Source organism: Saccharopolyspora sp. NPDC050389, assembly GCF_040655595.1.
Lineage (GTDB): Bacteria > Actinomycetota > Actinomycetes > Mycobacteriales > Pseudonocardiaceae > Saccharopolyspora.
The window spans coordinates 150837-264472 of the sequence record NZ_JBFAKG010000001.1 but is presented as its reverse complement, the minus strand read 5'-3'; the positions used below and the strand labels follow the sequence as shown (position 1 = coordinate 264472).

102 protein-coding genes and 1 pseudogene (2 of these 103 cut by a window edge) are annotated in these 113636 nt (G+C 69.7%); 50 read left to right on the top strand and 53 right to left on the bottom strand.

Features of this window, described 5'->3' with window-relative positions; all coding sequences use genetic code 11:
* On the bottom strand, nucleotides 1–448 hold the start of the coding sequence (locus tag AB0I53_RS01220; RefSeq protein ID WP_358594530.1) for an FtsX-like permease family protein. Its footprint begins 1778 nt before the window's first position; 448 of the gene's 2226 nt are visible here — the first part of the coding sequence; its start codon is at nucleotides 446–448; its stop codon lies beyond the left edge, outside the window.
* The gene (locus AB0I53_RS01215; protein ID WP_358594527.1) at nucleotides 445–1152 is read right to left on the bottom strand and encodes an ABC transporter ATP-binding protein; all 708 of its coding nucleotides are present in this window, start codon (nucleotides 1150–1152) and stop codon (nucleotides 445–447) included. The genes AB0I53_RS01220 and AB0I53_RS01215 overlap by 4 nt, the downstream gene beginning before the upstream one ends.
* 273 nt (nucleotides 1153–1425) lie before the next feature.
* Between AB0I53_RS01215 and AB0I53_RS01210 the strand changes: the two genes are divergently transcribed.
* The 3 genes from AB0I53_RS01210 (at nucleotide 1426) to AB0I53_RS01200 (ending at nucleotide 5613) form a co-directional block, all read left to right on the top strand.
* Nucleotides 1426–3225, top strand: a complete 1800-nt coding sequence (locus AB0I53_RS01210) for a histidine kinase (RefSeq protein WP_358594524.1) — start codon at nucleotides 1426–1428, stop codon at nucleotides 3223–3225.
* Complete coding sequence (locus AB0I53_RS01205; protein ID WP_358594521.1) at nucleotides 3222–3878, top strand: response regulator transcription factor; 657 nt, start codon at nucleotides 3222–3224, stop codon at nucleotides 3876–3878. The genes AB0I53_RS01210 and AB0I53_RS01205 overlap by 4 nt, the downstream gene beginning before the upstream one ends.
* Nucleotides 3879–4281: 403 nt before the next feature.
* Nucleotides 4282–5613 carry an amidohydrolase gene (locus tag AB0I53_RS01200; RefSeq protein ID WP_358594518.1) on the top strand — a complete coding sequence of 444 codons (1332 nt, stop codon included), beginning with the start codon at nucleotides 4282–4284 and terminating at the stop codon, nucleotides 5611–5613.
* Nucleotides 5614–5890: 277 nt separating this feature from the next.
* Here the strand turns inward: AB0I53_RS01200 and AB0I53_RS01195 are convergent, their stop codons facing one another.
* Nucleotides 5891–6574 carry an SDR family oxidoreductase gene (locus tag AB0I53_RS01195; protein WP_358594516.1) on the bottom strand — a complete coding sequence of 228 codons (684 nt, stop codon included), beginning with the start codon at nucleotides 6572–6574 and terminating at the stop codon, nucleotides 5891–5893.
* Between the two features lie 101 nt (nucleotides 6575–6675).
* On the opposite strand from AB0I53_RS01195, the gene AB0I53_RS01190 reads away from it, so the two are divergent.
* On the top strand, nucleotides 6676–8025 hold the full coding sequence (locus tag AB0I53_RS01190; protein WP_358594513.1) for an MFS transporter: 1350 nt from the start codon (nucleotides 6676–6678) through the stop codon (nucleotides 8023–8025).
* A gap of 78 nt (nucleotides 8026–8103) precedes the next feature.
* Here AB0I53_RS01190 and AB0I53_RS01185 read toward each other — a convergent pair whose 3' ends face one another.
* The 5 genes from AB0I53_RS01185 to AB0I53_RS01165 all read right to left on the bottom strand — a co-directional run bounded on the left by AB0I53_RS01185 (nucleotide 8104) and on the right by AB0I53_RS01165 (nucleotide 11071).
* Complete coding sequence (locus tag AB0I53_RS01185; RefSeq protein ID WP_358594510.1) at nucleotides 8104–8733, bottom strand: TetR/AcrR family transcriptional regulator; 630 nt, start codon at nucleotides 8731–8733, stop codon at nucleotides 8104–8106.
* Nucleotides 8734–8772: 39 nt separating this feature from the next.
* Entirely contained in the window at nucleotides 8773–9324 is a 552-nt protein-coding gene (locus AB0I53_RS01180; RefSeq protein ID WP_358594507.1) for a cupin domain-containing protein, read from the bottom strand.
* Nucleotides 9325–9451: 127 nt separating this feature from the next.
* Nucleotides 9452–10411 (bottom strand): GNAT family N-acetyltransferase, encoded by a 960-nt coding sequence (locus AB0I53_RS01175; protein ID WP_358594504.1) that lies wholly within the window; start codon nucleotides 10409–10411, stop codon nucleotides 9452–9454.
* A 6-nt stretch (nucleotides 10412–10417) separates the two neighbouring features.
* Nucleotides 10418–10660, bottom strand: coding sequence for a hypothetical protein (locus tag AB0I53_RS01170; RefSeq protein ID WP_358594501.1), 243 nt, complete (start codon nucleotides 10658–10660; stop codon nucleotides 10418–10420).
* 87 nt (nucleotides 10661–10747) lie between these two features.
* Nucleotides 10748–11071: a nucleotidyltransferase domain-containing protein gene (locus AB0I53_RS01165; RefSeq protein ID WP_358594498.1), complete on the bottom strand. Its 324-nt coding sequence runs from the start codon at nucleotides 11069–11071 to the stop codon at nucleotides 10748–10750.
* Nucleotides 11072–11124: 53 nt separating this feature from the next.
* Between AB0I53_RS01165 and AB0I53_RS01160 the strand changes: the two genes are divergently transcribed.
* Nucleotides 11125–11322, top strand: coding sequence for a hypothetical protein (locus AB0I53_RS01160; RefSeq protein ID WP_358594495.1), 198 nt, complete (start codon nucleotides 11125–11127; stop codon nucleotides 11320–11322).
* A 162-nt stretch (nucleotides 11323–11484) separates the two neighbouring features.
* On the opposite strand, the gene AB0I53_RS01155 is transcribed toward AB0I53_RS01160, so the two are convergent.
* Together AB0I53_RS01155 and AB0I53_RS01150 are read right to left on the bottom strand one after the other, a co-directional pair.
* On the bottom strand, nucleotides 11485–13548 hold the full coding sequence (locus AB0I53_RS01155) for a PhoX family phosphatase (RefSeq protein WP_358594492.1): 2064 nt from the start codon (nucleotides 13546–13548) through the stop codon (nucleotides 11485–11487).
* Nucleotides 13549–13715: 167 nt separating this feature from the next.
* Nucleotides 13716–14546: a M55 family metallopeptidase gene (locus AB0I53_RS01150; protein ID WP_358594489.1), complete on the bottom strand. Its 831-nt coding sequence runs from the start codon at nucleotides 14544–14546 to the stop codon at nucleotides 13716–13718.
* Between the two features lie 325 nt (nucleotides 14547–14871).
* Between AB0I53_RS01150 and erm the strand changes: the two genes are divergently transcribed.
* The gene (erm, locus tag AB0I53_RS01145) at nucleotides 14872–15609 is read left to right on the top strand and encodes a 23S ribosomal RNA methyltransferase Erm (protein WP_358594487.1); all 738 of its coding nucleotides are present in this window, start codon (nucleotides 14872–14874) and stop codon (nucleotides 15607–15609) included.
* Between the two features lie 70 nt (nucleotides 15610–15679).
* On the opposite strand, the gene AB0I53_RS01140 is transcribed toward erm, so the two are convergent.
* Nucleotides 15680–16513 (bottom strand): NmrA/HSCARG family protein, encoded by an 834-nt coding sequence (locus AB0I53_RS01140; RefSeq protein WP_358594485.1) that lies wholly within the window; start codon nucleotides 16511–16513, stop codon nucleotides 15680–15682.
* 336 nt (nucleotides 16514–16849) lie between these two features.
* Between AB0I53_RS01140 and AB0I53_RS01135 the strand changes: the two genes are divergently transcribed.
* From AB0I53_RS01135 to AB0I53_RS01115, 5 genes are all read left to right on the top strand, one after another.
* The gene (locus AB0I53_RS01135) at nucleotides 16850–17719 is read left to right on the top strand and encodes a helix-turn-helix transcriptional regulator (protein WP_358594482.1); all 870 of its coding nucleotides are present in this window, start codon (nucleotides 16850–16852) and stop codon (nucleotides 17717–17719) included.
* A complete protein-coding gene (locus AB0I53_RS01130) occupies nucleotides 17716–17934 on the top strand; it encodes a DUF397 domain-containing protein (protein ID WP_358594479.1) in 219 nt (72 codons plus the stop codon). Before AB0I53_RS01135 ends, AB0I53_RS01130 begins: the two co-directional genes overlap by 4 nt.
* A 310-nt stretch (nucleotides 17935–18244) precedes the next feature.
* A complete protein-coding gene (locus tag AB0I53_RS01125) occupies nucleotides 18245–18994 on the top strand; it encodes a DUF6802 family protein (RefSeq protein WP_358594476.1) in 750 nt (249 codons plus the stop codon).
* Nucleotides 18995–19401: 407 nt separating this feature from the next.
* Nucleotides 19402–21216 (top strand): phosphoenolpyruvate carboxykinase (GTP), encoded by a 1815-nt coding sequence (locus tag AB0I53_RS01120; RefSeq protein ID WP_358594473.1) that lies wholly within the window; start codon nucleotides 19402–19404, stop codon nucleotides 21214–21216.
* Between the two features lie 283 nt (nucleotides 21217–21499).
* On the top strand, nucleotides 21500–21664 hold the full coding sequence (locus AB0I53_RS01115) for a hypothetical protein (RefSeq protein ID WP_358594470.1): 165 nt from the start codon (nucleotides 21500–21502) through the stop codon (nucleotides 21662–21664).
* 93 nt (nucleotides 21665–21757) lie between these two features.
* Here the strand turns inward: AB0I53_RS01115 and AB0I53_RS01110 are convergent, their stop codons facing one another.
* Nucleotides 21758–23386: an alpha/beta hydrolase gene (locus AB0I53_RS01110; RefSeq protein WP_358594467.1), complete on the bottom strand. Its 1629-nt coding sequence runs from the start codon at nucleotides 23384–23386 to the stop codon at nucleotides 21758–21760.
* A 251-nt stretch (nucleotides 23387–23637) separates the two neighbouring features.
* On the opposite strand from AB0I53_RS01110, the gene AB0I53_RS01105 reads away from it, so the two are divergent.
* The 3 genes from AB0I53_RS01105 (at nucleotide 23638) to AB0I53_RS01095 (ending at nucleotide 27211) form a co-directional block, all read left to right on the top strand.
* Nucleotides 23638–24273 (top strand): RNA polymerase sigma factor, encoded by a 636-nt coding sequence (locus tag AB0I53_RS01105; protein ID WP_358594464.1) that lies wholly within the window; start codon nucleotides 23638–23640, stop codon nucleotides 24271–24273.
* Nucleotides 24270–25241 carry a CU044_5270 family protein gene (locus AB0I53_RS01100; protein WP_358594461.1) on the top strand — a complete coding sequence of 324 codons (972 nt, stop codon included), beginning with the start codon at nucleotides 24270–24272 and terminating at the stop codon, nucleotides 25239–25241. The genes AB0I53_RS01105 and AB0I53_RS01100 overlap by 4 nt, the downstream gene beginning before the upstream one ends.
* Before the next feature lie 122 nt (nucleotides 25242–25363).
* The gene (locus AB0I53_RS01095) at nucleotides 25364–27211 is read left to right on the top strand and encodes an alpha/beta fold hydrolase (protein WP_358594458.1); all 1848 of its coding nucleotides are present in this window, start codon (nucleotides 25364–25366) and stop codon (nucleotides 27209–27211) included.
* Here AB0I53_RS01095 and AB0I53_RS01090 read toward each other — a convergent pair.
* Genes AB0I53_RS01090 through AB0I53_RS01080 form a run of 3 tightly spaced genes read right to left on the bottom strand, consistent with a single transcriptional unit; the run spans nucleotide 27201 to nucleotide 30264 of the window.
* The gene (locus tag AB0I53_RS01090; protein ID WP_358594455.1) at nucleotides 27201–28040 is read right to left on the bottom strand and encodes a carbohydrate ABC transporter permease; all 840 of its coding nucleotides are present in this window, start codon (nucleotides 28038–28040) and stop codon (nucleotides 27201–27203) included. The two genes, AB0I53_RS01095 and AB0I53_RS01090, sit on opposite strands and share 11 nt — an antisense overlap.
* The gene (locus AB0I53_RS01085; protein WP_358594452.1) at nucleotides 28040–28912 is read right to left on the bottom strand and encodes a sugar ABC transporter permease; all 873 of its coding nucleotides are present in this window, start codon (nucleotides 28910–28912) and stop codon (nucleotides 28040–28042) included. The genes AB0I53_RS01090 and AB0I53_RS01085 overlap by 1 nt, the downstream gene beginning before the upstream one ends.
* A gap of 11 nt (nucleotides 28913–28923) precedes the next feature.
* Nucleotides 28924–30264, bottom strand: a complete 1341-nt coding sequence (locus AB0I53_RS01080) for an extracellular solute-binding protein (protein ID WP_358594449.1) — start codon at nucleotides 30262–30264, stop codon at nucleotides 28924–28926.
* Nucleotides 30265–30382: 118 nt separating this feature from the next.
* Here AB0I53_RS01080 and AB0I53_RS01075 point away from each other — a divergent pair, with 118 nt between their 5' ends.
* Nucleotides 30383–31600 carry an ROK family transcriptional regulator gene (locus AB0I53_RS01075; RefSeq protein ID WP_358594446.1) on the top strand — a complete coding sequence of 406 codons (1218 nt, stop codon included), beginning with the start codon at nucleotides 30383–30385 and terminating at the stop codon, nucleotides 31598–31600.
* A gap of 291 nt (nucleotides 31601–31891) precedes the next feature.
* On the opposite strand, the gene AB0I53_RS01070 is transcribed toward AB0I53_RS01075, so the two are convergent.
* From AB0I53_RS01070 to AB0I53_RS01045, 6 genes and pseudogenes are all read right to left on the bottom strand, one after another.
* Nucleotides 31892–36781 (bottom strand): DUF6531 domain-containing protein, encoded by a 4890-nt coding sequence (locus AB0I53_RS01070; RefSeq protein ID WP_358594443.1) that lies wholly within the window; start codon nucleotides 36779–36781, stop codon nucleotides 31892–31894.
* A gap of 100 nt (nucleotides 36782–36881) precedes the next feature.
* Nucleotides 36882–37475, bottom strand: a complete 594-nt coding sequence (locus tag AB0I53_RS01065) for a YbaB/EbfC family nucleoid-associated protein (RefSeq protein ID WP_358594440.1) — start codon at nucleotides 37473–37475, stop codon at nucleotides 36882–36884.
* A gap of 913 nt (nucleotides 37476–38388) precedes the next feature.
* Nucleotides 38389–38670: pseudogene (locus AB0I53_RS01060) on the bottom strand (type VII secretion target); the annotation flags it as partial.
* Between the two features lie 20 nt (nucleotides 38671–38690).
* Nucleotides 38691–39452 (bottom strand): ESX secretion-associated protein EspG, encoded by a 762-nt coding sequence (locus tag AB0I53_RS01055; protein ID WP_358594437.1) that lies wholly within the window; start codon nucleotides 39450–39452, stop codon nucleotides 38691–38693.
* Nucleotides 39449–41218, bottom strand: a complete 1770-nt coding sequence (locus AB0I53_RS01050; RefSeq protein ID WP_358594434.1) for a PPE domain-containing protein — start codon at nucleotides 41216–41218, stop codon at nucleotides 39449–39451. The genes AB0I53_RS01055 and AB0I53_RS01050 overlap by 4 nt, the downstream gene beginning before the upstream one ends.
* 51 nt (nucleotides 41219–41269) lie before the next feature.
* Nucleotides 41270–41695 (bottom strand): hypothetical protein, encoded by a 426-nt coding sequence (locus AB0I53_RS01045; RefSeq protein WP_358594431.1) that lies wholly within the window; start codon nucleotides 41693–41695, stop codon nucleotides 41270–41272.
* Between the two features lie 176 nt (nucleotides 41696–41871).
* On the opposite strand from AB0I53_RS01045, the gene AB0I53_RS01040 reads away from it, so the two are divergent.
* Nucleotides 41872–43947, top strand: coding sequence for a BTAD domain-containing putative transcriptional regulator (locus tag AB0I53_RS01040; protein WP_358594428.1), 2076 nt, complete (start codon nucleotides 41872–41874; stop codon nucleotides 43945–43947).
* Nucleotides 43948–43991: 44 nt separating this feature from the next.
* Here AB0I53_RS01040 and AB0I53_RS01035 read toward each other — a convergent pair whose 3' ends face one another.
* The 5 genes from AB0I53_RS01035 to AB0I53_RS01015 form a co-directional block, all read right to left on the bottom strand.
* Nucleotides 43992–44849, bottom strand: a complete 858-nt coding sequence (locus AB0I53_RS01035; RefSeq protein WP_358594425.1) for an SGNH/GDSL hydrolase family protein — start codon at nucleotides 44847–44849, stop codon at nucleotides 43992–43994.
* A gap of 139 nt (nucleotides 44850–44988) precedes the next feature.
* Nucleotides 44989–47322 (bottom strand): oxidoreductase, encoded by a 2334-nt coding sequence (locus AB0I53_RS01030; protein ID WP_358594422.1) that lies wholly within the window; start codon nucleotides 47320–47322, stop codon nucleotides 44989–44991.
* A gap of 182 nt (nucleotides 47323–47504) precedes the next feature.
* Entirely contained in the window at nucleotides 47505–48269 is a 765-nt protein-coding gene (locus AB0I53_RS01025) for an amino acid ABC transporter ATP-binding protein (protein ID WP_358594419.1), read from the bottom strand.
* Nucleotides 48266–49111 carry an amino acid ABC transporter permease gene (locus AB0I53_RS01020; RefSeq protein ID WP_358594417.1) on the bottom strand — a complete coding sequence of 282 codons (846 nt, stop codon included), beginning with the start codon at nucleotides 49109–49111 and terminating at the stop codon, nucleotides 48266–48268. Before AB0I53_RS01020 ends, AB0I53_RS01025 begins: the two co-directional genes overlap by 4 nt.
* An 87-nt stretch (nucleotides 49112–49198) precedes the next feature.
* On the bottom strand, nucleotides 49199–49987 hold the full coding sequence (locus AB0I53_RS01015; RefSeq protein ID WP_358594414.1) for an ABC transporter substrate-binding protein: 789 nt from the start codon (nucleotides 49985–49987) through the stop codon (nucleotides 49199–49201).
* Nucleotides 49988–50467: 480 nt separating this feature from the next.
* Between AB0I53_RS01015 and AB0I53_RS01010 the strand changes: the two genes are divergently transcribed.
* On the top strand, nucleotides 50468–51247 hold the full coding sequence (locus AB0I53_RS01010) for an endonuclease/exonuclease/phosphatase family protein (protein WP_358594411.1): 780 nt from the start codon (nucleotides 50468–50470) through the stop codon (nucleotides 51245–51247).
* Nucleotides 51248–51302: 55 nt separating this feature from the next.
* Here AB0I53_RS01010 and AB0I53_RS01005 read toward each other — a convergent pair whose 3' ends face one another.
* From AB0I53_RS01005 to AB0I53_RS00995, 3 genes are all read right to left on the bottom strand, one after another.
* Nucleotides 51303–53372, bottom strand: a complete 2070-nt coding sequence (locus tag AB0I53_RS01005) for a VanW family protein (RefSeq protein WP_358594408.1) — start codon at nucleotides 53370–53372, stop codon at nucleotides 51303–51305.
* Nucleotides 53373–53454: 82 nt separating this feature from the next.
* Entirely contained in the window at nucleotides 53455–53775 is a 321-nt protein-coding gene (locus AB0I53_RS01000; protein WP_010313054.1) for a co-chaperone GroES, read from the bottom strand.
* A 239-nt stretch (nucleotides 53776–54014) separates the two neighbouring features.
* Complete coding sequence (locus tag AB0I53_RS00995; protein ID WP_358594405.1) at nucleotides 54015–55868, bottom strand: NHL domain-containing thioredoxin family protein; 1854 nt, start codon at nucleotides 55866–55868, stop codon at nucleotides 54015–54017.
* An 888-nt stretch (nucleotides 55869–56756) separates the two neighbouring features.
* Between AB0I53_RS00995 and AB0I53_RS00990 the strand changes: the two genes are divergently transcribed.
* Nucleotides 56757–57806: a hypothetical protein gene (locus AB0I53_RS00990; protein WP_358594402.1), complete on the top strand. Its 1050-nt coding sequence runs from the start codon at nucleotides 56757–56759 to the stop codon at nucleotides 57804–57806.
* 556 nt (nucleotides 57807–58362) lie between these two features.
* Here the strand turns inward: AB0I53_RS00990 and AB0I53_RS00985 are convergent.
* Nucleotides 58363–58773: a hypothetical protein gene (locus AB0I53_RS00985; protein ID WP_358594399.1), complete on the bottom strand. Its 411-nt coding sequence runs from the start codon at nucleotides 58771–58773 to the stop codon at nucleotides 58363–58365.
* Between the two features lie 573 nt (nucleotides 58774–59346).
* Here AB0I53_RS00985 and AB0I53_RS00980 point away from each other — a divergent pair.
* A complete protein-coding gene (locus AB0I53_RS00980; protein ID WP_358594396.1) occupies nucleotides 59347–59766 on the top strand; it encodes a hypothetical protein in 420 nt (139 codons plus the stop codon).
* Here the strand turns inward: AB0I53_RS00980 and AB0I53_RS00975 are convergent.
* On the bottom strand, nucleotides 59753–60943 hold the full coding sequence (locus tag AB0I53_RS00975; protein ID WP_358594394.1) for an ATP-binding protein: 1191 nt from the start codon (nucleotides 60941–60943) through the stop codon (nucleotides 59753–59755). The two genes, AB0I53_RS00980 and AB0I53_RS00975, sit on opposite strands and share 14 nt — an antisense overlap.
* A gap of 195 nt (nucleotides 60944–61138) precedes the next feature.
* Between AB0I53_RS00975 and AB0I53_RS00970 the strand changes: the two genes are divergently transcribed.
* The gene (locus AB0I53_RS00970) at nucleotides 61139–62452 is read left to right on the top strand and encodes a CoA transferase (RefSeq protein ID WP_358594391.1); all 1314 of its coding nucleotides are present in this window, start codon (nucleotides 61139–61141) and stop codon (nucleotides 62450–62452) included.
* Between the two features lie 352 nt (nucleotides 62453–62804).
* Here AB0I53_RS00970 and AB0I53_RS00965 read toward each other — a convergent pair whose 3' ends face one another.
* Nucleotides 62805–64082, bottom strand: a complete 1278-nt coding sequence (locus AB0I53_RS00965; RefSeq protein WP_358594389.1) for an acetyl-CoA C-acetyltransferase — start codon at nucleotides 64080–64082, stop codon at nucleotides 62805–62807.
* Between the two features lie 105 nt (nucleotides 64083–64187).
* On the opposite strand from AB0I53_RS00965, the gene AB0I53_RS00960 reads away from it, so the two are divergent.
* Together AB0I53_RS00960 and AB0I53_RS00955 are read left to right on the top strand one after the other, a co-directional pair.
* Nucleotides 64188–65525 (top strand): 3-oxoacyl-ACP reductase, encoded by a 1338-nt coding sequence (locus AB0I53_RS00960; RefSeq protein ID WP_358594386.1) that lies wholly within the window; start codon nucleotides 64188–64190, stop codon nucleotides 65523–65525.
* A 74-nt stretch (nucleotides 65526–65599) separates the two neighbouring features.
* On the top strand, nucleotides 65600–66448 hold the full coding sequence (locus AB0I53_RS00955) for a MaoC/PaaZ C-terminal domain-containing protein (RefSeq protein ID WP_358594383.1): 849 nt from the start codon (nucleotides 65600–65602) through the stop codon (nucleotides 66446–66448).
* Nucleotides 66449–66525: 77 nt separating this feature from the next.
* On the opposite strand, the gene AB0I53_RS00950 is transcribed toward AB0I53_RS00955, so the two are convergent.
* Nucleotides 66526–67179: a TetR/AcrR family transcriptional regulator gene (locus AB0I53_RS00950; RefSeq protein ID WP_358594380.1), complete on the bottom strand. Its 654-nt coding sequence runs from the start codon at nucleotides 67177–67179 to the stop codon at nucleotides 66526–66528.
* 121 nt (nucleotides 67180–67300) lie between these two features.
* Here AB0I53_RS00950 and AB0I53_RS00945 point away from each other — a divergent pair, with 121 nt between their 5' ends.
* The 5 genes from AB0I53_RS00945 to AB0I53_RS00925 all read left to right on the top strand — a co-directional run bounded on the left by AB0I53_RS00945 (nucleotide 67301) and on the right by AB0I53_RS00925 (nucleotide 71062).
* Nucleotides 67301–67846, top strand: coding sequence for an SCP2 sterol-binding domain-containing protein (locus AB0I53_RS00945; RefSeq protein ID WP_358594377.1), 546 nt, complete (start codon nucleotides 67301–67303; stop codon nucleotides 67844–67846).
* 150 nt (nucleotides 67847–67996) lie between these two features.
* Nucleotides 67997–69205, top strand: coding sequence for an acyl-CoA dehydrogenase family protein (locus AB0I53_RS00940; RefSeq protein ID WP_358594375.1), 1209 nt, complete (start codon nucleotides 67997–67999; stop codon nucleotides 69203–69205).
* Between the two features lie 85 nt (nucleotides 69206–69290).
* A complete protein-coding gene (locus AB0I53_RS00935; RefSeq protein ID WP_358594372.1) occupies nucleotides 69291–69860 on the top strand; it encodes a hypothetical protein in 570 nt (189 codons plus the stop codon).
* Between the two features lie 383 nt (nucleotides 69861–70243).
* Nucleotides 70244–70483, top strand: a complete 240-nt coding sequence (locus AB0I53_RS00930; RefSeq protein WP_358594369.1) for a hypothetical protein — start codon at nucleotides 70244–70246, stop codon at nucleotides 70481–70483.
* A gap of 108 nt (nucleotides 70484–70591) precedes the next feature.
* A complete protein-coding gene (locus AB0I53_RS00925; RefSeq protein WP_358594366.1) occupies nucleotides 70592–71062 on the top strand; it encodes a pyridoxamine 5'-phosphate oxidase family protein in 471 nt (156 codons plus the stop codon).
* A 51-nt stretch (nucleotides 71063–71113) separates the two neighbouring features.
* Here AB0I53_RS00925 and AB0I53_RS00920 read toward each other — a convergent pair whose 3' ends face one another.
* From AB0I53_RS00920 to pdhA, 3 genes are all read right to left on the bottom strand, one after another.
* Nucleotides 71114–72451 carry a dihydrolipoamide acetyltransferase family protein gene (locus tag AB0I53_RS00920; protein ID WP_358594363.1) on the bottom strand — a complete coding sequence of 446 codons (1338 nt, stop codon included), beginning with the start codon at nucleotides 72449–72451 and terminating at the stop codon, nucleotides 71114–71116.
* A 260-nt stretch (nucleotides 72452–72711) separates the two neighbouring features.
* Entirely contained in the window at nucleotides 72712–73728 is a 1017-nt protein-coding gene (locus AB0I53_RS00915; RefSeq protein WP_358594360.1) for an alpha-ketoacid dehydrogenase subunit beta, read from the bottom strand.
* The gene (gene pdhA, locus AB0I53_RS00910) at nucleotides 73728–74945 is read right to left on the bottom strand and encodes a pyruvate dehydrogenase (acetyl-transferring) E1 component subunit alpha (protein ID WP_358594357.1); all 1218 of its coding nucleotides are present in this window, start codon (nucleotides 74943–74945) and stop codon (nucleotides 73728–73730) included. Before pdhA ends, AB0I53_RS00915 begins: the two co-directional genes overlap by 1 nt.
* Before the next feature lie 353 nt (nucleotides 74946–75298).
* On the opposite strand from pdhA, the gene AB0I53_RS00905 reads away from it, so the two are divergent.
* From AB0I53_RS00905 to AB0I53_RS00880, 6 genes are all read left to right on the top strand, one after another.
* Complete coding sequence (locus AB0I53_RS00905; RefSeq protein WP_358594354.1) at nucleotides 75299–75958, top strand: GPP34 family phosphoprotein; 660 nt, start codon at nucleotides 75299–75301, stop codon at nucleotides 75956–75958.
* 65 nt (nucleotides 75959–76023) lie between these two features.
* Entirely contained in the window at nucleotides 76024–76230 is a 207-nt protein-coding gene (locus AB0I53_RS00900; RefSeq protein WP_358594351.1) for a helix-turn-helix domain-containing protein, read from the top strand.
* A gap of 69 nt (nucleotides 76231–76299) precedes the next feature.
* A complete protein-coding gene (locus tag AB0I53_RS00895; RefSeq protein WP_358594348.1) occupies nucleotides 76300–76947 on the top strand; it encodes a GPP34 family phosphoprotein in 648 nt (215 codons plus the stop codon).
* A gap of 165 nt (nucleotides 76948–77112) precedes the next feature.
* Nucleotides 77113–78528 carry a M20/M25/M40 family metallo-hydrolase gene (locus AB0I53_RS00890; RefSeq protein ID WP_358594345.1) on the top strand — a complete coding sequence of 472 codons (1416 nt, stop codon included), beginning with the start codon at nucleotides 77113–77115 and terminating at the stop codon, nucleotides 78526–78528.
* A 31-nt stretch (nucleotides 78529–78559) separates the two neighbouring features.
* Nucleotides 78560–79360, top strand: coding sequence for an ABC transporter ATP-binding protein (locus tag AB0I53_RS00885; protein ID WP_358594620.1), 801 nt, complete (start codon nucleotides 78560–78562; stop codon nucleotides 79358–79360).
* Nucleotides 79357–80004, top strand: a complete 648-nt coding sequence (locus AB0I53_RS00880) for a hypothetical protein (RefSeq protein ID WP_358594342.1) — start codon at nucleotides 79357–79359, stop codon at nucleotides 80002–80004. Before AB0I53_RS00885 ends, AB0I53_RS00880 begins: the two co-directional genes overlap by 4 nt.
* Before the next feature lie 8 nt (nucleotides 80005–80012).
* Here AB0I53_RS00880 and AB0I53_RS00875 read toward each other — a convergent pair whose 3' ends face one another.
* From AB0I53_RS00875 to AB0I53_RS00855, 5 genes are all read right to left on the bottom strand, one after another.
* Nucleotides 80013–80204 (bottom strand): PspC domain-containing protein, encoded by a 192-nt coding sequence (locus AB0I53_RS00875; RefSeq protein ID WP_358568375.1) that lies wholly within the window; start codon nucleotides 80202–80204, stop codon nucleotides 80013–80015.
* A 170-nt stretch (nucleotides 80205–80374) separates the two neighbouring features.
* Complete coding sequence (locus AB0I53_RS00870) at nucleotides 80375–80782, bottom strand: hypothetical protein (RefSeq protein ID WP_358594341.1); 408 nt, start codon at nucleotides 80780–80782, stop codon at nucleotides 80375–80377.
* Between the two features lie 30 nt (nucleotides 80783–80812).
* The gene (locus AB0I53_RS00865) at nucleotides 80813–82390 is read right to left on the bottom strand and encodes a glycosyltransferase 87 family protein (RefSeq protein ID WP_358594617.1); all 1578 of its coding nucleotides are present in this window, start codon (nucleotides 82388–82390) and stop codon (nucleotides 80813–80815) included.
* A 361-nt stretch (nucleotides 82391–82751) separates the two neighbouring features.
* The gene (locus tag AB0I53_RS00860) at nucleotides 82752–85859 is read right to left on the bottom strand and encodes a transglycosylase domain-containing protein (protein WP_358594338.1); all 3108 of its coding nucleotides are present in this window, start codon (nucleotides 85857–85859) and stop codon (nucleotides 82752–82754) included.
* A gap of 234 nt (nucleotides 85860–86093) precedes the next feature.
* Nucleotides 86094–86498: a DUF5318 domain-containing protein gene (locus AB0I53_RS00855; protein ID WP_358594335.1), complete on the bottom strand. Its 405-nt coding sequence runs from the start codon at nucleotides 86496–86498 to the stop codon at nucleotides 86094–86096.
* Nucleotides 86499–86748: 250 nt separating this feature from the next.
* Here AB0I53_RS00855 and AB0I53_RS00850 point away from each other — a divergent pair, with 250 nt between their 5' ends.
* On the top strand, nucleotides 86749–87339 hold the full coding sequence (locus AB0I53_RS00850) for a PadR family transcriptional regulator (RefSeq protein WP_358594332.1): 591 nt from the start codon (nucleotides 86749–86751) through the stop codon (nucleotides 87337–87339).
* Between the two features lie 20 nt (nucleotides 87340–87359).
* Nucleotides 87360–88451 carry an inositol-3-phosphate synthase gene (locus AB0I53_RS00845; RefSeq protein ID WP_358594614.1) on the top strand — a complete coding sequence of 364 codons (1092 nt, stop codon included), beginning with the start codon at nucleotides 87360–87362 and terminating at the stop codon, nucleotides 88449–88451.
* Nucleotides 88452–88561: 110 nt separating this feature from the next.
* On the opposite strand, the gene AB0I53_RS00840 is transcribed toward AB0I53_RS00845, so the two are convergent.
* Nucleotides 88562–89413 (bottom strand): GGDEF domain-containing protein, encoded by an 852-nt coding sequence (locus AB0I53_RS00840; RefSeq protein WP_358594329.1) that lies wholly within the window; start codon nucleotides 89411–89413, stop codon nucleotides 88562–88564.
* Nucleotides 89414–89703: 290 nt separating this feature from the next.
* On the opposite strand from AB0I53_RS00840, the gene AB0I53_RS00835 reads away from it, so the two are divergent.
* Entirely contained in the window at nucleotides 89704–91008 is a 1305-nt protein-coding gene (locus AB0I53_RS00835) for a glycosyltransferase 87 family protein (protein ID WP_358594327.1), read from the top strand.
* Between the two features lie 307 nt (nucleotides 91009–91315).
* Here the strand turns inward: AB0I53_RS00835 and AB0I53_RS00830 are convergent, their stop codons facing one another.
* Both AB0I53_RS00830 and AB0I53_RS00825 read right to left on the bottom strand, forming a co-directional pair.
* Nucleotides 91316–92680 carry a hypothetical protein gene (locus AB0I53_RS00830; protein ID WP_358594324.1) on the bottom strand — a complete coding sequence of 455 codons (1365 nt, stop codon included), beginning with the start codon at nucleotides 92678–92680 and terminating at the stop codon, nucleotides 91316–91318.
* A 176-nt stretch (nucleotides 92681–92856) separates the two neighbouring features.
* Complete coding sequence (locus AB0I53_RS00825) at nucleotides 92857–93720, bottom strand: hypothetical protein (RefSeq protein WP_358594321.1); 864 nt, start codon at nucleotides 93718–93720, stop codon at nucleotides 92857–92859.
* 202 nt (nucleotides 93721–93922) lie between these two features.
* On the opposite strand from AB0I53_RS00825, the gene AB0I53_RS00820 reads away from it, so the two are divergent.
* Nucleotides 93923–95095, top strand: a complete 1173-nt coding sequence (locus tag AB0I53_RS00820) for an AI-2E family transporter (protein WP_358594318.1) — start codon at nucleotides 93923–93925, stop codon at nucleotides 95093–95095.
* Between the two features lie 6 nt (nucleotides 95096–95101).
* On the opposite strand, the gene AB0I53_RS00815 is transcribed toward AB0I53_RS00820, so the two are convergent.
* The gene (locus tag AB0I53_RS00815) at nucleotides 95102–96298 is read right to left on the bottom strand and encodes a GGDEF domain-containing protein (protein ID WP_358594315.1); all 1197 of its coding nucleotides are present in this window, start codon (nucleotides 96296–96298) and stop codon (nucleotides 95102–95104) included.
* Between the two features lie 174 nt (nucleotides 96299–96472).
* Between AB0I53_RS00815 and AB0I53_RS00810 the strand changes: the two genes are divergently transcribed.
* The 6 genes from AB0I53_RS00810 to AB0I53_RS00785 all read left to right on the top strand — a co-directional run bounded on the left by AB0I53_RS00810 (nucleotide 96473) and on the right by AB0I53_RS00785 (nucleotide 101538).
* A complete protein-coding gene (locus AB0I53_RS00810; RefSeq protein WP_358594313.1) occupies nucleotides 96473–97657 on the top strand; it encodes a DUF5931 domain-containing protein in 1185 nt (394 codons plus the stop codon).
* Complete coding sequence (locus AB0I53_RS00805) at nucleotides 97654–98331, top strand: response regulator transcription factor (RefSeq protein ID WP_358594310.1); 678 nt, start codon at nucleotides 97654–97656, stop codon at nucleotides 98329–98331. Before AB0I53_RS00810 ends, AB0I53_RS00805 begins: the two co-directional genes overlap by 4 nt.
* A 322-nt stretch (nucleotides 98332–98653) precedes the next feature.
* A complete protein-coding gene (locus tag AB0I53_RS00800; RefSeq protein WP_358594307.1) occupies nucleotides 98654–98830 on the top strand; it encodes a hypothetical protein in 177 nt (58 codons plus the stop codon).
* An 81-nt stretch (nucleotides 98831–98911) separates the two neighbouring features.
* Entirely contained in the window at nucleotides 98912–99085 is a 174-nt protein-coding gene (locus tag AB0I53_RS00795) for a hypothetical protein (RefSeq protein ID WP_358594305.1), read from the top strand.
* Nucleotides 99086–99202: 117 nt separating this feature from the next.
* Nucleotides 99203–100534 carry a hypothetical protein gene (locus tag AB0I53_RS00790; protein WP_358594302.1) on the top strand — a complete coding sequence of 444 codons (1332 nt, stop codon included), beginning with the start codon at nucleotides 99203–99205 and terminating at the stop codon, nucleotides 100532–100534.
* A 248-nt stretch (nucleotides 100535–100782) separates the two neighbouring features.
* A complete protein-coding gene (locus AB0I53_RS00785; RefSeq protein ID WP_358594299.1) occupies nucleotides 100783–101538 on the top strand; it encodes a BTAD domain-containing putative transcriptional regulator in 756 nt (251 codons plus the stop codon).
* Between the two features lie 225 nt (nucleotides 101539–101763).
* Here AB0I53_RS00785 and ptsP read toward each other — a convergent pair whose 3' ends face one another.
* The gene (gene ptsP, locus AB0I53_RS00780) at nucleotides 101764–103401 is read right to left on the bottom strand and encodes a phosphoenolpyruvate--protein phosphotransferase (RefSeq protein WP_358594296.1); all 1638 of its coding nucleotides are present in this window, start codon (nucleotides 103399–103401) and stop codon (nucleotides 101764–101766) included.
* 211 nt (nucleotides 103402–103612) lie between these two features.
* Here ptsP and AB0I53_RS00775 point away from each other — a divergent pair, with 211 nt between their 5' ends.
* Nucleotides 103613–103888, top strand: coding sequence for a hypothetical protein (locus AB0I53_RS00775; protein ID WP_358594293.1), 276 nt, complete (start codon nucleotides 103613–103615; stop codon nucleotides 103886–103888).
* Nucleotides 103889–104184: 296 nt separating this feature from the next.
* Here AB0I53_RS00775 and AB0I53_RS00770 read toward each other — a convergent pair whose 3' ends face one another.
* Complete coding sequence (locus AB0I53_RS00770) at nucleotides 104185–104517, bottom strand: glutaredoxin domain-containing protein (RefSeq protein ID WP_358594290.1); 333 nt, start codon at nucleotides 104515–104517, stop codon at nucleotides 104185–104187.
* 301 nt (nucleotides 104518–104818) lie between these two features.
* Here AB0I53_RS00770 and AB0I53_RS00765 point away from each other — a divergent pair, with 301 nt between their 5' ends.
* Both AB0I53_RS00765 and AB0I53_RS00760 read left to right on the top strand, forming a co-directional pair.
* Nucleotides 104819–105526 (top strand): TetR/AcrR family transcriptional regulator, encoded by a 708-nt coding sequence (locus tag AB0I53_RS00765; RefSeq protein WP_358594288.1) that lies wholly within the window; start codon nucleotides 104819–104821, stop codon nucleotides 105524–105526.
* A 211-nt stretch (nucleotides 105527–105737) separates the two neighbouring features.
* Nucleotides 105738–106364, top strand: coding sequence for a hypothetical protein (locus tag AB0I53_RS00760; protein WP_358594285.1), 627 nt, complete (start codon nucleotides 105738–105740; stop codon nucleotides 106362–106364).
* 120 nt (nucleotides 106365–106484) lie between these two features.
* Here AB0I53_RS00760 and AB0I53_RS00755 read toward each other — a convergent pair whose 3' ends face one another.
* Together AB0I53_RS00755 and AB0I53_RS00750 are read right to left on the bottom strand one after the other, a co-directional pair.
* Nucleotides 106485–106907, bottom strand: a complete 423-nt coding sequence (locus AB0I53_RS00755) for a RidA family protein (RefSeq protein ID WP_358594282.1) — start codon at nucleotides 106905–106907, stop codon at nucleotides 106485–106487.
* 89 nt (nucleotides 106908–106996) lie between these two features.
* On the bottom strand, nucleotides 106997–107389 hold the full coding sequence (locus AB0I53_RS00750; protein WP_358594279.1) for a hypothetical protein: 393 nt from the start codon (nucleotides 107387–107389) through the stop codon (nucleotides 106997–106999).
* Between the two features lie 455 nt (nucleotides 107390–107844).
* On the opposite strand from AB0I53_RS00750, the gene AB0I53_RS00745 reads away from it, so the two are divergent.
* From AB0I53_RS00745 to AB0I53_RS00735, 3 genes are read left to right on the top strand one after another with little or no spacing between them, the layout of a single operon-like run.
* Nucleotides 107845–108708 (top strand): helix-turn-helix transcriptional regulator, encoded by an 864-nt coding sequence (locus AB0I53_RS00745; RefSeq protein ID WP_358594276.1) that lies wholly within the window; start codon nucleotides 107845–107847, stop codon nucleotides 108706–108708.
* 4 nt (nucleotides 108709–108712) lie between these two features.
* The gene (locus AB0I53_RS00740; protein ID WP_358594273.1) at nucleotides 108713–108904 is read left to right on the top strand and encodes a DUF397 domain-containing protein; all 192 of its coding nucleotides are present in this window, start codon (nucleotides 108713–108715) and stop codon (nucleotides 108902–108904) included.
* Nucleotides 108874–109215: a DUF397 domain-containing protein gene (locus tag AB0I53_RS00735; RefSeq protein ID WP_358594270.1), complete on the top strand. Its 342-nt coding sequence runs from the start codon at nucleotides 108874–108876 to the stop codon at nucleotides 109213–109215. Before AB0I53_RS00740 ends, AB0I53_RS00735 begins: the two co-directional genes overlap by 31 nt.
* Before the next feature lie 153 nt (nucleotides 109216–109368).
* Here the strand turns inward: AB0I53_RS00735 and AB0I53_RS00730 are convergent, their stop codons facing one another.
* From AB0I53_RS00730 to AB0I53_RS00720, 3 genes are all read right to left on the bottom strand, one after another.
* Complete coding sequence (locus AB0I53_RS00730; protein ID WP_358594267.1) at nucleotides 109369–109707, bottom strand: hypothetical protein; 339 nt, start codon at nucleotides 109705–109707, stop codon at nucleotides 109369–109371.
* 292 nt (nucleotides 109708–109999) lie between these two features.
* A complete protein-coding gene (locus tag AB0I53_RS00725) occupies nucleotides 110000–110512 on the bottom strand; it encodes a hypothetical protein (RefSeq protein WP_358594264.1) in 513 nt (170 codons plus the stop codon).
* Between the two features lie 92 nt (nucleotides 110513–110604).
* Nucleotides 110605–111570: a hypothetical protein gene (locus AB0I53_RS00720; RefSeq protein WP_358594262.1), complete on the bottom strand. Its 966-nt coding sequence runs from the start codon at nucleotides 111568–111570 to the stop codon at nucleotides 110605–110607.
* Between the two features lie 162 nt (nucleotides 111571–111732).
* Between AB0I53_RS00720 and AB0I53_RS00715 the strand changes: the two genes are divergently transcribed.
* A complete protein-coding gene (locus tag AB0I53_RS00715; protein WP_358594259.1) occupies nucleotides 111733–112560 on the top strand; it encodes an isocitrate lyase/phosphoenolpyruvate mutase family protein in 828 nt (275 codons plus the stop codon).
* Nucleotides 112561–112705: 145 nt separating this feature from the next.
* Here the strand turns inward: AB0I53_RS00715 and AB0I53_RS00710 are convergent, their stop codons facing one another.
* Nucleotides 112706–113636, bottom strand: partial view of an acyl-CoA dehydrogenase gene (locus AB0I53_RS00710; protein ID WP_358594256.1) — the 3' portion only. The gene runs 995 nt beyond the window's last position; 931 of the gene's 1926 nt are visible here — the last part of the coding sequence; its start codon lies beyond the right edge, outside the window; it ends in the stop codon at nucleotides 112706–112708.

The following is a 113636-nucleotide window of genomic DNA, read 5'->3' as shown; positions in this document are numbered from 1 at the left end:
GGTGCCCGACCACCGCGACGAGCTGCTCCGGGAACTTCAGCGAGGTCTCGTCCAGAACTCCGACGACGTTGCCGTCGAAGCGGTTGGCGAGCTCTTCAGGCGGGCGCTGCTTCGCCAGCTCGGCCAACCGCGGCGACAGCAGGACCTCGCCGGCACCGGGGAAGCTCGGCGCGCCGTCCACCGCGGGCCGGTCTCCCGACACGTCGAGCCGGATGATCTTCTCGTTCTCGAAGAAGTCCAGGCTCGCCTGCGAAACCGCACCGGAGGGATCGGCGGCACCGCGCATCCAGGTCGCCCGCTCCATTCGAGCGTCCGTCGCGTTCGGCAGGGTCGCCAGGAACAGGACCAGTGCGGTGGCGACCGCGACCCCGGCGGCGGTGAGCAGCGCCGACAGGCGGCTGCGCGAGTCGGCGCGCAGCACCCGCAGCGCCAGCTGCACGGGATTCATCCGACCATCACCCCGCCCGCGATCAAGCCGTCGCGGATCTCCACGATCCGCCCCGTCTTGGCGGCCAGTTCCCGGTCGTGCGTCACGATGACCACGGCCGCCTGGGTCGCCGCAGCGGCGGCGAACAGCGCCTGCGTGGTCTCCTCGCCGGTGCGGGTGTCCAGGGCGCCGGTCGGCTCGTCGGCGAAGATCACCTTGGGGCGGTGCGCGAGCGCCCGCGCGATCGCCACCCGCTGCGCCTGACCGCCGGAGAGCTCGCCGGGCAGCCTCTTCTCCAGCCCGCCGAGACCGAGCCGGCCCAGCCAGTCCCGCGCGCCCTCCAGCGCCTGCTTCCGGTTGGCACCGGCCAGCAGCAGCGGCAGCGCCGTGTTCTCCTCCGCGGTCAGCTCGCCGACCAGCATGCCCTGCTGGAAGACGAAGCCGAACTCGTGCCGCCGCAGCGTGCTGCGCTTCGCCTCGCCGAGCTGGTCGATGCGGTGCCCGTCCAGCAGCACCTCGCCGCCGTCCGGACGCAGGATCCCGGCCAGCACGTGCAGCAGCGTCGTCTTGCCGGAGCCCGACGGCCCGACGATCGCCAGCACCTCACCGGTGTGGATCGCGAGGTCCACCCCTGCCAGCGCCCGGTACGAGCCGTAGTTCTTGACCAATCCGCGCCCAACCAGGAACGGTTCCCCGGGCCGCCGGTCGACGATTGAAGCCGACATTTTCCTTCCTCCTGCTCGTTTCGCGCCGCTAACGCCGTTCGTCGCCGTGCTGGCCCGTGCTCGCCGTGCCTGCGGTTGCTCGTGTTCGGGCTGCGGTCCGGATCTCGGGGCCCCACCGGTGCGGGACCTGCTGGATTCGAGATTGGCGGTCGGCGGCGGATTCCGGATCGGCCTCGGGGCCGCTGATCGACGCGCGAGGGTCGGCCGATCGGCCAGGGCATTCGAACCATTCGGCCAAGGTGTTCGAATCAGGCCACCGGTTACGGTCGAGCCGTGAGCAACATCGCGACGAGGCCCGGGACCGAGCCGACCGCGCCCTGGTGGCGCCGGCTCGGTGTTTTCCTGCGCGCGCAGTGGATCTTCGCCGGGCTGCTCGGGTTGTTCTGGCTTGGGGACACCCTCGGGTTGCTCGACGACGACAGCGTGCTGCTCCCGGGGATCACCGCGATGGCGCTGCTGGCGATCCTCGGTCGCCGCGCGCCGGTCTGGTGCGGGCTCGCGGCCGCGGTAGTGCTGGGCTGCACCACGGTGGTCGGCCGGCTGTCCGGCACGTCTTTCCACTCCCTGGGGCTGATCACGATCACCCCGACCGAGAACCTGGCGGGCCTCCTGCTGGTGCTGTACCTGTTCCGGTTCCGCCCGCTGCACAAGGCCATTCCGGTCACCGCGGTGCTGGTGGTGAGCTGCGTCGCATCGGTGCTGGTGCGCGCGCACATGTCGGCCGTCTACCCTCCGATGGTGTTCGGCCAGACGCTGAGCTTCGGCTTCCTGCAGCTGATGCTCACCGCGGGCACCGGCATCTACCTGCGCAGCCGGCGATCCGCGCCGGAGGAGTCCCGGGACACCCCGTTGCGCACGCTGGTGCGCCGGCAGTGGCCGGTGATCGCGGTGCTGAGCGTGCTGGTCGTCTTGGAATTCACCAAGAACGGGGAAGATTCGCTGCTCAGCGGCGTCGTGCTGCTGCTGTGCGGCGTCGTGATGTCCGTGCTGGCCGTCTTCGGGCCGGTCCGGCCGTTCGAGGCGTCGATGCTCGGGGCCACGGCCCTGGTGCTCACCTCGTTGATGATGCGCTTCTGGGGGCTCTCGACCGAGGTCGCCATGATCGGCGGAATCCCGTTCGCCGCCACCGGAGCGGGGATGCTGCTGGTGACCTACGCCACCAGGCACGCGGAGCCGCAGCGCGCGGTGTGGGCAGGTGTCGCGCTGGTCGGTTCGGCGCTGTTCGCCCTGTTCGTGATGCCGGTCGACTCGTCGTCGCTCAAGGATTTCGACGACTACCTGCAACCGGTCTTCATGGGCGGGTTGCTGCTGGTCATCTCCGTCGGCACCGGGCTGTACTTCCGCGCGCGGGACACGGAGCGCACGAAGACCGTGCGCAGCGCGGTGTCCGACGCGCAGCAGGCCGAGCGAATGGCCTTGGCGCGGGAGTTGCACGACGTGGTGGCGCACCACGTCACCGGCATCGTGGTGCAGGCCCAGGCAGCCCAGATGGTCGCGGAGAAGAACCCGAAGGCGGCGACCGACGCGTTGGCGCGAATCGCCGACAGCGGCACCGAAGCGCTGACCGCGATGCGGCGGCTGGTCGCGAGCATGCGAGGCGCGGAGCCGGCCGGCGCGTCGGCGGCCACCGAGCAGGCCACGACCGACCTCGAAGCGGACCTCGAAGCCCTCGTGAAGGCCACTCGGCGCGTCCCGGTCGGCGACCACCGGCCGACCACTGTGGACCTTCGCATCGACCTCGGCCGGGAAATCCCGCCGGAGGTCGCCCGGTCCGCCCTCCGCGTGGTGCAGGAATCCCTCACCAACGCCGAAAAGCACGCGCTCGACGCGAGTTACGTGCAGATCGACGTCCACGCCGACCCGATGAACGTTTACGCGCGGATCACCGACGACGGCACGGCGGTACGTCACCAACCGGTCGGCGGCTCGGGCGGATACGGTTTGGTGGGGATGCGGGAGCGGATCGAGCTGCTGGGCGGCCGATTCCGGGCCGGTCCGGGAGAGCACGTCGGTTGGTGCGTCGAAGCAGTGCTGCCGTTGGCGGAGCAGAGCGGGAAAGTGGGACAGCGATGATCCGGGTGTTGATCGCCGACGACCAGGAGCTGGTGCGCGCCGGTTTCCGGATGATCCTGGAATCCCAGGACGACATCGAAGTGGTGGCCGACGTCGCGAACGGCGTGGACGCGGTCCGGGTCGCGCGGGAGAAGCGGCCGGACGTGTGCCTGATGGACATCCGGATGCCCGGGATCGACGGGCTGGAGGCCACCAATCAGCTGGCCGGCCCCGGCGTAACCGATCCGATCAAGGTGGTCGTCGTGACCACCTTCGACCTCGACGAGTACGTCGACCGCGCGTTGCGGAACGGGGCGAGCGGCTTCCTGCTCAAGGACGCCGGCCCGACGCTGCTGCTGGAGGCGATCCGGGCGGCGGAGCGCGGCGATGCGCTGGTCTCGCCGCAGATCACGGTCCGCCTGCTCAAGCACTTCGCCCAGCCCCCGGTGCAGCGCCGCGCGGTGCAGGTGCCGACCGTGGATCTGACCGAACGCGAACTCGACGTCGTGCGGGCGACCGCGCGCGGCCTGACCAACGGCGAGATCGGTCAGGAGCTGTTCATGTCGCTGTCCACGGTGAAGACGCACCTCGCCGCCGCGCAGGGCAAGATCAAGGCCCGCAACCGGGTGGAGACCGCGGCTTGGGCCTGGCGCAGCGGACTCATGGACGAATGAGTCTTCGCCACCGCGCGCGTTAGCGTGGCTTAGGCAGCCGATTCCGGCGGCGCGTGCGCTCATTTTGCGTGCCGCGTCGTTGGTTTCTTCCTTACTGCCAGAGCTGCCCGGCGAGCGGCGGTGCTGTTCTCCTTGAGCTGCAGCACGGCCGAACCCGTCTGTTGCCTTTACCCGTTCGGGGTCGGTCGAACGGTCGGCTGGGACTGGCCGATCGAACGAGGTCGACGGACCGATCAGCCGAGGTCCCGGGGCCGGAATCCGGCGATGCTGGAGTCATGACGAGGCGCACTCAGGACATCTTTTTCATGACGGTGCTGGGCGGTATCGCGGGATTGGCGGGGGTGATCATGTTGCTTGTCATGAGCACGGTGGGCGGCGGATAGGCGTCGGGCAGAATGCGGGCATGTCGATCGCACTACGCCTGCACGCGCCGATGGTTCTGCCCTGCGATCCCGAGTGCTCGGTGATCCGGGACGCCGTGGTGGACGTCGACGGCGAGGGTCGCATCGTGTACTGCGGGCCGCGGGTCGGGGCGCCGGAACGTCCGAACGACGCGAATGTCCGGGAATGCGGCGGAATCCTGCTGCCGGGCCTGATCAACGCGCACGCGCACAGCCCGATGACGCTGCTGCGGGGGATGGGTGGCGACCTGCCGCTGCTGCGTTGGCTGCACGAGGTGATCTGGCCGGCAGAGGCTCGGCTGCGCCCGGCGGACGTCCGCGCCGGGATGGAGCTCGGGTCCGTCGAGATGCTGCGGGCCGGGGTCACGACGAGCGCCGAGATGTACTTCATGGGCGAGTCGGTGGTCGAGGCCACCCTGGCTGTCGGTTCTCGGGTGGTGCTCGCGTCGGCGGTGATCTCCACGCCCGCGCTGGAGAAGCTCGGCGGCTGGCAGGGCATGGTCGACGGGATCAACCGGTGGATCGACGCCGACGGGCTTCGGTTCGGCCCCGGCGATCGGGTGGAGCTGGCGTACGGACCGCACTCGGCTTACACGCTGCCGCCGGAGGCGCTGCAGGCCATCGGCGAGTCCGCGCAACAGCGTGCCGCCCTGGTCCACACGCACGTGGCGGAGAGCCCCGCCGAAGACGCCGAACAGCGCGAGCAGTTCGGTTCGGTGCCCGCGTTGCTGGAGAAGCTCGGCGTGCTCGACGGCCGGGTGCTCGCCGCGCACGGCGTGCACCTGTCGGACGACGACATCGAGTTGTTCGCGCGCCGCGGGGTGGGCGTGGCGCACTGCCCGGGATCCAACGCGAAGCTCGCGTCGGGGACCGCGCGGCTGGTCGACATGCTGGCCGCGGGCATTCCGGTGGGGCTGGGCACCGATGGGCCGTCCAGCAACGACGATCTGGATCTGTGGGAGGAGGTGCAGTTGGCAGGACTGTTCGCGCGGACGATCACGGGCGATGCGACGGCGCTGAGCTCGCGGGCGGCGCTGCTTGCGGCGACGCGGGGCGGAGCCGAGGCGCTGCACCGGGACGACATCGGTGCGCTGGAACCGGGGCGCTGGGCCGACATCGTGCACCTCGACGTCGACAACCCGGCGTTCGCCACGGGCCTGGACGCGCCGGACGATCAGGTGTTGGCGAACGTGGTGTGGGCGGCCGGCTCCCGGTGCGTCCGGGACGCCTGGGTCGCGGGTGAAGAAGTGCTGCACGAGCGCGAGCCCACGCGGGTGGACCGGCGCACCGTGCAGGCCACGGCACGCACGGCCGCGCAGTACATCCGGGGCTGAACCCGGACCGCCTGTTCGGACCGGTTGCGTCAACCGATCCCGGGGCAGGGCACGTTTCGCGAGGCGGCGTCAGCCGCTGGCGGTGCGAGGTGCGGCTTGGGCCACGGCGGGTGCTCCGGAGTCGTCCGGCTAGGGCGGCCCCGGCGTAGCGAACTGGGCTTTCGCCACGCCGGAGCGGCCACAGCGAGACTGCGACTCCTGCGGGCGGCCGCTACCCGCATCCCTGCGTCGGTTCTTGCAGGTCGGCTCTTGCGGGACGGCCCTTGCGGGACGGGCCTCAGGACGGCCGGACGATGATCTCGGTGAGGTGTGCGTCGCCGCTGGCGCGCACCGCGGCCACGATCGGCGCAGCGACCGACTCGGGGCGCAGGTAGTGGTCCGGCTCGAACGCCCCGCCCTCCTGGTCGCGGACGGTGCGCTGCATGTCGGTGGCCGTGCGACCCGGGAACACCGAGGTGACCCGAACGCCGTTGCTGGCTTCCTCGGCGCGGAGCACATCGGCGAAGGCGCGCAGCGCGAACTTGCTCGCGGCGTAGGAACCCCAGTTCGGCTTCGCGGACAGGCCGGCGCCGGAGTTGACCAGCACCACGTGGCCCTTCGCGTCGCGCAGCGCGGGGAGCAGCAGGCGCGTCAGCTCGGTGACGGCGAAGAGGTTCAGCTCGAAGGTGCGCCGCCAGGAGTCGCTGGAGGCTTCGGCGACCGCGGCCAGCTCGACCAGGCCGGCGCTGTGCACCACCACGTCGAGCCGCTCGATGTCGGCGACCGCGGCGGCCACGGCGTCGTGGTCGGTGAGTTCCACGGGCCACGGTTTGGCACCGGGGAGCTCGTCCACGAGCTCCTGCAGCGCGTCGGCGTCGCGCCCGCCCAACAGCAGGTCGTGCGTGTCGGAAAGCGAGCGGGCGACGGCGGCACCGATGCCTCGCGAGGCGCCGGTGACCAGGGCAATTGGGCGTTCGGGCATGCCATAACGGTATCGTCGGGCGGTTTCGGGCCAGCGACCGGCCGTCCCAATCAGCGGACTACCTCTTGACCCATTGGGGTGATGGGGCTTAGGTCACTCGAGTGAGCAGTGTCGACGCCGCCCCTGCCGGTGCCCAGAACCGCATCCTGCGCAAGGTCGCGGTCCGGTTGATGCCGTTCCTGATCTTGCTCTACTTCGTGAACTACCTGGACCGGGTCAACATCGGCTTCGCCGGCCCGAACGGCATGAACGACGAGCTGGGGCTGACCGCTACCGCCTTCGGTTTCGCGTCGGGCATCTTCTTCATCGGCTACCTGGTGCTGGAGGTGCCGAGCAACCTCGCCCTGCACCGCTTCGGGGCGCGGAAGTGGCTCGCCCGCATCATGATCAGCTGGGGCGTGGTGGCGACGGTGATGGCGTTCGTGCCGAGCGCCACCGCCCTGATCGTGCTGCGGTTCCTGCTCGGCGTGGCCGAGGCCGGGTTCTTCCCGGGCATCATCCTGTACCTGACCTACTGGTTCCCGGCGGTGCAGCGGGCGAAGGCGGTCGCGCTGTTCATGACCGCGGTTCCGGTGTCCAGCGCCATCGGCGCCACCGTGTCGAGCGCGCTGATCAGCACCGGGCACGGGATCTTCGGGCTGTCCGGCTGGCGGTTCATGTTCCTCGTCGAGGGCATCCCGGCGATGCTGCTGGCGGTGGCGACCTGGTTTTACCTGACCGACCGGCCGTCGCAGGCGAAGTGGCTGTCGCCGCAGGAGCGGGCCTGGCTGACCGAGCAGCTGGAGGCCGAGCGCGCGCAGACCGAGACGGCGCACGGCTGGCCGTTGCGGAAGGCGCTGACCCACCCGCGGATCCTGGCGCTGGCGTTCGTGTACTTCGGCATCGCGTACGGGCTGTACGCGCTGGGCTTCTTCCTGCCCACCATCATCAAGGGCTTCGAACAGCAGTACGGCACCGATCTGTCGACGATGGACACGGGGTTGATCACGGCGGTGCCGTACGTATTCGGCGCGGTGGCCATGGTGTTCTGGGCCGCGCACGGCGACCGGAAGCGGGAGCGCGTGTGGCACGTCGCGCTGCCGATGCTGCTCGGCGGCATCTGCATCCCGATCGCGCTGTACCTGGGCAATCCGTTCAGCGCGATGGTCGCCGTGACGATCTGCGCGGTCGGCGTCTGCGCGGCGCTGCCCACCTTCTGGGCGTTGCCGAGCAACTTCCTGGCGGGCTCGGCGGCGGCGGGCGGTATCGCGCTGATCAACTCGCTGGGCAACATCAGCGGTTTCGCGGCGCCCTACATCACGGGAGCGCTCAAGGACGCGACCGGCTCGCAGAAAACCGGCCTGTGGGTGGTGGGCATCGTGATGGTCGCTGCGGCGATCACGGTGATCGCCCTCCGCGCTGCACCACGCGCGGAGCGGCAGGAATCGACCACCGCCCAATCTGAAGGCTGACGCACCGAACGGACCTCGGCTTCCGAGCGGACACGCGAAATCCATAGTCCGAAGTGGATGCCGAATCGCGCCCGAACTTCAGGAACGAGCAGCGGCGTACAGCCGCAAGAACGCCCGCACGCCGCTGACGATGATCTCGTCGGCCTCGCCCTGCGGAATCGGCATTGAGCCGTAGAACGTCCGCTGGAGCACGGCGGTGATGGTGAGCAGGTTGAAGTGGAAGGCGGCCTGCTGTGCGTCGTCGAACTCGAGCAGCCCGCGGTCGGCGATCTTCCGGAGGTACGGCGCGAGCCGCTCGTGCGCCGACTGCGGGCCCGCGGCCAGCCACTTCTCCAGGACTGCCGGGGGAATCCGGGTCACCTCCGCTTCCAGCGTCCGGACGAGCGCGAAGTGGTCCGGGAACTCGGTCACCGCCGCAATCCGGTCGCGGCTGAAGGCGACGAGGTCTTCCTCGATGTCGACGATCTTGCGCAGGTGCAGCTCCATCAGCCTCGCGATGGTGTCGGTGACCTCTTGCGCCCCGTCCAGCGCCACCGACAGGAAGAGCTGTTCCTTGTCGGCGAAGTGGTTGTAGATGGTGCGCTTGGACACCTGCGCTTCCGCGGCGATCGCGTCCACGCTGGCCCGCGTGTACCCCTCGCGGCCGAACACCTTGCGCGCCGCCGTCTCGATGGCGCGGCGTTTCTCCGGTCGACCGGTCGGTGACACCGGAGTCCCCTTCCAACGAGCTGCACTACTCGGTGCAGTCTACGTCGGTCCTCGCCTCGGGTTTCCGGCCTTGGGGCCGGACCGCAGGTCGGTGAAGTAGCTGTCGTGCTCGACGAAGAACCGCTCTCGCGCGTCGTCGCTCAACGCCGCGATGTGCCCGACGCCTTCGAAGTACTCCTCGCGCGGGGCGCCCGGCGCGAACAGCATGAGGAACGACACCGGCTCGTCGGACTCGTTGTAGAAGGAGTGCAGTCCGCCCGGGGGCACGTAGAGGAAGTCGCCCCTGGTCGCTTCGCGCCACTTCGCTCCGTCGTACACCTGCAGCGATCCGTCGGTGACGAAGAACGATTCGGACATCGCCTTGTGGAAGTGAGTGCCGGTTCCGGCGCCGGGAGCCAGGTCGACCACGTGGTAGAGCCCGAATTCGCCGTCGGTGGCGATGTCGTGGGTCCGGCCGGTGGGGTTCCCGGTGGCCAGGTAGTAGGTCCTGGTGCCGGACGGGTTGACCAGCTCCGGATCGGCGTCAGCCGGACGGAAGGAAGCACTGATCTCTCCGGCGTCGCCCTGGTATCGGTCTGGCGGGTAGGACATGGCGATCCTCCTCTGGGTCTCACCACGAAATTATACTCACCAGTGTAATATCTCAACTGCACAGTGCAGTTTACTTACGGCGCCGAGCCGGAGGACGGTGATCGTTGGTGCGAGCCGCGCGTTTTCCCTACGGGCCCGAGAAGTAGCGATAGCTCAGGCGGGTGTGGGCCCAGGCGACGCGGGCGTCGATCAGCCGGGTGAGCGTGTAGCGCGCGGGCGAGAAGCCGTGGTCGCGCCAGAAGGCGTCGCTGACCAGGTTCGCCGACGACCACTCGGTGCCGCAGCTGCGGAAGCCGCAGCGGGACGCCCAGCCGAGGACACCGGACAGCAGCGCCGTGCCCACTCCCCCGGATCGCGCGCCGGCGGTCACCACGGCGAGGCCGATCGTGGCCGTGTCCGGGAAGCGGTTGTCACGGCCCGCCTGGATCATCCCGATGAGCCGTTCGTGCTCCGCCGCAACGAGCACCACCCGGTCCGGGTCGACGAGCGACGTCCGGAGGTCGTCCCGGATAGCCCGGAGGTCGAGGAGCGCGGGGCGCAGGATCGGCGGTGCGGCGTGGAACCGCTGCAGCTCGACGGTGAGATCCAGGAGTTCCGAGAGATCTTCCGCGCCGGCCTCGCGAACTTCCGTTGTCCCGGCAGCACCGATCGGCGCCGCCTGCCGAATGCCTTTGACCTGGTCGATGCCGAAGCCCAGCTCGAACAGGCAGGTGATGACTGGTTGGTGCGCGGCGGCGACCATCACCGAGTGCTCGAAGGCGCCCACCGCGGTGAGCTGCTCGGACAGTGCCCCGTACAAGCGGCGGTAGATCTCCCGTTTCCCCTCCGGCACCGAGGCGTGCTGTTGGAGGCGGATCCGGGCCAGCTGGTGTCCCGGAAATGCCGGTGCCGATGCCGCCATGAAGCCGACGAGTTCGCCTTGGGCCACGGCGGCCACGGCCGGGCCGTCGCCCTGCCACTCCGCCACGAGGCGTCGTGCCGCATCCGCGTCGGCCAGGTCCGTGCCCGTCGATGCGTGGTCACCGGCGATCAGTTGCGCAGCCTGCCCGGCGAATCGGTCGTCGAACGGCACGATCTCCAGATCCATCCGACGTCACTCCGTCGTCGGCTGTGGAAAGTCGTTGCTGCGCCTGCGAAGCAGCGCATGCATGTCCGAAGCGAGCTCACGCAGTCGCGGCTCCTGAGCAGCGGCCGCATCGACGAGCGCAGCGATGCGGTGCGCCAACCCGCCGGCCGGATTGTGCTCGCCGATCCGCTGAAAGCCCCGCGACAGCAGGCCTTCCGCCGTTTCGAGGCGACCGCGCAGCACTGCTTTGCACGCGCCGAGCGTGTTCATCGCCGCGCTTTCCGGCAGCGACCAGTCAGTGCCCCGCGCCCGCGGATCGTCCGCATCGGCGTCGGTGTCGAAGGCGCGCGAGGCGGCTCAGATCTGCAGGTCGAGCCGCCAGAACAACGGCACGCCGCGAAATCGCACGAAGATCAGCCGACGCACTGCGGACCGCTGGAACTCCGGCACCGACCGCACGGATGCGACCTCGGCGACCGCGCCGAGCACCTCGACCAGCCGGTCGGCGCACCGTGACACCGCGCCGTCCGGCACCACCCAGGCGAGGTCGATATCGCTGTACTCGTCGGCGGTTCCGGCGCCCAGCGATCCGGTCAACGACGCCTGCGAGCCCGGCACCGCATCGGCAAGCACGCGGCTGATCGCCGCGGCGAAAGCGCGCTGGTCCGGAAACACCGCCACGGCACGAGCGTAGCCGCGCTGATCGGTTCGATCCTGCATCCGGGAGAACACCGATGACATCGGATATTGCGGACCGCCCGGCCATTCACGAGCCGCCCTCGCCGCACGGCCGCCTCGGCGACGAGCATCTCGACCGGCTGGACGAGCCGTTCACCTGCCGCCTACGACCGAGCGAAGTCGGCCAAGTCGAGCTCGTCGGAGCAACGCCAGCACTCGCGCCGGAGCCGCCAACCCCGTCGCCCACCACGTGATGCCGCAAAGGTGCGTTCAAAAGGCCTCGGCGGCAAGTCGGACGGCTCGTGCGGTTCGGCGTCGTGCTGCGCACGGACGCGTACCAGCCGCCGCAAGCCCCGTGCCCCGAACGCAACGAGGGCCTCCGGACCTGCCGGAGACCCCCGCGCTCGCAAGGTGGATCAGCGTCGGCCGATCTCACCGCCGTCCTTGCGCCAGACCGCCACGACCGACGGACGCGGCTGCGAGTCGCCGCCGTCCGGCCAGTGCGACGCCGGCTTGTCCGCGCTCGCCCCGTCGAGCTCGCCCGGGTGCTGCACGCACACGGTCACCACGCTGTCCCGGACCACCGGGCCGCAGGTCTCCGCGCCGTGCGGCACCGTCAGGAACTGCTTGACCCGACCGCGCTCCGGGCCGTCCACCGGCACCGCGAACAGGCCGTCGTTGCTCTTCAGCGCGTTGCCGTCGGTGGAGATCCACAGGTTGCCGTGCCGGTCGAATGCCACGTTGTCCGGGCACGAGATCGGGCTGACCTGCGACTTGTCGAACCCGCCGAAGTAGGTGCCCGCGTCGTTCGGGTCGCCGCACACCAGCAGGAGGTCCCAGCGGAACTTCGTGCCCGTCGCGTCGTCGTCGACCTCCAGCACGTGGCCGTGCTTGTTGCCGACCCGCGGGTTGGCCTCGTCCGGCGCCGCGTTGCCGGTCGAGCCGCGGTTGGAGTTGTTGGTCAGCGCGCAGTAGATGCGGCCGTTGACCGGGTTCGGCTGGATGTCCTCCGGCCGGTCCATCTTCGTCGCGCCGACCTGGTCGGCGGCGAGCCGGGTGAAGATGTAGACCTCTTCGGCGGTGAAACCGGGCACGAACGACTTCTTGCCGCTGGCCAGCGGAATCCACTCGCCGGTGCCGTCGAAGGCGCCGTCCGAGGGCAGCTTCCCGGTGCCGTCGATCTCGCTCGCCGGGCTGTTGCCGGCGAACCGCGCGACGTACAGCGTGCCGTCGTCGAGCAGCGTCATGTTGTGCCGGCGGGCGTGGGCGCTGGTGCCCCGCTTCACCTTCCCGTTGGACACGAACTTGTAGATGTAGTCGAAGCGCTCGTCGTCGCCGGAGTAGGCGACCACCCGGCCGTCGTCGGCGATCTTGACCGCCGCGCCCTCGTGCTTGAACCGGCCGAGCGCGGTGTGCTTGACCGGCGTGGAGTTCGGGTCGTGCGGGTCGATCTCGACGATCCAGCCGAAGCGGTTCGCCTCGTTGGGCTCCTGCGCGAGGTCCCAGCGCTTGTCGAACTTCTCCCACTTGCGGGTGCTCGTGGTGCCCTTGAGTCCGTAGCGGGCGAAGCGCTTCTTGGTCGCCGGGTCGGTGACCGAGTCGGCGTTGGCGAAGTACTGGTTGAAGTTCTCCTCGCCGGAGAGGATCGTGCCCCACGGCGTCAGGCTGCCCGCGCAGTTGTTCTGCGTGCCGAAGACCTTGGTGCCGGTCGGGTCGACCGAGGTCTTGAGGTAGTCGCTGCCCGCGGCCGGGCCGCGCAGCTCGAACGGCGTGTTCAGGCTGATGCGCCGGTTGTACCGGCTCGGCTTCGGCTTGAGCCCGCCGCGCCCCTCCCGCTCGACGTACACCACCGAAAGGCCGTGCGCGGCCCAGGCGATGCGCACCTGCTCTTCGGTCGGGTTGTTCTCGTCGTAGCCGACGAACATGTGCGTTTCGGTGGTGTACTCGTGGTTGACCACCAGCAGGTTCTGCTTGCCGCTGCCGTCCAGCGGGACCAGTTCGGCGAAGTCGTTGTTGTAGCCGAACTGCTTTTCCTGCGCGGCCGCGGTCTGGTTGTTGAAGTCGAACTCGGGCGCGCCCTGCACCACCGGGTCGCCCCAGCGGATCACGACGCCCTGGTCGTAGCCCTCGGCGGTGACCACGAGGTCTTCGGTGTTCGGGACGACCGGGGTGAAGTCGGTGCCCGGGACGTTCCCGCGGCCGGGACGGGCCAGCGGCGCCGGGGCGGCGGTCGCGGTTCCGGTGAGCGCGGCTGCGCCGCCGACGGCCAGCGCGATCACGCCGCTTGCCTTCAGCGCGGAACGCCGGCTGAGCACGCTTTCGACGATGTCGCCGAAGTAGGCGTTGGCCGACGTGTTCGGGGCCTCGTGCGCGCAGGCGTTGCCGCAGCGGTACTTGCAGGTGACCGAGGCCCGGTTCGCGGAGTGGTGGGAAAGCAGGGGGAGCGGGATTACCCGCCCGCTGTCCGGTCGGGAAGGCAAGCGGACCTCCAGATGCTCGTTGGGGAACATCTAAAAGTTAGGTCGATCAGGCGATGGTTCCTGGACGCGAAGATGAACGGGGGCTAAACAAGCGACGCAGAGTTAACAAAACCGCGCCCGGGCAACCGAAAAGGCCCAACGCAGCGTATCCGGCCGGACACGGATCATCAGCAGTACGGCGCCTGGTTGGTGAGCGAGGCCGCCACGTCCAGCCAGACCCGGAACTGCCGGTAGACCTCCGGCACGGGGCCGCTGATCGCGACGGTGCGGTCGTCGCGGCCGGTGACGCCGGGCAGGTTCAGCAGCGTGTCGGCCACCGAAGCCGACTGCCAGCGCACCGCGAGCGTCGTGGTCTCCGGCGCGGGCCGCGGAGCCGGGAGCTCGCCGGCCAGGACGGCGGTGGTCGCGGTTTCGATGGCCTCGCGGGCTTCGGCGACGGGCCGCAGTTCGGCGGCGAAGCGACCGCGCGCGTACTTCACCGGCACGGCCCGCACGGCGGAATCCCAATCGGTCATCTCCGCGCATGCCGCGTCGTCGCCCGAGAGCAGCACCACCGGGACTCCGAGCGCGGCGGCGGTGGCGTGGGTCAGGCCGATCTCGCCGGTCGGGCGGTCGTCGAGCCACATGTCCTCGATCTCGTGGCCCATGAAGCTGTGGCTGAGCACGCCCGAAGTGCCTGCTCGCGAGTGGAAGCCGATGCAGAGCGCGGCGTCGAAGGTGTCGTCGAGACCTTCGAGCATGCCCATGCTCTTGGGCTTGCCGCGGATCAGCCGGGCAGACGGGTGCAGCATGTCGGAGCGCATGTTGCGCATCGGGCCGTGCGCGTCGTTGACGGTGATCTCGGTGGCCCCTGCGGCGATCGCGCCCCGGATCGCCGCGTTGACGTCCTCGGCCATCATCAGCCTGCCGTGCTCGTAGTCCCGCCCGGTGGGCTGGACGTCTTGGGCGTCGACGAGGCCGGTGACGCCTTCCATGTCGACGCTCAGGTAGATCCGCATCCGCCACCTCCGAATTCGCCGATCACCGTGCCCGCCGATGGTTTCACGGCATCGGCGGCCGTCGGGCGGTGGACTCGGGGCGCCCGAAAAATCGGTTTCGGGCGCCGGATGCGGGTTGTTAGCGTGATCGGCATGGCTTGTTTTGCCGGTATCGCCGCTTTCATGCGGTTGCGTTCCGCCTAGGCGGCGCCTGATCTGTTTTCGCGCCGCCGTCCGCGTCCGGGCTCTCGTTCCTGACGCGCGGTTCGTCGTGCGGTGATTCCACGCTGACCTGCGCTCGCGGGGGCCCGGTTCCGACCGGTCCGCGAACGCAGGAGCAACGAACATGCCTATCCGCCGGAATTCGGCGCGCGATCGTGCGCGCCGCGAACTCGGCCAGAACTTCCTGATCGACCGCGGCGTCGCCCGCCGCATGGTCGATCTGCTCGATCCGTCGCCGGTTCCGATAGTGGAACTCGGTGCGGGGCGAGGGGCCATCACCCGCGAATTGGTCCACACTGGACGATCGATCACCGCGGTGGAGCTCGACCCGCACTGGGCCGACGAGCTCCGCGGCAGCTGTACCCGGGCGCGCGTGATCACGTGCGACATGCTCGAATTCCGCTTCCCCGACGCACCGCACGCGGTGGTCGGCAACCTCCCGTTCGGCATCACGACCGCGATGACGCGCCGGCTGCTGGGCGCGCGGTGCTGGTCGGAGGCGGTGCTGCTGGTGCAGTGGGATGTCGCCCGGAAGCGGACCGCGGGCGGCAACCAGCTGACCGCGCAGTGGTCGCCCTGGTACGAATTCCAGCTCTGCGGCAGGGTTTCCGCGCGTTCGTTCCGGCCGGTGCCCGCGGTCGACGGCGGCGTGCTGAAGATCCTGCGCCGAGCGGGCCCGCTGGTGCCCTTCGCCGAGCTCCGGCGCTACCAGCGGTTCGTCGAGGCGGTGTTCACCGGCCGGGGCCGGGGCCTGAGCGAGATCGTCCGCAACGTCACGGGATGCCGGGTGCGCGACCTGCCGGAGCTCCCCCGGGATCTCACGGCCGAAGGCTGGGCCCGCCTCTACGCCGGAACCACCTGACCGCAGGTGGCCCGTGAGTGCTTTGGGGCGTTATAGCACCCCAAAGCACTCACGGGCCGATTGCCGCAGGTCAGGAGTGCCGCTGCAGGAACTCTTCGACGGTCTGCAGCGCCGGGTGCTGTCGGCGCAGGGCCGGGATGTCGGCCTTGTAGCCGCTCTCCTCGAACCACTCGAACATCCGGTCCCGCCCTTCGAACGGCGCCGGTTCGTAGCGGGTCGGGGTGCCCGTGACGCGCTGGATCGTCTCCGCGACCTGCTGCATGGTCGGCTCGTCGCCGGCGATCTCGATCTGCTCGCCGATGTACCGCTGCGGGTCGTCCAGCGCGTTGGCCGCGAAGAAGCCGATGTCGTCGACGGCGATCATCTGCACCGGAGTCGCCGGATCCAGCGGCATCGACAGGATCTGCTCGCCGGCATCGTTGGTGGTGACGATGCTGGTCAGGTTGGTCATGAAGAACGCCGGGCGGAGCACGGTGGCGGGCACGCCGATGCGCCGGATGTGCTCCTCGACGGCGGCCTTGCTCTCGAAGTGGGCGACGCCGGAGTCGCGTTCGGCGCCGCCGACCGAGCTGTAGACCAGGTGCGAGACGCCCGCCTCCAGCGCTACGTCGGCGACGGTCGTGCCTCGGCGGACTTCGGCGGCCAAGCCGGCCTCGTCCCATGCCAGGGCCTGGACGCTGAACACCGCGTCCGCGCCGGCCATCGCCTTGCGCAGGGAATCGGCGTCGTCCAGGTCGCCCCGGACCAGCACAGCGCCTGATTCATGGAGCTCCCGAGCTGCGGGCTTTTCCGGATCGCGCACCAGCGCGCGCACCCTCCAGCCGCGCGCCAGCAGGTGGCGGGCGGTCGCGCCGCCCTGGTTGCCGGTGGCACCGGTGACGAGAGCGGTCCGGCCGTCGGTCATGAGAACTCCTTCTTCGTAGCCCCGAGATCGACTCCACTCTCGAACTTCGACTTAACTGGAGCTCAATTCGGTGTGACGCAGTGCACAACATGTGATCGCCAGGGGGTGGCCGGGCGCCGGGTCGGGGGCGAAGCGCCCGGCCACCATGCGGTCCGGCGAGGGGGAGGGGGATCCGCCGGACCAGGTCTCGCGGTCAGATGCGCAGCCGCGCAAGGGTTTCGGTGTTCAAACAGTGCCGCCCGGTGGACTCCGCTTCCCGTTGTCGCTCGGCCTCGACCTCGTCGCCACGCGAAAGGGTGTAAGCGCTGCCTTCAGAGCAGGTGCGATGCTCTAGACATGCCAACACCGACCGTGCGGCGACTGCTCGTAGGCCACCTGTTGCGCCATGCTCGGGAGGAAACTGGGCTGGATCTTGATGAGGCAGGAAAGCTCATCGGGAAGACCAACAGCACGATGAGTCGCGTAGAGCGCGGGCAAACCGCTCTTCCCCAGCACGTGCTGCAAAAGCTCATGGCTGCGTACGAAGAGCATGCTCCTGGCGTGATCGACCGCGAGGAAGTTCTGGACTTGGCGCGGGGTAGCCAAGATCGCGGACGATGGTCCGGCTATCGGTCGGTGTACTCCAAGTACTTCAGGATGGCGGTGGATCTCGAAGCTGACGCATCGACGATCTTCCAGTACCAGAACGAGATCATTCCTGGCCTGCTCCAGACAGAGGAGTACATTCGCGCTCTGTTCACGACCGCGCAGCTGCAACTCAGCGATCAGTCCACCGAGGACGCGCTTGAGGCACGGCTGGAACGCCAAGCTGTGCTCCGGGCGCAGGACGCTCCGCACGTGTACTTCGTGCTCTCAGAATCATCGATTCGACGCGTGGTCGGCAGCCGAGAGCTGATGGTGAGCCAACTGCGGCACCTGTCGGACACCGCGCGACTGCGCAATGTGCAGATCCAGATCCTGCCCTTCGACTCGGCCACTGCGCCGCGCGCCACCCATGACTTCAACCTGTTCAGGGTGCCGTCGCCGGGTAAAGCCGGACCGCTTGAGTTCGTCTACGTCGAAGACTTCACAGACGGCCGCTACCTGGACAAACTTGATGATGTCCATGCATACACTCTGCTTTGGCAACAGCTCGTCGCGGCCGCGCTCGATCCTGTGGAGTCTGAGAAGTTCATCGTGCGCGTCGCCGACGAGTTCGCTCGATGATCAGCAAAGAAGGCACGATGCGCAGCGAAGCAACGATCGACTGGCGGAAGTCCAGTCGTAGTCCCAACAACAACAACTGCGTCGAGGTCGCTCGCCTTGGCAACGCGGCTGGTGTACGGGACAGCAAGGATCCTGACGGTGGGCACTTAGCCGTGCCGGTGCTCACCTGGCACCGGTTCATCGGCGCCGTCAAGGACGGCACCTTCGACCACTGAGATCAACGACGTGATCATGTCCCGGAGCGGGCTACGAGCTGCGTTACGCGTGGGAAGCGGCCTGATACCGCGCCCGGTTCGGGCCTGACCGCCTGAACGGACCAGTGCCGTTGCCTCCGGCTGTGACACCGACCGGGCCACAGCCGGCCCGCGCCCGGGCCACCCGTCGATCGTCTCGGTGCGCTGCGGACCGGGCACCGAGCGTTGTGATCCGTGCGCGGAAAACACCAGGTCCTTCATCTGTGGAACCCTCGGCCTCTACCCTGCGTCCTAGGCTTTGCAGTTGATCGGCGGCTGAGAGGTTGCGGACGTGTACATCGAGGAGACCGGCGCGGGAGACGGTGACATCAAGGTCACCGTCGAAGGCGAGGAGTACACCGCCGAGGCCAACTACGACCTCGACGGCGATGGCGTCGACGAGACCGTCGCCGTGATGACCGACGACGGCTACGTCGCGTACATCGACGAGAACAGCGACGGCCAGGCCGACGTCATGCAGTCGATCGACAACGACGGCATCGTCGTCGAGCAGGCCCGCTTCGACGCGGAGACCGGCACGTGGGCCGGCGAGGCGCCCGAGCAGCACCCGGGCGGCGCCGATCCGCAGGACCAGCAGCACGGCCAGTCGATGGTCATCGACACGCCGCAGGGCGACATGCAGGTCGGCCCGGCCACCGAGGACACCAACCAGGACGGCATCGCCGACACCGCGGTCGTGGAGACCGAGGCCGGCGGCACCATGCTGGTCACCGACGTCGACGGCGACGGGTCCGCCGACCAGGTCGTGGAGATCAGCCAGACCGGCGACGTGACGATCTCGCACCACACCGGCGACGGCCAGTGGACGGTGGTCGAGCAGGGCAAGATGACCGACGACGGGCACTACGCCCCGAACCAGGCGACCGGCGCGACCGACGACACGGCCTGGACCTTCGACGACGCCGCCCAGCCGCACGCCGCCACCGTCGACACAAACGGCGCAGGCGGTCACGGCCAGCAGGGCGGCGGCCTGCGCGGCGCCGCGGGCGGTAAGGCCGACTCCGACGACGTCTGGGGCTGACCGCCCGACACGACTCCTCGCCCCGCCCGATGTGCCTGCGCCAGGCCGTCGGGCGGGGTTTTTCACGTCCGCGGCGGAGAGCAACCGCCATTCGGTCGATGCCTGCGCGTAACCCGGTGTTCGCGCAGACGTCCGGTTCGCCGGAAAATCTGGATCCAAGCGATCCCGGCACGGCGAGATTTTCGTCCAGACCACTTCCAAGGTCGCTTCTGAATCGATTCCCTTATCGTTCTTGTGAGAGAACGAACATGGCTGATCTCCATTGCGCGCCCATTCCGCCGTTAGCCTCGGTGCATCCCTTTTTCACTTCGCCCGGTCTTCGGGGCGGGCGAAGCTTTCCCTGTAAAGGCCGACGGGACCCCGTCGGCGAATCCGGGCTGTGGCGCCCAGTCAGGAGATGCGAAGCGATGACCGCATTGACCGTCCCAGGTCTCGACCAGGCACCGACCACGCACGAGCGCCTGCTGTCGTGGGTGCGTGAGGTCGCCGAGCTGACCACACCCGACCAGGTGGTGTGGTGCGACGGCTCGCAGCAGGAATGGCAGCGGATGACCGACCGCCTCGTCGAGGCCGGCACCTTCACCCGCCTGGCGAACAAGCCGAACTCGTTCTACGCGGCTTCGGATCCCTCGGACGTGGCGCGTGTCGAGGAGCGGACCTACATCTGTTCGGTCGACGAGAAGGACGCCGGGGTCACCAACAACTGGATGGACCCCAACCAGATGAAGGCGACCATGACGGAGCTCTACCGGGGCTGCATGCGTGGTCGCACGATGTACGTCATCCCGTTCTGCATGGGCCCGCTGGACGCCGAGCAGCCGAAGCTGGGCGTGGAGATCACCGACTCCGAGTACGTCGTGGTGTCGATGCAGATCATGACCCGGATGGGCTCGAAGGCCCTGGAGCGGCTGGGCGAGGACGGCGACTTCGTACCCGCGCTGCACTCGGTCGGCGCGCCGCTGGAGCCGGGGCAGCAGGACGTGCAGTGGCCGTGCAACGACACCAAGTACATCACCCACTTCCCCGAAGAGCGGATGATCTGGAGCTTCGGCTCCGGCTACGGCGGCAACGCGCTGCTGGGCAAGAAGTGCTACTCGCTGCGCATCGCCTCGGCGATGGCCCGCGACGAGGGCTGGCTGGCCGAGCACATGCTCATCCTGAAGCTGATCTCGCCCGAGGAGAAGGTCTACTACGTCGCGGCCGCGTTCCCGTCGGCCTGCGGCAAGACCAACCTGGCGATGCTGCAGCCCACCATCCCGGGCTGGCGGGTCGAGACCCTCGGTGACGACATCGCGTGGATGCGCTTCGGCGAGGACGGCCGCCTCTACGCGGTGAACCCGGAGGCCGGTTTCTTCGGCGTCGCGCCGGGCACCAACTGGAAGACCAACCCGAACGCGATGCGCGCCATCGAGCAGGGCAACTCGCTGTTCACCAACGTGGCCCTCACCGACGACAACGACGTCTGGTGGGAGGACATGGAGGGCGACCCGCAGCACCTCACCGACTGGAAGGGCCGCGACTGGACCCCGGACAACGGGGAGAACGCCGCGCACCCGAACTCGCGGTACTGCACGCCGATGTCGCAGTGCCCGATCCTGGCGCCGGAGTGGGACGACCCGAAGGGCGTGCCGATCTCAGCGATCCTCTTCGGCGGCCGCCGCAAGACCACGGTGCCGCTGGTGAACGAGGCGTTCGACTGGCAGCACGGCGTGTTCATGGGCGCCACCCTGTCCTCGGAGAAGACCGCCGCGGCGGCCGGCAAGGTCGGCGACGTGCGGCGCGACCCGATGGCGATGCTGCCGTTCATCGGCTACAACGTCGGCGACTACTTCGAGCACTGGGTGAACGTCGGCAAGTCCGCCGACGCCACCAAGCTGCCGCGGATCTTCTACGTGAACTGGTTCCGGCGCGGCGAGGACAAGCGCTTCCTGTGGCCCGGATTCGGCGAGAACTCCCGCGTGCTCAAGTGGATCGTGGACCGGCTGGAGGGCAACGCCGCCGCCGCCGACACCGCGATCGGCCGGGTGCCGTCCGCCGACGAGATCGACCTGGCCGGGCTGGACACGCCGAAGGCCGACGTCGACGAGGCGCTGAAGGTCGACGTCGAGGAGTGGAAGGCGGAGCTGCCGCTCATCGAAGAGTGGTTCGACACCATCGGCGACGACCTGCCGAGCTCGATGCGCGATGAGCTGGAGGCCCTGAAACAGCGTCTCGGTCACTGACCGAGCGACCCCCGGACGGGTGGACTTACCGAAGCGACGTGGGAAGCTTCGCGTCCACCCGTCCGGCGTGGAGCTCCGCCAACATGTGCGCATCCGTGCGGCGTTTCCCCAAGAGAGCTGAAGCTCTTTCGGGGAAACGCCGTTTTCGTTTTCGGCGGCGGGTGGATCTACCCAGCCGGGGAGAGCAGATCCGGGGATTCCAAACGATCAGCAACCCGACGGACACTGTCTGCGTCCCAGTGATTACCGCCGAAAACGGCGCGCCGATACGAGGGGGTGTGTCATGGCTGATCTGGCCATGTTGGCGTTGTCCCTGATCGCGGTCGCTGCGGTGTTCGTTTCACTCCGCAGGGAGGACGACGAGGTCGACGAACAGCCGGAAGCCGGTGAGATCGACCGGGTGCACCGGGACACGGTTCCGATCCGGAGGAGGCCACAACTGCGATGACTGTAAGGCATCTCCAAAGGCCCGCGGGCGGCGAGCGGATCAAGTCCACTCACCGCCCGCGAGCTTTTTGCCCGGAACTGCGCCTTTCGGGGATCAGCCGAGCGTGCCCGCCAGTCGATCCAGCGTGTCCAGCAGGCTCCGGCCGCCGGAGTCGAAGCTGCGCGTCGCCGCCGGTTCCGGCGCCGGCACGCCCTGGCAGGTCAGGTCGCCGGGCACCACGTCATCGAGCAGGTAAGCCGTGACCGCGTCGTCCACGCAGGCGTTGCCGATGCCGAAGACCCCGTGGTCGCCTTCGTCGCGAACGGTGATCAGCCGCGAGCCCTGGAACTTCCGGTGCGCGAGCTCAGCGCCTTCCCGCGCGGTCGCCGGGTCGTTCTCCGACTGGAGCATCAGCACCGGTGGGACGCCCTCTCCGGTCGGCTTCGGCAGATTCACGTCCGGACGCTCCCAGAACACGCACGGCTGCACGATCGAGTAGTAGCCCATGGTCGGGAACAGTCGTCCCTCGACGCCGGACTGCGCCACCACCGACTCTGGGGAGCCGCGGAACGGCGTGTCGTTGCAGCGGATCGAGTACAAGGTCGCCGCCTGGCTGTCGGCCGGGCCGGCCGCCTGCATCGGCATGACGCGGGCCCGCGCCTGCGCGAGCACCGGAGCCGCCTCGCCCGCACCTTCCCGCAGCGCCGCGAGTGCGCTGCCGAGCTTCGGGAACGCGAACTTCGAGTACATGCTCTGCACGACCAGGGTGTCCAGCGCGGTGTGGTCGACCGGCGGGCCATCCGGCGACGGCAGCGGATTCGCCTTCAGGTCCGCGCGCAGCTCGTCCACAGTGGCCTGAACCTGCCGAGGATCGGTGCCGAGGTGGTAGTTCGCGTCGTGCGCGGCCAGCCAGGGCAGCACGTCCTCGCGCCAACGGCGCTCGAAGGCCATCGGCTGCCAGCCGAAGACCTCCTGCCAGCTGCCGGTGAACTCGGCGTTCGAGTCGAGCACCACCTTGTCCACCGACTCCGGGAAGTAGGTGGCCAGGTAGGCGCCGAGCCAGGTGCCGCCCGAGACGCCGTACCAGTTGATCTTCTCGCGCTGCTCGACCTGGCGGAGCAGGTCGAGGTCGGCCACCGTCTGCTCGGTGGTGATGTAGCGGCCGAGCTCACCGCTGTGCTCCTGGCAGTCGGCGGCGAGCTGCCGGCTCATGTCCATCAGCGCCTTGACGCTCTCCGGGCTGCGATCCCGGACGTCCATCCCGGGCACCGCCTCCTGCGGTCCACAGGAGACGGTGCTGCTGTTCCCGGTGCCGCGCACGTCGATGCCGTAGACGTCGAAGGCGTCCATCACCTCGGGGACGCCCATGGTGAGCATCGCCAGCGGCATCCCGAGGCCCGCGCCGCCGGGGCCGCCGGGGTTGGTGAACAGCGCGCGGTCGCTGGGGCCGTCGGCGGGCGACAGCCGGGTGACGGCGATGCTGATTTCCTTGCCGTTGTCCGGGTTGTGCCAGTCCATCGGCGTGGTCATGGTGCCGCACTGGAGGCGCTCGGATCCCGGCGGCAGGTCGGGCGGGAGCTCGGGCGGGAAGCACGGCGCCCACTCGATGCGCTGTTCCGCGAACTTCGCCGGAACTTCGAACGGCGGCTGGGGTGGCGCCTGCTGGGCGAGGGCGGGCTGAGCAGCGACCAGCAGCACCCCCAGGGCTGCGGTAACCCCTAACGCGCGCAAGGATTTTCGCATCGGGTCCCCTCTCACGTTGCGTTCACTTGAATCTGCAAGATCATTCGATCAGGTGAACACAAGAGCGAGGTACTGCCGCTTGTCGAAACTATCCGTGACAAATGTCAGGAGCTTCCGGCCGCAGGAGCGCAATTTCTCGAGAAATGTACGTTCACCCGGATGAACGTCGATTTCTCGGGAAATCGCGCCCCGGCTTCAAAAGGTGATCCAGGTCACCTGGAACTCGGTGGGCGTCGCGGACAGGACTGGGTGTGGGAGAGACATTGCGCAGCCGGGTGCGGGCCGGGGATCCGGCGGCATTCGCGCGACTATTCGACGAACACGCCCAAGCCGTCTTCCGCCACGCCGCCAGGCTCACCGACCACGCCACCGCCGAGGACATCACCCAGCTGACGTTCCTGGAAGCCTGGCGGATCAGGGACCGGGTGCACGCCGACGGCGAATCGCTGCTGCCGTGGCTGCTCGGCATCGCCACCAACGTCCAGCGCAACGTCTCCCGCGCGGCGCGGCGGCACCAGGCCGCGCTGGCCCGGACCCGGCCGCAGGACGCCGTCCCGGACTTCGCCGACGACGTGGCGGGCCGGATGGACGACGCCGAACGAGTCGCGGCCGCGCAACGCGCGCTGGCCAAGCTCCGCCGCGGCGAACGCGAGGTCTTCACGCTGTGCGTCTGGTCCGGCCTGGACTACGCGGCCGCCGCGGAAGCCCTCGGCGTCCCGGTCGGGACGGTGCGCTCCCGGCTGTCGCGCGCCCGCGCGCGGCTGCAGAAGCTCGCCGATGCCGAAATGCGGAATCTGCGCGTGGCGGTGGAACCCGCGACCGCAGCCGGACAGGTAGGAGGTGGACGCCCGATGGCGTCCCGTTCGCCGCAAGGGAGGAACCGATGAAGGCCATGCGACGCGGGCCGCGCGAAGAGGTCGACCGCGCCGAACTCGCTCACCTGCTGCCGTCCCCGGCCGAGCCCGAGCTGTCCGGCGAGCGGCACACCGTCCTCAGGGAGAACCTCATGCGGGAGATCCACCAGCAGCCCCGAACCCACGCCCGACCGGCGCGGAGCAGGCGGTGGGCCCTGGCCGCCGTTCCGCTGACGATCGCCGCCATCACCGCAGGCGTGTTCGTGCTGCAGTCCGGCCCGAACGCCGGGCAGGCCGCCGCAGCCGAGCAACTGGGCCGCATCTCGGCCGCGGCCGCCGCGAAGCCCGAGCCCCAGATCCGGCCCGACCAGTACGTCTACATCAGGAGCGTCGGCGCCGACTCCACCGCCGACGGCGACACCGACGGGCCGTTCGTGCTGGGACCGGTGCAGGAGCGGGAGATCTGGTTCGCCCAACGGCAGGTCGCTCCCGGCACGGTCGTCGGCGCGATCCGCGAGGGCTCCGACCCGATGTACGAGCTGATCAAGCACGCCGATCAGACGCCCACCTACGAAGAGCTCAAGAAGCTGCCCACCGATCCCGACGCGCTGCTGGCCTGGGTGCGCGAGAACTCCGGCAGCGGCGGCTCGAAGGACCGGCGGATGTTCGACAAGCTCGGCGACCTGATCCAGGAAGCCCTGCTGCCACCGGATCTGGCCGCGGCGGTGTACCAGGCGGCCGCGAAGATCCCCGGAGTCGAGCTGGGCGGCGAGGCGCAGGACGCCGAAGGCCGCACCGGCCTGGTGGTGAGCTACCTCGACGAGGACGCCGGCATGCGCAAGCAGTGGATCTTCGACCCGCAGACCCTGGAGTACCTGGGGAAGCGGACCGTGCTCGCCGAGGACAGCAGCTTGGGCGCGGCCGGGGCCCTCGTGGAGACGAAGGCCGTCCTGGAACGGGACGTGGTCGACGGCATCGGGCAGGTTCCGAGCGGGCAGTAGCGGCGCCACCCCCTCACGAGCACCGCCGATTTCGGGCGAAATCGGCGGTGCTCCGCTTCCCACGGCATGGGTCAGGGCGTCGGACGGTGGACAAAATATGTAGACCGGTCTAGTTTTTAGGCATGGTGATCGAGAGCGATGAGACGCGAGAGCGGCCGACCGAGGCGCCGGATGCCGTCGTGTTCGGCGCGACCGGCTTCATCGGCCGGTGGACCGTGCTGCACCTGCTCGACCGGGGCCGCACGGTCGCGGCCGTCCTCCGGGATCGCGGCGGGGACGGGACGAGCCGGGAAGGCGAGCTGCGCGGATGGCTGCGCGATCGCGGCGCGGCCGCCGAACGGCTCGTGGTCGTCGCCGGTGATCTCACCGGCGGTTCCGGCCTGGGGCTCAGCGCGGAAGACGACGAGCGGCTCGCCGAGGTGCGTGATGTCTTCAACACGGCCGCCCTCTACCGGTTCGGGCTGCAGCGCGAGCAGGCCAGGGCGGTCAACGTCGAGGGCGCCCTCAACGTGCTGCGCTGGGCCGCCACCCGCCGCGACCTGCGCAGGCTGGTCCACGTGTCGGGCTACCGGGTGGGGCTGGACCGGCAAGCGCGGTATCCGCTTCCCGAGGCCGAACTGGCGGAGCTCTACCGGGACAAGGGGGCTTACGAGGGCTCCAAGGTCGAGGCGGATGCGGCCGTGCGGATCGTCGCCGCCGAGCTGGCGGTCCCGCTGACGGTGGTGAATCCCAGCGGGGTGATCGGCCACTCGACCACGGGCGAGGCCGGTCAGTACATCGGCCTGGCCGAACTGGTCCGCCAGCTGTGGACCGGGCGGCTACCGGCGCTGCCCGGAACCGCGCGCACTTTCGTTCCCATCGTGACCGTGGACCACTTCGCGAGGCTCATGGCGGCGATCCCCGAACACGACCCGGAGCCCGGCGGCCGGCACTGGGTGCTCGACGCGGACACCCCGGACCTGCCCGACGTGGTCCGGCTGCTCGCCGACCACCTGGGCGTGCGCGCGCCGCGGGCCCGCGTGCCGGTGTCCCTGGTCCGCCGTCTCCCGACCGCGCTGACCGGCGCCAACCCGGAAACCCTGGACTTCCTTGCCGAGGACCGCTACGACACCGCTTCGGCCGACCGGGTCGCCGACGCCGCCGGACTCCGGCAGCCGCCCGTCGGGACCGCGCTGCGCCGCTGGGCGGACCGGCTCGTGGCGGACCGGTTCGGGGCGACCTCGGCCGCGCTCCCCGGCGGCTTCCACGACGTCGGCGGCTCCCGGAGCTACCTCGCCGGTGACCGGACCTCGCCCGAATTCGTCCTCCTGCACGGACTTCCCCTCGACGGCGAATCCTGGCGGGGCGTGCTCGGCGAGCTGGGCGACGCGCGCGCCCTGGTCGCCGACCTGCCGGGCCTCGGCCGCTCGGCCCCGACCGAGGCCACGCCGCTGGACTGGCTCGCAGACCTGCTGGCACCAGTGCGAACCCGGCCCGTCATCGTCGCCCATTCGGCGGCCACCGCACCGGCGTTGCGCTACGCCGCCGCGCATCCCGACCGCATCGCGGGCGTGCTCCTGATTTCGCCCTACTTCCTCCAGTCGCAAGCCGCGAAGCTGCTCCGCACACCGGCGCTCGCCGCACCGCTGCTCAAGCGGATCTCCGTCCAGCGCCTCACCGGCGCGCTCTTCGGCGACGCTCCCTCTGCCGAAGCCCGTCAGGCCGTTGCGAGCGCCGCCGCCCAGCTGCGTCGACCTGCCGTCGCCCGCCGCACCGCCCGCTGGCTCAAAGCCGCGAACCACCCCGCCGAACGCGCCGCTCTCCAAGCCCTGCTCGACGACACCGAGGTCCACATCGTTGCCGGACAACAGGATCCGCTGCTCAGCGACCCGGGATCGGCCACCGTCACCACCATCTCCGGCGCCGGGCACAACCCGCAGCTCACCCACCCCGCCGCAGTCGCCGCGGTCATGCGGCGAATCAGTGCTTGATGGCTCCCGCCAGGTTGAAGGCGCCGCCGAGCGTTCGGCCGACGATCAGGTACAGCGCGATCACCGGGGCCGTGTAGAGGATCGAGTAGGCCGCCAGCTGGCCGTAGGCGATCAGGCCGCCCTGGCCGAAGAAGGTGAACACGCCCACCGACGCGGGCTGCTTCGCCGGGTCCAGCAGCAGGATGAACGGCACGAAGAAGTTGCCCCAGGCCGTGATGAACGTGAAGATCGCGACCACCGCCATGCCGGGCACGATCAGCGGCAGCACCACCGCGCGCAGCGCCTGCATCGCCGACGCGCCGTCCACCCACGCCGCCTCCTCGAGCTCGATCGGGACGCCGTCCATGAAGTTCTTCGTCATCCAGATCGCGATCGGCAGCGACGTCGCGGCCAGGAACAGGGTGGTGCCGAACATCGAGTCGATCAGCTCCAGCCGCACGAACATGCTGTACACCGGGACCATCACCGCGGTCATCGGCAGGCCGGAGGCGAACAGCACGACGTACAGGAAGGGCCGCCGGAACCGGAGTTGGTAGCGCGACAGCGGATAGGCGCACAGCACCGCGGCGACCACCGAGATCAGCGCCGCGCCGCCGCTCATCAGCAGCCCGTTCCACAGTGGACGAATGCTGGTCTCCCAGTCGAGCACCTGGCCGAAGTTGTCGAGGGTGAGCGCGGTGGGCAGCTGTGCCGCCAGCGGCGCATCGGCGTCGAACGCGGCCGTGACCAGCCACAGCAGCGGAGCCAGGAAGGCCAGGGCGACGGCCGCGAGGACCAGGTTGACCACAGTGGACACCGAGCGCCGCCGGGCGGAGGTCACCGAGGCCATCAGGCACCTTCCCGCCAGTTTCCTGGCTCCTTGAGACTTTTGGCGTACACGACGGCGAACAGGCCGCCGATCAGCAGCAGCACCAGGGAAATCGCCGCGCCGTAGCCGATCTCGTCGAACTCGAACGCCGAGTCGTACATCAGCAGCGGCAGCGTCTGCGTCGCGGCGCCCGGGCCGCCGGCGGTCAGCACGTAGATCAGCGTGAACAGCCCGATCGTCTGCAGCGTGATGAGCATCAGGTTGGTCAGCACCGAGCGGCGGATGATCGGCAGCGTGACGTGCCAGAACCGGCGGAACACCCCGGCGCCGTCGACCTCCGCGGCCTCCACCAGATCGGTCGGCACCTCCGACAGTGACGCCTGGTACACCAGCATCGAGAACGCGGTGCCCCGCCAGACGTTGCCCAGGATCACCGCCACCATCGGCGCGCTGTAGAGCCAGTCCTGCGCGCCGAGCCCGAGGCCGGTGAGCAGCCTGTTCAGCGTGCCGTCGGTGTTCAGGAACGCGTACACGGCGAAGGCCGCGACGAGCTCCGGCAGCACCCACGCCGACACCACGACGGTGCCGACCGCGCTGCGCACCCAGCGGCTGCGGTGCTGCGTCAGCACGGCGATGAGCATGCCCAGGCAGTTCTGCCCGATGACCGCCGAGCCGACCGTGAAAACCACCGTCAGCCAGGCCGAATGCCACAGCGCCGGATCGGTGAGCAGCCGCCGGAAGTTCTCCAGCCCGACGAACTCCGGCGCGGTCGCCGCGGCCCCGGTCAGCGCCGCGTTGGTGAGCGAGACGTAGCCGCTCCACAGGATCGGGCCCGCGACGAACAGGCCGAGCAGCACCAGCGCGGGCGCCATCGGCACCAGCCAGCGCCCCACCCGCGCCACCATCAGCCTGCCCGGGTGTTCGCCGGCTGCACGATGCCCGAAACCTGCTGCGCCCAGCGGTCGGCGACCTCGGCAGGCGGCTTACCCGCCACCACGTCGAGCACCGACTGCTGGATCTGCTCCGAGACCTTCGGGTATTCCGGCAGCGCGGGCCGGTAGTGCGTGGTGTCCAGCAGGCCGATCCAGAACGGGTTGAGCGGGTTGGCGCCGACCACCCGCGGATCGGCGGCGGCGTCGGCGCGGGCCGGCAGGTTGCCGCTGGCCGCCGCGTACTCCACGAGGTTGTCCTTGGCCATCGCCTGCTTGATGAACTCGAACGCGTCGTCCTGCTTCCGGCTGGACGAGCTGATCGCCAGCGTCCAGCCGCCGGAGAGCGTGACCGTGCCCGGCGCCTGCCCGTGCTGGGTGGGCATCGGCGTCGCCGCCATCGTCCGGCTCCAGTCCTGCCAGCCGGCATCCACCCAGTTGCCGGAGGCGAAGCTGCCGTCCAGCCGGATCGCGACCTTGCCCTCGCGGGTCAGATCGTCGCGGAACACCTTGTCGTACTGCGCATCGGCGATCTGCGCCTTGCTCTGCGTCAGGTTCTCCGCCAGCGCGGTGGACAGGAAGCCCATCGCGTCGGCGAAGCCCTTGCTGGGCACGATCCACTTCTGCTGTTGCTCGTCGTAGAGGGTGCCGGTTTCGGTGCCGTACAACAGCATTTCGACGGTCTGCATGCTGACCGACTCGCCCTCGGCCTTGCCCAGCGCGAGGTCCAGCGCGATGGCGTCCGGGCGGCGCTGCTTGACCTGCCGGGCGGCGTCGAGGATGTCGTCCCAGGTCCGTGGCCGCCAGTCGGCGGGCAGGCCGACCTCGGCGAACAGCTCGCGGTTGTACCAGAGGCCGCGGGTGTCGGTGTCCAGCGGAACCCCGTAGGTCTTGCCGTCCTGGGCCTTCCCGGCCTGCTTGGTGGTGTCGATGTACTGGCCCCAGTCCGACCACTGCCCGAGGCGGTCGTCCAGCGGCGCCAGGTATCCGGCCGCGACGTCGGAGTTCACGTTGAAGCTGTCCTCGTAGAGCACGTCCGGCGCGGTGGACGGCGAGCGCATCCGCAGCTGGAGCTTGGACAGGTACTCGCTCTCCGGCGCGACCACCGGATCCAGTTTCACCACCTTGCCCGGATGCGCCTGCTCGTACTGCTGCTTGACCCGCTGCATCCACTGGTCGACCTGCAACGTGTTGCCGTACCGGTGGTAGGCGACGCTGATCGTGTTCGGATCGTCGGCCGCGCCGCCGCCGCACGCGGCCAGCGTGATGATCAGGGTGGTGATGATGAACGCGGACTTCGCCTTGCTCCGACGCATCGCGGCCTCCTGCCGGCAGTGGTTGCGTCTGACCTGAGATCCGGATCACACTCTGGGCAAGATAATTCCATTCGATGGAACAAGTCAACGATCTTGCTGCCCCAGACGAGGAGCGTCGATGGCGAAAGCGTCCTGGCAGGGCACGAATCTGCCGCGGGTGGGCGGGTTCAACCGCGCGGTCGTGCTCGACGCGATCCGGCAGCACGGTGAAGTCAGCCGCGTGGAGTTGGCGCGGCGCACCGGGCTGACCGCGCAGACGATGTCCAACATCGTGCGCGCGCTGATCGACGACGGACTGGTCACCGAGAACGGCCACGCGCCGTCCACCGGCGGAAAGCGCCGCGTGCTGCTGAAGGTGGTGCCGGACGCGTACACGGCGGTCGGCCTGCACCTCGATCCGGAGCGGATCACCGGAGTCCTGCTGGATTTGGCGGGCGGCGTGCGGATGCGCAGCCGCCGCCGCGTGCCCGACGACGCCTCGCCCGAGGCGGTCGGGGCGGCGCTGGCGCGCACCTTCCACCAGCTGGTGCGGCGCTCCGGCATCGCCGACGACCGGGTGCTCGGCGCCGGGCTCGCGGTGCCCGGCCCGCTGGACGCCGCGAACCGGCGGGTGCTCGCGCCGCCGAACCTGGCCGGGTGGGCGGACGTTCCGCTCGCCGACATCGTCGAGGACCGCGCCGGGCTGCCGGTGGTGATGGACAACGACGCGACGGCCGCGGCGATCGGCGAGCGGTGGGCCGGCCGCGCGGACCGCGCGGGCTCGTTCGTCTACGTCTACCTGGGTTCCGGGGTCGGCATCGGCGTGGTGCTGGGCGATCAGGTGCATCGCGGGGTCAGCAACAACGCCGGCGAGATCGGCCACGTGCACAGCGGCGGCGGGCGCGAATGCCATTGCGGCAGAAAGGGATGCCTGGAGGCGTACTGCTCGATGCGCGCGATCGTCGCCGACTGGCGGGCGGCGACCCGGGAGGAGCCGAACGGGGAACCGGTCGCGGCGACCTACGAGCGCCTGTGCCGCTCGGCGGCCGACGGCGACGCCACGGCGTCCCGGGTGCTACGTGTGGCGGCGACCCGGTTGGGCCAGGCGTTGGCGTCGGTGGTGAGCGTGCTGGACGTCGACCGCGTGGTGCTCGGCGGGCCCGCGCTCCGGCATGTGGCGGAACTGGTGCGGGCCCGCGTGGCGAAGGTGGTCGACGCGCAGGTGTGGGCGCCGAAGGTGCGGCCGGTGCGCGTCGAGACGGCGCTGATCGGCGACGACGCCGGAGCGGTGGGCGCGGCGTCGCTGGTGCTCGACCACGCCTACTCGCCGCGCCTGACCACGCTCCTCGGCTCCTGAGCCCCGGGCTCAGCGTCGGCCGACTGAGCGTTTTTCATCCTGGTCAGCCCGCAGCCGCGGGTCGCAAAGCTGCACGTCGATGGGGTGTCGCATGCGCCGCAGGCGCATAACCCACCTACGACACTTGCACCGCCGCGGGTTCACTGCGCCCGTGCCCCTGGGGCACTCCTGGGCGAGGACGGCCCCTCCGCCGTGTATTGGACATACATCAGGAGGGGCACCCGCAGTCCAGGGAGCCTCTGAGGTTCCGCCACCCGCACCGCCACGCAAAACGAGGTTGGAAAAACCTCACTAGAACTTCTTGAACATGTCGCCGTACTGGTTGTCCCAAACCGACTGCTTCTTGGTGCCCGGGTAGCAGTGGTAGCTCACGTCGTTGGAACCGCCGCTGAAGTTGCCCGACACCTGGTAGCGGACACCATCGACGCTCTGCGCGGGATTGGCGCCCTCGTAGATCGATCCGTCCTGGCGCCTGAAGCCGTCGTGGCTGATCTTGTTGAGATCCTTGCTCGCCTTGTCGTCCGCCTTCGCGGCATCCTGGTAGCGGTCGTTCGCAGCCTTGTACTCGGCGTAGGACTTCTCGCCCTTCCGGAGGTCCTCCCAGGCCTGATCCCGCTCCCGCTTCGCCTCGAAGCGAGCGTCGGCGGTGCCCCCGTCCTTGTAGGCCTCCAACTTCTCCTGGCGTTTGAGGTCCGCGATCTCCGCGGCGTTCTTGCCGAAGTAGTCCTTGTGCGCCTGATCGCCGATGTTCTCCGGGAACTTGTTGGCGCCGGAGTTGCTGACGTTCTTGTTGTCCATCCCGGTGATGTGGGTGGTCTGGTGCTTGTTCTGGTGGGCTTCGACCTCGACGTTGTACTTCTTGCCGTTCACGTCGTACGTCCCCACGGGCTTCTGCTCGAGCGCCTTGGGCTCCGGCCGGTCCGTGTTGCTGCCGCCCTGGTTCGAAGGGCCTTGCCCGTTGTTCCCGGTCTCCGGCGTGTTCGGGGCCCCGTGCTTGCGCCCGGTCTTGTCCTTCGACCCCGCGGTGGCCCCCTGGCCCTGCCCGCCCTTCCCGCCGCCGCCCTTCTTCGGCATCAGCCCCAGCGGGTCCTTGGCGCTGTGCGGGTTGCCGACGTAGGCGACGGGGTTCGGGGCCGGGGCGAGTCCCAGCGGGTCCTGGCTGAGGTAACGACCGGTGGCCGGGTTGTAGTAGCGGTAGACGTTGTAGTTCAGACCGCTTTCGCGGTCGGCGTACTGGCCGGGGAACCGCAGCGGCGTGCCGGCGGCGGCCGGCGGAGCAGGCAATTCCCTACCCCACAGGCTGTTACGGCCGTGCCAGGTGAGCATTCCGCTGGGATCGATCAGATCGGTCGCCGTCCCAATCTGGTCGGTGATGACCGTGTGGAACCGCTCCTGCGCACCCGCGCCGCGCTCGAGCTGGGCGACGGGTGCGTCATCGTCCGGATGATGCGCCCAGGTCGTCACCGTGCGGCGGCCGTTGGCGTCGGTGTGCACCTGCTCGATCAGCGTCCCGCCGTCCCAGACGAAGTCGGTCTGCTCGGCCACTGCCGACATGTCGGGAGTGAGTCGCTGCTTGGCGATCCGCCGGCCGACCGGGTCGTACCGGTACCGCCAGACGACGCCCTCCGGGGTCGTGGCCGCGACCAGCCGGTCGTAGGAATCCCACGCATAGCGCCAATTCCGGCCGGTGTTGTCCGCGCGGAGGACCAGCCTGCCCTGCGCGTCGTGCTGGAAGGTGACCGCCCCTGCGGCGATCAGGCTGTTGCCCGCGTAGCGCCGCGGACCGGTCTCGACATCGTTGAGGCCGTTCGACGCGACGACGTTCCCCGACCCGTCGTACCGGTAGCTCTCCCGCCGGTCCGGTGCGATGACTTCGACCACCCGGCCGGACGGGTCGATCTGGTAGCGAATGCTCCCGGAGAGCCCGTCGTCGGTGCCGATCAGCTTGCCGTCGGGCCGGTGGAGGAACCGTCGCCGCAGCACGTGCTGGCCCGAGCGTCCCGTGACCACCTGCGAGGCGAGCCGCTGCTCGCCGTCGTACGACTGCACCAGGGTCACCGTGCCGTCGATGGAGCGGTTGATCTGCTGACCGGCGGCGTCGTAGCCGAAGTGCAGCGAATGCCCGGCGAAGGACAGGCCGGTCGGCAGACCCGCAGCGTCGTAGTTCCAGGCGCTGGCCACCCCGGACGGCGTCTGCCGCCGGATCACGCCGTGCTCGCTGTCGTAGTCGAACGTGACCGACCGGCCGTTGATGGTCTCCGCGGTGATCCGCCCCTGGTCGTCCCGCTCGAACTCGAGGACGGCGTCGTCGTTGGTCGCCCGGATCAGGTGGCCGACGGGTGAATAGGTGTACTTGGTGACGCCCGAGGGAGCCCGCCACTCGATCAGGTTGCCGAGCGCGTCGTAGACGTACTCGGTCTCCTCACCCGCGCCGTTGACCGAGCGCACGAGCTGTCCCGCCGGGTCGTAGACGTAGCGCAGCACCCGGCCGTCGAAATCGTGCTCCTCGACCACCCTGCCCGCGAGGTCGTAGACGTAACGCCAGGTCTGGCCCTGCGGATTCGTGACGGAGGTCAGCCTTCGCTCGGTGTCGAAGGTGCGCGTGGTGCGTGCCCCGGTCTGGTCGACGCTGGCCAGCTCGACCTCGAACGGGCCGTACTCGGTGGCGGTCACTCCGCCCACCTCGTCGACCTGCGCGATCTGGTTGCCCTCGGGGTCGTAGCGCCACTGCACCCTGTTGCCCAGCGAGTCGACGCGCCAGGAACGACGGCCTTCCACGGTCCAGCCGAGCTGGACCCGCCCGCCGGCCGGCGTCGTCGTCTCCCGGGGGCGTCCGAACAGGTCGAGCAGCCGGGGGTCCTCGGGCTCGGTGAGTTCCGGTTCGGTGGTCTCGGCGCGTCCGGATCGGATGCCCTCGACGCTGAGTTGCGGTGCTACGCCGACCTTTCCGCTGAACGGGTCCAACGCCTCGCCGTCGTAGGCACGCGCCCAGGTGCGCTCACCGTCCTTCACCTCGATCGAGGAGACGGTGCCGTCGTCGGCGAGGTTCAGCCGGACGGTGCTTCCGTCCGGGCGCGTGATCCACCGCGGCTTGCCCAGGCTGTCGTACTGGTAGTGCGTGGTCCGGCCCAGCGGATCGGTCCGGTCGAGCAACCGGTCGTAGCGATCCCACGTCGACAGCGTGGTGTTGCCGAGCGCATCGGACTCCCGCACGAGCTGCTTCGCGTCGTTGAACTCGAACTCTTTGACGCCGCCGACGGAATCGGTGTACCGGGTGATCGACTGGTCGTACGTGAAGGTGGAGTCGAAGAAGCCCTTGTCGCCCACCGTTCGGACGCAACGGCCGTGCTCGTCGTAGATGTAGCGGAACCAGAACCCGTTGCGGTCCTGCCACTCCGTCAGCCTGCCCGCGCTGTCGTACTGGAACAACAGCGCCTTGCCCGAGGAGTTGACCACTTCGGCCAGGCGTCCCTTGGCGTCGTAGCCGTACCGCATCACCGGCACGTCGAGGTCGCGTTCCGGGTCGACCACGCGGAGCGCGGTGACCCGCTCCTGGTCGCTGTCGATTTCCACCCGGTACCCGTCGGAATGCCGGATCGCCTTGGGCGGGCCGAACCGGCGGTGCTCGACGTCGATCCGGCGACCGTCCTCGTCCTCGACCGAAAGCAGCGGCAGCACCAGATCGCGCCCGACCGGCGGGCCGAATCCGAGGGTCTGGTTCTGGTCCGTGTTCTCCAGGCTGTAGCCGCCGTCTTCGTCCAGGTGCAACGGCCAGCGCGGGCCTTCGACCGGCAGGACCGGGGCTTCCACCGACGGCAGCGGGTAGACCAGGATCATCCCGTCGGGGGAGAAGTAGCAGACGTTCTCCGCGTCGATCTCCAGCCGCTGGTCCAGCGTCGAGGCCCACGACTGGCCGAACCACCGCCCCGCCCGGTACGACGAGACGTACATCCGCTGCAGCACCAGGCGCAGCGGGCCTTGGATCTCCAGGTCCCTCTCGGTCATCACCATGTGACCGGTGGCGAGGTCGACCGGCTCGGAGCCTCCGGTGCAGACGTCCTCACCCTTGATCGACCGGTCCCTGGGGTTGTCCGGCTTGTTGCTGGAATCGCTCGGCTTGTTGTTCGACCGCGTCGAAGCCGGGGAGTTGTTGCTCGGCGACTGGGAGCGGGAATTCGAGCCGGGCGTGGGCGATCCGTCGTTGCCGCCGAGCGAGCGGTCGCCGCCCTGCGAGCCGCCGTTGCCCCCGGACCGGTTGGACGACCCCCCGTCGTAGGAGGTCGAGGAGGTCTGCGACGGGCCGTTGTCACCGGTGTTCCGGTTCGGCGTGGAGTGGTCGCCGGAGCCGCCCTTGGAGCCGCTGCCCTCGTTGCCCGTCGAGCGGGTCGGGGCCGGGCTGTCGGGCTTGCTGGGGCCGCCACCCTTGTCGTTCTTGATCTTCTTCAGGGCCTTGCCCGCGTCACCGAAACCACCGCCCAGCTTCTTGAGCAGCGGAGCGAGCGCCTTCATCGCCTTGACCAGCTTCGTGGTCACATCAGCGATCTTCGCAACCACCTTGGCCACCGCCGCCACGACCTGCGGCACCACCCAGGCCATCGCAATACCCAACGTGGCCAGCACCTGCAACGCCCACGACACCAGGTGACCGACCAGTTCGGCGATGATGTCACGCACCAACGTGCGCACCGCCGCCACGACCTCACCCGCGGTGCCGATCCCGTCCGAAGCGCCCTCGGCGGCTTTCTTGGCGGCCTCGATGAGCTTTCCGGTGTCCTCACTTCGCTGCCGGTAGGCATCCGCCGCGTCACCGGTCCAGTCCGCGACATCACTGTTGACCATATTGGTCATCTCGGTGTTGATCTCACCAAGCTCCGCGGCGACGTTCTTCCACGTCTCCGAATGCGCCTTGATCTGATCCGCATCACCGGTCAACGCATCCAACGCATCCGACAGCGGACCGACGTGCTCCATGAGCCAGCCGACACCGGCCGCCAGGATCGACCCGAACGGATCCAACGCCATCGTCAGCGCATCCAGACCGGTGCCCACCGCACCCATCACACCGGACGCCCAGTCCCCGGACTCGATCGCCTTCTTCGTCTCATCAACGGACTCCATGATCGGAATACCGCTGAACGACTCCGTCGAATCCTTGCGATCCGCCACCAACGGATTACTCACGGCAACACTCCAGGAGAAGATCAGGTCGAGGGCACGTCAACACCGACGTCACCCGCTGAGGTGAGCCAGGCCGGGTGCCGGTGCACCGGGCGGCAGGAAGTCAGTCGCGCAGGGGGTCGAAGTCGGGGCCGAATTCGTCGTCCTCGTCCTCGAATTTGGGCCGCTTCTTCGGCGCCGCGGGCGGGTTCGCCGCAGCCGGAGGTGCGGGCGGCGGAGGCGGTGGTGCTGCCTCTTCCTCCGCAGGGGCGTCCCACTTCGAGGAGGCCTCGGGCTCGTCGGGCTCGTCCTCGGGCTCTTCGGGGAAGCGCTCGCGGATGTTGTCCAGCATCATCGTGCGCGTTTCCAGGTCCTCGTCGCCGAGGTGGGCCGACATCGTCTCGCCGACCTTGTTGGCGATGTCGGACTGCGCGCGGTGCATCGTGGACAGGATCTGGCTGGCCAGCTCCGACGGCGGCAACGAACGGACCTTGTCGGTGAACTCCAGGTCCGTCACGCTGCCGTCGGCGCGCACCGTGACCTTGATGTGGCCGCCGTCGCTGGTCGCGGTCAGCCGCAGCTGCTCGGTCTCGGCCTGCATGGCCTGGTAGCGCTGGGCCTTCTCCTCGAAGCCCTTCGCCCACTCCTGGATCCGCCGCTCCGCTTCGTCCGGGTCGGCCCCGATCGCAGCGAAGCCGCCCTGGTTCTGGCCCGGCATTGCACAACCTCCAAAGAACTCTTCATCTGCGAACCGCCTGCGCCCAGGTGTGGGCCGGCAGCGCTCCCGGCCGCTGAGCGTCGTCCGTCATCTGCTTCGGCTCGTACCGCTGCGACGACTCCACCTACTGCGTCGGCGGCACTCTGTACTGCCGCGGCTCCCCCTGCTGCGACGCCTCAAACGGCTGCACCGGCTCGGCCATCTGCTTCGCCTCAAACGGCTGCACCGGCTCCGCCATCTGCTTCGCCTCAAACGGCTGCACCGGCTCCGCCATCTGCTTCGCCTCAAACGGCTGCACCGGCTCCGCCATCTGCTTCGCCTCAAACCGCTGCACCGGCTCCGCCATCTGCTTCGCCTCAAACCGCTGCACCGGCTCCGCCATCTGCTTCGCCTCAAACCGCTGCACCGGCTCAGCCATCTGCTTCGCCTCAAACCGCTGCACCGGCTCCGCCATCTGCTTCGCCTCGAACTGCTGCCGCGGCTCGGCCATCTGGAACGGCTCCGGCCGCTGAGCACCCTCCGCTCGCTGGAACGGCTCCGGCCGCTGCATCGGCTCCGCGTACGACGCAGGCGTCACCTGCTGCTTCGCCTCGAACTGCTGCGCCGGCTCAGCCATCTGCTTCGCCTCGAACTGCTGCCTCGGCTCAGCCTGCTGGAACGGCTCCGGCCGCTGAGCGCCTTCGGCCATCTGCTTCGGCTCGAACCGCTGAGCACCCTCCGCCATCTGCTTCGGCTCCATCGGCGTTCCCTGCTCCGCCGGGTAGCTCGGTGCCGACGCGGGGATGGTTCCCTGCTTCTGCGCGGACGACTCGTCGTCGGAGTTCATCACCGGGCCGACCCCGCCGGCAACCGCCGGGACACCGAGCTGCGCGACGGCGGATTCCTTGACCCGCACCGCGTCGTCGAACTTGCCGAAGTTGTCCGCGCCCGCCTCGTCGGTCTCCTGGTACTCCTTGGCCGTCTGGCGCACGTTGTCCGCCGTGGTGGTGACGCCCTCCTTGGCGGCCTTGAGCGCGTCCATGCCCTCCTCCTCCATCGGGTTGATGATGGGTGGGAGGAACGAGCACAGCAGACCGTAGGCTTCGTCGGACATCGCCTGCTCAGCAGCGGAGATCGCGGTGTCGAAACGGTCCGCCAGACCGTCCAGGTGGCTGGCGTGCGCGGTCAGGTCCTCGGCTTCGACCTGGAACGTCATGGCTGTACCTCTTCAGCTCGTCAGTCGAGTTTGCCCAGGACTTCGGCCAGGCGGTGCTCGATGCGGCGGTTGTCTGCCGGGGCGATGCTCAACCAGGCGCCTTCGCTGACCATCAGGTACCGGCCCTCGTTGGTGTCGAACCAGGTGACCAGCGTCGACGACCGCTCCGAGCGGTGCGTCACACCGAACTGCCCGCCACCGATGCGGGTTTCGGACAGCTCGGCCAGCGCCGCGGCTTCCGATCCGGACAGACCTGCCCGGACCAGCGCGGTCTCGTCGTCGTAGTCCCCGCCGAACGGGTCGTCGTCGTCCTCTTCGAGCGCGCTGTTCAGCTGCTCCTTGCGCAGCGACAGCGTGCGCTTGGTGCCGGGTTCGCCGGGCGGCAGCACGCTCACCGCGGCCAGGGCCAGCGCGGTGGGCCGGATCTCGGTCAGCAGCAGCTGGTCACCGGCCAGCTGGGCCAGCACTCCGGAGCGACGGGTCACCGCCGCGAAGGCCTGCACCGGTGCACCGAGGTGACCGACCGCGTCCACCGAGGTCTCGTGCTCCACCAGCAACCGGAGCATCGCCACCAGGTCCTCGTCGAGCTCATCGCCCTTCGCGAGACCGCGGCCGGCCAGCGAGCGGAACGCGTCGGCGGCAAGATCGGCGCGTTCCTCCATCGTCCGGCCCAGACTGGGCACCTGCAGCGGGAACTTCGGGCGACCGAAGCCGAGTGCGCCGTTGACCAGGTCGTACTCGGCGGCGGTCAGCACGAAGTTCGGTGCTGTCGTGGTCGTCATTCGTTGTCCTGCCGCTTCTTCCGCTTGCTCTCACCGATCACCGGCGGCGGCAGGTCGGCGCCGGGCACCTCGACGATCTGGCCGCCCTGCACGTACTTCATCCGGCGTTCGTTGTCCTCCTCGCCGCGGCCGCGCTGACCGGCACCGGCGCCGCCCATCGGGCCGGCACCCATCCCGGCCGCGCCGGCGGAACCGGGCGCGCCAGGCGCACCGCCCATGCCCCGGCCGCCGAAACCGCCCTCACCCGGACGTCCGGTACCCGAGGTACCGCCGGAGGTCATGTTCGAGCCGCCACCGGCACCGCCACCAGCGCCACCGCCGCCGAAACCACCAGCGCCACCGCCGCCGAAACCACCGGCGCCGCCGGCACCTCCGCCGGATCCCATGCCCGGGATCGGCGGAACCGAACCGCGGAATCCGCCGCCACCGGGGCCACCGCCACCGGGACCGGTGCCCACAGGTCCGCCACCGACGGGGCCGCCACCGGGGATCGGGCCCGGGCCCCGCCACGGCTGGTTGCTGCCGGGCTGGTTGTTGTTGCCCGGCCCGCCGGGACGACGGTTACCGGGCCAGTTGCCGCCCGGCACGGGCGGAACGTCCTGGCCGAACGGCCGCGGCTGGTACGTGTGATCGCCGCCACCCGGCCCACCGGGCAGGGGCGGCGGATTGAAGCTCTGCGGTCTCGTTCCTTGCGGGCTCGTGCCCTGCGGCGTCGTACCGGAGACGTCGCCCAGCGGCGGCATGTTCGGACCGCCGAGCTTCGGCATCGCCTTGGTCGGACCATCGAACCCACCGGGGCCGCCGAGCTTGGGCATCGGCATCGCCTTGGTCGGACCGTCGAACCCACCGGGTTTCCCGGGTACGCCACCGGGACCACCGGGAACCCCGCCCAGCGGCGGCATCTGCCCACCGGGGGCACCGGGGGCACCAGGCCCACCGGGTACGCCACCGGGCATGCCCGGGCCACCGGCAGCAGCCGGGTTCGTGCTCTCCGGCGTGGTGGGGGTGGGCGGCATCCCGCCGGGGCCGCCAGGCGCACCGGGTCCACCCGGCGCTCCAGCGGGCACCGCGTCCCCCGCCGGGGTGCCCTGCTCCTGCGGGGTGTTGGCGGGCAGCGCGCGCTTCGCCGTGAACGCCTGCATCTGCTCCACCGGGTTCGGCGGGGGCTCGAAGCTCGGCGTGTCCTTGTCGATGTTGCGGGACTCGTTCTCCATCCAGTCCATGACCTGGACGGCGCGCTCGTGCGAGCTGGCGGCCTTGGCCTCCTGGACCTGCAGGTCCGCTGTGGCCTGCATGAAGCCTGCGAGATCGCCCGCGGTGTAGGTGCTGACCAGCGTCACGGCCAGGTTTTCCTTGCCCTTGACCGGCTCGGGCATCTCGGTCTTGGCGACCTCCATGATCCGGCCCTGGGTAGCGATCCGCTCCGACAGCGTGCCTGCGGTCGAACCCGCGTCGCTGTTCCAGTCGGCCAGCTGCTGGATCGCCGAGCGGGCCGCGTCGGCCGCCTCGCCCTGCCAGCCCGCTTCAGTGGAGCGCAGCTGCTCCGACATCCGCTGCGAGGACTCGTCGATGTCGCTGCTCAGCGAGTTCCACTCGTCCGCGAGCTGGCCGACCCGACCGGGGTCGTTGTTGTTGTGCACCGCCGCGTAGAGCTCTTCGTGGCTGCGCGACGCCCAGTTCTGAGTCTCCGTCAGAACGACGTCCTGACCCAGGCCGCCCTGCCTGGCTTGCAGCTCGCCGCCCTGCTTGGCTTTCAGCTCTGTCATCTCAGGCTTTCATCCCCTCGGCTGCGGCAGGTGCGCCCCCGCAACGGGCCATCACATGGGGTTCTGGATCGCGTCATTGGCGATCTTGCGGAACGACTCCGCTGCGTCCTCGTCGGCGCGCTCGTAGGTGCGCATGGCCGCTTTGATCGCGTCCCGCGCTTCTTCGAGGACCTCGCGGTACTTCTTCAGCGCATCGTTGAACGAGCGCCCGGTGCCCTCGGCGCGATTGGCGAACTTCGCCGCCATCGCCTCGCCGACCGGGTTCTCCCCCAGCGGGGCATTCCCGGTGAGACCACCCGCCCTGGACACCCAAGAGTCCACTTTGCACATCTGGTCTTCCAGTGCGGTGCGGATCTGCTCGCCGGACTCCGGGTCCAGGCGCAGCTGCTGCGATTCCACCGCTTGGCGCAATCGCTTCACTCCAACGACGGAGCGCTCCAGGTTACGGACCGCCTGGAATTCCTCGGGTTCGGTCATGAATCCCCCAGACACAACATCACCTTGGCTATGATCACAGCCGTCGCCAACGTCATCCCAACGCCCGACCAACTCCCGTTGGCGGCGGCCGCACTCGCCCGACGAACGACTCGATCGAAAAGCGGATGTCTTCTCCGAGAACCCGACCGCAACTGCGGATTCGCTTGCTGGGCCCGATGGAATTGCTACGAGCAGATGGCGGCGCAGCCGCTATCGGTGCCGCCAAACGGCGCAATGTGCTTGCTGCTCTTGCCATCGATCTCAACCGCGTCGTCTCCGCGGACCGGCTGATGGACATCGCCTGGGACGGCCACCCGCCGCCCACGGCCAGGGCCTCGCTGCAGGGCCACATCGCCCAGCTGCGCAAGGACCTCGGCGACGGTGTGGAGCTCGTCACCCGTTCCCCGGGTTACCTGCTGCTCGCGCCCCGTGCGCTGCTCGACGTGACGCGGTTCGAGGATCTGGTCGCGGCCGCCAGGGACGCGTCCGACGCCGACGCGGTCGAGCTGCTGCGCGACGCGCTGGCCCTGCGCCGCGGCCCGGCCCTGGTCGACATCGAGGCGGAGGCTCTGCGCCGCGACGCCTCGGACCGGCTGGACGAGTCGGTGGTCACCGCGGTGCACGAGCTGGCCCGGCGGCTGAACCGGATCGGTCGCGCCGCCGAGGCGATCGACCAGCTCAGGGAGGCCGTCGCGATGCAGCCGCTGCGCGAGCCGCTGGTGGAGCTGCTGATGCTGAGCCTGCATCAGACCGGCCGGCAGGCCGAGGCGCTCGACGTCTACCACGGCATGCGGACTCGCCTCGCCGACGAGCTCGGCGTCGCCCCCGGAGCCGGCCTGCAGGAGGCCTTCCACACGGTGCTCAACGCCGATGGCGGGCGGCGACCGGCTCTCGTGCCCTCGCAGTTGCCCAGGGAGAACCGGGGTTTCGTGGGCCGTGGCGCCGAACTCGCGCAGCTGGACGCGGCGCTGGACGACGACGGCCCGATCCGGATCCTCACCGGTCCCGCGGGCGTCGGCAAGACCGCGCTCGCGCTGCGCTGGGCGCACCAGGTGGCCGCGGACTTCGAGGACGGCTGCCTGTTCGTCGACCTCCGCGGGTTCGACGACGCGGATCCGGTGGCGCCGGCGCAGGCGCTCAGCAGTTTCCTCCGCGCGCTCGGGGTGCCTGCCGCGCGGATCCCCGACGACCTCGACGAGCGCGCCGCGCTGTACCGCTCGGTGCTGGCGGACCGGCGGCTGCTGGTGGTCCTCGACAACGCGCGTTCGGCCGCGCAGGTCCGCCCGCTGCTGCCCGGCAACTCGGGTTGCGTGGTGCTGGTGTCCAGCCGGAGCCGCCTGGACGACCTGGCGGCCACCGAAGGAGCGGTCCGGCTGTCGCTGCCGGTGCTGGACCGGCAGGCGGCGGTCGCCGTTCTGCGGCTGCTGCTCGGCTCCGAGCGGATCGCCGCCGAACCCGCCGCCGCTGCCGAGCTGGCGGAGCTGTGCGACCGGCTCCCGCTGGCGCTGCGGATCGCCGCCGCCCGCGGCGCCAGCCATCCGCACTTCACGATCCGCTCGCTGGCCGACATCTACTCCGACGAGCGCCACCGGCTGACCAGGCTGTCGCTGCCGGATTCCGGCGGGAGCATCCGCGCCGCCCTGACCACCAGCTACCGGCGGCTCGACGACGCATCGGCGCGGCTGTTCCGGCTGCTGGGCGAGCACCCCGGCGCCGAGGTCGACTACTTCGCGGCCGCCGCGCTCGCGGGCACCAGGCTCCGGGACAACCAGGCCCGGCTGGAGAGCCTGGTGGCGGCCAACCTGCTGCACGTGACCGGCCCCGGCCGGTACGGGCGGCAGGACCTGGTCCGGCTCCACTCGGCGACCCTCGCCGCGGCGGAGCCCGCGGCCGACCGGGACGCCGCGATCACCCGGCTGCTCGACTACTACCTGCACGCCGCCGAAAGCGGCCTGCGCGCGGTCGAAGGTCCGGCGCGGCGGCCCGGACAGCAGGCTGCGCACCCGCTCGCCGAGCTGCCCGACCTGCCGACGGCGCAGGCGGCGCTGAACTGGTTCCGGACCGAAGAGGACAACATCCAGCACGCGCTCACGCTGGCGACCGCGCGCGGCCGGCACGACCGGGCGTGCCAGCTCGGGCTGTACCTGGACCGCTTCCGCCGCCACCTCGACGGGCCCGACCCCCGGGAACTGGGCGAAGCGCTGGCGCAGGCGTTCTTCCCCGGGCACATCTGCGGGAACTCGGTCTTGTAGCAGCAGAAAGCCCCCGCACAGGTGCGGGGGCTTGCCGGGTCGCGTCAGGACTGGATGTGCGGCACGGCTTTGGCGACGGTTCGGCCGAAGACCTGCATGCCCTTGGCGTTCGGGTGCAGCGGGGCCGCGACCGAGGTCGGGATCAGGCCCTCGTAGTACTTGTCCGCCGGGGCCGCGCAGACGTCGTGGCCCTTGCTGACCGGGCCGAGGTCGACGAACTCCGCTCCGTGCGCCGCCGCCCGCTCACGGAGCATCGCGCTCAGCCTGTCCACACTGGACTGGATGTAGTCCGCGTCGCGCGCCCACATCGGCTCCTTCGGGTAGCAGCCGCCTGGCCGGAGGTAGGTGCCGTAGCCGACCACCACGATCTCGGCGTTCGGCGCCCGGTGCCTGATCTGCGCGAGCGCGTCGTCGAAGCGCGGCGCGAGCGCGTCGATCCGCTCCGCGAGTTCGTCCTCGCCGCCCGCGGTGAACTCGTCCGCGCAGGACGAGCCGATCGGCTCCGGAAACGGGTTCACGCACGAAAGCGCCGCCCGCACCAGCGAGACGTCGTTGCCGCCGATGGTCACCGTCACCAGGTCGGTCCGGTCGCTGAGCGCGTCGTACTGCGGCGCCATGATGCCGTGCTGCCTGCCGGAGAAGTCCTCGATCTTCGCGCCCGAGCAGGAGACATCGGTCAGCTTCGCGCCGATCAGCCCGGCGGCCACCTGCGGGTAGTTCTCCTTGGAGCGGAAGCAGAGCAGGTTCGGGTCCGGGTTCGGCATGAGCGGCCCGGCCGCCGCCGAATCGCCCATCGCGACGTATTCGAACTCGTCGGCCGCGTGCGCGGTGGGCGCGAGCAACGCCCCCGTCGCGGCGAGGGCGGAACCAAGTTGAGCGAGACGACCGAGCTGGGATCCCACGCGGGCCTCCTGCATGAGCTGACCATTGGCCAACTTGATCTAGCACGCGAAGATCCCTCCGACGCGAGAATTCACCCGCCGTCGAGCGAAATGAAGCAGATCGGGGCAAGCCGGTTCGGCAGAGTGACGATTGCCGGGCTCACAGCTCCCGGTGCAGGGCTCTGGTGATACCCGCGGCCACCGTGGTGGCCAGGATCCAGCCCGAGGCGATCAGCACCACCGTGATCCACTGCGAATTGCCGTGCGCCTGCCACATCACGTCGTGGCCGAGGTTGATGATCGGCACCAGCTGGTCCACTGTGTACAGGAACGGGTTCCACACCGGGTGGTCTTCCTCGTTGATCGGGACCAGCTGGTGGTGGTCGAACCAGGTGGTGCCGCCCGCCGTCAGCAGCACCAGCCAGATCAGGGCGCGCAGCGGGCGATAGCCGTAGCTGACCGTGATCAGCTGCAGCATGCTCCACAGCCGCACCGGCAACCGGAACGCGGGCCGGGTCGCGGCCGCGATCGCCTGGTAGCGGCGCCGCTGCTTCTCGATCAGCACCAGCACCGCGTGTTCCTCGTTGCCGTTGCCGCGGAAAACCCGCGCCAGCTGGTCGTACGGCCCGGGCTGGTAGCGGCCGCCCGAGTTGGCGCGCAGCCAGCTGAGCCGCTCCCGCACCGCGGCCTGGTCGGTCGGCTCGATGGTGGTGGTGAAGTTGTCGTACCCGAAGTCCTCGACGTCGACGCCGCCGGACGCCGCCCACAGCGACGCGCTGTCCGCGAGCAGCTCGCACTGCGCCTGCCGCAGCATGATCCGGCCTTGCGGCGCGGTCTCCGGAACCAGCGTGAGCTCCTGCGCCACCAGGCCGAAGGCGTTGATCGCGTTGCGGCTGGTGCCGTCGCCGAGCCGGCAGCCCCCGAAGTTCGCCTGCCGCCCGATCTCGGCGCGCCGCAGCTGCACCTCGCCCTCGGCGAGGAACGGCCGGTTGCCCGCCGCGCACACGAGGTCGCGCGCGATGCGGGCCGCGCGCAGGTCCAAGGAGGACTTGTAGGCCATCCGGTGGCGATGCCACGCGGGCTTGGTCAGGTGCGCCGAGCGCAGGTCGATGTTGGCGCCGATCTTGGCGCCCTGCAGCTGGATCGAGCCGACGACGTCGGTCTCCCGGCAGTCCAGGTTGCTGCCGACCACGATCCGGCTGGCCTGCAGCACGTCGGTACGCGGGCCGTGCAGGCAGGCCTTGTTCAGCTGGAAGCTGCCGTGGATCCGGACGTCGATCATCCGCACCTGGCCGTGCAGCTCGACCCGCGACGCCTCCAGGTTGCCGAGGATCTCGGTGCCGTCGATGTGCACCGAGCGCAGCGGCTGCTCGACCGACGCCTTCGCGGAGCGCGACCAGCTCAGATCGATGTGCGCGCCGGACATCCGCAGGTCGCCGCCGACCTTCGCGCTCACCATCCGGATGGTGCCGCCGCTGCAGAAGCCCTGGTCGATCTGCACGTCGCCGCGGATGTCACCGCGGTCGACGACCAGTGTGCTGGTCGGGTCGTCGTACTGGGATTCGCCGCGCTGCGACGGAGCGACGCCCGGTTCCAGCACGGCGTCGCGCAGCCGCAGGTCGCCGAAGATGTGCGCGCTGGGCAGGAACAGCAGCCCGGCGACGGTGAACGGCCGGCGGGTGAGCGGGTCGACGTCGCAGCGCAGGCTGCCGCCGATCTGGATCCCGTTCGCGTTCAACGCGTACCGGCCCCGGTTGCGCAGCGCCCCGCCGGAGAGCGTGAGGTTGCCGCCGACCTTCGCGCCGGGAATGCGGATCTCACCGGTCACCTGCAGCCGCAGACCGAGCAGCGCGCCGGTGACGGACAGCCGGTCGCCGTAGATGGCGCGGCCGCCGGGATTGCGCAGCTCGCTGTCGTTGAGCAGCAGGGAACCGCCGAGCTGGGCGTCGGCGAGGTCGACGATGCCGCCGACGCTCGTGCAGTTGCGGAGCACGGTGTCGTTGCTGGTGTTGAGGTTGCGGGCGGCGAGGCCCGGGAACCGGCAGTGCCAGAGCACCAGGCCGGCGATGTTGGCCTGCCGCAGGTCGGGCGCGTACTCGAACCGGCAGCGGACGAACTCCAGCAGGTACGGCAGATCGGTGGCGCGCAGGTCCAGGTGACCGGTGATCACCGCGTCCTCGATGGCGATGACCTGCTGCTGGCCGCCGCTGCGCCGGGCGAACGGCCGCCAGCCGGGTTCCTCCAGCGACTCGACCAGGCGGCGGGCGAGGTATTCGCCGCGGATCTCGCGGTCCTGCGAGTGCCGCGCGGCGTGCACGTCCAGCGGCGGAACGGCGCCCTGGGCCGCCCGGTCGGCTCTGCCCTGCCGGAGCAGCTCCTCGAACCGCTGCTCCGCAGCGGTGAGCGGACCGTTGCTGTCCCACGGCTTGACGACCGGCACCCTCGCCCCCGACCTAGTCCCCGACCAGTTGATCACCCGAAGGTAGTCGATCAACTACCTATAGAACTCGGACGTGTGATCACAACCGTTGGTTGCGATGCGCGCCGTAGTGCAGCCGGATGGCCTAGCCGGTTCCACGTGAAACGGTTCTCCCGGAAACAGGGCCAGAAAGCGAACGGCCCGTTCGCCTCGCGGTACGAGGTGAACGGGCCGTTCGCGCCGATCTCGACGTCAGGTCACTCCGGGGCGGGGTGGGCGTGGGTCGGGTCGAGGACGCGGGCGAGGAAGGTGCGGGTGCGCTCCTCCTTCGGCGCGCCGATCACCTCGGCCGGCGGACCCTGCTCGATGATCCCGCCGCCGTCCATGAACAGCACCCGGTCGGCCACCTCGCGGGCGAACTGCATCTCGTGGGTGACCACGAGCATCGTCATGCCCTCGTCGGCGAGCTGCCGAATCACGCCGAGCACGTCGCCGACCAGCTCCGGGTCCAGCGCCGATGTCGGCTCGTCGAACAGCATGACCCGCGGGTTCATCGACAGCGCCCGCGCGATCGCGACCCGCTGCTGCTGACCGCCGGAGAGCTGCGCCGGCATTGCGTCGGCCTTCTCCGACAGCCCGACGCGGTCCAGGTTCTCGCGCGCGACCTTCTCCGCCGTCGCCTTGTCCCGGCCCAGCACCTTGCGCTGCGCCACGGTCAGGTTGTCCAGCACGTGCAGGTGCGCGAACAGGTTGAACTGCTGGAACACCATGCCGATGTGCCGGCGGGCGCCGTCCAGGTCGGTGTCCGGGTCGGTGAGGTCGGTGCCGTCCACCACGACCTTGCCCGCGCTCGGCTCCTCCAGCAGGTTCACGCAGCGCAGCAGGGTGGACTTGCCGGAGCCGGACGGGCCGATGACGCACACGACCTCGCCGCGCTCCACCTCCAGGTCGATGCCGCGCAGCACTTCCAGCGAGCCGAACGACTTGCCCAGCCCGGAGATCTCGATCATCACGTCGCTCATGCCCCCACACCTCCGTGCCCGCTCTTGGTCCGCACGCCGCCGCCGTACTTGCGCTCCAGCAGGTTGGAAACCCTGGACAGCGGAATGGTGATGATCAGGTAGCACAGCCCGGCGATCAGCAGCGGCGTCAGCGACGCGTACTCGTTCAGCGCCGCCCGGCCGTACTTGGCCAGCTCGTACTGGTCGCCGGCGAGGCCGAGCAGGTAGATCAGCGAGGAGTCCTTGGTGAGCAGGATCAGCTCGTTGGTCAGCGGCGGCAGGATGATCCGGAACGCCTGCGGCATCACCACGGTGATCATGGTGCGGGTCGGCGACATGCCCAGCGACCGGGCCGCCTCCACCTGGCCGCGCGGCACCGCCTGCACGCCGGCGCGGATGGTCTCGGCCATGTAGGCCGCGCCGACGAGGCCGAGCGCCAGCATCGCGGTGGAGTAGATGTCGAACCGCAGCTGGAAGGCGATCGGCACGCCGAAGCCCAGCGCGATGAACACCAGCAGCGCGGGCAGCCCGCGGAACAGCTCGATGTAGCCGGTGGCGATCCACCGGTACGGGGCGACTGGCGACATCTTCATCAACGCCAGCACGATGCCCAGCCCGAGGCCGAACCCGAAGCCCAGGGCGGTGTAGATGATGGTGTTGACCAGCGCCGTGGTGATCACGCCGGGGAACTGCGCGATCGCCACGTCGACGTTGAAGAACGCTCGCGCGATGGAGCCCCAGTCCGCGACCACGGCCATCACGATGATGGCCACGACCAGCACGGCGTACTGGATGCCGCGGTTCAGCCGGGCCCGCTGTCGCCGACCAAGCCCCGATTTGGGCTGCTCGGTGTCGGTTGTCATGAAGTCTCCTGATCAGTGTTCGGGGCCGGCGGTGGAGCACCCGCCGACCCCGTCCGTTGGCATTGGAGCGCTATGCCCCGCAGGCGATCACTGCGGCTTCTTGCCGAACCACTTCTCGTAGATCTTGTCGTACTCGCCGTTCTCCTTGAGCTTCTTCAGGGCGGCGTTGACCCGGTCCTGCAGCGCCTTGTTCCCGGTCGCCATGCCGATGCCGTACTGGTCGCCGGTGCTGAACTCGTTGGTGACCTCGACGTTCGGGTTGTTCTTGACGAAGTCGCCGAAGACGCTGTTGTCGTTGATCGCCGCGTCGACCTGGCCGGTCTCCACCGCGGTCACCGACAGCGGCAGGTCCTCGAACTGGACGACCTCGTAGCCGTTGGCGTCCTTGTTCTCGTTCGCGTACTTCTCACCGGTGGTGCCCAGCTGGACGCCCAGCTTCTTGCCGCGCAGGTCCGCCAGGCTGCGGATGCCCGAGCCCTTCTTCGTCATCAGCGCCTGGGTGGAGTCGAAGTACGGGTCGGAGAAGTCGAAGGCCGCCTCGCGCTCCGGCGTGATGCTCATGGCCGCGGCGGCCACGTCGCAACGCCGCGTGTTGAGGTCCTCACCGGACTGGATGCCCTCGAACGGGGTGTCCACGATTTCCTGCGTCAGGCCCATGTCCTTGGCGATCGCGTCGACCAGGTCGACGTCGAAGCCGACGATCTTGCCCTGGTCGTGGAACTGGAAGGGCTTGTAGTCCATGTGCGTGCAGGTCGTGAGGATGCCCGGCTTGATCACCTCCACGCCGCCGTCCGCCGTGCCACCACCGCCGGTGGTGGACTCCGCACAGCCCGCCGCGACGGCGGTGGCCAAGGCCAGAGCCGGCAGCAGAGCCATCGCTCGTAGTGTTCTGCGACGCGCCACGATGTCACTCCTAGTAGGTGAGAACGCGAGTGTTCGAATGGTGCCACTCGTTCGGGCGTAATCCCAATGCTGAGTGTTGCGAAGCCATCAAGTTTTCGGTCCACGTCCGGCCGCGGATCGGCCGGCGATCGGAAACCTGCCAGCGGACCGGGGCAAAGACGAAAGGAATTCCGCCGAACCTCCCCTGTTCGTGCGGGATGTCGCCCGCGGTTGCCGAATGGCCCTCAGTCTCATGTGGTGCGTGCCACTGGTCAACAGGGAGTGCTCGACGGGCTTCGGAACGCGGCCGCGAGGCCCCTGCGGACGATCACCGCTCGTACACGCAACGTGTCCGGATGGGTGCACTTGACGAGAAGTCGCCACTACCCCATCCGGCGGTCGAGCGGATATTCGCTGGTTAGCAGACTTTCGACGGGGCGCCGAGCCCGGCGCCGAGAGCCCGAGGAGGTCCCGATGAAGCGTGCCGGCCTGCGACGATCGGCCGCGCTGTGGATCGCAGCCGCACTGGCCGCGCTCGCCGCCGTCGCCGTCCCGGTCGCCCAGGCGCAGACCGCGGCGGCCCAGCCCTTCAGCGTGCTCCAGCTCAACCTGTGCAACAGCGGCTTCGCCGACTGCTACTCGGAGGGCAAGGCGGTCGACTCCGCGATCGCCGTGATCCAGCAGCGCCGGCCGGACGTGGTGACGCTGAACGAGGTCTGCGCACCGGACATCACCCGTCTGACGCGCGAAACGGGCTACCGGTGGGCGTTCGCCCCGGTCGGCGACAAGGCCACCGGCAGTCCGTACGCCTGCAAGGACGGGCGCGGCGATTACGGCGTCGCCATCCTGACGAACCCCGATCTCGGGGCCGCGGGCGAAGCGGTCGAGAGGCAGTACGCCGTGCAGGACGGCGGCAACGAGCAGCGGGTGCTGCTCTGCGTGCCGTACTCGAAGGTCGCCGCGTGCACCACGCACCTGTCCGCGAGCGATGGCCTGGTCGCGGCCGAGCAGTGCCGGGAGCTCTCCGGCGTCGCGACCGCGCTCGGCGCCGAGTCGGTGATCGGCGGAGACCTGAACCTGGTCGCCGGCGGCAACCCCGACGTGCAGGGCTGCGTGCCCGAGGGCTGGTACCGCGCGGACGACGGCAGCGTGCAGCACGTGCTGGCGATGGACGTGTTCCGGCTCGAACACGCCGAAACGATCCCGGTCGACGGCACCGACCACCCCGGCCTGCTCGTCGCGACGACCCGCTGAAACGTGAGAGCGGTCGCCCCGGATTCCGGGGCGACCGCTCATCGGCGACGAGCCGTCAGCGCGGCGGGGCGGGCGCTCCGCCCGGCGGCGCGCCGCAGTGGATGATCGGCTGCGGGTTGTAGACGGTGTGCTGGGTCTCGGTGCGCACCTGGCCGGTGGACAGGTCCTTGATGGTCCGGGTGTCGTTCACCGAGAAGCCCGGCGTGCCCTTGCTCGCGCTGCACGGCTCGCCCGGCGGCACGATCTTCTCCTGCGGCGGCGTGGGATTGGTCCGCTCGCCGGTCTGCGAGGACACGTCGAACTGCTTGGTGCCCCACAGCGTCACCGTGATCGACGACGGCGTCCAGCGGGTGGTGATCATGATGCCGCTCTTGGCGACGTTCTTGAACTTGACGTCGATGATGCTGGCGCCGCTGGGGCTCTGGAACACGGTGGCCTCGCGGCCCGCCGGATACCGGCTGATGTAGTAGCTGTGCGCCTTGTGCTCGACGTTCTGCATGCCGGCGAAGTACGAGGCGTTGTACAGCGTCGTGGCGAACTGCGAGATGCCGCCGCCGACGGCCCGGCCCGGCCGGCCGTTCTCGATGATCCCGGACTCGACGTAGCCCTGCGGAATCCCGCGCGGCCCGGTGTGCCCGTTGAGGCTGAAGGTCTCGCCCGGCTTGATGATCGCGCCGTTGACCTGCTCGGCGGTCCGCCGGATGTTCACCCCGGACGCGGCCTCGAAGCCGTTGGTGGTGAACTCGCCGACCACCTCGCGGATGCCCATCTGGTTGGCCTGGTCGGTGGTGAACTTGGCGGGTTCGTGCACGTAGATGGCCTGCACCGCGCGGTCCTGCGGCCTGCGGAGCACCTCGTCGAGGCGCTCGAAGCTCTTGTTCCAGTCGACGCCGATGCCGTCGGTGGACGGCCGGACCACCGGGGCGCCGCCTTCCAGCGCGATCTCGGCGTCCTTGCCGGGCTTGATCGTGTCGGCCAGCTGCGGTTCGACGCTGCCGATCGCGGTCGGCAGGTCCACGCCGGCCTTCAGCCCGCCGGCTCCGTCCGGCTCGAACCGCAGCGACGCGGCGATCGCGGCCGGCGCGAAGGTCGCGTCCTTGCCCTGGCCGCGCACCGTCACCGGCGCGGACACCGCGGGCTGCGCGATCTCGCGCAGCGCCCGCTGCACGCCCTCGCGGGTCGTGCTGACCGGCTGCTCGGTGAACGGCACCTGCACGGCGACGTCGTCCGCCCAGTGGGTGAGCACCTCGTCGGTAGCCCGCTGCACGTCGATGGTCTGGCCGGTGATCGGGTCGACGGCGACCGGCTTGGTGCCATCGAACCGGATGGCGCCCTCGGCCGGGGCCAGGTCCAGCTGCGGCCGGACCTGCTCCAACGCCTGCACAAGCTGCTCGCGGTCGCCGTGGCTGACCGGGGCGACCTCGCTCGTGGTGAACAGCGAGGCGATCCGGGTGAACGGGTTCAGCGGCTGGCTGCCCGCCTGCTGGACGGTCGCCGTCCAGTCCATCTGCAGCCCGGCCTGCTCGGGGTTGATCGTGGCGGTGCGGTCGCCGACCCGCAGCTCGACGGGCTCGTTCAGGCCCGGGCCGAGCTTCTCGCGCAGCTCCGTCTCGGCGGCGGTCTCCTCCAGGCCGCCGATGTCGACGCCGGCCACCACCGTGCCGCGCGGCACCTGGCCGCTGGTGAGGACCAGGTCGCCGATGTAGAGCAGCGCCAGCACGCCGACCACGGCGCCGGCGGCGATGCCGGCGCGGATCAGGCCGCGCCGCTTCTTGTCGGCGTCGGACGGTGGCGGGGTCGCGGCGGACCAGCCGCTGGGCTGGGCGGCGACCTGCGGGATGACCTGGGTCGCGCCGATGGGGAAGGTGGAGAAGTCCGAGGCCACCGCGGCGATCTGGGCGGTCCGTTCGGCGTCGGACTCGGGTTCCGGTTTCTGGGGCGCCGGCTGCGAGGTTCCCGACAGGTTGGGTCGGGTGCGTTCGTCGAAGTCGGCCTTCACCGGTGGGATCTGGGTGGTCTGCTCGACGCTGCTCTCCGGCTGGGCGCCGCCGGAACGTTCCGGGTCGGTGCGCATCCGCTCGGTCGACGGCTCCGCACCGCTTCGATGATCGTGGTTTTCCGGCACCGCTTCCCCTTCTCGTGTCGGTCCTGCGGTGGGGCGCGTGACGATATCGGCGGCCGGCTCCGCGAAGGAAGGGCCGCGTCGGCTACAGGTACAACCCGGTGCCCTGTTCGGTGCGTTCGCTGGCCACGGCGTGCAGGTCCCGCTCCCGCATCACGAGATAGGCCTGGCCCTGGACCTCGAACTCGAACTGCTCGTCGGGGTTGAACAGCACCTGGTCGCCGACCTTCACCGTACGCACGTGACTGCCCACGCCGAAGACCTCGCCCCACAGCAGCCGCTTGGCCACCTGGGCGGTCGCCGGAATCACGATGCCGCCGCTGCTGCGGCGTTCGCCGGATTCCGGGGAGATGCGCACCATGACCCGGTCGTGCAGCATCTGGATTTCGAGCTTGGCATCGGTCACCCGAAAAGTTTACTTGCCGCCGCCGGGCGGCCAACCGGCCAGGGCACGACTTTCCGGCCACGCCACGGCGGATCCATCAGCGCCGCCAGCGGTTTTCGCTGGTCAAGTGCCCGTGAGCGGTTTGGGGCGCTATGGCACCCCAAACCGCTCACGGGCATCTACCTGCGGAAACGCGAGCACGCGGCGTACCTGGCAGGGCCCGTCAACACCCGGTGCGGTGATCGGTTCGGGCCGCGAGATCACGCCTCGGCGTCAAGGCCGCCCATCACCAGCGGCAACCGCTTCGGCCCGGCGGCCGTGATCTTGATCGGCACGCCCCAGTCCTGCCTGGTCAGGCGGCAGGCCGGGTGCTCGACCGACGGGTCGTCGTCGCAGCTGGCGGCCTGCGCCACCACGTGCAGCACGCCCTGCTCGATGCCCTCGGCCAGCACCAGGCGCCGCGTCAGGTCGGTGCCCACGCCGGCGCCTTCGACCAGCAGCTCCGCCGGCGACGAGGTGATCTCCAGCCGGGTCGACGGCCCGTAGCGCTCGTCCAGCTTGGTGCCAGGCGGCGGCGTGAACACCACGGCGAGCTCGACAGCGCCGCTGCCGATCTCCGTGGCCGGCCGCTTGACCTGCTGCGACGCGCCCTCGACGAGGCGCGCCGCGACGCCGGGCGGGACCGGTCGCTCGAGCCGGTGCGCGGCGGAGGCGACCACGACGAGCTCCCCGTCCACGACGGCCGCGCCGGAGGGCTCGGCGACATCGGTGGCCAGCGTCGACACCTCGCCGGTCGCCGGCTCGTAGCGCCGGACGGCACCGTTGTAGGTGTCGCAGACCGCGACCGAACCGTCGGGCAGGACCGCGACGCCGAGCGGGTGCTGGAACAACGCCTTCTCGGCGGGGCCGTCGGCGTGGCCGAAGTCGAAAAGCCCGGTGCCGACGGCAGTGCGCACCGCGAAGCCTTCGCCGGCGACCTCGACCCAGCGCAGCGCCGACGTCTCGGAGTCGGCCAGCCAGAGCCGGTCGCCGCCGTCGGCCAGCCCGGACGTCTGGGCGAAGAACGCCTCGTCGGCGGCGCCGTCGCGCAGGCCCTCGACCGTCGTCCCGGCGAACCGCCGGACCTCGCCGGTGACCGGGTCGAACAGGCCGAGCGTGTGGTTGCCCGCCATCGCGATCACGACGCCGCCGGCCGGTTCCCACCAGGCGACGTCCCAGGGGCTGGTCAGCGGCGTCTCCAGCGCGGGCCCGCTGTCGGCGCCATCGCGCCACTGTTCGCCCGTCCCGGCCAGGGTGGTGACCTCGCCGTCCGCGAGCCGGACGCCGCGCAGCAGGTGGTTGACGGTGTCGGCGACCACCACGTCGTAGCCGACCTGCTCGGCGATGCGCTGCGGCAGCAGCGCGAGACCGGCGGGCTCGGCGAACTCGGCGGCAGCGCCGTCGCCGCGACCGCGCTGACCGGCGCCGATGCGGCGCACCACCGTCTCGCCGTCGGCGGCGAACTCGACCAGCGAGTGGTTCGCGGAGTCGGAGACCAGCAGGTTGCCGTTCGGCAGGGCGATGACCTTGCCCGGGAAGCGGAGCGTCGTCTCGGGTGCTTCCGGCGGCACGTACGGGCCGTCACCGCGGTGCAGCGTGCCCTTGGCCTCGTGCTCGGCGATGATCTCGGTGATCACGCTGCGCAGCGCTTCGACATGGCCCTCACCTGCGGCGACGTGCACGACGTAGCCCTCGGGATCCACGACGACCAGCGTCGGCCAGGCCTTGACCGCGTAGTTCTGCCAGGTGGTCAGCTCCGGGTCGTCGAGCACCGGGTGGTGCACGGCGTAGCGCTCGACGGCGGCGATCAGCGCGTCCGGATCGGCCTCGTGCTCGAACTTCGGCGAGTGCACGCCGACGGTGACGACCTCATCGGCGAACTCGGCCTCCAGGGGCCGGAGCTCGTCGAGCACGTGCAAGCAGTTGATGCAGCAGAACGTCCAGAAGTCGAGCAGGACGACACGCCCGCGCAGGTCGGCCAGCTTGATCTGCTCTCCGCCGGTGTTCAACCACTGGCGGCCCACGAACTCGGGGGCGCGGACACGGACACGGCGCTTCTGCTGCTCAGCACTCACGCCCGGAGTCAACAACACCGCGCTGCGCGGTGTTCCGAGGGGTGCGGTCGCCAGCCGATGGCAGCCTCAACTGTTAGGTAAGTCACGGTCTTTAGCGTCTTGGTCGTGGTCGATCGAAGCCCTGAGCGCGTCAATGAGGTCGTGGTAGCGCCCGGTCAGTGAGTCGATCAGTGTGCGAGCCATCTGCTTTCCTCGGGGCGTGCGTCACCCCTGGCCGGACACGGCTGGGTGCAGCCGGACGGCGATGCTGACCAGCCCGAACTTTATCTGGAGGAGTCGCAGATTATTCCATCTCAGCGCGCCGTAGCGATGTTAGGCACGTGTGGCACTCGTGCGATCGTCCGCTGGTTGAACCCATTTGTCGGGCATCACCGCAACGGCCACCGGCGGCCTCTTGCCGGGCGCATGCGCCAACGGCCCACCGGCTGCCTAAGAGCTCGTTGAGAATGCGGTGCGAGCCGCGTGCGGTGGGGGACCAGGTGGCGTCAACAACTCCCGCAGTGGGCCGCTACCAGCACCGCCACGCAAACCCATTCTGAAACCACTTCCAAGTGAACACAGGGCCTTCCGGCCGTGGCCAGGAAGGCCCGTCATTGGTGCACTACCGACATGGGCAACGTCGGTCCTGCCGAGGAGGGATGTTATGACTGCTGTGGGCCGCATCTTCAGGCGTGGCGATCAGCGATCAACCATCGAGGCCCAGCGGGAACCCACGCTCGGCACGACCCGCGGGAATGCCCAGTAGTTCGTGCCACGGTCATACCGAACGCACGCCCGGCGTGATGTCGGCTCGGTTGGCACATCGGCTCGGTTGGCACAGCGGATGTGCTTGCGGCCGCCGGGGTTCGAGATTTCAGGCGCCTGCGAAAAGATTTATCGACGCTCGGGATGGAGCTGATGAAAATGACACTCGGGATGGATCTGGCGAAAATGGTGGAGTTCAATCCGAAGGAGCTGAACTGGCCGGACGGGGAGCTCAACGCAGGACTCACACATCTCGACAAAGATTGTCAAGATGCAAACATGCGGGCCAACAAAAAAGGCATAATGTCGAGCGCGTACCAAGTGGTCAAAAATCAACCGGTCAGCGGAGTTCTAAGCGGTTTCGATTCCGAAACCGCGAAGATGTTTATGCCCAATAAGTACTTCGACAACGCGTTTCGTCCGGCCGCTTCGTATCACTCGTCGAGCAGCGGATCCTACAACTACCAGGATGCAGCTAAAGTCGAATCTTTCTGGGTTGATTTTTCGGATGCGTATCTGGGCGGCGGCGTATTCCGCAATGGCTTCCTGCAGGAAGAGGCCATGTGCTGCGAAATACCTGAACTCGCGAACGCCGCTGGACTTCGGTGGGACGACAAACGGAAGGGCTTCCACACCCGCGAACCGGCCGAGGACGCCCCCACTCCCGGCCTTTATCCGACTCCGTGGATCCTCCGCAACGCCCTTCGCACATACGATATTCCACCAGAATGGAAGAAGGACAACTACATCACAAAAAATAAGTTGAATACAACAACTATCGAAAGCCACAAGAGGACAAATGCACAGCGGGTCAATGTACTCGCCATGGCTGCGCCCCTATCGCAGAGCAGGGAACTTACGCACCAGCTAGGGCAGGCTCTCGTAGACGATCTGTTCAACACCTTCGTCGCAGCATTCACCCTTGCCCGGGAAACGGCGAAGCAACCTGTTCTTATCAACAGTGGGCCGATTGGCACCGGGGACTTCCACAACAACAGATACCTCGTCTACGTCTTGCAGGTTCTTGCCGCCCAGGAAACCGGGGTCAATCTCGCGCTTTGGTACTACCCGGACGCGGTGGCGAGCGAAGCGGAGAAACTGCTCGGCATGCTAAAACCTCCCTGGGAAAAGACTACTATTAACTACCGTCTAAATGACGTCCGCAACCTTCCGTGGCCGACGGACTCAACTTGATGCGGTGGACGTTCCTGAATGAGTGGCCAGGCAGGCAATGACACATATCCAGGGCGGTCACGAAGTCGCCTACCCCGGAGGATCAGTCCCGGGGAAACGTCCGATCCTGTCGCGATCAACGCGTAGTCGCCGCAAACCAGCTCAAGTGGCTGTCGGCCTCGCTCATGGCGAGCTCGGTCTGCGGAACGTTGGCCACCAAAGATTCGGCGTGGGCGAAGGGGACCCCGCCGTCCGTGCGGCTTGCGATGACCAACGTGGGTTGCGAAACACCCTGTGCTCTCAGCGGAACAGCCCGGCAAGGGATCAGCAAGTTAATACTTTGGTCTAGAACGCCCAGAAGTCGAGGACGAGCACCTTGCCGCGGAAGTCGGCAAGCCGCAGCTCCTTGCCGCCGGTGTTCAACCACTGGCGGCCGATCAGTTCGGGGGCGCGGACACGGGCAGGGCGTTTCTACTGCTCAGCATGCACGCCCGCAGTCAACAACACGCCGCCGCGCGGTGTTCCGATGGGTGCGCTCTCCCGAGTCGAGTCTCATTCCTCGGACGGGCTCCGGCACTCAACCCCGGGTCCACGAGGGCCACCACGGCGGGACGTGGTCGACGCACTCGCTGAGGTCGGCCGGCTGGGCCCAGTAGGAGTACACCGCACCGACCTCCGCGTAGAACATCACCGCGACGATCAACGCGATACCGGTGCCGGCGACCACCAGCGGATTCCGGAGCCGACGCGCGGCGGAGCAGATCGGCGGGAAGGTCAACGCGAAGACGACGATGTTGAGCACCAGCAGCACCGGCACCGACAGCATCAGCGCGAACCCGTAGCGCTCGGTGTCGGTGAGGCAGGCCGCCCACGCCGCGCCGACGACGAAGTACTCGGCCGCGGTCAGGACCGGCGCGAGCACCGCCGCCGCGAGCAGGCCGATGCCCACGCCTTTCCCGGACCGGCGCTCCTGCTGATCAGCACTCACGCACCGCAGTCAACAACACGCCGCGACGCGGAGTCGGCGGATCGGGCCGACTCACCCGACGGCGCGGTCAGAGGCGGTTGCGGTCCCGGACGTAGAAGGCGGTGGCCGCCAGGGTTGGGACGAGGGTGCCGACCAGGACGATGACGGCTTCCATTCGCGACTCCCTTCGCGCGTCGACGGTTCACCGATGGTCCCGGGAATAACGCCGGGTTCGGCTGGTTTCAGGTGGTGGGGTGGGCGAGATGCCCGATACCGACAGTGTGCCGGAATTGGAATGCCCCGCGATGCTGCCAGGTCGGGGGTCCGACAGCACCGCGGGGTCATCCTGCATATCGACGCCCGACGGCTTCCCGTTACACACATGTCGACATGTGTCCCAGGTCACCCGAAATCCGACCCGAGCCAGCGATGCAATCGGTCTTTATACGGCCATCTAGCAACTGATCTAGATAGCCCTAGAAGGCCGTAGCGGCCGGTCGGCCCACTAGGGGACATCTCCAGGAGAAAGCCCGATGAGCTGCGGTGATCCGCGCAGCACACTCCGAGATGATCACTTCTCGGGAAGGCCGACCAATGCGCGAACAACCCGCCGCCGTGCGGAACTCGATCTTGCTCTGGCTGATCGCCGTAGGTGCCGGCGCGGTCGAAACGCTGCTCCACGTCGTCCAGGCACCCGCCGGCCCGGTGCTGCTGCAGGCCGCGGTCCGGATGCTCATCTACGCCGCGCTCGCCGCCCTGGCGCTCAGGCTCCGCAGCGGCCAGAACTGGGTGCGCATCGTGCTGACCGTGCTGCTCGGCGGGATCGGGATGCTGAGCATGGTCGGGCCGCCGCTCGTCTCGGCGCTGACCGGCGACGGGATCGCGGCGCCCGCCGATGCCTGGCAGGTCGCATTCCTCCTGGTGCGCGCGCTGCACGTGATCGCCGTGGTCGGCGCGCTGGTGGCGATGTTCCGGCCGAGCGCCAACCGGTTCTTCCGGGCTATTCCTGCGTGAGCAGGTAGCGGCCGAAGTGCGGGACGGTGAACGCGATCAGGCCACGCTCGCCCGAATACACGAGGCCCTTCTTGATCAGGCTGTCGCGCGCCGGGGACAGCGAGGACGGGCGGCGCTCCAGGTACTCCGCGATGGACGCCGTCGGCGCCGACTCGTCGCGGCCCTCGACGAGTTCCGCCATCGCCCGCAGGTACTCGCGCTCGGCGGGCGTGGCCCGCTCGTAGCGGGAACCGAAGAACCCGACCGCGAGCTCGGTCTCCGCCTCCGGCGCCGCCAGCCGCACGTCCTCGTCGCTGATCTCCGCGCGCACCGCCGCGTCCCAGGCCGCCTTGCCGTAGGACTGCACGAAGTACGGGTAGCCGCCGGAGACCGTGAACAGGGCGTCCAGGGCGGCCGGGGTGATCTCGGCGTCCTCGCGCTCGATGGGCGCGACGACGGCGCGGTCGGCGTCCGAGCGGGCCAGCCGGTCGATCCGCACGTAGCGGAACAGCCGCTCGGAGTAGGACTTGCTCGCCGACAGCACGGCGGGCAGGTGCGGCAGCCCCGCGCCGACGACCACCAGCGGCGCGCCGGACTGGGACAGCTCGTGGCAGGCGGCGCACAGCGCCGAGACGTCCGCGGTCTGCACGTCCTGCATCTCGTCGATCAGCAGCGCGATGCCGGTGCCGACGTCCGCGGCCAGCTCGGCGACCTCGGTGAACAGCTCGACCAGGTCGATCTCGATGTCCCCGGAGTCGGCCCGGCCCTGGGCGGCGGGCACGTCGATGCCCGGCTGCCAGCGCTCCCGCAGCTTCGCGCCGTCCGGATTCGCCTTCAGCGCGAACGCCTTCAGGACGGCGAGCACTTCCTCGACGCGATCCGGGGCGCGGTGCCGGACCGCGAGATCGCGGATCGCGCGGTGCAGCGCGGCGGACAGCGGGCGCCGCAGCCCGGCCTCCGGGCGGGCCTCCACCTTGCCCGCGCCCCAGCCGCGCTTGACCGCCATCGAGCGCAGCTCGCCGAGCAGCACCGTCTTGCCGACGCCGCGCAGCCCGGTGAGCACGAGGCTGCGTTCCGGGCGACCGCGCGCGACGCGTTCGAGCACGACCTCGAAGGCGTCGACCTCGCGATCCCGACCGGCCAGTTCGGGCGGCCGCTGTCCGGCGCCGGGTGCGAAGGGATTGCGGACCGGGTCCATTCCTCGGACTGTATCCAGTCGTCTAGCGCTGATTCGATATTCGGCGAGAAACCGCGATGGGTGTGTTCCCGCCGACTCGACCGGTATTCACCTGTCTAGGGAAATCGCTAGACCTCGCGATACTCGGGAATCCGGGGCCTGTGATCTTCGGCCCGGTCTGCTGCGGCGGCCGCTTCGAGCGCCGAGGATCTGGCCATGGAGTTCTGGCGAAGGCCGCTGATCGAAGCGCTGGGAGCGGTCGGTGTCGATCGCGATCCGGCCGAACTGGCCGTGGTGGGCGACCTCGGACACCTCGAATCGCGGCTGCCGGTGGAGAACACCGCGATCGCCTGCGTCGGCGCGGCGCTGCTCGCGGCGACCCGGCAGCCCGTCGAGGTCGCCACCGGGCACGTCGCCGCCGCGATGCGCAGCGAGGCCCACCTCCGGCTCGACGGCGAGCCGCCGCTGGCCGGTTTCGCGCCGATGTCGCGGTTCTGGCAGGCCGCGGACGGCTGGGTCCGCACGCACGGCAACTACCCCTGGCACCGAGAAGCGCTGGTGCGCGCGCTCGGCACGCTCGACGACGTCGCGGCCGTGGCGTCGTCGATCGGGGAAATCCCGGCGCGCGAGGTGGAATCACGCGTGGTCGCGGCCGGTGGGATCGCCGCCGCCGTGCGCACTCCGCAGGAATGGCTGGCGGAGCCGCCGGGGCGGGCCGTCGCGGCGCAGCCGCTCGTCGGGACGCACCGGGTCGGCGACGCCGCGCCGCGGAGCCGGGGCGACCGGCTCCGGGTGCTCGACCTGACGCGGGTGATCGCCGGGCCGGTGTGCACCCGCTTCCTCGCGGCGCTCGGCGCGGACGTGCTGCGCATCGACCCGCCGCACCGCCCGGAACGGCCCGGCAGTTACGACACGCTGCTGGGCAAGCGCACCGCCGTGCTCGACGCCGGTACGCCGGAAGGCCTTGCGCGGCTTCACGAATTGCTCGCCGAAGCTGATGTGCTCGTGCACGGCTACCGGCCGGGCGCGCTCCGGCGATTCGGGCTCGGGGCCGAGGAACTCGCCGAACGGCACCCGGGCCTGGTGGTGGTTTCGCTGTCGGCTTGGGGAACCGATGGGCCGTGGGGCGAGCGGCGAGGCTTCGACAGCATCGTGCAGGCCGCCTCCGGAATCGCCACCGTCGATTCCACATCGGACGAACCGGGAGCGCTGCCCTGCCAGCTGCTCGACCACGGCACCGGATACCTCTGCGCGGCGGCGGTGCTCGACGGCCTGCGGCGGCAGTCGGAGTTCGGCGGCACCTGGCTGCGCGAACTCTCCCTGGCCCGAACCGCGCACTGGCTGCTCGGCCAACCCCGCGCGGAACGCCCGCCGGTCCCGGCGAATGCCGAACCCTGGCTGACCGAACTCGACTCCCCGGCCGGCCGGATCACCGCCGTGGCCCCGCCCGGCCGGATCGACGGAAAGCCCCTGACCTGGCCCTTCATCCACACCTACGGCACCGACGAGCCCCACTGGGATCCGCGGTGAAGAGCAGGACCCGTGAGTACTTTGTGTCGCTATAGCACCTGTTTCCAAACTCGTCCTGCGTGGCGGTGTGGGTGGCGGAACCTCAGAGGTCTTCTCGGCTGTGGGATCCCCGACTTATGTATGACCAATACGCGGCATCGGGGCTGTCCTCGCGAGAAGACCTCTGAGAACCCGCGGCGGTGCCGGTTGCGTGGGTGGGCTAAGCGGCTGCGCCGCTTCAAATACAAAACGCCCGCGTTACCACATCCGCACGTCACCACATCCCAAACAGCCTCTATAGCAGCACAAAGTGCTCACGGGTCCTGAGCAGCCACGGCGGAATTCCCTTGGGCTGGCGCCCTCGGTGCTCGGGTCAGCGTTCGAGGATGGCCGTCATGCCCTGGCCGCCCGCCGCGCAGACGGAGATCAGGCCCCTGCCCGAGCCCTTCTCCGCGAGGAGCTTCGCCAGGGTCGCGACGATCCGGCCGCCCGTCGCCGCGAAGGGGTGGCCCGCCGCCAGGGACGAGCCGTTGACGTTGAGCTTCGCCGGGTCGATCTCGCCCAGCGGCTCGGCCCGGCCGAGCCGGTCCTTGCAGAACTCCGGGTCCTGCCAGGCCTTCAGGGTCGCCAGCACCTGCGAGGCGAACGCCTCGTGCACCTCGTAGAAGTCGAAGTCGCCCAGCCCCAGGCCCGCCCGGTCGAGCAGCTTCGGCACCGCGTAGGCCGGGGCCATCAGCAGGCCTTCGTCGCCGCTGACGTGGTCGACCGCGCCGGACACCACCTCGCCGAGGTAGGCCAGCACCGGCAGCCGCCGCTGCTCGGCCCACTCCTCGCTGGCCAGCAGCACGGTGGACGCGCCGTCGGACAGCGGCGTCGAGTTGCCCGCCGTCATGGTCGCGCCCTCGCCGCGGCCGAACGCCGGCTTGAGCTTGGCGAGCTTCTCCACCGAGCTGTCCGGTCGCAGGTTCTGGTCGCGGGCCTGGCCCTGGAACGACGTGATCAGGTCGTCGAAGAAGCCGCGGTCGTAGGCGGCGGCGAGCCGCTGGTGGCTGCGCGCGGCCAGCTCGTCCTGCGCTTCGCGGTCGATCTCCCAGGCCAGCGCGGTCTTCGCGGCGTGCTCGCCCATCGACAGCCCGGTGCGGGGCTCGGCGTTGCGCGGGATCTCCGGCACGACGTGCTGCGGCCGGACGCCGGTCAGCGCCTTCAGCCGGCCGGCCGCGGACTTGGCGTGGTTGGCCCGCAGCAGGACGCGGCGCAGGTCCTCGTTGACCGCGATCGGCGCGTCGCTCGCCGAGTCGACGCCGCCTGCGATGCCGACGTCGAGCTGGCCGAGGGCGATCTTGTTCGCCACCGACACCACGCTCTCCAGCCCGGTCGCGCAGGCCATCTGCACGTCGTGGGCGGGCGTGCGCGGGTCGAGCCGGGAGCCCAGCACGGTCTCGCGCGCCAGGTTGAAGTCGCGGCTGTGCTTCAGCACCGCCCCGGCGACGAACTCGCCGAGCCGCTCGCCCTGCAACCCGAACCGCGCGATCAGCCCGTCCAGGGCCGCGGTGAGCATGTCCTGGTTGGAGGCGCGGGCGTAGGGGCCACCGGACCGGGCGAACGGAATCCGGTTGCCGCCGATGATCGCTACTCGCCGAACGGTGGCCATGGCCTGACTCCCTAGTTGATGCGATGCTGTCTGGCAACCTAACCTACCCGTGGGTAGGTTAGACGTCGAGCGAACTTCGCGCTCCAGACCCGCGGGAGTGTCCAAATGGCCGACCGGTACCAGCAGTTCACCCTGTCCCCGATCGGGCGACAGGTCGTCAAGCGGCTCGGCCTGCCCGCGCCGACGCCGTTGCGCCGCTACCGTCCCGGCGATCCCGTGGTCAGCGGCCCGGTGCTGGTCGGCGCCGCGCCCGGCGGACGGCTCGGCGACGCGATCGCGGCCACCCTCGAGGACGTTCACACCCAGGTCCACCAGACGCCGGCCGAAGGCGAACGCTACTCGGCGCTGATCTTCGACGCGACCGGCATCGAAAGCAGCGCACAGCTGCGCGAACTGCACGAGTTCTTCGGCCCGACGATCCGCCAGACCGACCGCTGCGGCCGGGTGATCGTGCTCGGCGCTCCGCCCGAAGACCAGCAGGACCCGCGCGCGCAGACCGCGCAGCGCGCGCTCGAAGGCTTCGTCCGCACGGCGGGCAAGGAGCTCAAGCGCGGCGCGACCGCACAGCTGGTCTACGTCGCCGAAGGAGCCGAGAACGCACTCGACTCGACGCTGCGGTTCCTGCTCTCGTCGAAGTCCGCGTACGTCTCCGGGCAGGTGATCCGGGTCGGCCCGGCGGAGGCGCCGGACGTCGACCGGGAAAGCCCGCTGCGCGACAAGATCGCCCTGGTCACCGGCGCGTCGCGGGGCATCGGCGAAGCCATCGCGGAGACCCTCGCGCGCGACGGCGCGCACGTGGTGTGCCTGGACGTTCCCGCGCAGGGCGGCGATCTGGCCAAGGTCGCCAACCGCATCGGCGGCTCGACGCTGCAGCTGGACATCACCGCCGACGACGCGCCCAACCGGATCGCGGAGCACTTCGCGCAGCGCCACGGCGGCCTCGACATCGTGGTGCACAACGCCGGCATCACCCGGGACAAGACGATCGGCCGGATGACGTCGCAGCAGTGGGACGCCGTGCTCGCGGTGAACCTGACCGCGCAGGAACGGATCAACGAACTCCTGCTCGCCGACGGCTCCCCGCTGCGGCCCGGCGGGCGGATCATCGGCGTCGCCTCGATCAGCGGCATCGCGGGCAACGTCGGGCAGGGCAACTACGCGGCGTCCAAGGCCGGCGTGATCGGGCACGTGCAGGCCACCGCCGGGATCGCGGCGAGCCGCGGGGCCACCATCAACGCGGTCGCGCCGGGCTTCATCGAGACCAAGATGACCGCGGCCGTCCCGCTGTTCGTGCGCGAGGCGGGACGCCGGATGAACAGCATGTCCCAGGGCGGCCTGCCGGTGGACGTCGCGGAGACCATCGCCTGGTTCGCCAGCCCGGCGTCGGCCGGGGTGAACGGCAACGTGGTCCGGGTCTGCGGCCAGAGCCTCCTCGGCGCCTGATCAGTCGTGAGTGCGAATGCCGGTAAGAACCGGTTTCAGCGCTCACGACCCCCTCGACGGAACGGAAACCCGCGATGCCGGAACTGAGCACTGCCCCGAAGCTTTCCGCGCTGTACCTCAAGGCGGTCGCGACCGGGCCGACGCGGCGCGGCGACGGCCTGCCGGACACCGAGTACCTGCGGCGCGACATCGAGATCGACCGCGACCTGCTCGCCGAGTACAACCGGGTGTGCGGGTTCGGGCTGCGCGACGAGCTCCCGATCACCTATCCGCACGTGCTGTCCTTCCCGCTGTCGGTGCGGCTGATGACCGATCCGGGGTTCCCGTTCCCGCTGGTCGGGCTGGTGCACGTGGCCAACACGATCCGCCAGGAGCGCCCGCTGCTGGTCACCGACGTGCTGACGCAGCGGGTCCGGGTGGCCGACCTGCGCCCGCACCCGAAGGGGCGGCAGTTCGACGTCATCACCGAGACCAGCGCGGGCGGCGAGCTGGTGTGGCGGGAGGTCAGCACCTACCTGCGGCGCGGCGGCGCGCCCGAGCAGGCGGAGCAGGCGGAGCGCGGCGAGGCGCGGCTGCCGGGCGTGACCGGGGAGCCGACGGCGACCTGGCGGGTGCCGGGCGACACCGGGCGGCGGTACGCGGCGGTTTCCGGGGACCGCAACCCGATCCACCTGCATCCCTTGGCGGCCAAGGCTTTCGGGTTCCGGCGGGCGATCGCGCACGGCATGTGGTCGAAGGCCCGCTGCCTGGCGGCGTTCGCGGAACGGCTGCCGGATGCGTACTCGGTCGACGTCGAGTTCCGCAAGCCGCTGCTGCTGCCATCCACGGTGGACTTCACGATGAGCGGGCAGGACACCGGCTGGGACTTCGCCCTGCACGCCCGCTCCGGCAAGCCCCACCTGCTCGGCTCCGTGCGCCGGTGAAAGCCTCGTGAGCACTTTGGAGTGCTATGGCGATCCAAAGTGCGCACGAGCCCGGGCAGGCGAAAACGGTTGCCCGGTCAGGAATCCGGGTTCCAGGAGCGGCCTTCGACGAGATCGCCGAAGCCCATCCAGACCATGTTCATCAGGCGCATCGCCATCCCGTCGGCGGCGTGCTCGGGATGCTGGAACCACCACTCCACCAGCGACTCGCCGGCCCCGACCAGGGCCACCGCGAACGGCTCGGTCTGCTCCGCCTGCATCGGCTGCGCCGATCCCGCGGTCGCCTGCGCCAGCAGCGCGGCGATCAGGCTGGTCGCCCGCTCCCGCCACTCCACCAGCTCCGTCACGAACGGCTCGCCCTGCAGGTTCGCCTGCCGGTGGAGCACCGTCCAGCCGGCCTGGTTGCGGTGCACGTACTCGAAGAACACCTGCAGGCCGCGCCACAGCTGCTCGTCCGGGCGCAACCCGGCTTCGACGGCCGTGCTGATCGCCTCGATCAGCCGGGCGGCCTCGCGCCGGATGCAGGCGACGAACAGCTCGTCCTTGGCGCCGAGGTAGGCGTAGAGCATCGGCTTGGAGATGCCCGCGACCTCGGAGATCTCGTCCATCGACGCGCCGTGGAAGCCGTGCGTGGCGAACACCTCGACCGCGGCGTCCAGGATCTGCCGCTCGCGAACCTCCCGCGGCAGGCGCCGCGACCGGGGTCGGCCGTTGTCCTGACGATCGACCATCTCACCTCTTACGCTGGTCTTTTCCGGTCAGGCTAGATCAGGTCCGATCCGCCGCGCCCGCTTGCCTTCGAACCTACTCGAACGTAGTCTTACTCACGAGTAGGTAATGGAGGTGGCACCGATGCCCCAACCCGAGACCGACCCGATCGCGGCTCTGGGCGAGGTCGACCCCAAGAAGGTCGGCAAGGAAGAGTTCGTCGCGCTGCTCGAAGCCGCCTCCGAGATCGCCGACAGCGGCGCCCCGGTGGACCTGAGCGCACTGCGGCCGGAACAGTTCGCGCGGCTGATCTCGCGCGCCTCCGACGCCCAGATCGAAGCCGTGATGGAACGCCCCGAGCTGCGCGAACGCATCCTCGACGAGGTGTTCCGGCGGATGGGCGAGCACTACAAGGCCGGCGCGGCCGAGGCCGTGGTGCGGTGGCGGATCGGCACCGACGACGACCTGCTGCGCTACGAATGCGTGCTGGCCGACGGCAAGTGCACCGTCAGCAAGGACCCGCAGCACGAGCCCCGGGTGACGATCACGACGCCCCCGGCGGAATTCCTGAAGCTGGCCTCCGGCAACGCCTCGGCGCCCATGCTGTTCATGAAGGGCAAGCTCAAGGTCGCCGGCGACCTCGGCTTCGCCGCCGGCCTGACGAAACTCTTCCAGATCCCCAAGGCCTGAACCGGTGCACGGCTCGTCTTGCTTGGCGGTGCCGGTTGCGAGGGCGGGCTGAGCGGCTGCGCCGCTTCAAAACATAGAACCACAACCAAGTTCAAGAGCAGGCGCTGAGCAGCCGGATCGGCTGCGGCCGAACACACCGACAGGACAGCGATGACTTTCTCCCTGGAACTGAGCGAGGAGCAGCAGGAGCTGCGCGACTGGGTGCACGGCTTCGCCGAGCAGACCATCCGGCCCGCCGCGCGCGAGTGGGACGAGCGCGAGGAAACCCCCTGGCCGATCATCCAGGAGGCCGCCAAGGTCGGGCTCTACGGTTTCGAATCGCTGGCCACGTTCTGGGCCGACGACACCGGCCTGTCGCTGCCGATCGCCAACGAGGAGCTGTTCTGGGGCGACGGCGGCATCGGCATGGCGATCTTCGGCACCACCCTCGCGGTCGCCGGGATCTTCGCCGCGGGCACCCCCGACCAGCTCGCCGAGTGGGTGCCGCAGTGCTACGGCGACGCGGACGACCCGAAGGTCGCGGCGTTCTGCTCGTCGGAGCCCGGCGCCGGCTCCGACGTCTCGGCGATGCGCACCCGCGCGGTCTACGACGAGGCAACCGACGAATGGGTGCTCAACGGCCAGAAGGCGTGGGCCACCAACGGCGGGATCGCGAACGTGCACGTCGTGCAGGCGGTCGTCGACCCGGAGCTGGGCTCCCGCGGCCAGGCCGCATTCGTGGTGCCGTCGGGCACCGAGGGCCTGGAATCGCCGAGCAAGATCCGCAAGCACGGCCTGCGCGCCTCGCACACCGCCGACGTGTTCCTGGACGACGTGCGGGTGCCCGGCAACTGCCTGCTGGGCGGCAAGGAGAAGCTGGACGAGCGGCTGGCCCGCGCCCGCGAGGGCGGCAAGGCCAGCGCGCAGGCGGCGATGAAGACGTTCGAACTGTCCCGCCCGACCGTCGGCGCGCAGGCCATCGGCATCGCGCGGGCGGCCTACGAGACGGCCCTGGAGTACGCGCAGCAGCGGGAGACCTTCGGGCGGCCCATCATCGAGAACCAGTCGATCGCGTTCACGCTGGCCGACATGCGGATGGAGATCGACGCCGCGCGGCTGCTGGTGTGGCGTGCGGCGTGGCTGGGCCGCAACGGCGGGTTCACCGCGGGCGAGGGCTCGATGTCGAAGCTCAAGGCCGGCCGGGTGGCGACCTGGGCGACGGAGCGGGCGATCCAGATCCTCGGCGGCAACGGTTACACCCGGGAGTTCCCGGTGGAGCGGATGCACCGCGACGCCAAGATCTACGACATCTTCGAAGGCACCGAGCAGATCCAGCAGCTGGTCGTGGCCAGGGCCATCTCCGGCAAGCACATCGCCTGACCTGGGCGGGCCGTCGCGGGCTTCCGCGGCGGCCCGATCTTCGAAAGCCGCACCGCCGACCGTTCGGCGGTGACAGCATCGCGGGATGTTCGAACAGTTCCTCGACGCGTACCGGCTCACCGCCTCCAGCGGCGGGCAGGAGGTCTCCGACTCCGTTCACCCCGTCCTCAAACCGCTGTTCTCGCAGCTCGGCGGCAGCACGTTCGACAACGGGCTGTACCGGGTGCACACCCCGGCGAGCGCGGCGGAGATCGACGGGTACGTCGTGGACGCGTTCCCAGAGCTGGCCGGGCGGGTGGCCTGCTTCGGCTTCGACTGGCTCGGCCAGCAGTGGGCCATCGACACCGAGTCCGGAACGCCCGACGACCCGCACGTCCTGCTGCTCAACCCGAACTCCGGCGAGGTGAGCCCGTTCCCCATCGTCTTCTCCAGGTTCCACGACAACGTGCTCATCGACATAAAGGATCTCGGCGAGAGGCTCCTCGGCGACTGGGCGGCGGAATACCCGGGGCAGCTCCCGCTGGCCTTCGACGAGTGCGTCGGGAACAAGATTCCGCTGTTCATGGGCGGGGCCGACGCGTTCGAGAACATGGAGAAGCAGAACCTCCAGGTGCTGTGGGGCACCCACAGCCAGATCCTCGGCCAGCTCCGCTAGCGCCCCGAATTCACTCTCGCCAGGCCGTCCGTTAGGCACGCTTGGCCATGGTTTGCCCGGATTCGTGGAGTGGCGCTCGCCACGGTGCGGAATTGCACAAAGTGTGCGCGGGTTGTACCGAGGCGGTGCACCATTTCGTGGGCCCGTGCATCGGCGCCACGCGGCAAGTGCACCATGGGTTTGGTCCAAACGGATGAATGCCGTCGGCGGTGGAGTCATCATCCGCCTCGGCGCGCGTCACACCGACGTGGGCCGGACACCTTGCGGTGCCCGGCCGCGCCGGGCGAGCTCCGCGGGGAGGGCTCGGAACGGGACGCGGTGAGCGACGACGTCGCTCGCGGCGGCCCGGCCACAGCTTCGAGAGTGAACGGGAGGGCGAAGCGGTGAAGAAGACCACCCCTGACCTGGAGACACCGATCTTCCGGGAACTGAACAACGAGCTCGGCGAGCTGCCCGAGATCGACATCCACGACTTCGACAAGCACTCGTTCGACTTCCTTCGCGAGTACGACGAGCAGAAGTCGTCGGCGGCCGAGTCCGCGGAGGCGGCCGAGCCGGTGGCGGCATCGGCATCGGCGGGCGGCGGATCCCGGCGCGGCGGGCGGCGCCGCAAGGGCGACTGACCCGATTCCGGTTTTGGCGCGAACGGCCTGTTCGCCTCATCCAACGAGGTGAACAGGCCGTTCGCCGCATCCGGCGCGCTGTCGGTGCCGACTGCCACGATGACGCGCATGACGTCGTGGCAGGAATTCGTTGAACAAGCGCCCGAACTGGCGAAGACCGTGCGGGCGCGGCTGGAGGCGGCCAAGCACCACGTGCTGGCCACGCTGCGCCGGGACGGTTCGCCGCGGGTCAGCGGCACGGAGGTCGCCTGGCGCGGCCCGGACCTCGAGCTGGGCTCGATGCCCGGCGCCAAGAAGGCCCTGGACCTGCGCCGGGATCCGCGGTTCGCGCTGCACACCAACCCCGGCGACGGTTCGATGGCGGTCCCGGACGTGAAGATCGCCGGCCGGGCGGTCGAGGTCACCGGCGACGAGCTGCGGGCCTGGATCGAGGAGGCCAAGCCGCCGAGCGAGGACTCGCACCTCTTCCGCCTGGACCTCACCGAAGTGACCACCACCGGCCTCTCCGACGACCAGACCCACCTGGTCATCCGGCACTGGACGCCGGCCGAAGGCATCCGCACCTTCAAGCGCGCGTGAAAAGGCGCCTTCCACCGGTGCTGCCGGTGAAAGGCGCCTCCTCGGTGCGGATCAGTAGGTGATGGCCATGCTCGGGTCGGCCAGGAGCGCTCCGACGTCCGCGAGGAACTGGGAGCCCTGCTGACCGTCGACCACCCGGTGGTCGAAGCTCAGCGCCAGCTGGCAGACCTTCCGGGGCACCACCTGGCCGTCCACCACCCACGGCATGTCGCGGATCGCGCCGAGCGCGAGGATCGCCGACTCGCCCGGGTTGAGGATCGGCGTCCCGGTGTCGACGCCGAACACGCCGACGTTGGTGATCGTGATCGTGCCGCCCACCATCTCCGCCGGGGTCGTCTTGCCCTCCCGCGCGGTCGTGGCGAGCCGCTCCAGCGCCTCCGCCAGTTCCTTCAGGGACATCTGGTCGGCGTCGCGGACCTTGGGCACCACCAGGCCGCGCGGCGTGGCCGCCGCGATGCCCAGGTGCACGTAGTCCTTGTAGACGATCTCGCCGGCCGGCCCGTCCCAGGTGGCGTTGACGTCCGGGGTCCGGCGGGCCGCGAGGCACACGGCCTTCGCCGCGAACGCCAGCGGCGTGATCTTGACGCCGCGGAACTCCGGATGCGACTTCAGGCGTTCCCGCAGCTCCATCATCGGCGTGACGTCGATGGTGAGGAACTCGGTGACGTGCGGGGCGGTGAACGCGCTGTCCACCATCGCCTGCGCGGTCGCCTTGCGGACGCCCTTGATCGGCACCCGCCGCTCCCGCGCGCCGGGTTCGGCGGCCGGCACAGCCGGCGGGGCACCCGCTGCGGACTGCACGTCCTCGCGGGTGATCACGCCGCCGGACCCGGATCCGCTCAGCGCGGTCAGGTCCACGCCGAGATCCTTGGCCAGCTTGCGCACCGGCGGCTTCGCCAACGGCACGTAGCCGCCCTGCTGCGCGACGGCGGGCGCCACCGCGACCGGTTCGGGCACCGAAACCTGGGCGACAGGTTCGGGTACCGGAGCCTGCACGACCTGCGCGGCCACGGGTTCCCGGCCCTTGCGCGGGCGGCGCTTCGCGCTCGCCGTCCGCGGGCCGTAGCCGACCAGCGTGGCGATGCGGCCGTTGGATTCCTCGCCGATCTTGCCGGATCCCTCGGCGGGGGCGGCTTCGCCTGCCGAGCCTTCGAGGTCGATCGCGATGATCGGCGACCCGACCTCGACGGTCTGCCCCGGCTCGGCGAGCAGCTCGCGGACCGTTCCGGCCCACGGGCACGGCAGCTCGACGGACGCCTTGGCCGTCTCAATCTCGACGATCACCTGGTTGACGGTGACGGCGTCACCGGGCTGGACGCGCCAGCCGAGGATCTCCGCTTCGGTCAGTCCCTCGCCGACGTCGGGCAGCGGGAAGTGCTTAAGTGCCATCGAACGACTCCCTCAGAGCCTCTTGGCGAACTCGGTCTTGATTTTGTCTTTGAAGCGGCGAAGCCGCTTGGCCCACCCGCGCGACTCGCACCGCCGCGGGTTCTCAGGCTGTGCCCGCCCGAAGGGGCTCTCGGCGAGGCCAGTCCCCGACGTGGTTGGCATTCATGATGTCGGGGATCCCACAGCGAGAAGGCGACGGTAATTCCCGCAGGGGGCCGCCACCCGCACCGCTCCGCAGAACGAGTTCGGAGACGGGCCTGTTAGTACGCCAACGAGCGGTCGACTGCGTCCAACACCCTGTCGAGGTCGGGCAGGTAGCCCTCCTCCAGCTTGCTCGGCGGGTATGGCGTGTCGAAGCCCGTCGCGCGCAGCACCGGCGCCTCCAGCGAGTAGAAGCACTCCTGCTGCACCCGCGTCGCGATCTCCGAGGTGACGGAGGCCTCCGACGGAGCCTCGCTGACCAGCACCAGCCGGCCGGTGCGGCGCACCGACTCGAACACCGGGTCCAGGTCCAGCGGCGACAGCGTGCGCAGGTCGATGACCTCCAGCTCCAGCCCGTCCTCGGCGGCCGCGGTCGCCGCGTCGAGGCAGGTGCGCACCATCGGCCCGTACGCCGCCACGGTCACCGCCGAACCGGCGCGTGCCACGCGCGAGCTGAACAGCGGGATCGGCGGCGTGCTCGGGTCGAGCTCGGCCTTCTCGTAGTAGCGGCGCTTCGGCTCGAAGAACAGCACCGGGTCGTCGCACTCGATGGCCTGCTGCAGCATCCAGTAGGCGTCCACCGGGTTCGAGCAGGAAACCACCTTCAGGCCGCTGACGTGCGCGAACAGCGATTCCGGCGACTCCGAGTGGTGCTCGACGGCGCCGATGCCGCCGCCGAAGGGCACCCGCACCACGACCGGCATCTTCAGCTTGCCCTGGCTGCGGAAGTGCAGCTTGGCCAGCTGGGAGACGATCTGGTCGAAGCCGGGGAAGATGAACCCGTCGAACTGGATCTCGCACACCGGCCGGTAGCCGCGGATGGCCAGCCCGATGGCGGTGCCGATGATGCCGGACTCGGCCAGCGGGGTGTCCAGCACGCGGTGCTCGCCGAAGTCCTTCTGCAGGCCGTCGGTGATCCGGAAGACGCCGCCGAGCTTGCCGACGTCCTCACCCATCACCAGGACCTTCGGGTCGCGTTCCAGCGACGCGCGCAGGCCCATGTTCAGCGCCTTGGCGATCGTGACGGTCTGGGTGCCTGCCGTGGCGGTCGGGCGTTCCAATGCGGGCGCGGCCATCAGCGCACACCTCCTACCATCGCCTCGTCGGCGAATCCGGCCAGGTACCGCAGGTAATCCTCGCGCTGGGCGGCCAGCTGCGGGGTTTCCTCGGCGTAAACCTCGGAGAACATCCGCTCCGGTGGTGGTTCGGGCATGTTGAAGCAGAAGTCACGCAGCCGGGCGGCGAGCTCGTCGGCCTCGGCGTCGACGCCGTCGAAGAAGCCCTGGTCGGCGATCTGCTCGCGGACCAGGTGCACCCGCAGCCGTTCGATCGGGTCCTTGAGCTTCCAGGCCTCGTGCTCGTCGGCCAGCCGGTAGCGGGTCGGGTCGTCGGAGGTGGTGTGCGCGTCCATCCGGTAGGTGAACGCCTCGATCAGCACCGGGCCGTTGCCCTGGCGGCACTCCTCCAGCGCCCACTTGCTGACCGCGAGGCTGGCCAGCACATCGTTGCCGTCCACCCGGATGCCGGGGAAGCCGTACCCGCTGGCGCGCCGGTAGAGCGGCACGCGGGTCTGGCGCTCCAGCGGCTCGGAGATCGCCCACTGGTTGTTCTGGCAGAAGAAGACCACCGGCGAGTCGTAGACGGCCGACCACACCATCGCCTCGTGCACGTCGCCCTGGCTGGTGGCGCCGTCACCGAAGAAGACCATGGTGGCCTCGCCGTTCGGGTCGCCGACCTTGCCGTCGAAGCGCTGGCCCATCGCGTAGCCGGTGGCGTTCAGGCACTGGTTGCCGATGACGATCGTGTACAGGTGGAACCGGGTGCTGACCGGATCCCAGCTGCCGTGGTCGGTGCCGCGGAAGATGCCCAGCAGGTCGGTCGGATCGATGCCGCGGCACCAGGCGACGCCGTGCTCGCGGTAGCTGGGGAAGGCCATGTCCTGCGGCTGCAGCGCCCGGCCTGCCCCGATCTGGGCGGCTTCCTGGCCGAGCAGTGGCACCCAGATGCCCAGTTGGCCCTGCCGCTGCAGGGCGTTGCCCTCCCGGTCGGCGCGGCGGACCAGCACCATGTCCCGGTACAGGTCGCGCAGCTGCGCGTCGGAGACGTCGATGTCGAAGTCCGGGTGTTCGACCCGCTGACCTTCTGGGGTGAGAAGCTGAACCAGGTCAGCTCCACCTTCGCTCGTGGCGCGCAAACCGGCGATCACCTGCTCCCGTGTGGGTTTCGCTGCGATAGCGGCAGGGGGGCCGGTGGTGCCTTCGGTCTCGGGTCGCGTCCATTGCTCGGGGGACATGCGTGATCTCCTCGTGTCGCGCCGGGCCACCCGCTTTTGGCGGTGTGGTCCGACAGCCCCGGCCGAACCGCAGGTGATCTGGTGGATCGCCCGGCGTTCCGGTCGGAGCAGTTGGATCGCTCCCCGTCATCCTGGCACGAAACCGGCCCTTTTCGTGAGCCCTGCCACAGGGATTCGGCGCGACCGCGGCCCGGTCGGCGTCCTCCCGCGTGATCACCGTAGTTCGCCGCCGAAAAGGACATAACCGCAGGTCATCGAAGTAATGGAGGTCCGACTAACGCCTTGTGGACCATCGCGGTACCGATATTGCGAAGCCGGTGTCTCCGGCGGGAAAAATGCGACAAACTAGACCCGTGGCCGAGTTCCCCAACCCGCTCGCGCTGCCCGACGAATTCGTCCTGCTGCTGCACAAGGACAACGGCTCGTACTTCGTCAGCGCGAACCCGAACACGGCGACCGCCGCGGCCGAGATCGGCGAGCTGGCCCTACGGGGCCGCGTCGAGCTGACGGGCACGGCGGTTCGCCTGGTCGACTCCGGTTCGAGCGGGCTGCCGTGGATGGACCGGCTGTTCGCGGAGTTCCAGCAACGAGCGGGCCAGGCGAACCGGCCGATCGATCTGAGCTGGTGGCTGGCGGGCCGCACCGGCACGTTCGCGACACATCGGCAGGTGCTGGTCGAGCACGGGCTGCTTCGCCGCGAGCGGCGGAAGTTCCTGGGCGTACTGCCGGACGACCGCTACTACCCGGATCGCGGGGCTCGCGGGGCCCTGCTGGCCGAGCTGCACGAGCTGGCCACCGGAGAGCGGCCGGTCGACGAGCGGTTGGCGCTGCTCAGCGCGCTGGTCTACCGCAGCGGCCTGGTGTACCTGCTCGACTTCGACCGCGCGCAGCGGAACCGGCTGAAGTCGATCGCCGAGACCGAGGACCTGGGCGACGCCGTCGGCGCGGCGGTCGCGGCGGCGCTGGCGGCCATCACGGCGGTCCCGGCGATCATCGTGGCGGCCGGCGGCTGAGCCCCGCCGCCGCTGCCCGGTCGCTGGCTATGGTGGGAACCGACCGGACGCAGGGAGCGTTTCGCATGGCCGAACCCGCTGAGCACCCGCACGACACCGAGGACCTGGTGCGACTGGTGCGCGTGACCCGCCAGGAGCAGGGCTGGACGCCCGCCAGGCTCGCCGAGGCGGCCGGGGTGCCGGAGGCCGAGGTCACCAGCTTCGAGGCCGAGGAGATCGTGCCCGCCGAACCGCTGGCGATGCGCTTCCTCGCGGCGGTGGGTCGCGTCTAGCCCGGCCATTCGTGCCGGCGTGGCTCGATTCGGCCGCGTCGGCCGCGGTCCGCTGGGAAACTGGGCGGCATGACCACGCTGACCCTGCCCGAAGAGTTCGCGCTGCTGCTCCAGAAGGACAACGGCTCGTACTACTCGATGTCCGACTACGCCGGCGCGGCGGAACTCGGCGAGCTCGTGCTGCAGCACCGGATCGACTTCGTCCGGAAGAAGATCCAGGTGCTCGACGCGAGCCCGAGCGGCATCGGCTGGCTCGACGACTGCACGGCGTACCTGGTGAAGAAGGCAGGGCCGGCGAACAAGCCGGTGGCCGCGCAGAGTTTCATCCAGCACCGCAAGAGCGCGCGCAAGGTGCACTGCGCCGCCCTCGCCGAGCGGGGCCTGATGCGCCGCGAGGAGAAGTCGGTGCTGTTCATCCCGTACGACAAGTACTTCCCCGACCCCGGGACGCGGCAGGCGCTGATCGCGGAACTGCGCGCGGTCGCCCGCGACGAGGTCGAGCTCGACAACCGGCGGGCGCTGCTCGCGGCGATGGTGCACGCGACCAACCTGGTCCGGTCGCTCGGGCTGGAGCGAGCGGAGCGCAAGCGGCTGAAGGAGATCAGCAAGGGCCAGCAGCTCGGCAAGGCCGTGGAAGCCGCGGTCGCGGCGGCCACCGCGGCGATCACCGCCGGAGCCATCGCGGCCACCACCGCCTCGACGGCCGGCGGCAGCTGACAGGGCGTGTTTCGGCTGGTCACGGGGCCGTGAGTTTTTTGGGCTGCGATAGCGACCCAAAAGACTCACGGCCCCGTTGCCGCCGGAGCGCCGCTCGCCGGGCGACCGTTTGAGCAGTTCCGGCCATCGCGGACGGCACGGTCGGCGCGGGCATAGGATCGCGGCGTGGATCGTGCAGCCGTAGCGAAGACCGTTGACCAGGCGTGGGACGAGTCCGTCCTGCCGAGCCTCTCCGAGCTGGTGAAGATCCCGGCGATCTCGCCCGCCTTCGACTCCGGGTGGGTCGCCTCCGGGCATCTCGACGCCGCCATCGAGCACCTGCGGGCCTGGATCGCGGCACGGGACATCGCCGGCGCGAACATCGAGGTCGTGCGGCTGCCGGAACGCACTCCGCTGCTCCTGGTGGACATCCCGGCCAGCGAGGGCGCCCCCGACGAGACGGTGCTGCTCTACGGCCACCTCGACAAGCAGCCGCCGGTGGGCGGCTGGTCCGAGGGGCTCGGGCCGTGGACGCCGGTGCTCCGCGACGGCCGGCTGTACGGCCGCGGCTCCGCCGACGACGGCTACGCCGGGTACGCGGCGATCACCGCGATCGAGGCGGTTCGCGCGCACGGCGGCGCGCACGCGCGCTGCGTGGTGCTGCTGGAGACCGGCGAGGAGTCCGGCAGCCCCGACCTGCCCGCCTACCTGGCGCATCTGTCCGACCGGCTCGGCGCCGTGTCGCTGGTGGTGTGCCTGGACTCCGGGGCAGGCGACTACGACCGGCTGTGGCTGACGAACTCGCTGCGCGGCCTGGTTCAGCTGGAAGTCAAGGTGCAGGTGCTCGACAGCGGCCTGCACTCCGGCATCGCCAGCGGCATCGCACCCAGCTCGTTCCGGGTGCTGCGGCAGCTGCTGGACCGGCTGGAGGATTCCGCGACCGGCGAGATCCTGGTGCCCGAGCTGACCGTGCAGATCCCGGAGAACCGGGTCGCCGAGGTGCGCGCCGCGATCGACGCCGTGCCCGGCCTGGTGCGCAACATCGTGCCGTGGCCGGAGGGGCTGCGGCCGGTCGACGACGACGAGGTCGAGCTCGCCCTGAACAGCACCTGGCGGCCGACGCTTTCGGTGATCGGCGCCGACGGGCTGCCGCAGCCCGCGGACGCGGGCAACGTGCTGCGGCCTTACACGGCGGTGCTGCTGAGCTTCCGCCTGCCGCCGACCGCCGATCCCGAGGCGGCGATCCGCGCGGTCCAGGAGCGGCTGACCACCGACGTGCCCTACGGCGCGAAGGTGACCTTCGGACACGCCGAGACCGGGCTGGGCTGGAACGCGCCCGAGCTCGCGCCGTGGCTGGCGGCGGCGCTGGACCAGGCGAGCGACGAGGTGTTCGGCGCGGGCTGGCGGACGATGGGCCTCGGCGGCTCGATCCCGTTCATGGGACTGCTGCACAACGCCTACCCGGACGCGCAGTTCGTGGTGACCGGCGCGCTCGGCCCGGACAGCAACGCGCACGTGCCGGACGAGTCCCTGCACCTCGCGTTCGCGGCCAAGGTCACCTCGGCCATCGCCTACGTCCTCGACGCCCACGCCCGCCGCTGATCCGAGGACCACGTTCTTGCAGGCGAATCGGATGGTGCGGGAGCTTTCGGAGGTCACCAAGCGCCACGGGGCGCGGCCGGTGCTCCGCGGCGTCGATCTCGGCGTGGACTCCGGCGCGGCCGTCGGGATCTTGGGCGCCAACGGGTCCGGGAAGTCGACGCTGTTGCGGATCCTCGCCGGGATCTCCCGGCCGTCCGGTGGCACCGTCACCGGGCGGCCGCGCATCGGGTACGTGCCGGACCGGTTTCCCGCTCGGCAGCGGATGAGCGCCCGCGCCTACCTCCGCCACCTGGGCTGGATCGGCGGCTTGTCCACTGTGGAGGCCACCGCCCGGGCCGACGGCTGGCTCGAACGCTTCGCGCTCGTCGGCGGCCCGGACACCCCGCTGCGCGACCTCTCGAAGGGCAACGCGCAGAAGGTCGGGCTCGCGCAGGCGCTGCTGTGCGAACCCGAGCTCCTGGTGCTGGACGAACCGTGGTCGGGCCTGGATCCCGACGCGCGCACCGTGCTCGCCGAGGTGATCGGCGAGGCCTCGGCGGCGGGCACGGCCGTCGTGTTCACCGACCACCGGCCGGAAGTCGTGCACGCGCTGGCCACCCGCTCGCACCGGCTCGCCGACGGGCGCCTAGAACCGCTCGAAGCCGAGGTCGCGACCTGCCGGATCGTGTTGCGCGACGGCGAATCCGTGGACTGGGCGGCGCAGCCCGGCGTGCAGGCGGTGCGGCCGGGACGCCAGGACGTGGCGCTGGTGGTGACCGTGGAAGCGAGGGAATCGTTGCTGCTCAAGGCGATCCAGCTGGGTTGCGCGGTGCTCTCGGTGGACTCGCGATGATCCCGCTGATCCGCTACCAACTGGCCATCCTCGGCCATTCGCAGCGCTACCTGCCGCCGGTGCTGCTCTACATCGGGCTGCTGGCCATCTTCTACAGCAACAACGACGGCCCGGCGCTGCCCGGCTTCGCGGTGACCGCGGCGGGATTGCTGGTCGTGGCGGGCTGGTTGACGATCGCGCTGGTCGACGTGGAGGACGTCGTGCAGCGCACGGTCACCCGCACGCACGCCGGATCGATGGCCCGGATGCTGGCCGGCATCGTGCTGACGGTGCTGTGCTGCTCGATCGGGCTCGCGGTGCTTTCCGTTGCCTGGGCGGAGATCTCGCACGGGCTCGACTACCCGCCGGGCGATCTCGGCATCGGCCTGCTGGCGCACGTCGCGTGCGCCGCGTTCGGCATCGCCGTCGCCCTGCCGTGCTCCGGACTGGTCGTCCGCCGCATCGGGTACACGGTGATCGCGGCGGCGGCGCTGTTCGCGATCGCGTTGCTGGCGAAGTGGATTCCGCTGGCGTTCCCGCTGCTGCTGGCGCTGAGCGCGGACGCGACGAGCGCCGCACTGCTCGTGCGGTCCGCGCTCGTCGCCGCTTTCAGCCTGGCCGCCAGCACGCTGCTGGTCACGGCCTGGTGCCTCCGCCGCGCCTAGCTCGCGGGTCAGCGCTTCGGGATCAGGATCCAGAGCACGATGTAGATCACGAACTGCGGGCCGGGCAGCAGGCAGGACAGCAGGAACAGCAGGCGGACGGTGAACGGCTTCATCCCGAACCGATCGGCCAGGCCGGCGCACACCCCCGCGATCATCGCCTTGTCGCTCGGCCGGGACAGTGCCATGCGGTACGTCGTCATGCCTCAATGCTCGCCCGGGCGGCGCCGCGATGCGTCAGGGAACGACCCCGAGATCCCCCTGAACCGGATCCGCCCGCAGGCTGACGGCCCGTCCGCCCGCGGGCTTACCCCGGACGCGCCGGTGCCCGCCCGGCGGGGGACCCGGGCGGGCACCTCATTCGGCGGGCCGGTCAGCAGGTGGCGTGGTAGGTCCGGTTCACCAGAACCTGCTCGCCGGAGGTCACCACGACCTCGGTCGCCTTCTCGTTGGACAGCGGGGCCTGCGCCGAGACCAGGCCACCGCGACCGACCGTCCCGACGGCCCGCCGCTCGCCGTCGACGGTCACCTCGAACGGCGCGAACCCGTCCACCACGCGGCGGATCTCGTAGCGGACCAGCGGCGACGCGCTCAGGTCACCGGGGAAGAACGGCCTCAGCCACGGGAACGCGGTGGTGAGCGGTGACAGGTCGTGGCAGGTCGCCTCGCCCAGGCGGACTTCCAGCACGCCCGGCGGCTGCTCGCCCGATGCGGTCGCGATGGGCGCGGCCAGCGCGGCCGCCGCGGTGAGCACCAGGGTGAGAGATCGTCGGCCGACCATCAGCGAAGCACCTCCATCAGTGGCGGAAGATCACCGCCCCGACGCTAAGCCGCCCTTCCCCGGTTCTGATCGTTCCTTACCCCAACGGGCGACACCGGGTAACACGAATCGGTCTCGTGCTCCGTCCAGGAACCCGCCGCACGGGTCGTCGATCGCGTCCTGCTCCCGCCCGCCCCGCATGGCGAGCGCCGCGCGGATCTTGTCCCGCTCCGGCCGCACGATCTCCCGGATGATCAGCACGCACAGCGCGACGACCATCGCGTCGCGGACCACCACCGCGCCCAGGAACCAGCCCTCCGGCAGTCCCTTGTTGCCGGTGCCGAGGTAGTAGTACATCCGCGGCGCCCACACCGCGGCGTCGATGATCATCCAGGTCAGCAGCAACCGCCAGCGCGGAATCGCCAGCACCGCCAGCGGCACCAGCCAAAGCGAGTACTGCGGGCTCCACACCTTGTTGGTCAGCAGGAAGGCCGCGACCACCAGGAAGCACAGCTGCGCCAGCCGCGGCCGGGTCGGCGCGGCCAGCGCCAGCCACCCGATGCCGAGGCAGGCGACCAGGAACAGGGCGAGGCTGACCGAGTTCAGCACCGTCGGCGTGGAACCGTCGCGCAGCGGGCCGTCGAAACCCGCCCAGCCGGTGAAGTGCATCAGCACGTTGTACAGCGAGTCCGGGTCGGCCGGGCGTTCGTTGTTGAGCCGGAAGAACTCCCGCCAGCCCTCCGGGTAGAGCACGAGCACCGGCACGTTGACCGCCAGCCAGGCCAGCGCGGCGGCCAGCACCGAGCGCAGCGCGTCAGTGACCTTCCCGGCGCGCCAGGCCAGCACCAGCAGCGGGCCGAGGAAGAACAGCGGGTAGAGCTTCGCCGCGCCGCCGAGCCCGATCAGCACCCCGGCCAGCACGGGCCTGCGCCGCGCCCACGCGAGCAGGCCTGCGGTGCCGAAAGCCGTGGCCAGGGCGTCGAAATTGGTGAAGACGTGCACGAAGACCAGCGGCGACACGGCGGCCAGCGCGGCATCCCAGACCCGCCGGCGGCACAGCAGCACGAGCGCCCAGATGGTCACCAACCAGGCCGCGGCCAGCCAGAACGCCGAGACGTTGAAGTACAGCACGCTCGTCAGGCCGGCCGGCAGCCAGCCGAAGCCCGCCAAGGTCGCCCAACCGTCCGCGACCCGCGCGTTGACCCACTGGAACAACCCGGTCAGCACCGGGTACTCCATGTACCGGACCTTTTCCTGCGGCGTGCCGGCGTTCTCCAGCCACGAGGTCTTGTACGGGAACGCGTCGTCCGGCGCGAGATCGCCCATGCCGTAGCGCGGAATGATGTCGGTGTAGCACATCGCGGTGTACTGCTTGCTGTTCCGCCAGTCCAGCTGCGGCCCGCTGTCGGTGTCGTAGGTGACCTGGCAGGGCGCCTTGAACAGCCAGGCCGCGGCGAGCACCAGCACCGCGAACAGCAGGATCACCCGCAGCGGCGTCCAGAACCACTGCCGCCCGACCTGCGCGTGCCGCCCGAGGCGGCCGCCGAAGGGCCGGCTGAACTTCTGCACCAGCGGCTCGGTCCAGGTCGGCGAGACGCGGTCGGCGGGGCCGAGGGAATCGCTGTCCACCGCCGAGCTCGCGCGCCCGCCGGGGGTCGGCGGCGGTTCGGTGCTGGCGGGCTCGTTCGAGGTGGACACGCCCGGATGCTACTTGGGCCGAACAACGCGAAGGGGCACCCGCCGACTCGCGGGTGCCCCTTGCGGTCCTCTGATGTTCATCCGCGTTCTTCTTTGAAGCGGCGCAGCCGCTTAGCCCACCTATGCAGCTCGCACCGCCGCGGGTTCTCAGATGTCGTCTGGCGAGGACAGCCCCGAAGCCGCGTATTGGTCATACACAAATCGGGGATCCCACAGTCCAGACGGCATCTGTAAATCCCGCAGGGGGGCCGCCACCCGCACCACTATGCAGAGCGAGTCCATGTACAGATTCCTAGCCGTACGCCCTTGTTCTTGTTGGTGCGACATTTGGCGGGCCGTCTCCGGAGTCACCGCCGTTGCCGCCGCCACCGCTGTCGTCGCAGTTCGGGTCGAGCCAACCGCAGTGGCCGGGCTTTTCCTTGCTGGTGGTCGGCTCGTCCGGCTCGCTGGTGTCGCTCGGCGGCGCCGTCGGCGGCGCCGACGTGGGCGGCGGCGGCTCCGACGTCGGCGGGGGCGGCGGCGGGATGTCCGCGAACTGCCCGATCGTGTCGCCCTCCGGGAAGGGCTCGACCTTCTTGCCCTGCAGGTAGGAATCCATGAACTTCTTCCACACCTTGGCGGGCCAGTTACCGCCGTAGAAGCTCGCGCCGGTGGAGTCGGCCAGCGGTTTCGGGCCGCCGTCGTCGTTCTGCATCGCCACGGCGGTGGAGATCTGCGGCACCGCGCCGATCATCCACGCGTTCTTGTTCTTCGTGGTGCTGAGCCACTGGTGGGTACCGGTCTTGGACACCACCGGCCGGTTGCCCGCCAGCGAGGCGTTCGAGTGCTCGGCGACCTTCATCATCGACTGCGAGACGTTGTAGGCGATGTCCTTGCTCGTCGACGCGTCGCCGAAGGCCGGCTTCGGCTCCGGGATGCCGAGGTCGAACGGCCCGGTCTCGGGGCTGACGGCCTCCTTCACGAAGTGCGCCGGAACCTTGTTGCCGCCGTTGACGAACGAACCGTACGAGGCCGCCATGTCCTGCGGGAGCACCGGGTACATGCCCAGCGCGATACCGGCCTCGACTGCCCCGTTCGGGCTTTGCAGCTTCGTCGACTCCGGAATGCCGGCCTCGTGGGCGGCACCGGCCACCTTCGTGGGCCCGAAATCGGCGGCCATGTGGACGAACACGGTGTTGACCGAGTTGGTCATCGCCTCGCGGACACCGCAGTGCGTCGGAATCTCGCACTTCACGCCGGGCGAGTTGTCGAACTTGTGGCCGGCGATGACCTGGTCGCCGCTGCCGTCGTAGTACTCGCCGATGCCCTTGCCCTCCTCCAGGCCGGCGATCACCGCGAACGGCTTGAACGACGAGCCCGGTTCCTGGATCGTGCTGGCCCAGTCCAGGTCGCCGTTCTGCTTCTTGGACCCGTAATACGCCCGGACCTCACCGTTCTCCGGGTCGACCGCGACCAGCGACGTGCGGAGCGTCTCCGGCTGGGAACCCATCACGTCCTGCACGGCCTGCTCGGCCTTCTGCTGCGCGTCCGGGTCGATGGTCGTCTTGACGACGTAGCCGCCGCGGGACAACTCGCTCTCGGACAGGCCCTTGGGCTCGAGTTCGCGCAACATCGCCTTGTAGATGGCGTCCTGCTCCGGCGACAACCTGCTGTTGGACTTCCACTCCAGCCGCGGCAGGGTCTGCGGGATCGTCATGGACGATCGCTCGGCCTCGGTGATGAAGCCGTTCTCCGCCATCTGCCCGACGACGTACTCCCAGCGCTTCTCGGCCTTCTCCGGGTTCAGGCCCGGGTCATTGCTGTTCTTGCCGTAGGGCGTCTGCACCACACCGGCGAGCACGGCGGCCTCGGCCGCGTTGAGCTCGCTCGGCTTCTTGCCGTAGTAGGCCCGCGCCGCGGCGGTGATGCCGTTCGCACCGCGGCCGTAGTCGGCCGTGTTCATGTAGGCGAGCATGATGTTGTCTTTGCTCTGGTTGTTCGTCAGCTTGAAGGCCAGGACGACCTCTTTGATCTTGCGGACGTAGGTCGGATCCTTCTTGAGGTCCTGGTCCAGCTTGAGGAACTGCTGGGTGATCGTGGAGCCACCGCCGACGCCGGAACCGGTCGCCAGGTAGTAGACCGATCGCACGATGCCGTTGAAGTCGAACCCGGGGTTGGTGCGGAAGCTGGCGTCCTCGGCCGCCATGGTGGCGTTCTGCATCGCCACCGAGACCTCGCTGATGTCGTGCACGACCTCCGCCGAGCCCTCCGGCTCGATGCGCCCCATCGGCGAGCCGTCCGAGTACTGCAGCTCGATCGGCCGGGACTTGCCCATCACCTTGGCCTCGTCCGGCGGATCCCAGACGAGGTAGCCGTAGATGAACACGGCGGCCGGCACCAGGACGGCCAACGCCGCGGCGACGTAGCAGGACCGGCGGACGCGCCGCCAGAGCCGACTGCGCTTCGCCTGGGCGGCACTCATCTCGTCGTCCGGGTCGGGGATGTCGTCCGGGCCGGCGTCGAAGTCGTCGTCCCGGTACTGGTCGTCAGGATCGCGGCCGCGATCGTCGAAGTCGTCGCCATTCCGATCATTCCCGTCGTACCCGCCGTACGGGTCGTCTTCGTAGTCGTCGGCGTAGTAGTTGTAGTTCCCCTGCTCCTGGTGCGTGAGCAGCTGCGGCTCGGGGGCTACGCCCCCGCCGCCACCGGCACCGCCCTTCGGCCCACCGGCGGCTCCCGCCGCAGCGCCTGCGGCGCCCATGGCGGCTCCGCCGGCCGCGGCTCCGGCCGCGCCCGCCGTCCCAGCGCCTGCGGCTGCTCCGGCGATCCCGCCTGCGGCGGCTCCTGCGGCGGCAGCACCACCGGCCCGGCGTCGATCGCTGTCGCGATCGCCCGCCGGGGTTTGCGGGATGTTCTGCGTCGGCTGCTCACCAGGCGGCTGCGGTGGCCGCCCTGGCGGCGGCCCCGGCGGAGGTGGCGGTGGGCCTTGCCTGCCCTGCTGCGCGCCCGGGGGAGGCGGTGGCGGACCCTGCCGTCCGGTGTTCGGCGGCGGGGGAACCGGCGTGTACGTGGTGGGCAGGTCGAGCTTGCGCCCGCCGCCGTTGTCGGGTTCGCCGGAGCCACCGCTGAGCCGCTTGCCCAGCGGCGAGTCGTCCTCGTCGTCGTCGAACGACGGCGTCCACGCACCGGTCTGCTCCTGCGGCGGCTCCGCCTCCGGCCACTTCATGGGCTGGCCGGGCGGTGGCACCGGGGCGTTCTGCTGCGTTTCCTCCGAGCCGCGATCCGCACCCGGCCACCGGTTGCCCGGCGGGTTCGGCTGGTTCGGCGGCGCCGGCCGCGGGCCCGGGCCACCGGGTCGCGGCTCGTCGCCCGGCCATGCCGGAGCACCCGCGCCGGGCGGGCCCGGCGGCGGGCCGGGCACCTGACGCTGCGGAGGCCGCGCCTGGTCACCGGGGCGCGGGGGCCCGGGGGGCGGGGGTGGCGTGCCTCGGCCGTCGGGGTGCGGATGCCGTGAGTGGCGCCCTCGGGTGGGGTCGTCACGCTCGTCGTTCACGAGTGGGCCTCCAGGACAGGCGTCATCGGACGCCGTGTGATGCGTTCACGTCGGGGTTGCGCCGCACCGGGCGCGCGGTCGTGTTCGGGGGCACGACCGTTGTCACTCCGCTGCAGTCTTGCGCCGGGACCGGCTGTTGTTCAACCCACCGGTTCCGAGAACGAACGACTGCACGAGGTGGTTCCAATTACATGTGCGGCATACCTCTACGACGTAGACGTTGAACTCCTCGAACATGGCCGCCATCCGGTCGAGTTCCTCGGGAGCCCGCGCCGTTCCGGACGCGTGCTTGAGGGCGTCGCCGAAGACCCAGGACACCAGGGTCAACGGTTCCTTCCGGCACACCGGGCAGGTCACCCCGCTCGGCTCACCATGGAATTTCGCCGCCCGCAGCAGGTACGGGTCGGCGTCGCAGACCTCCATCACCCCGACGCGGCCAGCGTGGACCTGCGCGAGCAGCGCTCGGCGCTGCAACGCGTAGTCGACCACTTGCCGTTGGGTCCGCACGCCCACAGAGTACGTGTCGGTGACGGCCGCTCCATGCGCCGTTCAGGGCAGGCGGGGCCTCCGACCGCCACCAGCGGTGACGACTACCACGTCAAAGGCCTCTCGATTGTGTTTCCCGATATATCGGCGCGATATAATCCGCAGGGTGGCCTGCCTCGCCGCAGTCTCTGTGGTTGTGCGGAGCCGCCCTGGAATCCGGCGCTGCGATTGGGCGGCAATCGGGCGCTGAACACGGGCGGAGGAGGTGCGGATGCTCGAACTCGCCGTGCTCGGGCTGCTCCACGAAGCCCCAATGCACGGCTATGAGCTGCGGAAACGGTTGCACGACACGCTCGGCGCCTTCCGTGCACTGTCCTGCGGAACTTTGTACCCGACGTTGCGCAGGCTGCAGCGCACCGGGTTGATCGAGGAAGAAACCGACGCACCCGGCTCGCGCGGGTGGGGTCGGCGGACGCGCCGCGTGTACCGGATCACGGCCGCCGGGCAGCACCGGTTCGCCGAGCTGGTCGGCGACTGCGGGCCGCAGGCCTGCGACGACAACGCCTTCGGCGTGCACATGGCGTTCTTCTCCCGCACGCCGGCCGAGGTCCGGATGCGGATCCTGGAAGGGCGTCGGCGCCGCGTCGAGGAACGCCGTGACGGCCTGCGCAGCGCACTGGCCCACTCCGGGGACCGGTTGGACCGTTATGCCCGCGAGCTGCACCGGCTCCGGCTGGACCACAGCGAGCACGAGGTCCGCTGGCTCGACGAAATCATCGAACACGAACGCGCCGAGCAGGCTGCTGCGGCGCCGGGCCGACCCAGCGTCGGTGAGCAAGAACTGCAAGGACACGACAGATGAGCAAGAAGGAGGGCCCTGCCATGGGCGGAGATCGTCGAGCGGTGCGGGTGGCGATCGTGGGCGTCGGGAACTGCGCGGCGTCGCTGGTGCAGGGCGTCCACTACTACGCCGACGCCGAACCGGGCACCCGCGTGCCCGGCCTGATGCACGTCACCTTCGGCGACTACCACGTGCGCGACGTGAAGTTCGTCGCCGCTTTCGACGTGGACGCCAAGAAGGTCGGCCGCGACCTGTCCGAGGCGATCGTCGCCAGCGAGAACAACACCATCAAGATCGCCGACGTGCCGCCGCTGAGCGTCACCGTGCAGCGCGGCCACACCTACGACGGTCTCGGCCGCTTCTACCGGGAGACCATCGAGGAGTCCGACGAGCAGCCGGTCGACATCGTGCAGGCGCTCAAGGACGCCGAGGTCGACGTCCTGGTGTCCTACCTGCCGGTGGGCTCCGAGAAGGCGGACAAGTTCTACGCGCAGTGCGCGCTGGACGCGGGCGTGGCCTTCGTCAACGCGCTGCCGGTGTTCATCGCCTCCGACCCGGAGTGGGCGCAGAAGTTCACCGACGCGGGCGTGCCGATCGTCGGCGACGACATCAAGTCGCAGGTCGGGGCGACCATCACACACCGGGTGCTGGCCAAGCTGTTCGAGGACCGCGGCGTGCACCTGGACCGCACGATGCAGCTGAACGTCGGCGGCAACATGGACTTCCTGAACATGAAGGAACTGGAGCGGCTGGAGTCGAAGAAGACCTCCAAGACGCAGTCGGTGACCTCGCAGGTGGACCGCGACCTCGGCAAGCGCAACGTGCACATCGGGCCGTCGGACTACGTGCCGTGGCTGGACGACCGCAAGTGGGCCTACATCCGGTTGGAGGGCCGCGCGTTCGGCGACGTGCCGCTGAACCTGGAGTACAAGCTGGAGGTGTGGGACTCGCCGAACTCGGCGGGGATCATCATCGACGCGATCCGGGCCGCCAAGATCGCCAAGGACCGGGGCATCGGCGGGCCGATCCTGTCCGCGTCGTCGTACTTCATGAAGTCGCCGCCGGAGCAGTACTCCGACTCCGCCGCCTACCAGGCCGTCGAGGACTTCATCGCCGGCAAGGTGGAGCGGTAACGGCTCGCCGTCACCTGGCGCCGCAAGCAATTGGAAGGGGCACCCGCTGCCGCGCGGGTGCCCCTTCTCATGTTCGGGGTCTGCTCAAGACCCACGCGGTACCTCCTTTCCTAGTGTTGGAGCTGTTGTTCGGCCCGGGCGAGGACCGAGTGCACCGAGGCCTGGCCGTCGGTGGTCACCCAGGACACCCGCAACCCGGGGCGAACTCGCTTGCGGCCGATGCGCACCGGCCAGCCCGCCACCTCCCGCGCCTGCGCGGCGATCTCCTCGCCGGTGCCGCTCGGGTGCTCCGCGACCACCGCGAACTCGTCGCCGCCGTAGCGGGCGACGGTGTGCTCGTCGCTGAGCCCCTCCCGGAGCCGCCCGGCCAGCGTGGTCAGCAGGTCGTCGCCGCGGTCGAAGCCGTACTCGGCGTTGAAGGCGGCCAGCCGCTGCACGTCGATGAGCACCAGCGTGGACAGCGTGCCGCGGCTGCGGGCGCGCACCAGCGACTGCTCCAGCCGGTCCAGCAGGAGCACGCGGGCCGGCAGCCCGGTCAGCGGGTCCAGCAGGCCACGGCTGTGCGGGACGTCGGTGTGCACCGGCTGCAACAGCACCAGCACCCGGCTGCGGCCCTGCACCTGCACCGCGTGGTAGTCCGCCCAGATGCGGCTCAGCGGTTGGCCGCTGCGGGCGATCACCATCGGGATCGACAGCGGCGAGCCGGCCCGCAGCACCTGGCCGGCCAGCTCGGCCCAGTCGGGCATCGGGGCGCCGGTGTCGTCGCGCACCTGCCAGCCGGCGGGCCGGACGCCGGTGAGCAGGTCGGCCTTGGCCAGCTGCATCAGTTCGGCGGCGACATCATTGGTGGCCAGCACCTGGCCGCGGTCGTCGGTCAGCAGCACGCCGACGTTCAGTCCGCTGATGAGTTCGTCCCAAACCGGCGCCAGCTGGCCCGGTGCGGTCACCTCGAGGACACTCATTCGGCCCCCTCCTCCCCACCAAACGGAGCAGTCCGTCTGAGCCTCCCCTCAGTACAGGGCGAAATTCAAGGCCTCGGTGACCACCCGTAATGGTGGTATTCCGTTGTGCACATAACGGTGCGTTAGTTGTTCACGCACAGTTTCCGCGCAGGTCACCTCAGCGGCCGGGACTTGGTGATTCGAGCAGGTGAAACATCGACAGGTGGCATTGCGCTCAAAACGCCCCGCGGCGACCCGCCGACCGATCGAATCCCTACGCTGGTCGGGGTGCCCAGGCGAGAGGATGGTGCGTGCCGGTGCACGGAATCGCGGGTCGACCGCCGCTGCGGGAGCGGTTGCGCGACCACCGATCTCTGCTGACCGTGATCGCGGTCGCGGAGCTGGTCGCGGTGATGGTGGTCTCCACCGTCAACACGCACGACCACATCGACGGCGAGGTCTACCGGCTCGGCGCCAGAGCGCTGCTGGCCGGGCGGGATCTCTACAACGGCCTGCCGGCCACCGAATCCGGGCTGGAGCTGCCGTTCATCTACCCGCCGTTCGCGGCGATCCTGTTCGCGCCGCTGGGGCTGATCCCGAAGGCCGGCTCGACCGCGGTGATCATGCTGGTCAGCCACCTCGCGCTGATCGCAACGCTGTACGTGGTGCTCAGCGCCTCGACGTTCCTGCGCGCGCACCGGGAAAAGGTGCTGCTGGTGACGGCGGTGGTGCTGCCGCTGGCCACGATCAGCGAGCCGGTGCTGGAGACGATCACCTACGCGCAGATCAACATCGTGCTGATGGCGCTGGTCGCGGTCGACTGCCTGTGGCGGACGGACGGCGCGAAGAAGCTGCCGTACCCGCGCGGCCTGCTGATCGGCCTGGCCGCCGGGATCAAGCTGACGCCGCTGGTGTTCCTGCTGCTGCCGCTGCTGCGCCGGGACGTCCGGACGATCGTGGTCTCGCTGCTGACCTTCCTGGGCACCGTGCTGCTGGGCTTCGCGCTGACCTTCGACAACGCCCGGCGGTTCTGGCTGCAGGAGATGCTGGCCAGCAGCAACGTGTCCTTCGGGCCCAAGTTCACCGGGGACGCGTCGACCTACGCGGGAAACCAATCGCTGCGTTCGCTGCTGAGCAAGATGTCGACGCCGAGCCTGACCGTGGTGTTCGTGCTGCTCGCGCTGCTGGCGCTGGTGCTGGCCGTGCTGGGGATGGTGCACGCGGTCCGGCAGCGGGATCTGCCGACGGCGGTGACGATCAACGGCATCCTCGGCCTGCTGGTGTCGCCGATCTCCTGGTCGCACCACTGGGTTTGGGCGATCCCGGGGCTGGTGCTGATGCTCGGCGCTGGCTACGTCCGGCGGAACTGGGCGCTGCTGCTGGGGACCGCCATGGTGGCCGGGTTCTTCATGATGGGCCCGCACTGGAAGATGCCGCAGGGCGATGGCCTGGAGCTGACCTGGAACTTCTTCGAGCAGCTGATCGGCAACTCCTACGTCTACTTCGGACTGGCGTTCCTGCTCTACAACGCGGTGCTCTGGTGGCGTTCCCGGCGCACGGTGGTCGATCCCGGCGAAGCCGCCCCGGAAGCCCCGCGCACCGCTCCGGTCCCGTAGAGCATGTTTCCAGGCTCGTTTTGCGTGGCGGTGCAGGTAGCGGCCCCCCTGCGGGAGTCACCGCGGCCTTCTCGCTGTGGGATCCCCGACATCATGAATGCCAATTCACCACGTCGGGGCTGTCCTCGCCGAGAACCCCGGCGGGGTGGGCACAGTCTGAGAACCCGCGGCGGCGCAAGTTGCGAAGGTGGGCTAAGCGGCTGCGCCGCTTCAAAACAACAACCCGCCCTACCGCACCAGCCGCCCGGACGTGGGCATGAAAAAACCGGGGCGAGCGTGGTGCTCGCCCCGGTTTTTCGCGTTCGGATCAGATGCGGTTGAAGACCACCGTGTCCGCGTTCTCCAGCGAGCGCAGCGCGCTGTCCGAGGTCAAGCCCGGCGTCGGCAGCGTGTGGCCCTGCACCGCCGTGATGTCCGGGACGCCACCGTCGAGCACCGGCAGCGCCATGCCGCCGGTCCGCGGCGCGGGCACCGGCTGGAACGGGTTCTGGGTGACGACCTGCTCCGGGGGCACCGCCGCGGCCAGCTCGTCCACCAACGTCACCGCGACATCGGATCGCAGCGGAGCGTCGGTGAACACCGGCTGCTCGCTACGCGCCGCGGTGCCGTCCAGCGCGGAGGAAATCCGGCTGACCTGCGGCACCGAGGTCTGACCGCCGCTGAACGCGTTGAGCTCGCCCAGCGCCGGCAGCGGCGCCGTCACGCCGGGGGACTCACTGCGCTGCGTGGTGCCCGGCGTCCGGGACACGCTGAGCAGGGGGAGACCGGCGAGGTCCGGGATCTCGTTGGCCTGCATCTGGTGCTCGCCCGGCACCTGCAGCGGCATGAGGTCGGCGCGCGGCGTCGGCTCGGCGGCGACCGCGGACAGCGCCCCGGCCAGCACCTCGTGCGGCACGGTGCGCAGGTCGCTGCGCAGCCCGGGCAGCTCCGCGGTGGTGAGGTCCAGGTCCGGCGTCACCAGGCCGCCCTGGTCGCGCGACAGCGCGCCCTCCCAGAGCTCGACGATGCCGCCCGCCGGTGCGCTGAAGCCGTCGAAGTAGACCAGGTCGTCGTGCGGGATCACCAGGTCTGCAGGGACATCCAGGAGCGCACTCGTTCGAAATGCACCCTCGTCGAGGGTGTTGGCACCTCCCTGGATCACCTCACCGATGGGACCTGCCCAGCTCAGCGAGCGGTGGAAGCCCTCGGCGGGCGTGACCGGGCGGCCGCCGTCGAACGGCGACAGGCCGGGCACGAGGTCGAGCGGCCGGGCCTCGGCGGGGTCGGCGACCCAGCCGGCCAGGTGCAGCGGCGTGGTCTGCGCCGGGATGTGCCAGTCGTGCAGCGCCGGCATCTCCTGGGTCAGCTCGTTCTCGACGACCGGCAGCAGGTCGCGCACCGGGTCCAGGGTGCCGGCGATCGCGGTGACCGAGTGGCTGCTCCGCGATTCCACCAGCGGGGCGTTGTACCGCGTGCCGGAGTTCTCGGGGAACAGCTCACCCCCGAAGCACCGATCGGCAGGCACCGCATCGTCTCCGAGCTCGTCGAGTACGGGCGGGAGCATCGACTCGCCCAGCGGCGGGGTCGGACGCTCCGGGCAGGCCTGGCTGGCGGACGCGACCCCCGTGCCGACGGCCAACATGCCACCAGTGACCAGCGCGGCTTGCACTCCGCGCTTCGCCCAAGTCTGCATGGATTTCTCCTTCACAAGGCTTCCCCGTTCGGGGTAGGAAAATCAACTGTGGGCGCCACACCGTCATCGGAAATTGATCATCGGGAGACGGCGGGCATGGGAATTTCGATCCGGGTTGCGCGCGGCGGATTTCCTTTCGGCGGCAACGAGATACGTCGCCTGCGCCGCGCGGCGATCTAGTCGGGAGTGGTGCCCGGCTGCGGTTCGGGCGCGCTGATCAGCGTGCTGGCGATGTCGCGGGCCGACGCACCGGCGTAGGCGGGGGTGCGGTCCGGTTCGGCCGGATAGCAGCCGACCGCGGCGGTGTTGTGCTGCTGCCCGTCGCCGGTTCCGCCGCAGCCGGGCGCGCCGGGCAGCGTGGGCAGGGCGAAAGGCCTTGGCCAGCCCGGGTTTCCGGGCGCCTCAGCGGGTTCCGGCGCGCGCGGCCCGGTGACCGATTCGGTCTGCTCCGCCGACCGCTGGTGCTCGACCAGCTGCGCCGGCTGCGGGACGACGGGTGCCGCGACCGATGCCGGTGCGGCCTGCGGAAGCGGTGCGGTCGGCGAAAAGCCCTGCTGCGGTCCGGTTTCCCCGGACAGCAGTGGACCGCCGAGCCCGCCCAGTCCATTGTCGACGGACGTGGAAATCTCGCCTGCCTGGGCTCCGGTGGCCGACAACGCGTCGTCCGCGACGTGACCAACGCCGTCGGCGGACTCCTGCAGCACGCCGGTCACCGGCCTCGCCGCGTCGAGCAACTGCTCGGCCGGGCCGGATCGGACCAGCTCGACCGGGTTCAGGCGGCCCAGCGAGAACTCCGCCGGGCCGGACCGCTCGGTGGCCGCACCTTCCACCGGCGCGGCCGGTGGGTTCGTCGATTCCGGCGGCGCTGCCGATTCGTCGGCGGGCGCGGCCGGGGCGAGGTTCGCGGCGTCCGCCGGGAGCCCGGTGCCGATGAGCCAAGCCGCGGAGGTTCCGGCTGCCGTCGCGCCCACCACCACCAGGGCACGGGTCAGCAGCCGCCACGGTCGGGCGGCTCCCGTCGTGCGGTCGCGGCAGGACATCTCGGTGCCAGAACCTCCTCGGCTTCGGGCGACTCCCCGTTCGGACTCGGCCTCTTCGCCGCCGCGCACTCTTTCACCACAACAGCCACTTCCGTAAGCGAAGAGCGACACCTTCGCTACATCGTGTTACTGGGGTTCCGGCCCGGTTGCGCGCCGTGGTCATTTCGCCCCCGGGTTCGGGGGTCGGCGCTACGGTGGCAGGGTGAACGACTTCAAGATCACCACCCGGGACGACGCGGCGGCGTCGATTCCTCGCGTGCTCCGCGTCTCGGCGGCGTTGAGCTGGCGGATGCTGGTGATACTCGTCGCCCTTTACGTGGTGGGGCTGATCATCGGCCAGATCTACGTCGTCGTGATCCCGGTGGCCATCGCGCTGCTGCTGTCGGCGCTGCTGGCCCCGATCGTGGCCTGGCTGACCCGGCGCGGCGTGCCGCGGGCGCTGGCCACCGCGCTCGTGCTGATCGGCGGGCTCGCGGTCGTGGGCGGCGTCCTCACCTTCGTCATCACCGCGTTCATCGAAGGCTTCCCGGACCTGCAGCGCCAGGTCGTCGCCAGCCTCAACCAGCTCAAGGACTCGCTGGCGCAGGGACCGCTGCACATCAACGAGGAGCAGATCGGCCGCTACCTGACGCAGGCCCAGGATTGGCTGGCCGCCAACCAGGCGGCGTTGACCAGCGGCGCGCTGTCCACCGCGGGCACCTTCGGCAACTTCCTCACCGGGTTGGTGCTGGCGCTGTTCACGCTGATCTACTTCCTGCACGACGGCCGCGGGGTGTGGCTGTTCGTGACGAAGCTGGCGCCGAAGCACGTGCGGCACCGGGTCGACGTCGCCGGCTGCAAGGGTTTCGCGTCGCTGGTCGGCTTCGTGCGGGCGACCGCGCTCGTCGCGGTGGTGGACGCGCTCGGCATCGGCATGGGGCTGATGTTCCTGGGCGTCCCGCTGGCGATTCCGCTGGCGGCGCTGGTGTTCCTCGGCGGTTTCGTGCCGATCGTCGGCGCGGTGGCCTCCGGTGCGGTCGCGGTGCTGGTGGCGCTGGTGACCAAGGGCTGGGTCGTCGCGCTGATCGTGGTCGGCATCGTGCTCGCGGTGCAGCAGATCGAGGGCAACGTGCTGCAGCCGCTGATCCTGGGCCGGGCCGTGCAGATCCACGCGCTGGGCGTGGTGCTGGCGATCAGCATCGGCTTGGTGATCTCGGGCATCGTCGGCGCGCTGCTCGCGGTGCCGATGGTCGCGGTGCTGAACTCGGCGATCCGCTCGCTGGTCGCGGAGGAGGAACCGGAGCAACCCGCCGAGAAGACCGAAGCGGAACCACCACCACCCGACGAGACCCCGGACGAGAAGTCGGGCCAGGCGCCCCAGAACTCCGAGGCCTGACGGGGCTCAGGCGAGGGTGACCGCGTTGCGGCCGCCGGACTTCGCCGCGAGGAGGGCCGCGTCGGCGGCCACCAGCAGGTCGGTGAGCTCGTAGCCGAAGCGGGACGTGGTCGCCACGCCGATGCTGACCGTCAGGTCGTCGAGCTCCCGGTGGTGCCCGTGGATGTCGCGGGCCGGCACCGACAACGCGGCTGTCGACGCCCGGATCCGGTCCGCCACCGCGCACGCGACGCCGGTGTCCGTGCCCGGTAGCAGCACCACGAACTCCTCACCGCCGAAGCGGCCGACCACGTCTTCGCGCCGCACGCTGCTGCGCAGCATCATCGCGACGGCCGCCAGCACCGTGTCTCCCGCCAGGTGCCCGATCTCGTCGTTGACCCGCTTGAAGTGGTCTAGGTCGAGCAGCAGCAGCGATACGGGCTGGCCGCGGGTCTGCGCCCGGTGGAGTTCGTTGCGCGCCAACCGTTCCCAGTGCACGGCGTTGGCCAGGCCCGTCTTGCCGTCCCGCTGCGCGGACCGCCGCCACTGCGGCAGCTGGCCCGCCAGATCCAGCAGCACCAGCGGCGGCCCGGCCAGCAGGGCGCTGCCCGGCTCGCTGTGCACCGCCACCGCCAGCAGCCCGCCCAGGCTCGCCGCGACGATGCCGAGCAGCACGTCGATCGGCTCGCCCACCACGTCCGCCCGCCCCGCCGAGGGATTGCGCAGCCGGATGCCGCCGGCGACCACGAAGGCCCGCACCAGCAGCAGCACCGCGCCGGTCAGCACGAACTGCGCCGGCGACCACCCGGGTTCCGACCAGCCGATGAGGAATCGCGCGGACAGCGTGGCGATCGTGGTGGCCGCCGTAGTGAACAGCCAGCGGTGCAGCTCCGGGCGGCCGTCCAGCACGCCGTGCAGCGTCGGCCCGAGCAGCAGGAGCACCAGCAGGTTCGGCGGCAGCGTGAGGATTCCGGCGGCCAGGTAGGCGATGTGCAGCGTCCACGGGTTCCGCCGCACCTGCCGCTGCACGTTGATCGACACCGAGGTGATCACGATGACCGTCCCGGCGGTGGCCGCCAGCATCGCGAAGGTCAGCAGCTCGCGCGGCAGCGGCGACCGGCTCGTCACGAAGACCAGCACGACCAGCACCAACGCGATCGCCTGCACGGCGAGCACGTAGGCGATCGCCGCGGGCCGCAGTCGCCACAGCAGCCATCCCCCCACCAAGCCGATCACCTCCCCCGCCGAGCCTTACACAGCGGGCCGCCCCGCCGAAGCTCGCCACTCGGGCCATTCGGGGCGATGCTCACCGTGATCACAAACACGCAGAGTGCTCGATCCAGCGGTCTCGGCCAACCTCGATGTACGGCAGGATGGTCCGCTGGGGAAGGAGCGAATGTGGGCAATCCGCAACAGCCGTCGCGCCAGCAGCAGGCGGCCGACGGCCGCTCGCCGCTGTGGCGCGGGCACAACGTGTTCCGCGTGGTCACGTTCCTCTACGCCTGCTACTGGTTCTTCGACCAGCTCGGCGAATACGAGCGGCCTTGGCTGGCGGCCCTGGTCATCTCCCTGATGGGCATGTGGACGGCGTTCACCGTCTGGCGGTACTGGTCCCGCGCGGGGCGCACCAACCGCATGGTGCTGATCGACTGCGTCGTGGTGTCCGCACTGTTCCTCAGCAACGAGTTCATCCTCACCGAGTACCAGATGCGCGAGAACCTCCCGACGGTGGTGACGGTGTGGCACCCGACGATGGTCACCGCCGCCGCCTCGCAGTGGGGCGTGTTCGGCGGGCTGGCGGCCGGGATCATCGCGGCGGCCAGCAACTACCTGGTCCGGGGCTTCAGCGACCAGACCATGTCGCTGGACACCCTGCTGCTGGTCGGCACCGGCCTGGTGATCGGCCTGGCCTCCGACACCGCGCGCAGGTCCACCGATCGGCTGGCCCGCGCGCTGCGCGCGGAGGCCGCGACCGCAGAGCGGGAACGGCTGGCGCGCAACATCCACGACAGCGTGCTGCAGGTGCTCGCGCGGGTGCGGCGACGCGGCACGGAGCTCGGCGGCGAAGCGGCCGAGCTGGCGAAACTCGCGGGGGAGCAGGAGATCGCGCTGCGCGCGCTGGTCGCCACCACGCCGCAGGAGACCACAGAGGACGGCGAGATCGACCTCGCCGCGCGGCTGCAGGTGCTGCGCACCGGCCGGATCAACGTGTCGATCCCGGGCAATCCGGTGCGGTTGCCGGAGCCGCTGAGCATCGACCTGTTCGCGGTGGCGCGGGAAGCGCTGGCGAACGTCGAGAAGCACGCCGGTGCGGACTCCCAGGCGTGGGTGCTGCTGGAGGAGCTGCCGGACGAGGTCGTGCTCACCGTTCGCGACGACGGCCCGGGCATCCCCGAGGGCCGGCTCGAGGAAGCCGCCGCCGAGGGACGGTTGGGCGTGGCCAAGTCGATTCGGGGCCGAGTGGAGTCGATGGGTGGCACGATCACGCTCGACACCACTCCCGGCGAGGGAACCGAGTGGGAAGTCCGGGTGCCTCGACCGGAAGCGATCCCGGGCAAGCGCCGCAGAGGAGGAAAACGATGAGCGAGCCGCCCGTCACCGTGATGGTCGTCGACGACCACCCGATGTGGCGCGACGGGGTCGCCCGCGACCTGACGGAGCGCGGCTTCGAGGTGCGGGCCACCGCGAGCGACGGCGCATCCGCGCTGCGCATCGCGCGGACCGTCAAGCCCGACGTGGTGCTGATGGACCTCAACCTGGGCGACACCTCCGGGGTCAGCGCCACCCTGCACATCACCCAGGAGATCTCCGGCACGCGGGTGCTGGTGCTGTCCGCCAGCGGCGAGCACAACGACGTGCTGGAGGCGGTGAAGGCCGGCGCGTCCGGCTACCTGGTCAAGTCGGCGTCGGCCGAGGAGCTGGTGGACGCGGTGCAGCGCACCGCCGCCGGCGACGCGGTGTTCACGCCCGGGCTGGCCGGGCTGGTGCTCGGGGAGTACCGGCGGATGGCGATCACCCCGGACTCGGAGTCGCAGGCGCCGCAGCTGACCGACCGGGAGACCGAGGTGTTGCGGCTGGTCGCGAAGGGGATGACGGCCCGGCAGATCGCCAAGAAGCTGGTGATCTCGCACCGCACGGTGGAGAACCACGTCCAGTCGACGCTGCGCAAGCTGCAGCTCCACAACCGGGTGGAGCTCGCCCGCTACGCCATCGAGCACGGCCTGGACCAGGAAGAAGCCGAACCCGAAGGCGCCTGACGGCTGCGCCGCTTCAAGAACAACTGAATCTGCAGGTCAAGACCCGTGTGCCCGGTCGGCGCACGGGTCTTTTTTTCGTTCGGTGACCGCGATCCGTGCAGGATTTTCCTGGTTCACCCGATTCAACGATGAAAGATCTCCACCGGGCCTCCTTTGCGCTGGCCACGCCCGCCATTACGCGCCGTGACCCCGGAGCCCGCGCGGCGCCTCGCGACTCCGCGTGACGGCGTGGTGACGGCCCGGTGACGGGGCTCTGGCGTACTCATCACCAGCGGCACGAAGCCGCAGGCGAAATTCCGTCAATGCGAACAGGAGCCTGATCATGGAGTTTTCGTACGAGTTCGCTGAGATGCTGCCCGAGCGCGAAGCCCTCGGCGGCTGGTGGGGCGGCGGCGACGTCAACACCATCGTGGCTGACAACACCGCTGTGGCCCTCTTCGGCTCGCAGGCCACGGCCGCCCAGGTCATTACCCAGGCCGGCGGCGGCGGTCGCTGGTAATCGGTCTGCCATTAACACCTCCGGCCGCCCACCGCTGCTGCGCGTGGTGGGCGGCCGGTCACCAAAACGAGGAGATGGAACATGGACACTCTCGAACTTCACGACCAGTCCGCGGAACTGCTCCCGCAGCGCGAAGCCCTGGGCGGCTGCGGTTGCAACTTCTTCCCTGACGTCAACACCGTCGTCGCGGTCAACACCGCGGTGGCCCTCTTCGGGTCGCAGGCCACGGCCGCCCAGGTCATCAACCAGGTCTAACGGCCCAGTCTGGCCGGGAGCGAAGCGTTCGCTCCCGGCCAGGCTCGCACGCTGCCCACCACCGCGCCAAACCAGTGCAGCCCAACCCGCACGTGAACGGGTTCGCAGGAGGAAGCCATGTCAGAAGTCACCCGGACCGACCGCGCGGCGGAGACCGACGAGCAGTCGGTCGCGCGGCTGGCCGACGGAGTGTCGCTGTGCGGGGAGTACGAGGGTGGCGGCTTCGACGAACCGCGTTACCTGATCTCCCGCGGCGACGGCCAGATGGTGCTGGTGTCGCCGCTGCTGTACCAGATCGCGACCGCGATCGACGGCACCCGGAGCCTGGCCGAAGTGGCATCGCTGGCGTCGCAGGCGACCGGCCGGGAACTGTCCGCCGCCAACGCGGAGTTCCTCATCAACGAGAAGCTGCACCCGCTCGGCATCGCCACCCTGTCCGAGCCGCTGGCCGAGCCGCCGAAGGCGGATCCGCTGCTGTCGCTGGCGATGCACGGCGTGCTCGCGCCGCCCCGGGTGGTGCGGGCGGCGGCTGCCGTCCTGGCGCCGCTGTACACGCCCGTCATCGTGGTGCTCGTGCTGTTGGGGCTGATCGCGTTCGACGCGTGGCTGATCGGCTCCGGCTACGTCGACATGGCGTTCCAGCAGTCCGTCGGTGAACCGTCGCAGGTGCTCCTGCTGCTCGGCCTGATGATCAGCAGCACGCTGTTCCACGAGCTGGGGCACGCCGCCGGGTGCCACTACGGCGGCGCCAAGCCGGGCGCGATCGGCGTCGGCGTCATGCTGATCATCCCGTGCTTCTACACGAACGTCACCGATGCCTACCGCCTGGACCGGCGGGGCCGGCTGCGCACCGACCTGGGCGGCATCTACTTCAACGCGGTGTTCATCCTGGCGATGGCCTGGATCTACGCCCTGACCGGCTTCGCGCCGCTGCTGGTCTTCATCGCGCTGAGCCACATCCAGATCCTGCAGCAGCTGCTGCCGCTGCTGCGCATGGACGGCTACTACATCCTCGGCGACCTGGTCGGGGTGCCGAACCTGTTCTCGCAGATCCGCCCGTTCCTGCTGCGCCTCATCGGACGCAGCGGCAACCTGCCCGGCACGCACTCCGGGCTGCGGCCGCGGGTGCGGATCCTGGTCACCGCCTGGGTCCTGGTCGTGGTGCCGACGCTGGTGTTCGCGCTGGGGATGCTGCTCTGGCGGCTCCCGGTCTACCTGTCCAGGGCGTTCAGCAGGGCCCACGACTACTGGACGATGCTGGCGACCGGTGTCGGGCAGGGGCAGTTCTGGGCCCCGCTCCTGGCGATCATCTCGATGATCATCCTGCTGCTGCCGTGGCTCGGTGCGGGCGCCTTCGCGGTGCGCAGCTACCGGCGGATCTCCCGGCTCATCTCGCGCCGCCGCAAGCAACGGAGCAATGGCGGGCGCCACCGCACTGCGCGTGCCTGACTTGCTCCTTCATGGGGCTCCCACCGGGGGGTGTGGGAGCCCCACACGTGTGTGACCAGAACCGAAAGTCACGGTCTGTAGTGCAGTAACAGCCGAGTGGAGTGGCCCCGATAGGCACGGATGTGGGCCCTGGTTCCGGCGTCCACGCCGGTGCTCGGGAGCTTCTGGGGGAGCTACCGCTTCCCGCGCGAAGCGCCCGTTTCAGGCCTGTCAAGGGGGGAACTATGACCGGTGGAACAGTGCGTCCGATGACACGCCTGCGGCCGCGCACACCTGCGCAGCCCGACCAACCCTTCCGACTGTCGCTGCTCGGCGGCTGGGATCTGCAGGCAGGCGGCGAGGGCGTGGCGATGTCCAGCAACGGGCAACGCCTGCTCGCCTTCCTCGCGCTGCGCGGGCGCACACAGCGCGACTACCTCGCCGGCATCTTGTGGCCGGAGAGCGACGAGCAGAGCGCGCTGGCCAATCTCCGGACCACCCTGTGGCGGGTGCGCCAGCGGGCGCAGGGCGCGGTGATCAGCACCTCGCACGAGCTCCAGCTCGCGCCGCTGGTGACGCTGGACGTCGACGGGCTGGTCGCGGCGGGGCGCTACCTGGTGCGCCAGGATTCGGCGGAGTCGCCCGCGGACTGCGCGGAGATCGGCCGTGACCTGGCGCGGCACGCGCCGCTGCTGCCGGGCTGGTACGACGACTGGGTGCTGACCGAGCGCGAGATCCTGCAGCAGCTGCAGGTGCATGCGCTGGAGGTTGCCGCGGAGCGGCTGGTGCAGTCCCGGCACCTGGCGGCGGCGCTGGAGATCGCGCAGGCGGCGACCCAGGTGGAGCCGTTCCGGGAGACGGCGCACTGCGCGGTGGTCAAGGTGCTGCTGCAGCAGGCGAATCCGGCGCAGGCGGTGCGCCACTACCAGCGCTACGAGCGCCTCCTGGACCGGGAGCTCGGCATCGAGCCGTCACCGAACCTGCGCGACCTCGTCCGCCCGGTCCTGGCCAAGTCCCGCGCCTGATCCCCGAAAGTTCGTTTCCAGGCCGGCTTCGGCACCGCGGCCGATGTTTCCGCTGGGCACGGGGTGGATGAGGTGAACGGCCTGTTCGCCTCACCTACCGGGACGAACGGTCCGTTCGCTCCACGCCACCGACGTCGGGTGGGTGAAGCGAACGGCCTGTTCACCTCGTCTATCGAGGCGAACAGGCCGTTCACTCCGCACCAGGCGAAGGGGCGACCCGGCCGGTCAGGCGAGGGCGGCCTTGACCGCTTCTCGGGCGCGGGCCGGGGTCGGGGCCGCGAGGGCCGCTTCCGCCGCCCGCTCGAAGGTCGCGAGCGGGTGCTCGGCGAGGGCCGCGCCGACCGCCGGGACCGCCGCCGCGGCCATCGACAGGCTGGTCACGCCGAGCCCCGCGAAGACGCCGGCCAGCAGCGGATCGGAGGCCGCCTCGCCGCACACGCCGACGGGCTTGTCGAGCTCCCGCCCGGCCCGGCCGACCGTCGCGATCAGTCGCAGCAGCGCCGGCTGCCAGGGGTCGTTGAGCTCGGCGAGCGCGCCCGCCTGCCGGTCGGCGGCGAATACGTACTGCGCGAGGTCGTTGGTGCCGATGCTGACGAAGTCGACCGCACCGAGGATCTCCGCCGCGCTCAACGCCGCCGCCGGGATCTCGATCATCACGCCGGCCCGCGGCAGGCCCGCGGCCCGCACCCGGCCGGCGAACCAGGCCGCCTCGTCGACGGTCGCGACCATCGGAGCCATCACGGACACCTCGGCGCCGGAATCGGCCGCGGCCGCGGCGATCGCCTCCAGCTGGCGTTCCAGCACGTCGGGCCGGTCGAAGGCCACCCGCAGCCCGCGCACGCCGAGCGCCGGGTTCGGCTCCACGCCCATGTCGAGGAAGGCCAGCGGCTTGTCCGCGCCGGCGTCGAGCGTGCGGACGATGACCGGCTTGCCCGCGAACGGCGCGATGACCTCGTGGTACGCGGCTCGTTGCGTATCGACGGCCGGTTCCTCGCCCGCGCCGAGGTAGCAGAACTCGGTGCGGAACAGGCCGACTCCCTGCGCACCGGCCGCGACGGCGGCGCGCGCGTCGGCGCCCGATCCGACGTTGGCGATGACCTTCACCGGCTTGCCGTCCGCGGTCTCGCCGACGCCGTTCCACTCCTTGGCCGCGGCGCGCTCCGCGGCGTGCACGGGCACCGCGTTCTCGGAGGTCTCCACCTCGCCGCTGTCGCCGTCCACGATCGCGCCGGCCACGCCGGGCACCCCGAGCACGCCGCGGACCGCCACCACCGCCGGGATTCCCAGCGCCCGCGCCAGGATCGCGGTGTGGCTGGTCGGGCCGCCTTCCTCGGTGACCAGCGCGAGCACCAGGCTCGGGTCGAGGTCGGCGGTGTCGGCGGGGGCGAGGTCGCGGGCCAGCAGCACGCTGGGCCGTTCGAGCTCGGGCACGCCGGGCGGCGTCACGCCGTGCAGTTCGGCGATGATCCGGTCCCGGACGTCCTGCACGTCGCGGGCGCGTTCGGCCATGTAGCCGCCGGCTGCGCTCAGTGCCTCCGCGAAGCCGTTGGCCGCCTCGAACACCGCGCGCGGCGCGGGCATCGAGCGGCCGGTGACGAGTTGTTCCGCCTGCGAGATCAGTGCCGGGTCCAGCGCCATCGCGGCAGTCGTCTCCAGCACTGCCTTGGCGTCGCCCTCGACCCGGGTGGCGCGCTCGAACAGCCGCTCGGCGACGGCTTCGGCGGACGGCCGGATGCGGGCCGCGTCGGCGGCCGGGTCGGTGGGCGCGGGAGTGGCGGACGGTTCGGGCAGGGGATCTGCGACCCGGGCGACCGGCCCCGAGGCGCGGCCGGAGCTGACTCCGACACCAGTCAAACGCGACATGGTCTAGACCATACCCTTCTCATTCGGGCTTTGGGGCGATCGTAGGCACGAGTACACCGTTCGGCCCGAACGCCACGGCCAGCGTGAACACGCCCCGTGGCGACAGTGGTTCTTACGTCCCCCGAATGTCGCATTGCCTCCATTACCGATGAGTAACAAGTGAGTAGCCGTACGGATCCGACCGCAACCCCCGGAACAGGAGGCTGTGGGCATGGCATTGAGCGCTCAGATCACCGAAACGAAACCACGCCTCGACTGGTTCGCCGAGCCCCTGGCCGCGATCGTGAACCTCTTCGCCAGCCAGCTCCCCGAGCCCGGCCCGCGGAGGAGCGACGCGTCGGGGACCGCCCCCGACAGACTTCCGCCGCCGACGAGCGAACTGCCCGGCAAGCCGGTTCCCATCCCGGGTGAACCCGTCGACACCAGCCACGCCCGTCCAGTGCAGTCCCCGGTCGCTTCGACCGGGGCTGCCCCGTCTCTGGAGTGATTCCGCGTCCATGCCACCAAAACACCGCCGCCAGGCACGCGAACGGCCCGTTCACCTCGGAAGCAGAGGAGAACGGGCCGTTCACTTCGCGCCCGGCCGAACACAGTGGAATCTCGTTCGGGGATCCACCGTTCGAGCTAAATTCGAGCCTTACATGGATCTTTTCGGAGCAGTCGGGCGTCAGACTGAACGAGTTGTTGCTCGCCGGTATTCGCGCCACCGACGATCACAACCTGCTGAGGGCCGGCCGCAACGCCCCCCGTGCGGTCGGCCCCCAGTGAAAGCCCACCGAGCGCTCAGTCCTGAGCCTTGCGCAGGCCGAGGGCCTTCAACGCACCGTCCACCCGGCCGGGCTGCTGCTCCGGCAGCAGGTGCGGCGCTTGCTCGGCGACCGCGGAGAGCACGCTGCTCGCCGAGGGGTTGACCGCCTGCCACTCGCCCACGACCACGGTCGGCACCGTCTCGTTGCCGTCCGCGATGGAACGCACCACCGCCGCCGCGTCCGGGTCCTCCCAGATGTTCACCTCGGTGAAGGCCAAGCCCTGGCGCCGCAGGCCGGCGCGCAGCGAGGAGCAGAACGGGCAGCCGGGCCGGGTGTAGACGACGACTTCCTCGACGACGGCGGTCATCTTGCCTCCTGAGTCATAAGCGCTGGTCACCGCGCGGTTCCGGTTCGGGCTCCGCCGGCCGGGCTTTGCGTCCACCGCGCGGCGTCGCCCATGATCTGCAACATCGCGGGCATACGAATCATTCGCGACACCATCGCATCCGGGGCCGGAGCGAGACGATGCTCACCCCGGCGAGCGCTTCCCGATCACGACCGCGGTGGCGGATTCGGCCGCGTGCCCGCGGACGAGGGGCCGGATGGGCCACAATCACGGACGGTCGACCTGGGAAGCCGGGGCGGCCACACCGACACTGGAGTGGCACATGACCGAGGTGTCTCGGCGCGGGCGGCTTCGCGCGGCCACCGAACTCGAAATCCGCCAGCACGCGCGGGCGCTGCTCGTCGAGCACGGCAGCGACGCGGTCACGCTGCGCGCGATCGCCCGCGAGCTGGGCATCACGGCGCCGGCGCTGTACCGGTACTGCGAATCCCGCGAAGACCTGCTGCGCCAGCTCTGCGACGACATCTGCGCCGACCTGGCGACCGAGCTGCACGCGGCGCTGGAACCGGCGGTCGGGGGATTCCTGGACAAGATCTTCGCGGTGTGCCGGGGATTCCGGCGCTGGGCGCTGGCGCATCCCGAGGAGTTCGCGCTGGTCTTCGCCACGCCGCGGGGCGAGGAGGGGAACCGCGGGCAGGACCAGTTCGCCGGCGTCTTCCTGGGCATCGTCGGGCCGTTCCTGGCCGAAGGCGCGGTGAGGATCGACTTCGCGGCGGGGCTGCCGTTCGAGCTGCCGGACATGTCGGCGCAGCGGGAAGCGCTGGCGGCGGCGTTGTCCACCGAGGGCATCGAGGTTCCGCCGGAAGCCCTGAGCCCGGACGCGGTGTACGTCCTGCTGCGCTGGTGGGTCCGCCTGTACGGGCACGTGGCCCTGGAGGTCTTCGACCGCTTCCCGTTCGACGTCAAGCACGCCGACCGCCTCTTCGACTCGATGCTCCACGAGCTGACCCACGAATCCGGCCTGGCCTGAACGGATTCCCGGTCTCCGCCGGGGCTCTGCGCTCGTTGAAGCCGCCTGTTTTGCCTGAAATCGGAAACTTCAGCGCCCCGTCGGATCATTCGAGTAGTCCGATCGGAGCAAGTTTCGGGGCACTGCCGATCTTTTCGCGGTGTTCGATCAACCCGCGCTCTATCCGGGCGTCCCACGGACATCGATTGAAAACGCGGGAAAGGTGTTAACGATGTTCCACAAGTCGGGGCGGGTTCTTGTTGCAGCGCTGGCGGTTGGTGCCGCCCTGTTCGTCGGCGGTTGCGCCGCCGGAACGGGATCGGCCCCGCACCCGCAGCCCCCGAGCATCGACACGGCCAGCGGGGGCTCGATCGCCTCGGACAGCGAGGCGACGCAGAACTCCGACAGCAGCAGCACCACGTCCGAGAGCCCCGACACCGGCAAGAACACCGAGACCGGCAAGAACACCAACACGAGTTCGCGCGACGGCAAGGATTCCGGCAACGGCACGGGCTCGACGTCCAGCACCCAGAAGGAAATCCAGCTCACCACCTACACGCCGGACGGCACGACGACGAAGTTTGTGACCTCGCCGAAGGAGTTGATCCTGCCGGACTCCGCCAGCGGCGGCGCCTCGGACGTGCAGTTCAAGAACATCACCTGGAACTATTGGGGCGACAACGGCGCGGAGGGCAACGGCGACGCGTACGTCACCGGCGGCGGTGCCCCTCCGGAGACCATCCACAATGTACAGATCATCGTGGACAACCCGCAGATGGTCAGCGGCACACGGCAGTACACCCACTTCCTGATCATGTACCCGGACGGCACGCACAACGAAGGCGAGATCACCTTCTGATCCCCGCATTCTTCGGCGAGATCGGAACACGGTGCACGGCCCCCTGGTGCACCGCACGGCGCCCGTTCTCGTCGAAACTGCCACCCCGGCGCGCCACGCCGGGGTGGCAGTACTGCGCCGTCAGTCGATGACGGCGACCGCCTCGATCTCGATCTTCAGCCCGGCGTCGGCGAGGCGCTGCACGCCGATGTGGCTGCGCGCGGGGCGGTGCGCGCCGAAGAAGTCGCGGTAGACCTCGTTCACGGCGGCCTGCTGATCCATGTCGGTGTTGAAGATGGTCACCTTGACGATGTCGGTGATCGCGCCGCCCGCGGTTTCCAGCACCTTCCGCAGGTTCTCCAGGCACGCGCGGGTCTGCTCGGCGATGTCGCCGCGCGAGTGGTCGGGATCGCCGGGCAGCAGCGGGAAGGCCGTCGCACCGGAAAGCCAGACGGTCCGCCCACTGGCGACGACCGCCGGCGCGAACGGCATCGCATCGCTACCGGTGCTCGCGACCAGCCGCGAATCCCATCCGACGCCGCGCAACTCGACCGGCTCGTTCATGTGAGTCCTCCATTCGAAGTCCGCCCAACGCTAGAACTTCGAGCGCACTGGACATCAACAACCCGGTGACGCGACCCACACAGGCGTTTTCAGTACGGGTGGATTGCAGTGGGCGCGAGGGTGATGATGGCCGGGGGATAGATCTCGTCGACGAGATCCTCGATGGCGAGTCGGTGTTTGCCGACGTAGGGCGGGGTTTCGGCGGCGAGCGTCCGGTGGCGTTCGGCCAGATATGCCCGGCAGCGCTCTGCGACCATGTCCTCGAAGACGGTCCGCTCGCGCACTTCCGGTTGTCGCGTGGCCGCCGCCTGCATGGTGTCGCGCATCTGCCAGACGCTCACCGAGCCGAGCCCCGCGCCGGCATGCTGCCCATTTCCACCGCGCAATGGGAAAACCGCGACGAACGCTGCGGCGGCCGCGAGCAGCCCGATCGCAGTCGGCGCGCCGAGCGGCGAATTGAAGAATCCGAGCACCACGTCCATGTCCAGCCTCCGTGTTCAGCAACCGGGTTCCGATGTCCGACGTGGATCAGCCGGCGGCGTCGCGCCGCGCTTTGGCTTCAGACCAGCAGCTTTCGCAGGTGGGAGCCAGCCACTCCACCTCGGTAGGCCGGACGATGCCGATGGTTCGGCCGCAAAGGGTCGAACGCTCCTGCCCGGGCACCGGCGGTTCACCGGCTCCAAACCATGCCGAGCACCCTCGAAAGGCCGCCAGTAGGCAACGGGCCGCTGAGGCTCCAGGAAGAACACCAAGAACACCTCCAGAAACGGGAAAGACGGCGGCGGGCCAGCGGGGTCGGGGGAGGGGAACCGGCCCAGCCGCCGTCTAGATCAAAAAGTATCCCGGAAAGCTTTCTGGGGCTATTACCTGATCGGGTTTCGTTCAGTGTGCTAAACCTGAAGCACTTCCCGATCCGACACACGACTTGGGGAACCAGATGGCGCCTTCTTCGCCACCCGTCGCAGCGTGGGAGCTCGGCATCCGACTCCGAGAAGCACGCGATCTGATCAATCTGAGCTCGACCGATGCCGCGAAATCCATTGGCATCACGCAGAACTACCTGAGCAACGTCGAGCACGGCCGACGCCGGATCGCCGAGGACAAGCTCGACAAGCTGCTCACCAACTACGGAGTGCGCGACGACGAACGCGAGGAACTCCTTGCGCTACGACGAGCATCGGACGGAAGCGGCTGGTGGTCTCGCTACAGCGGACTTTTCTCGCCGGAACTGGTCAGGTTCTTCGGCTACGAGCACGGCGCGCAGGAGGTCCACACCTACGAAGGCGCCATGATCTCGGGACTGCTGCAGACAGAGAACTACTCCCGTGCCGTCCACAGCGGCGACAGCGCAAACCTGCGCAAGTCCGAGGTCGAGCGCCGCATCGAGGCTCGAAACCGCAGGCAGCAGCGCCTCAGCGGACCAGAACCGCTGAACGCGACGATCCTCATGGCAGAAAGCGCTCTCTACCAGCAGGTCGGTGGCCCCGGCGTCCTCGCCGAACAACTGGAGCACCTGCTCAAGCTGATGGACGAATGCGCTGACGGCCTTGACGTCAGGATCATTCCTTTCAGCGCCGGTGCGTACTGCGCCTTGGGGAGCTCAACCTTCCACCTGCTGACCTTCCCGAGCGCTCGGCTCGTGCGGCTCGGCTGGCACGAGACGGTGACCTCGCTGAACCTCGTCGAGAGCGAACTGAAGATCCACCAGTACAGCGTCGCGTTCTCGGAAGCACTGAGCCGCGCAGCGGATCGAGACGGCTCCAAACAGCTCATTCACAAGGCATTGCACCAGATAACATGAGCGGGTGTCGGATTTAGCGAAGAACTTAGCCACCGCCAACTGGTTCAAGTCCAGCTACTCGACAAGCTCCCAGGGCTGCGTCGAGGTCGCCTTGGCGCCCCCGCTCTTCGGTGTCCGTGACAGCAAGGACCCGCACGGCGGCACCCTCGTCTTCGACCACCGACAGTGGACGAACTTCGTGATCTCGATCAAGTGATCAACGTGGGAGTGTCGGCGTTCGAGTCCGGCTCCTGGTTCAAGTCCAGCTACTCATCGAACGCGCACCACTGCGTCGAGGCCGCGATGTCTGAAGCTGCGGTCGCGGTGCGAGATACGAAGGATCGCGACGGCGGCACGCTCGTGTTCGCTGCGAAGAAGTGGGCGGCCTTCATCTCTTCGACCAAAGAAGAGGCAATTCCCGCGAGCCCAGCACGAACATCGATGGCCTCGTCCTGCCCAATTTCCCGGAGACTGCCAACGCATTCTGCAACGACTGCGGCAGTCTGGCGCGTCTCCGACTTGTCGTAGTGCCTTGGGGCCGTTTCGGAGTGGGGTACGGGCACACGTGAGACGTGGCCGCCAGGAACGCCGAGCGCCGATTTCGCGCGAAATCGCCACCTCCCAGCCACCGGGCGCCTTCGGGATGAGCTTGCCCGGAACCTTTTCTGAAACAGCACTTACCTATCGCGCGGAGGCTTGCTCCGTCGCCCTGCCGGTGGTGATCCTGCATCGGAACTCAAGTGCCGGCCAATGGGTATCGATCGAGTCTTCGAACTGCCCGGAGATGGTCGACAGCAGCACCACACCGTCGTTCCGTGCACCGGCCAGCAGAGTGGTCAGCATGTCCTGCTCGACCGCGCGGTTCACGAAATGGCGGGTCGCACCGGGAAGTTGCCGCGGGACCACCGGATCCTTCGCGGCGTGGAAATGCACGTCACCCTGAATCGCGCCCGCTTGCACCACCGGGCCGTGCACTGGTGCTGCGACCTTGTTTCCTACCCCGTCCGCCTTCTCGCGCACGCATCCCCCAAGCCGATAGATCAACGACCAGCCTGGCACGGAGCTCCGCCCGCCGACACCTCCAGACACGTGAACGCTCCCACCGCCGGCATGTTCCCGGTGGCCACGGGGCCGTGAGTGTTTTGGGGTGCCATAGCGACACAAAACACGCACGGCCCTGTGCCTGACGTACTGCTTCTTCGTGCAGAAGAAGCAGCGGCCCGTGGGGTGCTCGGGCCGCTGCTTCGGCGATCAGATCAGCATTGCCGCCGGCGCTGCAAGTACTTGACCGGCAATGCTGATCGGTCCGTGATCAGGGGGTTCGCGCGTTGATCCAGTCCGCGAACTCCTCGCCCAGTTCTTCCTGCGCCTCCCCGATGATGTCCCAGGCGTCTTCCGGTGGGGTAAGGCCGAAGTTCTCCTCCAGCCAGGCGAGGTATTCGGCTTGCGCGGGGACTTCATCCTCGTCCCGTTCGAAGACGCATTCCTCATCGCACGCCAGATCGGCTTCGAGCACGCCGAGCAGTTGGAGGAACTCCCGGACATTGCGGGCGACGATGTGGCTTCCGCCCTCGTCGCCCAGCAGCACGACCGGCAGCGTCGCCAGGTCGGCGCGGTCGTCGCGCTTCCAGAGGGCGTAGAGCGAGCCGCTGCCGTTGGCCGACGCGAATCCGAGCAGGCCGTGCATGAGTTCCGGGGTGTCGCGGAGGAACTCCAGCTCGCCGAACTCGTCCATCCAGGCCCAATGCGCGTAGGACTCGTCGGTCTTGTCGTCGAAGGCCTTGAGGAGATTCAGTTCGGGAACCGGGGAATACGTGCTCGACACGGGAGACTCCGTTGACCGGGACGGGACGGCGGGCACGTACCGGCCTGCAACGACAGGCACGATCGCCGCTTCCCGCCGCCCCGGCTCCAGGATCAGAAGTTGGTGATCGCCGAGATGTTGCCCTTGTGCAGGTTCTCGATCACGTTGCGGGCGTCGCGGTACTTGTAGGAACCCGACTCGAAGAGCAGGTAGGCATCGCCCTTGTACTCCGTGATGCCCTCGGCCATGCTCGGCGCGCGGAAGCACTTCGTGGACGGCTTGTCGATGTCCGTCGCGCCCTTGTCCACCACGAAGATGTTGCTGCGCTTGTCGCGGCCGTAGGACGTGCTGAAGATGAACTTGTCCTTCGTGACCATCAGGCCCTGCGTCTTGGTGGGCACCTCGTAGCCGTGCTCCGTGGTCAGCGAGCCGTTCTCGTTGATCTTGTACGAGAACATCTTGCCGCGGCCGCCGTCGTTGAACTTGCCCGCGTACAGGGTGTCCCCGTAGCTGGAGATGAACGACGCCGCGTACACCCGGCGCCCCTGGCCGTCCTGCTTGACGTACGGGACGCCGCCCTTCTTCATCGCGTCCCGGAGGTCGGACAGCTTGTACTTGCGGATCGTGTCCCACTTGCCGGAGTCGCGGCCCTGCACGAACGCCCAGTCCCGGCTGACCGTGATGCCGCCGACATGCGACTCCGCGATGGCGACCGTGCCGACGTGCTTGCCGGTCTTCGGATCGATGCCGACGATGTGCGCGTCCTGGCCCTTCTCGCCGTACTCGGTCACGAGCAGCAGGTCGCTGTTGGGGCCATCCCAGTTGTACCAGGGCGAAATGCCCTGCGGTGTCTGCTTGTCCAGGCCAGGAACCGCCGGGCCCTTGCCGAATGCCTTGTCGTAGGCCTCCGACGCCGACGGGCCGCGGTAGAACGCGCCGTCGCCGCTGGCGCTCGTCTCGCACTTGATGCCCTGGTCGGCGTCGCCTTCCTCGGCCGCAGCCGTGGACGTCGCGGCGGTGCCGAGCAGGAACGCACCGCTGACTGCGGTGATCATGGCTTTGCGGAGCAGGGTGGACATCGTGCCTCTCAAACATCTTGGCATCGGTCGTACACCCATTGGGACGCACAGCAGCCGCCACGGTTCCACCCCAGATCAACTTCTTGTTCACCCGCTGGTCACGCCCGGGTTCGCGACGGAAAATCGCCAGCCGCCCGAGGTCGGGCGTGGTGGACTGTGGACATGACGATCACCCAGCAGGACAAGGCGGAACTCTTCCACTCGCTGCACACCGACCGGGCCCCGCTGGTCCTGGCCAACGCCTGGGACGTGGCCAGCGCGCGACTGGTCGAGGACGCCGGAGCCGCGGCGGTGGCGACCACCAGCGCCGGCGTCGCGTGGAGCCTCGGCGCGGCGGACGGCAACGCGCTCGACCGGCGGCTCGCCGTCGAGCTGATCGCGCGCGTCACCGCCGCGGTGGACCTACCGGTCACCGCCGACATCGAAAGCGGCTTCGCCGAAAACCCCGACGGCGTCGAGGAAACCATCCGCCTGGTGCTGGAAGCCGGGGCGATCGGCATCAACATCGAGGACAGTGCCGGCCCGGCGCTGCGCCCAGTCGAAGAGCAGGTCGCGCGCATCGCCGCTGCCCGCGCGGCGGCCGACGCCGCGCAGATCCCGCTGTTCATCAACGCGCGCACCGATCCGTTCCTGCGCCCGGTCCATGACGACCCGGCGGAGCGGTTGCGCGACGCCATCAGCCGCGCCGCCGCTTACGTGGAGGCCGGGGCGTCCGGGATCTTCGTACCCGGCATAACGGATCCAGCGGTGGTCGCCGAGCTGGCGAAGAACATCGAACGGCCGCTGAACGTGCTGGCCGGCCCGGGCGCGCCCGCCGTCGCGGAGCTGGCGGAGGCAGGAGCAGCCCGCATCAGCCTCGGCGGAGCAGTGGCGCAGGCGGCGTACGCCGTGGCGCGCAAGGGGATTCGGGAGGCGCTGGAGCACGGCACCTACGACTCGATCGCGGACGCCGCGGACTTCAGAGACCTCAACGCCCTGTTCCGCAGCTGACCAGCACCACCGCGAACTTTACGTCCACATCGGACGCTAGACGGCCGATGCGCGAGGAACCCGATTCGGGCCGTGGGCGAAGGGCTCCCGATCTTGCCTGGAATCGGGAGCCCGCGAGCGCCAGGCAGCGCCCGTCACCGAGTGGTCACTGGGCGTCGTGGGCGCGCTGGGTCTCTTGGCGGCTGGCTTCCGCGCCCGTGGCGATCGGGGCCGTGAGCCACTGGCGCGGGATGCCGAAGACCGCCACCAGGTCCACCGCGTGCGGGCGGAGCTGGCCGCACAGCACGTTGATCGCCTCCGTGATCGCCTTCGACCGGCGCGGCGAGATCCGCTCGTGCTCCAGGAACCAGCCGCGGTCCGCCTCGATGTTGGAAAGCACGTACAGGTCGCAGAGCTTGTTCAGCAGCGCAGCGGTGCGCCGGTCGTGGCAACGTTCGATCGCCGCGACGAACGCCTCCAGCACGACGCGGTCCACGTGCGCCCGAGCCGCGCGCAGCACGTGGTCCTGCGCGTTGTTGAAGACCTCGAAGGCGTTGTCGCGGTTGGCTTTCCGCAGGCGGCGGCCCAGGCCGTCGAGCACGTGGCGCTCGCGGTCGTCGAACATCTTCAGCTGCCAGCCGCGGTCGAGGATGTCGTCCTTGCCCGAGCCGTCGATGATCCGCTGCACCAGGGAACGCGTCGCGGTCCGCTCGATCACCGCGCCCACGAACTGGTCGGCGACGAACTTGGCCATGCCCAGCGTGCCCAGGTCGTCGAACTGGTCCTTGTAGTTCGTCAGCAGGCCCTTGGCGACCAGCTGCAGCAGCACCGTGTTGTCGCCCTCGAACGTGGTGAACACGTCGGTGTCGGCCTTGAGCTGCGCCAGCTGGTTCTCCGCCAGGTAGCCCGCGCCGCCGCAGGCCTCGCGGCAGGTCTGGATGGTCTGCGTCGCGTGCCAGGTCGACAGCGCCTTCAGCCCCGCTGCGCGGGATTCCAGCTCGCGCTGCTCGCGCTCGCCGCTGGGCGCATCGTGCAGCGTGGTCACCAGTTCTTCCTGCGCGAAGTGCAGGGCGAACGTCTTCGCCAGCGCGGGCAGG

Coding starts and splice junctions, on each gene's coding strand:
- AB0I53_RS01215 (WP_358594527.1), bottom strand. CDS start 1,152: ATGTCGGCTTCAATCGTCGACCGGCGGCCCGGGGAACCGTTCCTGGTT.
- AB0I53_RS01205 (WP_358594521.1), top strand. CDS start 3,222: ATGATCCGGGTGTTGATCGCCGACGACCAGGAGCTGGTGCGCGCCGGT.
- AB0I53_RS01200 (WP_358594518.1), top strand. CDS start 4,282: ATGTCGATCGCACTACGCCTGCACGCGCCGATGGTTCTGCCCTGCGAT.
- AB0I53_RS01195 (WP_358594516.1), bottom strand. CDS start 6,574: ATGCCCGAACGCCCAATTGCCCTGGTCACCGGCGCCTCGCGAGGCATC.
- AB0I53_RS01180 (WP_358594507.1), bottom strand. CDS start 9,324: ATGTCCTACCCGCCAGACCGATACCAGGGCGACGCCGGAGAGATCAGT.
- AB0I53_RS01175 (WP_358594504.1), bottom strand. CDS start 10,411: ATGGATCTGGAGATCGTGCCGTTCGACGACCGATTCGCCGGGCAGGCT.
- AB0I53_RS01170 (WP_358594501.1), bottom strand. CDS start 10,660: ATGAACACGCTCGGCGCGTGCAAAGCAGTGCTGCGCGGTCGCCTCGAA.
- AB0I53_RS01160 (WP_358594495.1), top strand. CDS start 11,125: ATGACATCGGATATTGCGGACCGCCCGGCCATTCACGAGCCGCCCTCG.
- AB0I53_RS01150 (WP_358594489.1), bottom strand. CDS start 14,546: ATGCGGATCTACCTGAGCGTCGACATGGAAGGCGTCACCGGCCTCGTC.
- erm (WP_358594487.1), top strand. CDS start 14,872: ATGCCTATCCGCCGGAATTCGGCGCGCGATCGTGCGCGCCGCGAACTC.
- AB0I53_RS01140 (WP_358594485.1), bottom strand. CDS start 16,513: ATGACCGACGGCCGGACCGCTCTCGTCACCGGTGCCACCGGCAACCAG.
- AB0I53_RS01135 (WP_358594482.1), top strand. CDS start 16,850: ATGCCAACACCGACCGTGCGGCGACTGCTCGTAGGCCACCTGTTGCGC.
- AB0I53_RS01130 (WP_358594479.1), top strand. CDS start 17,716: ATGATCAGCAAAGAAGGCACGATGCGCAGCGAAGCAACGATCGACTGG.
- AB0I53_RS01120 (WP_358594473.1), top strand. CDS start 19,402: ATGACCGCATTGACCGTCCCAGGTCTCGACCAGGCACCGACCACGCAC.
- AB0I53_RS01115 (WP_358594470.1), top strand. CDS start 21,500: ATGGCTGATCTGGCCATGTTGGCGTTGTCCCTGATCGCGGTCGCTGCG.
- AB0I53_RS01110 (WP_358594467.1), bottom strand. CDS start 23,386: ATGCGAAAATCCTTGCGCGCGTTAGGGGTTACCGCAGCCCTGGGGGTG.
- AB0I53_RS01100 (WP_358594461.1), top strand. CDS start 24,270: ATGAAGGCCATGCGACGCGGGCCGCGCGAAGAGGTCGACCGCGCCGAA.
- AB0I53_RS01095 (WP_358594458.1), top strand. CDS start 25,364: ATGGTGATCGAGAGCGATGAGACGCGAGAGCGGCCGACCGAGGCGCCG.
- AB0I53_RS01090 (WP_358594455.1), bottom strand. CDS start 28,040: ATGGCCTCGGTGACCTCCGCCCGGCGGCGCTCGGTGTCCACTGTGGTC.
- AB0I53_RS01080 (WP_358594449.1), bottom strand. CDS start 30,264: ATGCGTCGGAGCAAGGCGAAGTCCGCGTTCATCATCACCACCCTGATC.
- AB0I53_RS01075 (WP_358594446.1), top strand. CDS start 30,383: ATGGCGAAAGCGTCCTGGCAGGGCACGAATCTGCCGCGGGTGGGCGGG.
- AB0I53_RS01065 (WP_358594440.1), bottom strand. CDS start 37,475: ATGCCGGGCCAGAACCAGGGCGGCTTCGCTGCGATCGGGGCCGACCCG.
- AB0I53_RS01055 (WP_358594437.1), bottom strand. CDS start 39,452: ATGACGACCACGACAGCACCGAACTTCGTGCTGACCGCCGCCGAGTAC.
- AB0I53_RS01050 (WP_358594434.1), bottom strand. CDS start 41,218: ATGACAGAGCTGAAAGCCAAGCAGGGCGGCGAGCTGCAAGCCAGGCAG.
- AB0I53_RS01045 (WP_358594431.1), bottom strand. CDS start 41,695: ATGACCGAACCCGAGGAATTCCAGGCGGTCCGTAACCTGGAGCGCTCC.
- AB0I53_RS01040 (WP_358594428.1), top strand. CDS start 41,872: ATGGAATTGCTACGAGCAGATGGCGGCGCAGCCGCTATCGGTGCCGCC.
- AB0I53_RS01025 (WP_358594419.1), bottom strand. CDS start 48,269: ATGAGCGACGTGATGATCGAGATCTCCGGGCTGGGCAAGTCGTTCGGC.
- AB0I53_RS01020 (WP_358594417.1), bottom strand. CDS start 49,111: ATGACAACCGACACCGAGCAGCCCAAATCGGGGCTTGGTCGGCGACAG.
- AB0I53_RS01015 (WP_358594414.1), bottom strand. CDS start 49,987: ATGGCTCTGCTGCCGGCTCTGGCCTTGGCCACCGCCGTCGCGGCGGGC.
- AB0I53_RS01010 (WP_358594411.1), top strand. CDS start 50,468: ATGAAGCGTGCCGGCCTGCGACGATCGGCCGCGCTGTGGATCGCAGCC.
- AB0I53_RS00990 (WP_358594402.1), top strand. CDS start 56,757: ATGGAGCTGATGAAAATGACACTCGGGATGGATCTGGCGAAAATGGTG.
- AB0I53_RS00980 (WP_358594396.1), top strand. CDS start 59,347: ATGCGCGAACAACCCGCCGCCGTGCGGAACTCGATCTTGCTCTGGCTG.
- AB0I53_RS00975 (WP_358594394.1), bottom strand. CDS start 60,943: ATGGACCCGGTCCGCAATCCCTTCGCACCCGGCGCCGGACAGCGGCCG.
- AB0I53_RS00970 (WP_358594391.1), top strand. CDS start 61,139: ATGGAGTTCTGGCGAAGGCCGCTGATCGAAGCGCTGGGAGCGGTCGGT.
- AB0I53_RS00965 (WP_358594389.1), bottom strand. CDS start 64,082: ATGGCCACCGTTCGGCGAGTAGCGATCATCGGCGGCAACCGGATTCCG.
- AB0I53_RS00960 (WP_358594386.1), top strand. CDS start 64,188: ATGGCCGACCGGTACCAGCAGTTCACCCTGTCCCCGATCGGGCGACAG.
- AB0I53_RS00955 (WP_358594383.1), top strand. CDS start 65,600: ATGCCGGAACTGAGCACTGCCCCGAAGCTTTCCGCGCTGTACCTCAAG.
- AB0I53_RS00950 (WP_358594380.1), bottom strand. CDS start 67,179: ATGGTCGATCGTCAGGACAACGGCCGACCCCGGTCGCGGCGCCTGCCG.
- AB0I53_RS00945 (WP_358594377.1), top strand. CDS start 67,301: ATGCCCCAACCCGAGACCGACCCGATCGCGGCTCTGGGCGAGGTCGAC.
- AB0I53_RS00940 (WP_358594375.1), top strand. CDS start 67,997: ATGACTTTCTCCCTGGAACTGAGCGAGGAGCAGCAGGAGCTGCGCGAC.
- AB0I53_RS00935 (WP_358594372.1), top strand. CDS start 69,291: ATGTTCGAACAGTTCCTCGACGCGTACCGGCTCACCGCCTCCAGCGGC.
- AB0I53_RS00925 (WP_358594366.1), top strand. CDS start 70,592: ATGACGTCGTGGCAGGAATTCGTTGAACAAGCGCCCGAACTGGCGAAG.
- AB0I53_RS00920 (WP_358594363.1), bottom strand. CDS start 72,451: ATGGCACTTAAGCACTTCCCGCTGCCCGACGTCGGCGAGGGACTGACC.
- AB0I53_RS00915 (WP_358594360.1), bottom strand. CDS start 73,728: ATGGCCGCGCCCGCATTGGAACGCCCGACCGCCACGGCAGGCACCCAG.
- pdhA (WP_358594357.1), bottom strand. CDS start 74,945: ATGTCCCCCGAGCAATGGACGCGACCCGAGACCGAAGGCACCACCGGC.
- AB0I53_RS00900 (WP_358594351.1), top strand. CDS start 76,024: ATGGCCGAACCCGCTGAGCACCCGCACGACACCGAGGACCTGGTGCGA.
- AB0I53_RS00895 (WP_358594348.1), top strand. CDS start 76,300: ATGACCACGCTGACCCTGCCCGAAGAGTTCGCGCTGCTGCTCCAGAAG.
- AB0I53_RS00885 (WP_358594620.1), top strand. CDS start 78,560: ATGGTGCGGGAGCTTTCGGAGGTCACCAAGCGCCACGGGGCGCGGCCG.
- AB0I53_RS00880 (WP_358594342.1), top strand. CDS start 79,357: ATGATCCCGCTGATCCGCTACCAACTGGCCATCCTCGGCCATTCGCAG.
- AB0I53_RS00875 (WP_358568375.1), bottom strand. CDS start 80,204: ATGACGACGTACCGCATGGCACTGTCCCGGCCGAGCGACAAGGCGATG.
- AB0I53_RS00870 (WP_358594341.1), bottom strand. CDS start 80,782: ATGGTCGGCCGACGATCTCTCACCCTGGTGCTCACCGCGGCGGCCGCG.
- AB0I53_RS00850 (WP_358594332.1), top strand. CDS start 86,749: ATGCTCGAACTCGCCGTGCTCGGGCTGCTCCACGAAGCCCCAATGCAC.
- AB0I53_RS00845 (WP_358594614.1), top strand. CDS start 87,360: ATGGGCGGAGATCGTCGAGCGGTGCGGGTGGCGATCGTGGGCGTCGGG.
- AB0I53_RS00840 (WP_358594329.1), bottom strand. CDS start 89,413: ATGAGTGTCCTCGAGGTGACCGCACCGGGCCAGCTGGCGCCGGTTTGG.
- AB0I53_RS00830 (WP_358594324.1), bottom strand. CDS start 92,680: ATGCAGACTTGGGCGAAGCGCGGAGTGCAAGCCGCGCTGGTCACTGGT.
- AB0I53_RS00825 (WP_358594321.1), bottom strand. CDS start 93,720: ATGTCCTGCCGCGACCGCACGACGGGAGCCGCCCGACCGTGGCGGCTG.
- AB0I53_RS00805 (WP_358594310.1), top strand. CDS start 97,654: ATGAGCGAGCCGCCCGTCACCGTGATGGTCGTCGACGACCACCCGATG.
- AB0I53_RS00800 (WP_358594307.1), top strand. CDS start 98,654: ATGGAGTTTTCGTACGAGTTCGCTGAGATGCTGCCCGAGCGCGAAGCC.
- AB0I53_RS00795 (WP_358594305.1), top strand. CDS start 98,912: ATGGACACTCTCGAACTTCACGACCAGTCCGCGGAACTGCTCCCGCAG.
- AB0I53_RS00790 (WP_358594302.1), top strand. CDS start 99,203: ATGTCAGAAGTCACCCGGACCGACCGCGCGGCGGAGACCGACGAGCAG.
- AB0I53_RS00785 (WP_358594299.1), top strand. CDS start 100,783: ATGACACGCCTGCGGCCGCGCACACCTGCGCAGCCCGACCAACCCTTC.
- ptsP (WP_358594296.1), bottom strand. CDS start 103,401: ATGTCGCGTTTGACTGGTGTCGGAGTCAGCTCCGGCCGCGCCTCGGGG.
- AB0I53_RS00775 (WP_358594293.1), top strand. CDS start 103,613: ATGGCATTGAGCGCTCAGATCACCGAAACGAAACCACGCCTCGACTGG.
- AB0I53_RS00770 (WP_358594290.1), bottom strand. CDS start 104,517: ATGACCGCCGTCGTCGAGGAAGTCGTCGTCTACACCCGGCCCGGCTGC.
- AB0I53_RS00765 (WP_358594288.1), top strand. CDS start 104,819: ATGACCGAGGTGTCTCGGCGCGGGCGGCTTCGCGCGGCCACCGAACTC.
- AB0I53_RS00760 (WP_358594285.1), top strand. CDS start 105,738: ATGTTCCACAAGTCGGGGCGGGTTCTTGTTGCAGCGCTGGCGGTTGGT.
- AB0I53_RS00755 (WP_358594282.1), bottom strand. CDS start 106,907: ATGAACGAGCCGGTCGAGTTGCGCGGCGTCGGATGGGATTCGCGGCTG.
- AB0I53_RS00750 (WP_358594279.1), bottom strand. CDS start 107,389: ATGGACGTGGTGCTCGGATTCTTCAATTCGCCGCTCGGCGCGCCGACT.
- AB0I53_RS00745 (WP_358594276.1), top strand. CDS start 107,845: ATGGCGCCTTCTTCGCCACCCGTCGCAGCGTGGGAGCTCGGCATCCGA.
- AB0I53_RS00720 (WP_358594262.1), bottom strand. CDS start 111,570: ATGTCCACCCTGCTCCGCAAAGCCATGATCACCGCAGTCAGCGGTGCG.
- AB0I53_RS00715 (WP_358594259.1), top strand. CDS start 111,733: ATGACGATCACCCAGCAGGACAAGGCGGAACTCTTCCACTCGCTGCAC.